This is a genomic window from Bacillus sp. NPDC094106, from assembly GCF_044764345.1.
In the GTDB taxonomy this organism is placed as follows: Bacteria; Bacillota; Bacilli; order Bacillales; family Bacillaceae_G; genus Bacillus_A.
This window is the reverse complement of record NZ_JBIWHY010000010.1, coordinates 93,809-196,270: the sequence shown is the minus strand read 5'-3', so window position 1 is coordinate 196,270 and position 102,462 is coordinate 93,809. Positions and strand designations below refer to the sequence as shown.

The 102,462-nt window shown below is 37.0% G+C and carries 114 protein-coding genes, 1 rRNA gene, 1 pseudogene and 1 riboswitch; of the genes and pseudogenes, 43 read left to right on the top strand and 73 right to left on the bottom strand.

Annotation, left to right across the window (positions count from 1 at the left end; genetic code table 11):
* Positions 1 to 76: ribosomal RNA gene (locus ACIQ7L_RS16530) — 16S ribosomal RNA — on the bottom strand; the annotation flags it as partial.
* A gap of 450 nt (positions 77 to 526) precedes the next feature.
* Here ACIQ7L_RS16530 and ACIQ7L_RS16525 point away from each other — a divergent pair.
* Both ACIQ7L_RS16525 and ACIQ7L_RS16520 read left to right on the top strand, forming a co-directional pair.
* Entirely contained in the window at positions 527 to 1,207 is a 681-nt protein-coding gene (locus ACIQ7L_RS16525; RefSeq protein WP_400570590.1) for an MgtC/SapB family protein, read from the top strand.
* A gap of 106 nt (positions 1,208 to 1,313) precedes the next feature.
* Positions 1,314 to 2,309: an ion channel gene (locus ACIQ7L_RS16520; protein ID WP_400570589.1), complete on the top strand. Its 996-nt coding sequence runs from the start codon at positions 1,314 to 1,316 to the stop codon at positions 2,307 to 2,309.
* Here ACIQ7L_RS16520 and ACIQ7L_RS16515 read toward each other — a convergent pair.
* Both ACIQ7L_RS16515 and ACIQ7L_RS16510 read right to left on the bottom strand, forming a co-directional pair.
* Positions 2,299 to 2,709: a YugN-like family protein gene (locus ACIQ7L_RS16515; protein ID WP_400570588.1), complete on the bottom strand. Its 411-nt coding sequence runs from the start codon at positions 2,707 to 2,709 to the stop codon at positions 2,299 to 2,301. The genes ACIQ7L_RS16520 and ACIQ7L_RS16515 overlap by 11 nt on opposite strands.
* A 348-nt stretch (positions 2,710 to 3,057) precedes the next feature.
* Positions 3,058 to 4,410, bottom strand: a complete 1,353-nt coding sequence (locus tag ACIQ7L_RS16510) for a glucose-6-phosphate isomerase (protein WP_400570587.1) — start codon at positions 4,408 to 4,410, stop codon at positions 3,058 to 3,060.
* A 300-nt stretch (positions 4,411 to 4,710) separates the two neighbouring features.
* On the opposite strand from ACIQ7L_RS16510, the gene ACIQ7L_RS16505 reads away from it, so the two are divergent.
* Entirely contained in the window at positions 4,711 to 4,944 is a 234-nt protein-coding gene (locus ACIQ7L_RS16505) for a DUF378 domain-containing protein (RefSeq protein ID WP_400570586.1), read from the top strand.
* Between the two features lie 112 nt (positions 4,945 to 5,056).
* Here the strand turns inward: ACIQ7L_RS16505 and yugI are convergent, their stop codons facing one another.
* The 3 genes from yugI to ACIQ7L_RS16490 form a co-directional block, all read right to left on the bottom strand.
* Positions 5,057 to 5,401, bottom strand: a complete 345-nt coding sequence (gene yugI / locus ACIQ7L_RS16500; RefSeq protein ID WP_097899133.1) for a S1 domain-containing post-transcriptional regulator GSP13 — start codon at positions 5,399 to 5,401, stop codon at positions 5,057 to 5,059.
* 301 nt (positions 5,402 to 5,702) lie between these two features.
* Positions 5,703 to 6,893, bottom strand: a complete 1,191-nt coding sequence (locus tag ACIQ7L_RS16495) for an aminotransferase (RefSeq protein ID WP_400570585.1) — start codon at positions 6,891 to 6,893, stop codon at positions 5,703 to 5,705.
* A complete protein-coding gene (locus ACIQ7L_RS16490) occupies positions 6,890 to 7,387 on the bottom strand; it encodes an Lrp/AsnC family transcriptional regulator (RefSeq protein WP_400570584.1) in 498 nt (165 codons plus the stop codon). Before ACIQ7L_RS16490 ends, ACIQ7L_RS16495 begins: the two co-directional genes overlap by 4 nt.
* A 112-nt stretch (positions 7,388 to 7,499) precedes the next feature.
* On the opposite strand from ACIQ7L_RS16490, the gene ACIQ7L_RS16485 reads away from it, so the two are divergent.
* Both ACIQ7L_RS16485 and ACIQ7L_RS16480 read left to right on the top strand, forming a co-directional pair.
* A complete protein-coding gene (locus ACIQ7L_RS16485) occupies positions 7,500 to 8,462 on the top strand; it encodes a 2-hydroxyacid dehydrogenase (protein WP_400570583.1) in 963 nt (320 codons plus the stop codon).
* A gap of 112 nt (positions 8,463 to 8,574) precedes the next feature.
* Positions 8,575 to 9,414: an alpha/beta fold hydrolase gene (locus tag ACIQ7L_RS16480; RefSeq protein ID WP_400570582.1), complete on the top strand. Its 840-nt coding sequence runs from the start codon at positions 8,575 to 8,577 to the stop codon at positions 9,412 to 9,414.
* Between the two features lie 68 nt (positions 9,415 to 9,482).
* On the opposite strand, the gene ACIQ7L_RS16475 is transcribed toward ACIQ7L_RS16480, so the two are convergent.
* Positions 9,483 to 9,734, bottom strand: coding sequence for a DUF1871 family protein (locus ACIQ7L_RS16475; RefSeq protein ID WP_335360308.1), 252 nt, complete (start codon positions 9,732 to 9,734; stop codon positions 9,483 to 9,485).
* Positions 9,735 to 9,848: 114 nt separating this feature from the next.
* Here ACIQ7L_RS16475 and ACIQ7L_RS16470 point away from each other — a divergent pair, with 114 nt between their 5' ends.
* Positions 9,849 to 11,000: a MalY/PatB family protein gene (locus ACIQ7L_RS16470; RefSeq protein ID WP_400570581.1), complete on the top strand. Its 1,152-nt coding sequence runs from the start codon at positions 9,849 to 9,851 to the stop codon at positions 10,998 to 11,000.
* A 35-nt stretch (positions 11,001 to 11,035) separates the two neighbouring features.
* Here ACIQ7L_RS16470 and ACIQ7L_RS16465 read toward each other — a convergent pair whose 3' ends face one another.
* The 3 genes from ACIQ7L_RS16465 to ACIQ7L_RS16455 form a co-directional block, all read right to left on the bottom strand.
* Positions 11,036 to 11,578, bottom strand: coding sequence for a superoxide dismutase family protein (locus ACIQ7L_RS16465; protein ID WP_400570579.1), 543 nt, complete (start codon positions 11,576 to 11,578; stop codon positions 11,036 to 11,038).
* Positions 11,579 to 11,647: 69 nt separating this feature from the next.
* Entirely contained in the window at positions 11,648 to 11,824 is a 177-nt protein-coding gene (locus ACIQ7L_RS16460; RefSeq protein WP_170958225.1) for a hypothetical protein, read from the bottom strand.
* A 22-nt stretch (positions 11,825 to 11,846) separates the two neighbouring features.
* Positions 11,847 to 12,425 (bottom strand): DJ-1/PfpI family protein, encoded by a 579-nt coding sequence (locus tag ACIQ7L_RS16455; RefSeq protein ID WP_400570578.1) that lies wholly within the window; start codon positions 12,423 to 12,425, stop codon positions 11,847 to 11,849.
* 159 nt (positions 12,426 to 12,584) lie between these two features.
* On the opposite strand from ACIQ7L_RS16455, the gene kapB reads away from it, so the two are divergent.
* Positions 12,585 to 12,968 (top strand): kinase-associated lipoprotein KapB, encoded by a 384-nt coding sequence (gene kapB, locus ACIQ7L_RS16450; protein ID WP_400570577.1) that lies wholly within the window; start codon positions 12,585 to 12,587, stop codon positions 12,966 to 12,968.
* Between the two features lie 40 nt (positions 12,969 to 13,008).
* On the opposite strand, the gene kapD is transcribed toward kapB, so the two are convergent.
* Positions 13,009 to 13,632, bottom strand: a complete 624-nt coding sequence (kapD, locus tag ACIQ7L_RS16445; RefSeq protein WP_400570576.1) for a 3'-5' exonuclease KapD — start codon at positions 13,630 to 13,632, stop codon at positions 13,009 to 13,011.
* Between the two features lie 279 nt (positions 13,633 to 13,911).
* Here kapD and ACIQ7L_RS16440 point away from each other — a divergent pair, with 279 nt between their 5' ends.
* Complete coding sequence (locus ACIQ7L_RS16440; protein WP_400570574.1) at positions 13,912 to 15,237, top strand: ArsB/NhaD family transporter; 1,326 nt, start codon at positions 13,912 to 13,914, stop codon at positions 15,235 to 15,237.
* A gap of 118 nt (positions 15,238 to 15,355) precedes the next feature.
* Here ACIQ7L_RS16440 and ACIQ7L_RS16435 read toward each other — a convergent pair whose 3' ends face one another.
* Positions 15,356 to 15,817, bottom strand: a complete 462-nt coding sequence (locus ACIQ7L_RS16435; protein WP_400570573.1) for a hypothetical protein — start codon at positions 15,815 to 15,817, stop codon at positions 15,356 to 15,358.
* A 113-nt stretch (positions 15,818 to 15,930) separates the two neighbouring features.
* Here ACIQ7L_RS16435 and ACIQ7L_RS16430 point away from each other — a divergent pair.
* From ACIQ7L_RS16430 to ACIQ7L_RS16420, 3 genes and pseudogenes are all read left to right on the top strand, one after another.
* Positions 15,931 to 16,655 (top strand): annotated as a pseudogene (locus ACIQ7L_RS16430) (DNA alkylation repair protein).
* Between the two features lie 258 nt (positions 16,656 to 16,913).
* On the top strand, positions 16,914 to 17,045 hold the full coding sequence (locus tag ACIQ7L_RS16425; RefSeq protein ID WP_400570572.1) for a hypothetical protein: 132 nt from the start codon (positions 16,914 to 16,916) through the stop codon (positions 17,043 to 17,045).
* A gap of 89 nt (positions 17,046 to 17,134) precedes the next feature.
* Positions 17,135 to 18,511, top strand: coding sequence for a glycine--tRNA ligase (locus tag ACIQ7L_RS16420; RefSeq protein WP_400570571.1), 1,377 nt, complete (start codon positions 17,135 to 17,137; stop codon positions 18,509 to 18,511).
* Between the two features lie 40 nt (positions 18,512 to 18,551).
* Here ACIQ7L_RS16420 and ACIQ7L_RS16415 read toward each other — a convergent pair whose 3' ends face one another.
* Complete coding sequence (locus ACIQ7L_RS16415) at positions 18,552 to 18,935, bottom strand: hotdog fold thioesterase (RefSeq protein WP_097899111.1); 384 nt, start codon at positions 18,933 to 18,935, stop codon at positions 18,552 to 18,554.
* Between the two features lie 92 nt (positions 18,936 to 19,027).
* On the opposite strand from ACIQ7L_RS16415, the gene ACIQ7L_RS16410 reads away from it, so the two are divergent.
* The gene (locus tag ACIQ7L_RS16410; RefSeq protein ID WP_400570570.1) at positions 19,028 to 19,771 is read left to right on the top strand and encodes a DUF3298 and DUF4163 domain-containing protein; all 744 of its coding nucleotides are present in this window, start codon (positions 19,028 to 19,030) and stop codon (positions 19,769 to 19,771) included.
* Between the two features lie 50 nt (positions 19,772 to 19,821).
* Positions 19,822 to 20,415: a biotin transporter BioY gene (locus ACIQ7L_RS16405; protein WP_400570569.1), complete on the top strand. Its 594-nt coding sequence runs from the start codon at positions 19,822 to 19,824 to the stop codon at positions 20,413 to 20,415.
* A 36-nt stretch (positions 20,416 to 20,451) separates the two neighbouring features.
* Here ACIQ7L_RS16405 and galU read toward each other — a convergent pair whose 3' ends face one another.
* The 7 genes from galU to ACIQ7L_RS16370 form a co-directional block, all read right to left on the bottom strand.
* Positions 20,452 to 21,339 (bottom strand): UTP--glucose-1-phosphate uridylyltransferase GalU, encoded by an 888-nt coding sequence (galU, locus tag ACIQ7L_RS16400; protein WP_400570568.1) that lies wholly within the window; start codon positions 21,337 to 21,339, stop codon positions 20,452 to 20,454.
* Between the two features lie 212 nt (positions 21,340 to 21,551).
* Complete coding sequence (locus tag ACIQ7L_RS16395; protein WP_400570567.1) at positions 21,552 to 23,276, bottom strand: phospho-sugar mutase; 1,725 nt, start codon at positions 23,274 to 23,276, stop codon at positions 21,552 to 21,554.
* Between the two features lie 398 nt (positions 23,277 to 23,674).
* Positions 23,675 to 25,159 carry a leucyl aminopeptidase gene (locus ACIQ7L_RS16390; RefSeq protein WP_400570566.1) on the bottom strand — a complete coding sequence of 495 codons (1,485 nt, stop codon included), beginning with the start codon at positions 25,157 to 25,159 and terminating at the stop codon, positions 23,675 to 23,677.
* Positions 25,160 to 25,235: 76 nt separating this feature from the next.
* Complete coding sequence (locus ACIQ7L_RS16385; protein WP_400570565.1) at positions 25,236 to 25,610, bottom strand: DUF309 domain-containing protein; 375 nt, start codon at positions 25,608 to 25,610, stop codon at positions 25,236 to 25,238.
* Positions 25,611 to 25,679: 69 nt separating this feature from the next.
* On the bottom strand, positions 25,680 to 26,306 hold the full coding sequence (locus ACIQ7L_RS16380) for a 3D domain-containing protein (RefSeq protein ID WP_400570564.1): 627 nt from the start codon (positions 26,304 to 26,306) through the stop codon (positions 25,680 to 25,682).
* A gap of 85 nt (positions 26,307 to 26,391) precedes the next feature.
* On the bottom strand, positions 26,392 to 26,709 hold the full coding sequence (locus ACIQ7L_RS16375) for a YuiB family protein (protein WP_400570563.1): 318 nt from the start codon (positions 26,707 to 26,709) through the stop codon (positions 26,392 to 26,394).
* A 17-nt stretch (positions 26,710 to 26,726) separates the two neighbouring features.
* Complete coding sequence (locus ACIQ7L_RS16370) at positions 26,727 to 27,221, bottom strand: NUDIX domain-containing protein (RefSeq protein WP_400570562.1); 495 nt, start codon at positions 27,219 to 27,221, stop codon at positions 26,727 to 26,729.
* A 258-nt stretch (positions 27,222 to 27,479) separates the two neighbouring features.
* Here ACIQ7L_RS16370 and ACIQ7L_RS16365 point away from each other — a divergent pair, with 258 nt between their 5' ends.
* Entirely contained in the window at positions 27,480 to 27,914 is a 435-nt protein-coding gene (locus ACIQ7L_RS16365) for a DUF5391 family protein (protein WP_400570561.1), read from the top strand.
* 511 nt (positions 27,915 to 28,425) lie between these two features.
* Here ACIQ7L_RS16365 and ACIQ7L_RS16360 read toward each other — a convergent pair.
* Positions 28,426 to 29,634 carry an NAD(P)/FAD-dependent oxidoreductase gene (locus ACIQ7L_RS16360; protein WP_400570560.1) on the bottom strand — a complete coding sequence of 403 codons (1,209 nt, stop codon included), beginning with the start codon at positions 29,632 to 29,634 and terminating at the stop codon, positions 28,426 to 28,428.
* 465 nt (positions 29,635 to 30,099) lie between these two features.
* On the opposite strand from ACIQ7L_RS16360, the gene ACIQ7L_RS16355 reads away from it, so the two are divergent.
* Positions 30,100 to 31,089, top strand: coding sequence for an NAD(P)/FAD-dependent oxidoreductase (locus ACIQ7L_RS16355; RefSeq protein ID WP_400570559.1), 990 nt, complete (start codon positions 30,100 to 30,102; stop codon positions 31,087 to 31,089).
* Between the two features lie 62 nt (positions 31,090 to 31,151).
* Here ACIQ7L_RS16355 and ACIQ7L_RS16350 read toward each other — a convergent pair whose 3' ends face one another.
* The 3 genes from ACIQ7L_RS16350 to ACIQ7L_RS16340 all read right to left on the bottom strand — a co-directional run bounded on the left by ACIQ7L_RS16350 (position 31,152) and on the right by ACIQ7L_RS16340 (position 35,329).
* Positions 31,152 to 33,440 carry a binary toxin-like calcium binding domain-containing protein gene (locus ACIQ7L_RS16350; protein ID WP_400570558.1) on the bottom strand — a complete coding sequence of 763 codons (2,289 nt, stop codon included), beginning with the start codon at positions 33,438 to 33,440 and terminating at the stop codon, positions 31,152 to 31,154.
* Between the two features lie 120 nt (positions 33,441 to 33,560).
* On the bottom strand, positions 33,561 to 34,619 hold the full coding sequence (locus ACIQ7L_RS16345) for a sensor histidine kinase (protein ID WP_400570557.1): 1,059 nt from the start codon (positions 34,617 to 34,619) through the stop codon (positions 33,561 to 33,563).
* Positions 34,616 to 35,329, bottom strand: a complete 714-nt coding sequence (locus ACIQ7L_RS16340) for a response regulator transcription factor (protein WP_400570556.1) — start codon at positions 35,327 to 35,329, stop codon at positions 34,616 to 34,618. Before ACIQ7L_RS16340 ends, ACIQ7L_RS16345 begins: the two co-directional genes overlap by 4 nt.
* A 734-nt stretch (positions 35,330 to 36,063) precedes the next feature.
* Here ACIQ7L_RS16340 and ACIQ7L_RS16335 point away from each other — a divergent pair.
* The gene (locus ACIQ7L_RS16335) at positions 36,064 to 37,311 is read left to right on the top strand and encodes an MFS transporter (RefSeq protein ID WP_400570555.1); all 1,248 of its coding nucleotides are present in this window, start codon (positions 36,064 to 36,066) and stop codon (positions 37,309 to 37,311) included.
* Between the two features lie 17 nt (positions 37,312 to 37,328).
* On the opposite strand, the gene ACIQ7L_RS16330 is transcribed toward ACIQ7L_RS16335, so the two are convergent.
* On the bottom strand, positions 37,329 to 38,207 hold the full coding sequence (locus ACIQ7L_RS16330) for a helix-turn-helix domain-containing protein (RefSeq protein WP_400570554.1): 879 nt from the start codon (positions 38,205 to 38,207) through the stop codon (positions 37,329 to 37,331).
* An 84-nt stretch (positions 38,208 to 38,291) separates the two neighbouring features.
* On the opposite strand from ACIQ7L_RS16330, the gene ACIQ7L_RS16325 reads away from it, so the two are divergent.
* Entirely contained in the window at positions 38,292 to 38,744 is a 453-nt protein-coding gene (locus tag ACIQ7L_RS16325) for a 2-thiouracil desulfurase family protein (protein WP_400570553.1), read from the top strand.
* Positions 38,745 to 38,776: 32 nt separating this feature from the next.
* Here the strand turns inward: ACIQ7L_RS16325 and ACIQ7L_RS16320 are convergent, their stop codons facing one another.
* From ACIQ7L_RS16320 to ACIQ7L_RS16295, 6 genes are all read right to left on the bottom strand, one after another.
* Positions 38,777 to 39,130 carry a YxeA family protein gene (locus tag ACIQ7L_RS16320; RefSeq protein WP_400570552.1) on the bottom strand — a complete coding sequence of 118 codons (354 nt, stop codon included), beginning with the start codon at positions 39,128 to 39,130 and terminating at the stop codon, positions 38,777 to 38,779.
* A gap of 191 nt (positions 39,131 to 39,321) precedes the next feature.
* A complete protein-coding gene (locus ACIQ7L_RS16315; RefSeq protein ID WP_483861808.1) occupies positions 39,322 to 39,471 on the bottom strand; it encodes an FbpB family small basic protein in 150 nt (49 codons plus the stop codon).
* Positions 39,472 to 40,004: 533 nt separating this feature from the next.
* Entirely contained in the window at positions 40,005 to 40,358 is a 354-nt protein-coding gene (locus ACIQ7L_RS16310; protein ID WP_400570550.1) for a HesB/IscA family protein, read from the bottom strand.
* Between the two features lie 41 nt (positions 40,359 to 40,399).
* Positions 40,400 to 41,266 carry a diaminopimelate epimerase gene (gene dapF / locus ACIQ7L_RS16305; protein ID WP_400570549.1) on the bottom strand — a complete coding sequence of 289 codons (867 nt, stop codon included), beginning with the start codon at positions 41,264 to 41,266 and terminating at the stop codon, positions 40,400 to 40,402.
* A gap of 173 nt (positions 41,267 to 41,439) precedes the next feature.
* Positions 41,440 to 41,658, bottom strand: coding sequence for a hypothetical protein (locus ACIQ7L_RS16300; protein WP_400570548.1), 219 nt, complete (start codon positions 41,656 to 41,658; stop codon positions 41,440 to 41,442).
* A 107-nt stretch (positions 41,659 to 41,765) separates the two neighbouring features.
* Complete coding sequence (locus ACIQ7L_RS16295; RefSeq protein ID WP_017150175.1) at positions 41,766 to 42,005, bottom strand: YuzB family protein; 240 nt, start codon at positions 42,003 to 42,005, stop codon at positions 41,766 to 41,768.
* 508 nt (positions 42,006 to 42,513) lie between these two features.
* On the opposite strand from ACIQ7L_RS16295, the gene ACIQ7L_RS16290 reads away from it, so the two are divergent.
* Positions 42,514 to 43,584, top strand: coding sequence for an NAD(P)/FAD-dependent oxidoreductase (locus ACIQ7L_RS16290; RefSeq protein WP_097895946.1), 1,071 nt, complete (start codon positions 42,514 to 42,516; stop codon positions 43,582 to 43,584).
* A 127-nt stretch (positions 43,585 to 43,711) separates the two neighbouring features.
* Here the strand turns inward: ACIQ7L_RS16290 and ACIQ7L_RS16285 are convergent, their stop codons facing one another.
* Positions 43,712 to 44,044 (bottom strand): zinc ribbon domain-containing protein YjdM, encoded by a 333-nt coding sequence (locus tag ACIQ7L_RS16285; RefSeq protein WP_141523119.1) that lies wholly within the window; start codon positions 44,042 to 44,044, stop codon positions 43,712 to 43,714.
* A gap of 363 nt (positions 44,045 to 44,407) precedes the next feature.
* On the opposite strand from ACIQ7L_RS16285, the gene ACIQ7L_RS16280 reads away from it, so the two are divergent.
* The gene (locus tag ACIQ7L_RS16280; protein ID WP_097895943.1) at positions 44,408 to 44,569 is read left to right on the top strand and encodes a YqbF domain-containing protein; all 162 of its coding nucleotides are present in this window, start codon (positions 44,408 to 44,410) and stop codon (positions 44,567 to 44,569) included.
* A 280-nt stretch (positions 44,570 to 44,849) separates the two neighbouring features.
* Here ACIQ7L_RS16280 and ACIQ7L_RS16275 read toward each other — a convergent pair whose 3' ends face one another.
* Positions 44,850 to 45,650 (bottom strand): aminoglycoside adenylyltransferase domain-containing protein, encoded by an 801-nt coding sequence (locus ACIQ7L_RS16275; RefSeq protein ID WP_400570547.1) that lies wholly within the window; start codon positions 45,648 to 45,650, stop codon positions 44,850 to 44,852.
* Between the two features lie 91 nt (positions 45,651 to 45,741).
* Positions 45,742 to 46,050: a YuzD family protein gene (locus ACIQ7L_RS16270; protein WP_400570546.1), complete on the bottom strand. Its 309-nt coding sequence runs from the start codon at positions 46,048 to 46,050 to the stop codon at positions 45,742 to 45,744.
* A 208-nt stretch (positions 46,051 to 46,258) separates the two neighbouring features.
* On the opposite strand from ACIQ7L_RS16270, the gene ACIQ7L_RS16265 reads away from it, so the two are divergent.
* On the top strand, positions 46,259 to 46,495 hold the full coding sequence (locus ACIQ7L_RS16265; RefSeq protein WP_012096008.1) for a NifU family protein: 237 nt from the start codon (positions 46,259 to 46,261) through the stop codon (positions 46,493 to 46,495).
* A 212-nt stretch (positions 46,496 to 46,707) separates the two neighbouring features.
* On the opposite strand, the gene yutH is transcribed toward ACIQ7L_RS16265, so the two are convergent.
* On the bottom strand, positions 46,708 to 47,709 hold the full coding sequence (gene yutH, locus ACIQ7L_RS16260; protein ID WP_335359867.1) for a spore coat putative kinase YutH: 1,002 nt from the start codon (positions 47,707 to 47,709) through the stop codon (positions 46,708 to 46,710).
* A 120-nt stretch (positions 47,710 to 47,829) separates the two neighbouring features.
* On the opposite strand from yutH, the gene ACIQ7L_RS16255 reads away from it, so the two are divergent.
* Together ACIQ7L_RS16255 and ACIQ7L_RS16250 are read left to right on the top strand one after the other, a co-directional pair.
* Positions 47,830 to 48,321: a phosphatidylglycerophosphatase A family protein gene (locus tag ACIQ7L_RS16255; RefSeq protein WP_097898484.1), complete on the top strand. Its 492-nt coding sequence runs from the start codon at positions 47,830 to 47,832 to the stop codon at positions 48,319 to 48,321.
* 636 nt (positions 48,322 to 48,957) lie between these two features.
* On the top strand, positions 48,958 to 49,233 hold the full coding sequence (locus tag ACIQ7L_RS16250) for a stage V sporulation protein S (protein WP_097898483.1): 276 nt from the start codon (positions 48,958 to 48,960) through the stop codon (positions 49,231 to 49,233).
* A 212-nt stretch (positions 49,234 to 49,445) separates the two neighbouring features.
* Here ACIQ7L_RS16250 and ACIQ7L_RS16245 read toward each other — a convergent pair whose 3' ends face one another.
* Positions 49,446 to 49,931 carry a GNAT family N-acetyltransferase gene (locus ACIQ7L_RS16245; RefSeq protein ID WP_400570545.1) on the bottom strand — a complete coding sequence of 162 codons (486 nt, stop codon included), beginning with the start codon at positions 49,929 to 49,931 and terminating at the stop codon, positions 49,446 to 49,448.
* Positions 49,932 to 50,195: 264 nt separating this feature from the next.
* Between ACIQ7L_RS16245 and ACIQ7L_RS16240 the strand changes: the two genes are divergently transcribed.
* The 5 genes from ACIQ7L_RS16240 to ACIQ7L_RS16220 are packed head-to-tail and all read left to right on the top strand — an operon-like array spanning position 50,196 to position 55,338.
* Complete coding sequence (locus ACIQ7L_RS16240) at positions 50,196 to 51,404, top strand: HpcH/HpaI aldolase/citrate lyase family protein (RefSeq protein ID WP_400570544.1); 1,209 nt, start codon at positions 50,196 to 50,198, stop codon at positions 51,402 to 51,404.
* Positions 51,337 to 52,719, top strand: coding sequence for a phosphoribosyltransferase family protein (locus ACIQ7L_RS16235; protein ID WP_400570543.1), 1,383 nt, complete (start codon positions 51,337 to 51,339; stop codon positions 52,717 to 52,719). The genes ACIQ7L_RS16240 and ACIQ7L_RS16235 overlap by 68 nt, the downstream gene beginning before the upstream one ends.
* On the top strand, positions 52,716 to 53,834 hold the full coding sequence (locus tag ACIQ7L_RS16230; protein ID WP_400570542.1) for a cysteine protease StiP family protein: 1,119 nt from the start codon (positions 52,716 to 52,718) through the stop codon (positions 53,832 to 53,834). Before ACIQ7L_RS16235 ends, ACIQ7L_RS16230 begins: the two co-directional genes overlap by 4 nt.
* The gene (locus tag ACIQ7L_RS16225) at positions 53,831 to 54,646 is read left to right on the top strand and encodes an HAD family hydrolase (protein WP_400570541.1); all 816 of its coding nucleotides are present in this window, start codon (positions 53,831 to 53,833) and stop codon (positions 54,644 to 54,646) included. Before ACIQ7L_RS16230 ends, ACIQ7L_RS16225 begins: the two co-directional genes overlap by 4 nt.
* A gap of 23 nt (positions 54,647 to 54,669) precedes the next feature.
* Complete coding sequence (locus ACIQ7L_RS16220; protein ID WP_400570540.1) at positions 54,670 to 55,338, top strand: vWA domain-containing protein; 669 nt, start codon at positions 54,670 to 54,672, stop codon at positions 55,336 to 55,338.
* 40 nt (positions 55,339 to 55,378) lie between these two features.
* Here the strand turns inward: ACIQ7L_RS16220 and ACIQ7L_RS16215 are convergent, their stop codons facing one another.
* The 7 genes from ACIQ7L_RS16215 to ACIQ7L_RS16185 form a co-directional block, all read right to left on the bottom strand.
* Positions 55,379 to 57,955 (bottom strand): FtsX-like permease family protein, encoded by a 2,577-nt coding sequence (locus ACIQ7L_RS16215; protein ID WP_400570539.1) that lies wholly within the window; start codon positions 57,953 to 57,955, stop codon positions 55,379 to 55,381.
* The gene (locus tag ACIQ7L_RS16210; protein ID WP_400570538.1) at positions 57,939 to 58,727 is read right to left on the bottom strand and encodes an ABC transporter ATP-binding protein; all 789 of its coding nucleotides are present in this window, start codon (positions 58,725 to 58,727) and stop codon (positions 57,939 to 57,941) included. Before ACIQ7L_RS16210 ends, ACIQ7L_RS16215 begins: the two co-directional genes overlap by 17 nt.
* A gap of 345 nt (positions 58,728 to 59,072) precedes the next feature.
* The gene (locus ACIQ7L_RS16205) at positions 59,073 to 59,627 is read right to left on the bottom strand and encodes a hypothetical protein (RefSeq protein WP_400570537.1); all 555 of its coding nucleotides are present in this window, start codon (positions 59,625 to 59,627) and stop codon (positions 59,073 to 59,075) included.
* A 135-nt stretch (positions 59,628 to 59,762) separates the two neighbouring features.
* Entirely contained in the window at positions 59,763 to 60,293 is a 531-nt protein-coding gene (locus ACIQ7L_RS16200) for an iron ABC transporter substrate-binding protein (RefSeq protein WP_400570536.1), read from the bottom strand.
* Positions 60,294 to 60,423: 130 nt separating this feature from the next.
* Positions 60,424 to 61,188 carry a TIGR01457 family HAD-type hydrolase gene (locus tag ACIQ7L_RS16195; RefSeq protein ID WP_400570534.1) on the bottom strand — a complete coding sequence of 255 codons (765 nt, stop codon included), beginning with the start codon at positions 61,186 to 61,188 and terminating at the stop codon, positions 60,424 to 60,426.
* A gap of 100 nt (positions 61,189 to 61,288) precedes the next feature.
* Positions 61,289 to 61,921 (bottom strand): helix-turn-helix transcriptional regulator, encoded by a 633-nt coding sequence (locus tag ACIQ7L_RS16190; protein ID WP_400570533.1) that lies wholly within the window; start codon positions 61,919 to 61,921, stop codon positions 61,289 to 61,291.
* Between the two features lie 78 nt (positions 61,922 to 61,999).
* Entirely contained in the window at positions 62,000 to 62,440 is a 441-nt protein-coding gene (locus ACIQ7L_RS16185; protein WP_400570532.1) for a DUF86 domain-containing protein, read from the bottom strand.
* 148 nt (positions 62,441 to 62,588) lie between these two features.
* Here ACIQ7L_RS16185 and glpX point away from each other — a divergent pair, with 148 nt between their 5' ends.
* The 3 genes from glpX (at position 62,589) to ACIQ7L_RS16170 (ending at position 64,866) form a co-directional block, all read left to right on the top strand.
* Positions 62,589 to 63,560 carry a class II fructose-bisphosphatase gene (gene glpX, locus ACIQ7L_RS16180; RefSeq protein ID WP_400570531.1) on the top strand — a complete coding sequence of 324 codons (972 nt, stop codon included), beginning with the start codon at positions 62,589 to 62,591 and terminating at the stop codon, positions 63,558 to 63,560.
* A gap of 16 nt (positions 63,561 to 63,576) precedes the next feature.
* Complete coding sequence (locus ACIQ7L_RS16175; RefSeq protein ID WP_400570530.1) at positions 63,577 to 63,843, top strand: DUF3055 domain-containing protein; 267 nt, start codon at positions 63,577 to 63,579, stop codon at positions 63,841 to 63,843.
* Between the two features lie 522 nt (positions 63,844 to 64,365).
* On the top strand, positions 64,366 to 64,866 hold the full coding sequence (locus ACIQ7L_RS16170) for a cytoplasmic protein (protein ID WP_400570529.1): 501 nt from the start codon (positions 64,366 to 64,368) through the stop codon (positions 64,864 to 64,866).
* A 76-nt stretch (positions 64,867 to 64,942) separates the two neighbouring features.
* On the opposite strand, the gene ACIQ7L_RS16165 is transcribed toward ACIQ7L_RS16170, so the two are convergent.
* The gene (locus ACIQ7L_RS16165) at positions 64,943 to 65,245 is read right to left on the bottom strand and encodes a YutD family protein (protein WP_141523122.1); all 303 of its coding nucleotides are present in this window, start codon (positions 65,243 to 65,245) and stop codon (positions 64,943 to 64,945) included.
* A 118-nt stretch (positions 65,246 to 65,363) separates the two neighbouring features.
* On the opposite strand from ACIQ7L_RS16165, the gene ACIQ7L_RS16160 reads away from it, so the two are divergent.
* Positions 65,364 to 65,942 (top strand): YhcN/YlaJ family sporulation lipoprotein, encoded by a 579-nt coding sequence (locus tag ACIQ7L_RS16160; protein ID WP_400570528.1) that lies wholly within the window; start codon positions 65,364 to 65,366, stop codon positions 65,940 to 65,942.
* A gap of 41 nt (positions 65,943 to 65,983) precedes the next feature.
* Here ACIQ7L_RS16160 and ACIQ7L_RS16155 read toward each other — a convergent pair whose 3' ends face one another.
* Positions 65,984 to 66,718 carry a MerR family transcriptional regulator gene (locus tag ACIQ7L_RS16155; RefSeq protein WP_400570527.1) on the bottom strand — a complete coding sequence of 245 codons (735 nt, stop codon included), beginning with the start codon at positions 66,716 to 66,718 and terminating at the stop codon, positions 65,984 to 65,986.
* 240 nt (positions 66,719 to 66,958) lie between these two features.
* On the opposite strand from ACIQ7L_RS16155, the gene ACIQ7L_RS16150 reads away from it, so the two are divergent.
* The 4 genes from ACIQ7L_RS16150 to ACIQ7L_RS16135 all read left to right on the top strand — a co-directional run bounded on the left by ACIQ7L_RS16150 (position 66,959) and on the right by ACIQ7L_RS16135 (position 69,258).
* Entirely contained in the window at positions 66,959 to 67,780 is an 822-nt protein-coding gene (locus ACIQ7L_RS16150) for a YhfC family intramembrane metalloprotease (protein ID WP_400570526.1), read from the top strand.
* Positions 67,781 to 67,870: 90 nt separating this feature from the next.
* The gene (locus ACIQ7L_RS16145) at positions 67,871 to 68,428 is read left to right on the top strand and encodes a histidine phosphatase family protein (RefSeq protein ID WP_400570596.1); all 558 of its coding nucleotides are present in this window, start codon (positions 67,871 to 67,873) and stop codon (positions 68,426 to 68,428) included.
* Between the two features lie 7 nt (positions 68,429 to 68,435).
* On the top strand, positions 68,436 to 68,762 hold the full coding sequence (locus ACIQ7L_RS16140) for a YoaP domain-containing protein (RefSeq protein ID WP_400570525.1): 327 nt from the start codon (positions 68,436 to 68,438) through the stop codon (positions 68,760 to 68,762).
* Between the two features lie 19 nt (positions 68,763 to 68,781).
* Positions 68,782 to 69,258: a YbaK/EbsC family protein gene (locus tag ACIQ7L_RS16135; protein WP_097898463.1), complete on the top strand. Its 477-nt coding sequence runs from the start codon at positions 68,782 to 68,784 to the stop codon at positions 69,256 to 69,258.
* Positions 69,259 to 69,279: 21 nt separating this feature from the next.
* Here the strand turns inward: ACIQ7L_RS16135 and lipA are convergent, their stop codons facing one another.
* A complete protein-coding gene (gene lipA / locus ACIQ7L_RS16130) occupies positions 69,280 to 70,176 on the bottom strand; it encodes a lipoyl synthase (protein ID WP_097898462.1) in 897 nt (298 codons plus the stop codon).
* Between the two features lie 188 nt (positions 70,177 to 70,364).
* Between lipA and ACIQ7L_RS16125 the strand changes: the two genes are divergently transcribed.
* Positions 70,365 to 71,354, top strand: a complete 990-nt coding sequence (locus ACIQ7L_RS16125; protein WP_400570524.1) for a M23 family metallopeptidase — start codon at positions 70,365 to 70,367, stop codon at positions 71,352 to 71,354.
* Between the two features lie 27 nt (positions 71,355 to 71,381).
* On the opposite strand, the gene ACIQ7L_RS16120 is transcribed toward ACIQ7L_RS16125, so the two are convergent.
* The 4 genes from ACIQ7L_RS16120 to ACIQ7L_RS16105 form a co-directional block, all read right to left on the bottom strand.
* Positions 71,382 to 71,663, bottom strand: coding sequence for a hypothetical protein (locus ACIQ7L_RS16120; protein WP_400570523.1), 282 nt, complete (start codon positions 71,661 to 71,663; stop codon positions 71,382 to 71,384).
* A gap of 39 nt (positions 71,664 to 71,702) precedes the next feature.
* A complete protein-coding gene (yunB, locus tag ACIQ7L_RS16115; RefSeq protein ID WP_400570522.1) occupies positions 71,703 to 72,440 on the bottom strand; it encodes a sporulation protein YunB in 738 nt (245 codons plus the stop codon).
* A gap of 55 nt (positions 72,441 to 72,495) precedes the next feature.
* Positions 72,496 to 72,798, bottom strand: coding sequence for a YunC family protein (locus ACIQ7L_RS16110; protein WP_097898458.1), 303 nt, complete (start codon positions 72,796 to 72,798; stop codon positions 72,496 to 72,498).
* A 67-nt stretch (positions 72,799 to 72,865) separates the two neighbouring features.
* Complete coding sequence (locus tag ACIQ7L_RS16105) at positions 72,866 to 74,257, bottom strand: bifunctional metallophosphatase/5'-nucleotidase (protein ID WP_400570595.1); 1,392 nt, start codon at positions 74,255 to 74,257, stop codon at positions 72,866 to 72,868.
* Between the two features lie 339 nt (positions 74,258 to 74,596).
* Here ACIQ7L_RS16105 and ACIQ7L_RS16100 point away from each other — a divergent pair, with 339 nt between their 5' ends.
* Genes ACIQ7L_RS16100 through ACIQ7L_RS16090 form a run of 3 tightly spaced genes read left to right on the top strand, consistent with a single transcriptional unit; the run spans position 74,597 to position 76,438 of the window.
* On the top strand, positions 74,597 to 74,968 hold the full coding sequence (locus tag ACIQ7L_RS16100) for a GntR family transcriptional regulator (protein ID WP_097898455.1): 372 nt from the start codon (positions 74,597 to 74,599) through the stop codon (positions 74,966 to 74,968).
* Positions 74,969 to 74,973: 5 nt separating this feature from the next.
* Complete coding sequence (locus tag ACIQ7L_RS16095; protein ID WP_400570521.1) at positions 74,974 to 75,840, top strand: ABC transporter ATP-binding protein; 867 nt, start codon at positions 74,974 to 74,976, stop codon at positions 75,838 to 75,840.
* Positions 75,833 to 76,438 carry an ABC-2 transporter permease gene (locus tag ACIQ7L_RS16090; RefSeq protein WP_400570520.1) on the top strand — a complete coding sequence of 202 codons (606 nt, stop codon included), beginning with the start codon at positions 75,833 to 75,835 and terminating at the stop codon, positions 76,436 to 76,438. Before ACIQ7L_RS16095 ends, ACIQ7L_RS16090 begins: the two co-directional genes overlap by 8 nt.
* A 202-nt stretch (positions 76,439 to 76,640) precedes the next feature.
* On the opposite strand, the gene ACIQ7L_RS16085 is transcribed toward ACIQ7L_RS16090, so the two are convergent.
* From ACIQ7L_RS16085 to ACIQ7L_RS16020, 14 genes are all read right to left on the bottom strand, one after another.
* A complete protein-coding gene (locus ACIQ7L_RS16085) occupies positions 76,641 to 78,182 on the bottom strand; it encodes a thiol-activated cytolysin family protein (RefSeq protein WP_400570519.1) in 1,542 nt (513 codons plus the stop codon).
* Positions 78,183 to 78,527: 345 nt separating this feature from the next.
* Entirely contained in the window at positions 78,528 to 79,925 is a 1,398-nt protein-coding gene (gene sufB / locus ACIQ7L_RS16080) for a Fe-S cluster assembly protein SufB (protein WP_097894866.1), read from the bottom strand.
* 48 nt (positions 79,926 to 79,973) lie between these two features.
* Complete coding sequence (gene sufU, locus ACIQ7L_RS16075) at positions 79,974 to 80,405, bottom strand: Fe-S cluster assembly sulfur transfer protein SufU (protein WP_097894865.1); 432 nt, start codon at positions 80,403 to 80,405, stop codon at positions 79,974 to 79,976.
* On the bottom strand, positions 80,395 to 81,615 hold the full coding sequence (sufS, locus tag ACIQ7L_RS16070) for a cysteine desulfurase SufS (protein WP_400570518.1): 1,221 nt from the start codon (positions 81,613 to 81,615) through the stop codon (positions 80,395 to 80,397). The genes sufU and sufS overlap by 11 nt, the downstream gene beginning before the upstream one ends.
* Entirely contained in the window at positions 81,615 to 82,907 is a 1,293-nt protein-coding gene (gene sufD, locus ACIQ7L_RS16065; RefSeq protein WP_400570517.1) for a Fe-S cluster assembly protein SufD, read from the bottom strand. The genes sufS and sufD overlap by 1 nt, the downstream gene beginning before the upstream one ends.
* A 15-nt stretch (positions 82,908 to 82,922) precedes the next feature.
* The gene (gene sufC / locus ACIQ7L_RS16060) at positions 82,923 to 83,708 is read right to left on the bottom strand and encodes a Fe-S cluster assembly ATPase SufC (RefSeq protein WP_000929159.1); all 786 of its coding nucleotides are present in this window, start codon (positions 83,706 to 83,708) and stop codon (positions 82,923 to 82,925) included.
* 234 nt (positions 83,709 to 83,942) lie between these two features.
* Positions 83,943 to 84,758 (bottom strand): methionine ABC transporter substrate-binding lipoprotein MetQ, encoded by an 816-nt coding sequence (gene metQ / locus ACIQ7L_RS16055; RefSeq protein WP_400570516.1) that lies wholly within the window; start codon positions 84,756 to 84,758, stop codon positions 83,943 to 83,945.
* A gap of 25 nt (positions 84,759 to 84,783) precedes the next feature.
* The gene (locus tag ACIQ7L_RS16050; protein WP_400570515.1) at positions 84,784 to 85,449 is read right to left on the bottom strand and encodes a methionine ABC transporter permease; all 666 of its coding nucleotides are present in this window, start codon (positions 85,447 to 85,449) and stop codon (positions 84,784 to 84,786) included.
* Positions 85,442 to 86,467, bottom strand: a complete 1,026-nt coding sequence (locus tag ACIQ7L_RS16045) for a methionine ABC transporter ATP-binding protein (protein WP_400570513.1) — start codon at positions 86,465 to 86,467, stop codon at positions 85,442 to 85,444. The genes ACIQ7L_RS16050 and ACIQ7L_RS16045 overlap by 8 nt, the downstream gene beginning before the upstream one ends.
* Before the next feature lie 330 nt (positions 86,468 to 86,797).
* A riboswitch (SAM riboswitch) is annotated at positions 86,798 to 86,907 on the bottom strand.
* A gap of 125 nt (positions 86,908 to 87,032) precedes the next feature.
* On the bottom strand, positions 87,033 to 87,377 hold the full coding sequence (locus tag ACIQ7L_RS16040; protein WP_335359101.1) for a hypothetical protein: 345 nt from the start codon (positions 87,375 to 87,377) through the stop codon (positions 87,033 to 87,035).
* A 151-nt stretch (positions 87,378 to 87,528) separates the two neighbouring features.
* Entirely contained in the window at positions 87,529 to 87,837 is a 309-nt protein-coding gene (locus ACIQ7L_RS16035) for a thioredoxin family protein (RefSeq protein WP_097894858.1), read from the bottom strand.
* 3 nt (positions 87,838 to 87,840) lie between these two features.
* Positions 87,841 to 88,185, bottom strand: a complete 345-nt coding sequence (locus tag ACIQ7L_RS16030) for a toprim domain-containing protein (RefSeq protein WP_400570512.1) — start codon at positions 88,183 to 88,185, stop codon at positions 87,841 to 87,843.
* A gap of 321 nt (positions 88,186 to 88,506) precedes the next feature.
* Positions 88,507 to 88,890, bottom strand: a complete 384-nt coding sequence (gene gcvH, locus ACIQ7L_RS16025; RefSeq protein WP_097894857.1) for a glycine cleavage system protein GcvH — start codon at positions 88,888 to 88,890, stop codon at positions 88,507 to 88,509.
* A 41-nt stretch (positions 88,891 to 88,931) separates the two neighbouring features.
* Entirely contained in the window at positions 88,932 to 89,297 is a 366-nt protein-coding gene (locus tag ACIQ7L_RS16020; protein WP_097894856.1) for an arsenate reductase family protein, read from the bottom strand.
* 420 nt (positions 89,298 to 89,717) lie between these two features.
* On the opposite strand from ACIQ7L_RS16020, the gene ACIQ7L_RS16015 reads away from it, so the two are divergent.
* On the top strand, positions 89,718 to 90,371 hold the full coding sequence (locus ACIQ7L_RS16015; RefSeq protein ID WP_400570510.1) for a phosphatase PAP2 family protein: 654 nt from the start codon (positions 89,718 to 89,720) through the stop codon (positions 90,369 to 90,371).
* 69 nt (positions 90,372 to 90,440) lie between these two features.
* On the opposite strand, the gene ACIQ7L_RS16010 is transcribed toward ACIQ7L_RS16015, so the two are convergent.
* From ACIQ7L_RS16010 to ACIQ7L_RS15995, 4 genes are all read right to left on the bottom strand, one after another.
* On the bottom strand, positions 90,441 to 91,454 hold the full coding sequence (locus ACIQ7L_RS16010; protein ID WP_400570508.1) for a PTS sugar transporter subunit IIC: 1,014 nt from the start codon (positions 91,452 to 91,454) through the stop codon (positions 90,441 to 90,443).
* A gap of 20 nt (positions 91,455 to 91,474) precedes the next feature.
* Complete coding sequence (locus ACIQ7L_RS16005) at positions 91,475 to 92,425, bottom strand: L-lactate dehydrogenase (protein WP_483861807.1); 951 nt, start codon at positions 92,423 to 92,425, stop codon at positions 91,475 to 91,477.
* Positions 92,426 to 92,681: 256 nt separating this feature from the next.
* A complete protein-coding gene (locus tag ACIQ7L_RS16000) occupies positions 92,682 to 92,930 on the bottom strand; it encodes a spore coat protein (protein WP_400570507.1) in 249 nt (82 codons plus the stop codon).
* A 13-nt stretch (positions 92,931 to 92,943) separates the two neighbouring features.
* Positions 92,944 to 93,129, bottom strand: a complete 186-nt coding sequence (locus ACIQ7L_RS15995) for a hypothetical protein (RefSeq protein ID WP_097894851.1) — start codon at positions 93,127 to 93,129, stop codon at positions 92,944 to 92,946.
* A 417-nt stretch (positions 93,130 to 93,546) separates the two neighbouring features.
* Between ACIQ7L_RS15995 and ACIQ7L_RS15990 the strand changes: the two genes are divergently transcribed.
* Positions 93,547 to 93,675 carry a hypothetical protein gene (locus tag ACIQ7L_RS15990; RefSeq protein ID WP_400570506.1) on the top strand — a complete coding sequence of 43 codons (129 nt, stop codon included), beginning with the start codon at positions 93,547 to 93,549 and terminating at the stop codon, positions 93,673 to 93,675.
* A gap of 121 nt (positions 93,676 to 93,796) precedes the next feature.
* Here ACIQ7L_RS15990 and ACIQ7L_RS15985 read toward each other — a convergent pair whose 3' ends face one another.
* The 4 genes from ACIQ7L_RS15985 to ACIQ7L_RS15970 all read right to left on the bottom strand — a co-directional run bounded on the left by ACIQ7L_RS15985 (position 93,797) and on the right by ACIQ7L_RS15970 (position 99,501).
* Entirely contained in the window at positions 93,797 to 95,581 is a 1,785-nt protein-coding gene (locus tag ACIQ7L_RS15985) for an acyl-CoA dehydrogenase family protein (protein WP_400570505.1), read from the bottom strand.
* Positions 95,582 to 95,662: 81 nt separating this feature from the next.
* Entirely contained in the window at positions 95,663 to 95,797 is a 135-nt protein-coding gene (locus ACIQ7L_RS15980; RefSeq protein WP_400570504.1) for a hypothetical protein, read from the bottom strand.
* 125 nt (positions 95,798 to 95,922) lie between these two features.
* Positions 95,923 to 97,098, bottom strand: a complete 1,176-nt coding sequence (locus tag ACIQ7L_RS15975) for an acetyl-CoA C-acetyltransferase (protein ID WP_400570503.1) — start codon at positions 97,096 to 97,098, stop codon at positions 95,923 to 95,925.
* A gap of 21 nt (positions 97,099 to 97,119) precedes the next feature.
* Entirely contained in the window at positions 97,120 to 99,501 is a 2,382-nt protein-coding gene (locus ACIQ7L_RS15970; RefSeq protein WP_400570502.1) for a 3-hydroxyacyl-CoA dehydrogenase/enoyl-CoA hydratase family protein, read from the bottom strand.
* A gap of 237 nt (positions 99,502 to 99,738) precedes the next feature.
* On the opposite strand from ACIQ7L_RS15970, the gene ACIQ7L_RS15965 reads away from it, so the two are divergent.
* Together ACIQ7L_RS15965 and ACIQ7L_RS15960 are read left to right on the top strand one after the other, a co-directional pair.
* Positions 99,739 to 99,885 carry a YuzL family protein gene (locus tag ACIQ7L_RS15965; RefSeq protein ID WP_400570501.1) on the top strand — a complete coding sequence of 49 codons (147 nt, stop codon included), beginning with the start codon at positions 99,739 to 99,741 and terminating at the stop codon, positions 99,883 to 99,885.
* Between the two features lie 260 nt (positions 99,886 to 100,145).
* A complete protein-coding gene (locus ACIQ7L_RS15960; protein ID WP_400570500.1) occupies positions 100,146 to 100,985 on the top strand; it encodes a D-alanyl-D-alanine carboxypeptidase family protein in 840 nt (279 codons plus the stop codon).
* Positions 100,986 to 101,008: 23 nt separating this feature from the next.
* Here ACIQ7L_RS15960 and ACIQ7L_RS15955 read toward each other — a convergent pair whose 3' ends face one another.
* The gene (locus ACIQ7L_RS15955) at positions 101,009 to 101,926 is read right to left on the bottom strand and encodes a proline dehydrogenase family protein (RefSeq protein ID WP_400570499.1); all 918 of its coding nucleotides are present in this window, start codon (positions 101,924 to 101,926) and stop codon (positions 101,009 to 101,011) included.
* Between the last annotated feature and the right edge of the window lie 536 nt (positions 101,927 to 102,462).

Here is a 102,462-nt window from a genome sequence, read left to right as displayed (position 1 = left end):
AATCCATTCGCTCGACTTGCATGTATTAGGCACGCCGCCAGCGTTCATCCTGAGCCAGGATCAAACTCTCCAATAAAGTTAGTTTGTCTAGCATCATAAAATAAAAATTGACGTTTCACGTTGTTTGTTTCGTTCAGTTTTCAAAGAACTTGTTTGCCGCTCATTTGCGACTTCCTTATGTTAACATCTTCGTTTTTTGATGTCAACAAAGTTTTTAATTTCTTTTTTCGCTTTCTGCTGTTTCGCATCAGCGACGGTTATTAATATATCATGTAGAATTCCGAAATGCAACACCCTTTTAAAACTTTTTTATAAAAATAACCAAGTTTCTGTTTTAGCCTCATACACTTAAACAAAATGCCCTTTTTCACTATAGTCATTTTCATCTCTAACAAATTACTACATATATTCTTTACAAAGACAGGAAGTCATATCAAACTTGATAGAAGCTTTAAGTTACGAATAACTATTTTACTCATATATTATTGCTACATTACAGTAAATAAACAGATGAGGAGGAATACGTATGGACTATACCGATTTATTAATTAAGCTAGGTCTCTCTGCTGTTTTAGGATTCGCTATCGGTTTAGAACGTGAATTAAAGAAAAAGCCACTCGGTTTAAAAACTTGCTTAGTCATCTCTATTATTAGTTGCCTCCTTACCATTGTTTCTATTAAAGCTGCTTATAATTTACCTCATACAGATCACATGAACATGGATCCACTTCGCCTTGCAGCTCAAATTGTTTCAGGGATCGGTTTTTTAGGTGCTGGCGTTATTTTAAGAAGAGGAAATGACAGCATTGCAGGATTAACTACTGCCGCTATGATTTGGGGCGCTTCCGGTATTGGAATTGCTGTTGGAGCTGGTTTTTATCTTGAAGCGGTTTTCGGTATGTGTTTCCTTATGATTAGTGTCGAACTTATACCGTTAACAATGAAATTTTTAGGCCCTAGATCACTAAGGCAGCGAGATATCGCTGTTAAACTGGTTGTACGGGATATGAATAACATCCCTATTGTGATTGAAGAAATCAAGGAAATGGGCATAAAAGTTAAAAATATGAAACTTAAAACATTAGAGAACGGCTCTCACTTTTTACATCTTAAATTGTCTGTTGATCAAAAAAAACATACAGCTGACGTTTATTATGCCTTGCAGCATCTCGAAAGTGTTCAACAAACGGAAGTTGAAAGTATGTAATATTTCTCAGCGCAAAACAACTCTCTTACAAAATAGAGAGTTTTTCTTTTTTCCATAATGGTAACAATGAATGTAGCCTTACATGATAAGAAGGAGGTATACCATTTTGAAATCACGCGCTAACCTAGTGGATGTATTTCGCGACTCCATTATTTTTCGCTTAATTAGCTTTATTCTCATTCTTACTACTGTTTTTGGCTTTCTCATATATAAATTAGAACCAAAGTATTTTTCTACATGGCTTGATGGGATATGGTGGTCGCTTGTTACAATTTTTACTGTCGGGTACGGTGATTACGTCCCACATACATCGTTAGGAAAACTGCTCGGTATACTTCTTATTTTATTAGGAACAGGATTTTGCTCTTATTACATGGTATTATTCGCTACCGAAATGATCAGCAAGCAATATATGAAAATTAAAGGTGAAGATGCCGCAACTTGTCACGGGCATATGATTATTGTCGGTTGGAATGAAAGAGCCAAACAAGTGGTAAGTCAAATGCATGTTTTAGAGCCAAATCTTAATATCGTTTTAATAGACGAAACACTTTCTTTACTTCCGAAGCCATTTCATCACTTAGAGTTTATTAAAGGATGCCCGCATCACGATCAAACTTTATTAAAAGCCAACATTAAGACAGCTCATACGATTTTAATAACCGCAGACAAAGAAAAAAACGAAAGCTTAGCTGATACACAATCCATTCTAAATATTTTAACTGCCAAAGGGCTAAACCCAAACATTCATTGCATCGCTGAACTCCTTACTTCTGAACAAATTCAAAACGCAACTAGAGCGGGAGCTAACGAAATTATAGAAGGAAATAAATTAACAAGCTATGTTTTTACTGCATCTCTTTTATTCCCTTCTATTTCAGGTGTATTATTTACCCTTTATAATGAAATCTCAGAAAGTAGATTACAGCTAATGAATACTCCTTCATCCTATATTGGAAAAACTTTCGAAGTTTGCAGTAGCTCGCTTTTAAAACAGGACATCTTACTGCTAGGTGTGCAGCGAAATGAACAATATCATATTAATCCCGTTCATTCCTTCGTTATTATTGAAAGCGACGTATTTATCTTAATTAAACATTAATAATATGCTTTTCCAGCTCTTTTACTAAGGCCTTTCCGATATCAATATATTTTCTTTTTATATCCCCGTCTGCATCTTGCGGCTCCGCAAACTGATCTAATCCACCTGTTCCAGCTGCTAATGTATTTACTTGATCATCCAATTCGTCTTGATATACATGTGAAAGGAGATATGGTTTTTCAATCCGGACGACTACACCAGGCCTATCAAGCTCTCCTTCCACCGCCGTAAATGGGACTCTTAAAAATTGATATCCATCATCCTCATCTACCTTATAATCAAAGCAACCCTTGTCATACTCCCAATTGCCACCAATGCTATAGCCAAGTGGCTTTAACGTTTCCTCTAGTTGAAACAAAGCATACGTACGACCTTCTAAATCTGATTGAATCAGAATCAAGCCATTCACCCTTCCTCGATTTTCTCTTAGCATGCCCGGTTCACATTTGTTCTAGCATTAACATATCGGCATTTCGACACAGCACACCGCCTCTTCTGCACGATTTGCCCCTTCCTTACCGTAAAAAAAGCTGTTGGGATGATCCCAACAGCTTCTTTGTTCAACTATGCCTCCTAGGCCTTTCCGTCTAAGAACCTTCCGCACGAGAAAGTAAAGCACTTTCTGTACGCAAGAACCTTAGCCGACAGGCCTAAACAGTCGGCTCCGCTTTTCTACTATCCAGCTTCAATGGCTAGAATGGTCGGTAGCTTCGCTTCTTCCATTCTGAACGAGCCATTTCCGCTTTCCCTATTTCAAGCGTTCTTCTAATTCTGCTTTTAGTTCTTCGAATCCTGGTTTGCCAAGTAAAGCGAACATGTTTTTCTTGTATGCTTCTACACCTGGTTGGTCAAATGGATTTACACCTAGTAGGTAGCCACTCATCGCACATGCTTTTTCGAAGAAGTATACAAGGTAACCGAATGTATACTCGTTTAATTCTGGAATGTTTACGATTAAGTTTGGTACTCCGCCATCACTGTGTGCAAGTAATGTACCTTCGTACGCTTTTGTGTTTACGAAGTCTACTGTTTCACCAACAAGATAGTTTAAGCCATCTAAATCGTTCTCATCTTTTTCGATTTTTAGTTCGTGTGTAGATTTACCCACTTTAAGAACTGTTTCAAATAGGTCACGACGTCCTTCTTGAATGTATTGACCTAATGAATGTAAGTCAGTAGAGAAGTTTGCTGAAGATGGGAAAATACCTTTTTGATCTTTTCCTTCACTTTCACCAAATAATTGTTTCCACCACTCAGCAAAGTATTGAAGTGCTGGCTCATAGTTAACAAGCATTTCAATCGTTTTACCTTTGTTATATAGAGCATTACGAACAACTGCGTATTGATAAGCTGGGTTTTCTTCAAGCTCTGATTTCGCAAAGTCGTCATGTCCAGCAGCTGCACCTTTCATCATCTCTTCGATATTTAGGCCACTAACTGCAATTGGTAATAAACCAACTGGTGTTAATACAGAGAAACGACCGCCAACATCATCAGGAATTACGAATGTTTCGTATCCTTCTTCATCAGCTAATGTTTTTAAAGCACCGCGCGCTTTATCAGTTGTTGCATAAATACGTTTACGTGCTTCTTCTTTTCCATATTTCTCTTCTAATAATTTACGGAATAGGCGGAATGCAATCGCAGGTTCAGTTGTTGTACCTGATTTGGAAATAACATTAATAGAGAAGTCTTTCCCTTCTAATACGTCCATTAAATCTTTCATGTAAGTGGAGCTAATGTTCTGTCCAACAAATAGCACTTGTGGAGTTTTACGTTGTTCTTTAGAAAGCATATTGTAGAAAGAATGGTTTAACATTTCAATTGCTGCGCGTGCTCCTAAGTAAGAACCACCAATACCTACAACAAGTAAAATATCAGAGTCATTTTTAATTTTCTCAGCACATTTTTGAATGCGAGTAAATTCTTCTTTGTCATATTGAAGCGGAAGCTCTACCCACCCAAGGAAATCGTTCCCAGCTCCAGTTTTCTCATGGATTGCATGATGTGATACTTTTACTGCATCACGTAAATAAGTTAGTTCGTGTTCACTGATGAACGATAACGCTTTAGAATAATCGAACGTTACATGTGTGCTCATCTTTTTCCCTCCAATTTATGTATATGTATTTCTGTATTCACTTTAGCGAAACTGAAGTTGTAAATCAAGCGATTGAAGAATTGTAAACGCAACCAATATTTATTTTTTAAAAAAAGTTCATTTTTCGTATAAAAATCCTCATTTTTGGTATAGATGTATATATCTTATGATGGATATTTTTTGATGTATAAAAACGGCAAAAGATAACCATTCTATAAGAGAGTTAAACCTCTTAAAGTGCAATTATACTTTATAACAAAAGGTTTGCTTATGCTTCATATTTAAGGAGGGCTATTTGAAATGAGTACTTTACAACGTATTGCATTAGTATTCACTGTAATTGGCGCCGTCAACTGGGGACTTATTGGATTCTTTCAATTTGACTTAGTAGCAGCTATTTTCGGTGGACAAAACGCTGCTCTCGCACGAATTATTTACGGTATCGTTGGTATTTCTGGGCTCATTAATCTTGGTTTACTATTCAAGCCATCCGAAAATCTTGGCACTCACCCAGAAACGAATGAAGTTCGATAACAAGTATGTCACCCTTCCCATCCGACATACGAATATGATTGCTTGCAATCATATTTGCTAATATATATCATAATATAAAGTAAAAGAGGGTCGCTCATATAGCGATCCTCTTTTACTTTGATAACTGTGATTCTTCAATCCACTCTGTTAGCTTCTCACGCAGCGTATTAAATCCTTTATCAGACGGATTCGGTACAAGAACTTTTCCTTGTTTTCCCTTCGCTGCTTTTAACGATAAACTCATTTTTCTGTGTTCTTCATCAATTGAAAGGACCTTTACTTCTACTGTATCTCCGACCTTTAAAAAGTCATGAATATCTTTTACATATCCATTTGTAATTTCAGATATATGCACAAGTCCTTGTGTTGCTTCATCCAATGCTACAAATGCACCGTAATCTTGAATTCCAGTCACTTTCCCTTTTACAACCACTCCTGCTGTGTATTGTTCTGACATATGAAACACTCCCATACGTTTACCATTTTCCCCACTACTTGCAATTGGCAAGACATCTGCCAAACATACAAAAAGAGTCGCAGATGCAACCGCTCGCAAATAACAAGATAAATATCCGATTGGCGAAAGCTCATTCTCAGGCGAAAATAACTCCTGCTAAGAAAAGCCCCCTTATATTAGTAAATTATACCACTAGCTCCTATATCATTCAAAATTCATGAAAAAATTTCCTCTAATGCGTATATTTTTTAAATATTGGGATAGAATACTAACACATGGCTTTCTAGTATTCCCCCCCTTTTTATGGACAAAACGTATTCTGTTTTGTCCTTTTTTTATTCTCTACGAATCGCTCCATTCGCTTCATCGCTTCCATAAGCTGTTCAAGCGAAGTTGCATACGAACAACGAATAAACCCTTCACCGCTTTCACCAAAGACACTTCCGGGAACAACTGCTACTTTTTCTTCTAACAATAATTGTTCTGCAAATTCCGCTGAAGACAATCCAGTTGAAGAAATGGAAGGGAATACATAAAACGCTCCTCCCGGCATATGACATGTTAAGCCCATCTCATTAAATGATGTCGTCATAAAGTTACGGCGTTTTTTATAACTTTCTCTCATTCGAATCACTTCATCGTTTCCAGAGCGAAGCGCTTCTAATGCTGCAAACTGTGACATTGTCGGTGCACACATCATGGAGTATTGATGAATTTTAAGCATTAATTCCGAAAAATGTACCGGAGCCGCAATCATTCCAAGACGCCATCCAGTCATCGCAAATCCCTTTGAAAATCCTGAAATTAAGATTGTATGGTCACGCATATTTTGAATACTCGCAAAACTCGTATAAGCCTCATCATATACAAGCTCTGCGTAAATTTCATCCGACAATACAATGAGATTATACTTTTCAACGATTACTGCTAACTTTTCTAATTCGGATTTGTTTAAAAGTGCTCCCGTTGGATTATTTGGGGAACAAAGTAAAATGGCCTTCGTTTTCGTTGTAATAGCCGCTTCAATTTGCTCCGGCTGTACTTTAAACGCAGACTCTAAAGAAGTTGCTACTGGAACTGGTACCCCGCCAGCTAATGTAACAAGCGGTGCATAAGACACAAAACTCGGTTCAATAATGATTACTTCATCATCTGGATTTACAATAGCACGCATCGCCACATCTAACGCTTGGCTTGCCCCAACTGTAACAATAATTTCTTCATTTGGATCATAGGAAACATGAAATTGCTTTTGAAGATACTTTGCTATTTCTTGACGCAGCTCTAATAATCCTGCATTTGCAGTATATGCTGTGTATCCTTCTTCCAATGAACGAATACATGCTTGTCTGACATTCCATGGTGTAACAAAATCTGGCTCTCCGACTCCAAGTGAAATAACACCTTTCATCCCTACCGCTAAGTCAAAGAACTTACGAATGCCGGATGGCTGTAAAGATTCTGCTGATCTTGATAGTTCAAACCGCTTCATGGTGTCACCACAATTCGTTTATCATCATCAGTTTTTTCATAAATAATGCCCTCATGTTTATATTTCTTCAAAATAAAATGCGTTGTTGTTGAAACAACCGATTCAATCGTTGCTAATTTTTCTGAAACAAATGTTGCCACTTCAGCCATACTCTTTCCTTCTAACGTAATAGAAAGATCATATGTCCCTGACATTAAATAAACCGATTTCACCTCCGAATAACGGTAAATTTGCTCAGCAACTGCATCGAATCCAACACCATGCTTTGGTGTAACTTTCACGTCAATCATTGCTGTTAAACCAGTATGTTCTTTCACCTTTGTCCAATCGATATGTGTAACATAATCCACAATGATTTTTTCACTTTCTAATTTTGCGACCATTTCTTTTGTTTCTTCTACTTCTATATTTAACATTTTCGCTAACGTTTCTACGGATAAACGACTGTTTTTTTCAAGGCATGCTAACAATTCTAATTCTTTTTCAGTCATCATATAATGCATCCTCCTTTTCACTTTTTCTAAATTATACAAATACTCTTTTGTGTTTGAAAAGAAGATTTTTTTAGAGAATTATGTAAAAATAAAAAGGAAAGGGGCTGAAACCGTGAAATCAAAAGTATATATTGCTGAACGCGTTCCAAAATTTGTAGAAACATACCTCTCTGAGCATTGTGAATATGAAAAGTGGGATCGTAATGAAAAAATACCTCGTGAAGTTTTATTAGAGAAAATACAAGATAAACATGGCTTGCTTAACTTCGGTACCAAAATCGATGAAGAATTGTTACAAGCAGCTCCTCATCTACAAGTTGTGAGCAACATTTCTGTTGGCTATGATAATTTTGATTTAGAGACAATGCAAAAGAGAAATGTGATTGGAACAAATACCCCATATGTATTAGATGATACAGTGGCTGATCTTGTTTTCGCTCTGATGCTATCAGCTGGGCGCCGCATATGCGAGCTTGATTCTTATGTGAAAAATGGTGATTGGGATGCTGAAATTACAAAGGAACACTTTGGACTAGATGTACATCATAGTACAATTGGAATTATTGGTATGGGCCGGATTGGAGAAGCTGTTGCGAAACGAGCGAAATTCGGATTCGATATGAATGTCCTTTATTATAATCGTCGCCGTAAAGAAGAAGCTGAACAAAAGTTTGATGCTGCATACTGTGATTTACACACACTACTACAGCAATCTGATTTCATTGTTCTCCTAACTCCATTAACAGAAGAAACCTATCATCTCATTGGAGAAAAGGAATTTTCATTAATGAAAGAAACAGCAGTTTTCATTAATGCTTCCCGCGGAAAAACAGTAGATGAGTCTGCATTAATCGCTGCATTAGAGCAAAAGAAAATTTTTGCAGCAGGCATCGATACATTTACACAAGAGCCAGTTGAAAAAGATAATCCGCTCTTATCTTTACAAAACGTTGTTACTTTACCGCACATCGGATCTGCGACATTAAAGACACGACGTCAAATGGCGATGACCGCTGCAGAAAATTTAGTTGCAGGGTTACAAGGAAAAACACCGCCTAATATTGTCCGCGGATGAATCTTATCATAATAAAAAAGGCAAGATGGACCTCCATCTTGCCTTTTTTTGTTAACATAAATCCTTTTCTACTGGGAGATGATATGAACAAAAATCAATGGAGTGACAAAAAATGAAACATCAATCTGAATGTCCTTACTTCACTTTTTCCACTCGCGGTACTACCGTTCATTACGAATTGTATGAACATAATAATAAAAAAGAACGACCTACTTTCGTACTCGTTCATGGATTTCTTTCTTCTTCATTTAGTTATCGGCGATTAATCCCTTTACTTGCACAAGAAGGAACAGTGATTGCCCTTGACTTACCACCGTTTGGAAAAAGTGATAAATCGAATCAATTTAAATATTCCTATCATAATTTAGCAACTATCATTATCGATTTAGTGGAGCATTTAAAGCTCTCCAATATTGTACTAGTTGGCCATTCTATGGGCGGACAAATCTCACTCTATGTCAATCACATCCGACCTGATTTAATTACAAAGACCATTTTACTCTGTAGCTCTAGCTATTTACATCGCGCAAATTTACCTCTCATTTATTCTTCTTACTTACCATTTTTCCATTTATACGTGAAAAATTGGATTATTCGAAGAGGTATTGTTCATAACTTAATGAATGTTGTTCATGACCATTCATTAATTGACGATGAAATGATGAAAGGCTACGCCGCTCCCTTTTATGATAATCGAATATTCCCTGCTTTAACACGAATGATAAGAGATCGGGAAGGAGATTTATCACCAGCAGAATTACGAGAAATCAAAACTCCGACCCTGCTCATTTGGGGTGAGAAGGATCAGGTTGTTCCTGTTCATATTGGTCACAGGCTGCACAAAGACTTGCCTAATTCTAAATTTATTTCATACGAAAATGTGGGGCACTTACTACCAGAAGAAAAACCAGAACATGTCTATGAGGAAATCATGGCCTTTTCAGCACAATAGTATCCATCCATCGGTTTTTAACATATATCATACTCCTACTAAGAAAGGCTGTCGGAACTTCCGACAGCCTACAATGAACAACTTCCGCCTTCTTTTAATAGAAGTAACTCCTCTGCTAACTTCTCACATTTTTCTATTGCTGGCACCTCTTCAAACGACATGAAGTAAATATGCTGGATTTTTTTCGCAATATATTTCGGATCATCAAACGCACTTACTACGTACACAACATCGCTCGCTTCTGTTTCATAAAATTCAGGCCCCATTTGAAAAGGATCCCAATTTTTCACCAACTCTACCATCTTTTCATATGCACCCATCTGCTTCCCGCCTTTTTCACTTTAATTCTTTTCTTTATCGTATCATATCAGCTATTCTAGAAGAAGAGAGGGAATTTTCACAAAATAACATTTTTAAAGAAGGGGAGCAAACTTATGCAACAATTTCAAAAAACGGTAAATCGCCGTGGAACCCATAGTACAAAATGGGATACATATAAAAATGAAGAACTTCTTCATGCTTGGATTGCTGATATGGACTTTGAAGTACCAATGCCCATTCAAACCGCACTACAAAAACGCCTTGAGCACCCTATTTTCGGCTATACAATACCGTCAGAAGAAATCATAGATACAATTTGTCATTGGACGAAAAGCCAATACAATTGGGAAATAAAAAAGGAGTGGATTGTATTTAGTGCCGGTATTGTTCCTGCTCTTAGTGCAAGCGTACAAGCTTTAACAAACGAAGGTGAATCTGTACTTGTACAACCACCTATTTACCCGCCATTCTTTGACATGGTTACAACAAACAAGCGTCATTTATGTGAAAGCCCATTGCTTTTACAAGGCGGCACATACACAATGGACTTTGAACATTTGGAAGCACAATTTCAACAAGGAGTAAAACTGATGCTTCTTTGCAGTCCGCATAATCCCGTTGGCCGTGTTTGGACAAAAGAGGAGCTTTCAAAACTTGGAGCACTATGTGAAACATACAATGTAACTGTTGTTACAGATGAAATTCATGCAGATATTATTTTCGCAGACCATACACATACCCCGTTTGCTTCATTGTCTCAGCAATTAGCAGCGCGCACCATCACTTGTATGGCACCAAGTAAGACATTTAATATCGCTGGATTACAAGCATCCATCATTATTATTCCAGATAAAAAAATCCGCCACGCCTTTACATCTGTGCAGCAAAGACAAGGACTTCACGGATTAAATACACTTGCTTACACAGCAATGCAAAGCGCCTACACGGAATGTAATGAATGGCTAACAGAAATTCGTTTATATATAGCAGAAAATGCTCGGTTTGCTTGTGAATTTATCGCAAAACATATCCCTGCCCTTTCCGTCATCCAGCCAGAAGGTACCTTTTTACTCTGGGTAGACTGTACACATTTGAATCTTTCTCAAAAAGAACGAACAAAATTACTCGAAGAAAAGGGGAAAATTATCGTCGAGCCAGGTGAAAAATATGGAGCAGGCGGAGAACAACATATTCGAATTAATATCGGTTGCCCAAGATCTGTCCTAGAAGAAATTCTAAACCGACTTCGGTATACATTTTCATAAGCCAATGAAAAAAGCTACCCGTCTCAAGGTAGCTTCTACTTTTTCTTAGTAGCTGATGCCTTTTCTACAATAACGCCACAAGCAATTCGATTCCCTGACTTTCCAACAGGTTGTGTCATACCATCATCAGGGTTTTCAGTAATAATAATTGATGCCCCGTCTTTTCGATGAAGCGTCGTTTTACCCTCTTCAAGAGATATATGCGGTGCTTCAATTTCCGCTTTAATCTTTCCGGAACCATCAGCAATCACATTCGGCAAATCACCGTTCTCTGCTCCCTTTGGATTCATAAGCCCATGTTTCTTTTTCTTCTCTGGATTAAAATGATTACCAGCTGATGCGAAATTAGGCGCTTTGCACTCCCCAATTTCATGAATGTGTAACCCATGTGTGCCCGGTGTAAACCCCTCTGCATTAATCGATATTTTCACTCCACTTGTTTGCTGAGTCACTTTTGCCGTTCCAACTTTATCACCGGAAGCATTGTATAATTTCACATCGATTTCTTTTGGATGTCCTTTGTCACAACTTGCCATAAGAAACAGCATACAACATACAAATAAAAGCTGCTTTTTCATTACAGTTCCCTCCAAAATACATTCTGCCCTTAGATTGTCCGAGCTTAGAGGGAAACATACAAAAACGAATCAGCGTTTCTTTTCAGCTAGCAGCCTTTCTTCTACCTTCTGCAAACGATCTGCTTCTCGTTTTGATACACGAATGAACATACGCCAAGTTGCAATTGCACCAATTATAAATAAGAAACAAACAATCCCTGGAATAATATATTCCGTTTTATCTTCTGGAAAATATAAAGGCATCATAAAAATCACTCCTTTGTTTTTTCTACAGTTTTTGTATGACTGCTTCTCCTACTGGTTGTACACTTTCTAATACTTGATTCACTACTTCTTCTCCCACAAGTGATTCAATAACCCAAGATACTAAATCTTGTGCGGCCAAACATCCCGCAGCAGTTGAGATGTTACCAATATTCACAAACCTTTCTTCCACAACTTGAACATCATAGTTCGATAATTGCTTCATCACTGTAGGATAAGTAGTCGCTCTTTTTCCCGTTAACAATCCGAGTGCCCCAAGTATTAAAGCACCGGAACACATAGAGCCAATCAGCTGTTTATCAAGGTTTAATTTCAGTTCATTTAAATAGTCCGAATCACAAATAAGCCGTTGTACTCCTGGGCCGCTAGCAAATATAACTGCATTCGAATCCTGAATATCATCAATTGTTCCAGACATAGGAATCGTAAGACCTGCCACCGATGTATGTACTGATTTTGTTCCTACAAGTTTAACCTCCCAATCTTTTATGTTCCCGACTAATCTTACTCTGTTTAGTAAATCCCACGGCAAAAATACATCTATATCTGTGAAGCCATCGAAGCAAACAATACATATTTTCATCTCCTCAACACACTTCAGAATTTTCTGTCATATCATCATAAATTATAGTGTAACTCCCATATATTCTCAATAACATCCCACAGCGGAATGTTATTCTTTACAGATGATTTCTTTGACTCCCGCTCACTCTTTCCTTACTATAAAATTGAGGTGAAAAATATGAAAGAAACATTTGAAATTGGAGAAATCGTTACTGGTATTTATAAAACAGGAAAGTATATCGGTGAGATTACAAACAGCCGCCCTGAAACTTACCTTGTGAAAGTACTAGCTGTTTTAAAACATCCTACGCAAGGGGACCTACATAACGTAAAACAAGCGGATGTACCATTTTTCCATGAGCGACGCGCTTTAGCTTTTCGCGAACAAACAAATATTCCGCAAACAATGGTAAAAAAATATGAAGGGGATATCCCGGATTATAAAGAATCTCTGAAGGCGGCATTAGAAGCACAAATGAATTCATTTTCAGAAGATGATTCACCGTTTGCACAGCGTAGTTTACAAACGCTTCAGCAATTAAAACAAGATTATAAATTGTAAAAAACAAAACGATCAAATTACATCTTTTGTAATTTGATCGTTACTGTGTACTTACTTTCTTTAACACCTTTGAAAAATCAATAAGCTCACCTAATGTCGGCGGAGCTGGCTTGACTAAATACTCTTTATCTTTTTCGACAAGCTTAAAAATATTATATGTTGTCATCGCATCATCAAGCGCACAATGATGCTTTCCTGTCCCTACTTTTCCATACGCCTCAATCGCTTTCCATAATCCCGTTTGGTTTCGCTCCCCAAAGAATCGTTTATACTCCATCGATAAATCTCTACATTGTCCTGAAAATGGAAATTTAACGCCTGCCGCTTCACAATTATGTTTCAATACCTTCATATCCATATTTCCCCACGTTACAGTTGTTGGCTGACAACGATTTTCATACTGAACAAGTTTCTCAACAAGTTCCAAGAAAGAAATTCCACCGTCCACTGCTTCCTGATGAATTCCCAAAAACTTTTTACACCGATCTGTTAAACTTGGAAAAGTTTCTGGCCTTACATAAGATGAATACGTATCTTCCACTACACAATTCACAACCGATACGAGTCCCACCTCAATAATTTCCGGGAAAAACCCTTTTGGCTTCTTCCGATTTTGAGGCATCGTGAACTCAAAATCTAAAAATAAAAATTGTTGTTCATCCATACGATCCCTTCCTTATCATTCTGTCTCCTTTACACTCCTACACGAACAGGCTCGAATGCTAATTCCATTTTAAACATTCAGATTGGATGTATCTTATGTATATGTCAAATAACCACAAATATTTTCAGAAAAAAAGAAAAATTCATTTGTATAGAAAATATGACAAAATAACCCCTTTCATTTACATACAACATTTTTCTACTTTATAATGGCGATAAGTGTGTTTCTTCTAGAACTTTTTGACACACTAAGAAAGGTAACCGAAAGGAGATGAAGTTTTTGCACGAAACAACGCAAGAAATCGCAAACTGGCAATATTTCTTTGCTATCGCAGTTTTTTTAATTACATATGCCATTATCATTTCAGAAAAAATTAATCGTGCTGTTATTGCACTTCTTGGTGCAGCACTTATGGTAATCTTTGGCGTCGTTGACTTGCACACTGCTTTTACAAAACATATTGAATGGGGAACAATCACACTGCTCATCGGTATGATGATTTTAGTAAACATCACAAGTAAGTCAGGCGTATTCCAATATGTTGCTATTAAAGCAGCTAAACAAGCACACGGAAATCCAATTAAAATTTTAATTTCTCTTTCTTTGCTTACCGCGCTTGGTTCTGCATTTTTAGATAACGTAACAACAGTACTTCTTGTTGTTCCAGTTACTCTATCTATTACGCGCATTTTACAGGTAAATCCTGTTCCATATTTGCTTTCCGAAATTATTTTTTCAAATATCGGAGGAACTGCAACATTAATTGGTGACCCACCAAATATTATGATTGGTTCTGCAAATAAGCACTTAGATTTCAATGCTTTCTTATTAAATCTAGCACCTATCGTAATAATCATCATTGCAGTTGTAGCATTCATGCTGTACTTTATGTACCGTAAGCAACTAATTGCTGATCCTGTACAAGTAAAAAAATTAATGAGCTTAGATGAAAAACAATACATTAAAGATCCTGTATTAATGAAAAAATCTTTAACAGTACTTGGACTTACAATCCTCGGCTTCATGACTCATTCTATTTTCCACATTGACGCTGCTGTAATCGCTTTAACCGGTGCTACTGTACTTATGTTAATCGGTGTGAAAGAACATGAAATTGAAGATATATTCGCTAATGTAGAGTGGGTTACAATCTTCTTCTTCGCGGGGTTATTCGTACTCGTTGGTGGGCTTATTGATATCGGACTTATCAAAATGTTAGCTCAAAAAGTAATTGGTTTAACAGGTGGAGATATTTCTTACGCATCTATCCTTATTTTATGGGTATCCGGTATTGCATCAGCAACAATTGATAACATTCCATTCGTTGCAACAATGATTCCACTTATTAACGATATGGCAGTTGGTCTTGGTCTATCACCTTCTGATGTACAAGTCGATGTACTATGGTGGTCATTAGCATTAGGAGCTTGCCTAGGTGGAAACGGAACATTAATCGGTGCTTCTGCTAACGTAATCGTAGCAGGAATCGCGAGCCGCGAAGGGCATAAAATTAGCTACATAGACTTCTTAAAAGTCGGTTTCCCAATTATGATTGTGTCATTAATCATTTCTCACGTTTATATTTATCTACGTTACTTAATGTAATCATAAAAAGCGAAAGTGGCTCGCTTAGAATCACGATCCAAAAGGGCTATCGCCACATGCGATAGCCCTTTTCATATATTAAACGTTCAACAATAAACATGATTATCTTTAGTAGATTCTAATATTTCGTTGGCTCGTTTCGAATGAGAAATAAATGAATCGGTAAAAAAATAGAAAATGTTATGACATGAATAATGGTAAAAAGGACTGCGTTCGTACTATATCTTTCCAAAACGGCATATATCAGATAAATGGATAAAACAAGTACGACTGCTCCAGCTAAAAGGCACAGTATTGGGATGAATTTCAAAATAAAACAAACAACATATATACCAAACACTTTCCATCCCGCTTCTTCTTTCAAAAAGTCAGGTAACTTCTCCTTCGCTAAATCCCCCCATATCTTAGCACTTAAAAATGGAATAAAAGCTAGAACCCCATCATCAGCACCGTCATTTTTTGCCATCGTATAAAGCGCAAATGCAGTTAGTACATATGCAAGAACTGCCCAAATTAAAGCAATAAAAATAGAAGCAAAACTAAGTGCAAAGAAACTTGCTAATATACTTTGATCCTCCATCGTTTTCTCCCCTTTCTATCCCCATCATATTTCACATCTCTATTTCTCATATTTTCAAATTTTTCTTACTCCCCTGTATAATATGAACAAGAATAGGAAAGGAGAACACATTCATGCACCCATTTGTAAACGCTTTGCAGCAACATTTTCTAGCACATCAAAATCCTGAAAAAGCAGAACCAATGGCTCGTTATATGAAAAACCACTTCCCATTTCTCGGTATTCAATCACCAGAAAGAAGAAAGCTATTACGTGAAGTCATACAAGTACATAACCTTCCAGAAAAAGAGGATTTACAAATTGTCATCCGTGAACTTTGGGCTTTACCAGAAAGGGAATTTCAAGCAGTCTCTCTCGACATATTACAGAAATATAAAAAATATCTCGATGAGACTCATATTCCGTTTTTAGAAGAACTTATTGTAACGAAGTCATGGTGGGATTCCGTTGATGGCATTGTTCCTACCTTTTTAGGAGGCATCTTCTTGAAACATCCAGAGATGATTTCCACCTATATTCCAAAATGGATTGCTTCAGAAAATATATGGTTACAGCGTGCTGCAATCTTATTCCAGCTCAAGTACAAACAACAAACCGATGAAAAACTTCTCTTCTCGATTATTGGACAACTTAAGTCTTCAAAAGAATTTTTCATTCAAAAAGCGATCGGCTGGGTACTTCGCGAATATGCAAAAACAAGCCCACATGTCGTATGGGAATATGTGCAAAACCACGAACTTTCTCCCTTAAGCAAACGAGAAGCAATCAAACATATTCGCACCGCAATGAGCGCTCCATTAGAATAAAGAATAGTAAAATCGGCGAAACTCTATCATAGATACGCTCGTTCCTCTATTGTGATTTAAAAAGGAACGTGATAGAATATGGTCATTATTATTAAATATAGTAGCGATGACGGACTTATAAGTACTTGCACCAAAAGCGATTCAGGGATAGTGAAAGCCTGAAAAAGCGAGGAAGCGGCAGTCTCGAGCAATACGTGATAAAGTGGTTGTGTGTTTACACACATCAACTAGGGTGGAACCGCGGGCAAACGCTCGTCCCTAGGCAAATATGCCTTGGGACGAGCGTTTTTTTGTATTTAAAAGAGAAAGCGGCTTGCTTAGAACAGGAGGACGTTGGAGCTCCTGACGAAGAGGCGTTCTTTGCCTCACAGGAAGGAGCGAAACGACCGACTGTTCTAGCCGCTGGAGCTGGAGCTATTTAAAAGCAAAAGCGGCTTTCTCAAAAAATTGTCGTTCAACAAGTACACTCTGTCATCGCCAATACGTTAACTTTTAAAAGGAGGATTTTATTATGTATTCAATGGAACAAGTTGTAAACTTAGCGAAGCATCGCGGTTTTGTTTTCCCTGGTTCTGAAATTTATGGTGGCCTTGCAAACACTTGGGATTACGGTCCACTTGGTATCGAATTAAAAAATAACGTTAAAAAAGCTTGGTGGAAGAAATTCATTCAAGAATCTCCATACAACGTTGGTTTAGACGCAGCGATTTTAATGAACCCAAAAACTTGGATAGCTTCTGGTCACGTTGGTAACTTTAACGATCCAATGATCGACTGTAAAAAATGTAAAGCGCGCCATCGTGCTGACAAATTAATTGAAGATGCTTTAGATGCAAAAGGTATCGAAATGATCGTTGATGGTCTTACTTTCGATCAAATGGCTGGATTAATGAAAGAACACGAAGTAAAATGCCCAGATTGCGGTAGCGAAGACTTCACAGAAATTCGTCAGTTCAACTTAATGTTTAAAACATTCCAAGGTGTTACTGAATCTAGCACAAACGAAATCTTCCTTCGTCCTGAAACAGCACAAGGTATTTTCGTAAACTTCAAAAACGTACAACGCTCTATGCGTAAAAAACTTCCATTTGGTATTGGCCAAATCGGTAAAAGTTTCCGTAACGAAATTACGCCTGGTAACTTCACATTCCGTACACGTGAATTCGAACAAATGGAGCTTGAATTCTTCTGTAAGCCTGGTGAAGACCTAGAGTGGTTCACATTCTGGCGTAACACTTGTAAAAACTGGTTACTATCACTTGGTATGAACGAAGAAAGCATGCGCCTTCGTGACCACGGTGAAGAAGAGTTATCTCACTACAGTAACGCAACAACTGATATTGAATTCAAATTCCCATTCGGCTGGGGCGAACTTTGGGGCGTTGCATCTCGTACAGACTTCGATTTAAAACGTCACATGGAACATTCTAACGAAGACTTTAACTATATCGACCCACAAACGAACGAACGTTACGTACCATACTGCATCGAGCCATCTCTAGGCGCAGACCGCGTAACATTAGCATTCTTATGTGATGCATACGAAGAGGAACAATTAGAAAACGACTCTCGTACAGTTCTTCGTTTCCACCCTGCTTTAGCACCATATAAAGCAGCAATCTTACCACTATCTAAAAAGTTATCTGAGGGCGCTGGGGAAGTGTTCGCAGAACTTGCAAAAGACTTCGTGGTAGACTTTGACGAAACTGGTTCTATCGGTAAACGTTACCGTCGCCAAGACGAAATCGGTACACCATTCTGTATCACATATGACTTCGACTCAGTTGAAGACAAAGCAGTTACAGTACGTGACCGCGACACAATGGAACAAGTTCGCATGCCAATTAGCGAACTAAAAGGCTTCTTAGAGAAGAAAATTCAGTTCTAATTTATAGAAAAAGGCTGCCCTTCACGGAGCAGCCTTTTCTTTATTTCTCACGCTTTTCTTTAATTGCAACTGTACATCTTGAAATGCACAGTAAATCATCATTTTCATCAATGATGCGCACGTCCCAAACCATCGTTGTTTGTCCTTTATGAATTGGCGTACCGATTGCTGTTACGATTCCATCTCGTTTCGAACGAATATGGTTCGCATTAATTTCAAGTCCAAAACAAATGCATTTTTCTTGGTCAATTAAATTATATGCTCCAACGCTTGCTACAGTTTCTGCTAATGCAACTGATGCACCTCCATGTAAAAAACCAAACGGCTGATGAGTGCGTCCATCTACTGGCATTGTAGCCACTACCTTATCCTCTGTCATTTCTAACAGCTCAATTCCAAGTGTGTCCATTAATGTTTTTGGCATGTCGCTTCCCCCTTCTCTCCATTAAAAAAATGTATAATTTTCCCTGTTTATTTTCAAACTATCCATAACACTTACAAGGAGGTTTTATTTACATGAAAAAGAAATTAACTATACTAACTATTTTGTTCTCCTTGCTTACTATTGTACCAAATTGTACGGATGCAGCCAAAGCCTCTAACCTGACAATCGACATTAATACTGTTACACAAAAAGGTAAGAAGCCTTATCTAGAATATCAAATTAACAGACCTTCCTTTCATCATTTTTCTGATTCAACATTTCAAAATCAGTTAAATACATACTACGAACAATCTATAGATCACTTTAAAAAAGCATTAGCGAAAGAAGCGAAGAAATACTATAAAGAAGCTGAAGAATCTGGTGCTCCTTTTCATCCATATGTCGCAAATGTTGACTATAAAGTAACATTACAAAAGCCCTCTTTAGTTAGCTTATATGTAAATTATTATCAATACACGGGCGGAGCACATGGACTATATACTTGGAAAGCAAGTACATTTGATTTGAATGAAAAGAAGCTCTTACATTTAGATGATCTATTTCAAAAAGATAGTACTTATAAAGATATCATCCGTACAGAAATCGTTAGACAAATTAAGCAAAATGAACGTATCTATTTTCCAGATGCAGCCGAAAAAGTGATGAGCGCAAAAAAATTCAAATACTTTTTAGAACCAGATCATCTTGTTATCTATTTTCCTTTATATGAAATCGCGCCTTATTCCAGCGGGATTCCGCAATTTCGTATTCCATACACATTACTCCGGGATTCACTAAAGCCTAATTATCAAAACATTTTGATTGACAACAAATAAATGGATTCGCTACGATAATGTTAACCAAATAACAATTGGAGGTTAACATTATGAAGCAATTACGCGCTTTAGATTTAGCACTAGCTGCCATGTTCGTTGCGCTCATGGCGATTGGTGCGAATATCGTATCATGGGCACCATTTTTACAAGTAGCTGGTGTTCCATTATCTATGCAGCCATTTTTCGCGATTTTAGCTGGTCTTCTTCTCGGAAGTAGACTTGGGGCCTTATCTATGACGGTTTATATGCTTGTTGGAGTTGCAGGAGCACCGATTTTTGCAAATTTCAAGGCTGGATTTGGAGCACTTTTAGATCCTACTGGTGGTTTTATTATCGCATTCATTATTGTTGCTTACGTATCAGGGAAACTAGTAGAACAAAGAGAAAAACCACAATTCGGTACATTTGCAATTGCATCTTTTACGGGAATTATTTTAACTTATATCATTGGTACGACTTATATGTATATGGCTGTAAACGTGTGGATGGGCGGAAATATGAGTTACAAAGCGGCTTGGACAATTATGATGTGGTTCGCGGTTAAGGATATAATCTTTACAATTATCGGTGTTATTATTGCACCTCGCATATACTATGCAATTCGTCGTTCTGCTTATCAGCATTCTCATTCTACACTATCATAACGAAAAAGGAGCTGCTTTATGCAGCTCCTTTTTGTATTATGATTCTTTTTTCGTTTGTTCGTCTAAAACTTTCTTCATCATTACAAGCATGTCTTCACGTAATTCTTCATGCTGAAGCGCCATTTCAATTGTCGTTTGAACAAATCCTAATTTTTCTCCAACATCGTAACGCTTTCCTTCGAAGTCATAAGCAAATACGCGTTGAATTTCATTTAAACTTTGGATCGCATCTGTTAATTGAATTTCGCCACCAGCCCCGATTTGTTGTTCTTCTAAGAACATAAAAATTTCTGGTGTTAAAACGTAACGTCCCATAATAGCTAAGTTTGAAGGTGCTGTGCCTTGTGGTGGCTTTTCAACAAAGTTACGAACTTGATAACGACGACCATCTTGCTCTAACGGGTCAATGATTCCATAACGATGTGTTTCCGCTTCTGGAACCGTTTGAACACCAATAACAGATGATAATGTTTTATCATATTCATCTATTAACTGACGTAAGCATGGTTTTTCGGCTTGGACAATGTCATCACCTAGTAAAACAGCAAATGGCTCGTCACCAATAAACTTACGTGCACACCAAACAGCATGTCCCAATCCTTTTGGTTCTTTTTGACGGATATAATGAATATCTACCATTTTTGAAGAAGCTTGTACTTTTTCAAGTAATTCATATTTTTTCTTCTCTAATAAGTTTTGTTCTAATTCAAATGCATTATCGAAATGGTCTTCGATAGAGCGCTTTCCTTTACCAGTAACAATAATAATATCTTCAATTCCAGATGCCACTGCTTCTTCTACAATATATTGAATCGTTGGCTTATCTACAATTGGAAGCATTTCTTTTGGCATTGCTTTTGTTGCTGGTAAAAAGCGTGTTCCTAATCCAGCAGCTGGAATAATCGCTTTTCTCACTTTTTTCATAACAAATACCCTCTCTTCTTTTCTAATCCTTAAACTATATTTCCTTACTCGTATACGAAAGTTGATACTCCGCCCTCAGTAATTGAAATGTTACAGACAGTATACCACATCAATTCTTTTTTCCTGCGGATTTCTTCTTGGTATAAGAAAAGAGGAGGTCGTTCTCCGTTCTCCTCTTTCTCTTCCACTAATGGAAATAACTATCTATTTTATTATAAACGATTCATAACGTCTTCTTTAATAGTGAGTAACTTTTGTTCACTATTTTGTAAGGAATCATCTTTCACACCAAAATAAAACTTGATTTTCGGTTCTGTTCCAGATGGACGTAAGCAGAACCAAGAACCATCTGCCAATTGATATTTTAACACATTTGATTTTGGTAAGTGAATCTCTTCCTTACTTCCATCTTTTAGTAATGTGATAATACTTGCTTTATAATCTTCTACTGAAGTCACTGTTAAACCAGCTACTTCTTTCGGTGGATTTTCACGGAATGATGCCATCATCTCTTCAATTTTCTCAGCACCATCTTTTCCTCTTAACGTTAAAGATACAAGATCTTCACGGAAGAAGCCGTATTTCGCAAACACCTCTAATAAACCATCGTATAATGTTTTGCCTTGTGATTTATAATACGCTGCTACTTCACATGCAAATAATACAGATTGAACTGCATCTTTATCACGGCAGAATGGACGAATTAAGTAGCCATAGCTTTCTTCATAGCCAAATTGGAATTCATATTGTCCACTTTCTTCATATTGCTTAATTTTCTCACCGATAAATTTAAATCCTGTTAATGTATCCACTGTATCTAAACCGTAAGCCCTTGCGATTGTACGACCAATTTCAGAAGTTACGATTGTTTTTAACACAACACCGTTTGCTGGAAGTGTACCATTTTGTTTCTTTTGTGATAATAAATAATCAAGCATTAACGCACCCGTTTGGTTGCCCGTTAACACTTGGAACTCACCAGCATGATTACGAACAGCAACACCAAGACGATCTGCATCTGGATCTGTTGCGATTAACACGTCTGCTCCCACTTTTTCACCATCACGAATCGCAAGTTCAAACGCTGCATGCTCTTCTGGATTTGGCGATTTTACTGTAGAAAAGTTCGGATCTGGTAACCCTTGTTCTTTTACAACTGTTACATCTGTAAATCCAACTGCTTCTAAACCTCGGCGTGCTGGAATATTTGATGTTCCGTGTAATGGCGTAAAGACGATTTTCAAGTCCTTACCAACCTTTTGTACCATTTCTTTATTAATGATGATTGTTTTTAACTCTGCGAAGTATGCGTCATCTACTTCTTGTCCAATGATATGTAATAAACCATTTGCTTTTAATTGCTCCACATCAGCAACTTCGACTGTTAATTCATCTTCGACTGCGTTTACGTAACTAATTAACTCGTCTGCTTCTTTTGGAGGCAATTGTCCACCATCTTCTCCATATACTTTATATCCGTTGTACTCAGGTGGATTATGACTCGCCGTAAGAACGATTCCACTTACTGTATGTAAATGACGAACTGCGAAAGAAAGTACTGGCGTTGGGCGTAAGCTTTCGAATACATACGTTGTAATACCGTGTGCTCCAAGTGTAGCTGCTACTTCCATTGCAAATTCAGGTGATTTATGACGGGAATCATACGCTACGACAACGCCGCGCTTCTTCGCTTCCTCACCTAATTTTTCAATAAAGTGCGCTAAACCTTTTGTCGCTTTTCGAACTGTATACACATTTAAACGATTCGTACCAGCACCAAGTTCACCGCGCATACCACCTGTACCGAACTCTAAGTTTTTATAGAAGCTATCTTCGATTTTCTTTTCATCTTGTTTCATATTTTCTAGCTGTTCTTTTAATTCTGCATCTAAGTTTGCATATGAAAGCCAGCGACTATATTCTTTTTTCCAATCCATTCTCTTATCTCCTCTCGCGTGTCATACCTTCATTATATGAAAAAAACAGCAAGTATCTCAATACATTTTGAAATCTAGCAGGATTTTACTGTTGTGATTTGTATATACTAATCCTATATATGTATCAATTAAAAAGCCAACATACCCCCCCTCTTTTTAGGCGGGAGAGAGCATCTGTCCATGTATAGAAGCGGTCAGGGCCTTTTTCTGCCACATGCGAAGTAAAAACAGAAAGAGCAAACGAGCGTGAGTTACTTTTCATTCTGCATAGCAGGGATTTAGATGTCGAAACATTAAAATGGATTTATATATACTTCAGACAAAGATGAAAAGAATGGAGATTATCGGAAGAACTATATAAAAAAGGGCAGCTATTTTAGCTGCCCTTTCCAATCCTCTTATTCTTCCCCAAAACGTTCAACAAGTGTTGCAAGTGTACGAACCATTGCACCTGTTGCTCCAGCTGGACCTAAATCATGTGCACCCTTTGTCTCAGATGTTCCAGCGATATCTAAGTGTACCCATGGTGTTTCTTCTGCAAATTCACCAAGGAATGTTCCTGCCATTACTGCATGACCTTCACGGCCCGGTGAGTTATTTAAATCTGCAAATTTACTGTTACGAACGCGCTCTTTATCACGCTCAAAAATCGGTAATTGCCAAATTGGCTCATCCGTTTCCATTGATGCTTCTAATACTTGTTCAAACAATGTTTCATTGTTTGTCATCGCACCCGTTGTATGGTTTCCAAGTGCAACGATGACACCGCCTGTTAATGTTGCAACATCAACAAGATAGTTTGCACCAAGTTTCTTCGCATACGTAATACCATCCGCTAATGCTAGACGACCTTCTGCATCTGTATTTAATACTTCAATTGTTTTACCGCTCATAGATGTAATCACATCATCTGGTTTAAATGCTGTACCACTTACCATATTGTCTGTTGATGGAATAACAGCAACCACGTTTTGCTCTGGACGAAGTTCCCCGATAATTTCCATTGCACCAAGAACTGCTGCAGCGCCGCCCATATCACCTTTCATACCAACCATGCCTTCACGTGGTTTTAAAGAATAACCGCCTGTATCATATGTGATTCCTTTTCCAACAAAGCCAATAACATCTGTCCACTCTTCTTTTCCTTTATAAATAAGAGCAATCATTTTTGGCGGCTCTGTAGAACCTTGGTTTACGGCAAGTAATGCACCCATACCGAGTTCTTCCATTTCTTCTTTCTCAAGCACTTTATAATCCATATCGTATTTTTCCGCTAACTCAACTGCATACTCTGCAAGCGTTGTTGCAGTTAACATGTTCGGCGGCATATTTACAAGTGTACGAGCTGAGTTTGTAGCACGTCCGTGTACATATCCAACCATTAATGCAGCTTCGATTTCTTTTGCATCTTCCGCTGTAATAACGGCAAGTTTTTCTAGCTCTACGCTCTCTTTTTTACCCGTTTTATATGTTTGTAATTCGTATGTACCAAGGCAATGTACTTCAGCTGCAACATGTGCAACATCAATTGCGTCTAATTTATCTGTTACGAACGAATCAAGTAAGATGGCAGCATCTTGTACTTTGGCAGATTGTAACGTTTTAAATGCCTTACTAAGTGCAGCACGTAATGTTTCTGTTGTATATGCTTCTTTTTTTCCAAGACCAACAAAGTAATAACGCTTTACATTTGTTTTTCCTAAGCTATGCACTTTTGAAATGGCTTTTTTCTTTGCACTAAGTTCTTTCTCTTCTAATAGAACTTGTAATTGTCCTTCAAACGCTTTGTCTAATTCCTGTACAAAGCTGCTCGCTTTCTCTTCTTCGAATAAGGCAACAATAACTGCTTCATGGCTTGCTAATTCTTTTTGTACTTGAAACATATTCAAACCCCCTAGATTTCTCTATCTTTCATTATAACTGTATTTTTTCGGAAATGCGATAATTCTAACTTCTCTTTCATTTCATATAGATAAGAAACTCAGGTAACGATGGTAGTTCATGTATTCTTTCATATGGAACGTTCTCTATTTTTTCAGGTATTATTTTTCGGCACTCTTTCACAAATATTACGACTTCTTCTACATCTAAGTTCCAATGCACAGGGCAGTATGGCGTCAAATATTGCTCTGCCACTTCCATCATAAGGCGCGCTCCCTTTACATTTCCATAACTGTAATGATACTGAGCAACTACCATTTGCAATAAGCCTTTTAAGAATAAATTACTCCGCTCTTCCAGCCACATTTCTTCAAGCAAATCATGGCACGTATAATAATCTCCTTCATTATATTTCACAAAAAACTCATAATACGCAAAAGGATAATCTTCCACTGTCGCACCCCGTTTTTCTTATATTGTGAAACAGGACAAATTAAAAAGTCCAGTGTTAATCACACTAGACTATCTCTGTTTCAAATATTGACCACGGAATACTTGCATTGTTTCATCTTGGTTCAGCATCGTTAACTGATCTTCTGATAATTTACCATTTCCCATTTTTACTACATATACATTTACCTTTTTCTTGCCCCACTGGCTATATACATCTTGAACAGTATCATAATATAAATCAAGTCGATTTCCTTTTATAGCGCCGCCTTTATCCGCGACAACACCGTACCCATAACCTGGTACAAAAAGAATGGTCCCAATTGGGAATACTCGTAAATCTGCTGCGATTGTAGAATATAAATCTCTTTTCGCTTTTACACCTGAATACGTGATACCATACTCTGGATGCCCAGGGCTTTTTCCTGTTGATTCGGCACCCGACGTATAACCAGTTGCAGTCATTTCCATAACACGATATTTCGACCAGTCATTTGCCTGTTCTAAAGCATTTATCACTTCTTTATTCGGAACAACTTGTTTTTTCATTTCAGCTGCATGTACTTCTTTTACATCTCTTTCTTTATATGTTTTTATAATATCTACTAAAGAAACTCCTGTGAATGCTTGCCACGTCACACATAATGCTGCTACAAGTAAACAAGTCATCATAATGCGAATACCATATCGTTTTAACATTTTTATATTCCACACTCCTTCATCGTTAGTCATTCCCTATACGAGAAAGAAATATGCAAAAAAAAATCTCCAAACGGCTTGGAGACTAAAACATTTGATATCCACTTTTTCGAAGTTTCTTTATCACAACTCCTGCTAAAATCGCTCCTATAAATCCAGTCGATAAAATAAAAAGATCAGCTTGTCCAAGATGCGATACACTTGTTCCAAATGAAGAGAATGTTTCTTTCGGTTTTGAAAAATAATCCCACACACTTGCTTTGTTAATGATAAGCATACAAACAATCGGATAGATGACAACCATCACCCACGTCGCACGTAAAATCATGTTGAGCAAAAAACCAATTCCAAAGAAAAGTATAAAAAACAACATCATTGAAATAAGTAATACCGGGATACTCAATCCTTTCCCCTCTCCTTCTATTTCTTATCTCCTGCCGTAAACACATGATACGATGTATATCCAAATTGCTCTCCTGGATTTAAAGTTGTTTCCATCTCAAGAAGCGGTTCTGTATTCCCTTCAAGTAAGTGCCGAACTAATATAGAAGCATCTTGACCATACGCGATATCTTTCGGATGTAAAAAAGCTACTTCAGACAGTTCCTTCTCTTGAACCGTAACCTCTTCTCCCTCTGGCTCCAGCAGAAAAATAATCATATTATCACTGATCTCATCACGAATGACACCAGAGCGAATACCAATCACTCCTTTTACATGTGCAACGATGCCTGTTTCTTCTAAAATTTCACGTTTAACAGCTTGATCAATTGTTTCTCCTTCATTTACAAAACCAGCTGGTAACGACCACTTTCCTTTTAACCCGCCGTATTTTTTCTTTACAAAGAGCCATCGACCATCTTTTGTAACTACAAGTCCACTTACAGCTAACCAAACATTCCCGCGTTTCCCCATGATGTAAAACCCCTTTCGCCTGAACGGACAGAATATTCATTCTTTTTTATATATTATACTATATTTTTCAGTGAGAATAATATAATCTTCCTTGTTTCTCAATTACTACGTTTCTTTCTACCCTTCTATAATTTCCGTATATTTTATATAATGGGAATATAAGGTATTATTTTCCTGTAGAAAGGTCTCGAATTCCTTCAAAATTCTTCCTTGAATATTACATCACACCTATTCATTGCGAAAGGAGTAAAAAGTAAAATGAGAAATCAATCAAAAAAGTCCAGTATTGTATTTGTAACATTCGTTTCCGCATTACTCTTCTGCTCTGTCTTAGTTGCCATTTCACTTTCACCACTTGCTGATTTAGGACCTAATGCAAATACATTTAACTCTTTAGGCATGTGGAAATCAATCGGCATGATTTTACTATTTTATATCGTACCTCTACTTCTTTATATAGGAGGAGTGAAGGCAATACAATTCATTATGGCTTTTCTTTGCGTTATGGGGCTATTCGTAAATCTTGTGATACTTGCAGTCGTATTTATTACAATACGTGCAAATGACTATAACGCCTCCTCTTTCTTAGGAGTCATCATTCTTTGCGCAGCGGTATCAATCACAAATGTAATTTGGTTTTTTGTTGCTTTTCGCTCAAAAAGAACTTCTACTTATACACTGGATGCACAATAAAATAGAAATTTAAAAAAGCAGAAACGACTCCTAGCCGTTTCTGCTTTTTTCTACTATATACCTCTTTTGATTTTCCAACATATAAAGTGAAACTTTAATCCGTGAGGGTTTTCTTCATCCCCCACGGATTATTAGCCCTCACCAATCGGGCTTTTACGGGCAGTTTATCTCCTACCTTACTTCTTTAGAAAAGCGGAAGCGGCTTGCTCAGAATCGCAGGACGTTGGAGCCCCCGACAGAGAGGAGCTTTTTGCCTCGTCCGAGGGGGCGAAACGACCGGAGATTCTAGCCGCTAGAGCTGGACAATGCTTTCGCCGAATTTTGAGGTGGGAGTATTACTGCCCGTTAATGCGGGATAAAACACGGCTGTGAAAACAAAAGTGGATCTCCACTCGTTTACTCCCTTTGTTTTAACATGGCATGGGGTAGGAAAAGGCCCTGACCGCTTCTACACATGGCTGGATGCTCTCTTCCATCAAAAAAGAAAGGTTTTTTCATTTATATTTATATATTAAAAGAACTTCAATTTACCTTTTTTAAGAACTAATAAAGGTCCACCAAGTAAGAATAAGTAACGATTATCAATTACTTTCTTCATGAATGAAGCTTTCCAGCCCGTTAGCTTTTTACCCATAACAACGCCCATTGCATCGTCATGTCCTAATGAACATACAGAACCTTTGTTATCAAATACGAATTTCTTCATTTCGCCTTTACCGCGAATTAACACAGATAAATTATGCGCAATGTTGTAACCTTGTTGAATTGCAATTTGTGCTGTTGGTGGGTATGGACGGTTATTTTCTTCATTAATAATTAACGCTGCGTCACCAACCATGAATACCTCTTCATGACCTGGAGCGTGCATATACTCATCAACTTTAATACGTCCGCGCATCGCTTCAAAGCCAGACTCTTCCACAATGCCGTTACCGCGAACACCAGCAGCCCAAACAACAGTTTCAGATTTAAGTAACTCAACATCGTCACCATTTGCAACTAAAATGCCTTCTTCATTCGCTTCTTTAATTGCTGTACCGATGCGGAATTCCACGCCTTTTTTCTCTAACTGTTTTACAGCGTACTCAACTAATTCTGGATCAAAACCAGGAAGTGCTGTTGGAGCAGCCTCTACACAGATGATACGTGCTTTTTCACGTGGAACATCATACTCTTTGCAAAGTTCAGGAATACGGTTTGCAAGTTCCCCTACATACTCGATACCTGTAAATCCTGCACCGCCAACAACGATTGTTACTAACTCATCACGCTTTTCAGTCGCATATTGAGAGAACTTATATTCCATATGATCACGAATTTGACGAGTTGCATTAATGTTAGTGATAGAGAATGCATGCTCTTTTAGTCCTTTAATACCAAATGTTTCAGACTCGAAACCAAGACCGATTACTAAGTAATCATACTCTAACTCACCATTTTTTAAGATAACGCGTTTTTCAGCTGCTTTAATTTCTACAACTGTATCTTGTACAAAGTTTACTTTATTTGTATCAATAACGTCTTTAATGTCGAGACGGATTTTATCATGATGTAATGTGCCAGCTGCACTTTCATGTAACCAAGTTGCTTGGTAGTGATAGCTGTTGTTGTTTACTAACGTAATTTCAGCTTCATTTACAGATAATGTTTTTTGTAGACGAACAGTCGTAATCATCCCGCCATAACCTGCACCTAAAACTACGATTTTTGGAGTTTTCACTGAATCACAACCCTTTTCTTTATTAATAGTAATGAAAAAATAAGACCAAAGTGCTAAACACTCAATTTGTCAAGAATGTGGAATTCATCACATTCTCAATTACAACAAAACGTATTCAAAAAAAATTACGAAATTTGTCCTAAAAAATTAACATAATACTTTCCTATATTAGTCGGTTTCATTTCATAATTCAAGCACCTAGAGAATTATCATTATTTTAAAATAACATAGCGTTTTCAAGGGTTTTTTAGCCTATATTTCATGTATTTTCCTACCGAGATATTTTATACCTCTTTCTAACTAATCTATGCAAAAGCTTACACACAATTCCGTCGTTTTCTTACATATTATGAACTAAAATATGCTATCATTTAAATGAAGTACAATCATTTGCAGGATTTTCGTATACATATGAAAAATATATGGAATCAATATCCAAATTCCATATATAAGGGGGCATAAATAGTGACAGAAAATCAAGAAATTTACGACATAACGATTATTGGTGGAGGTCCAACAGGACTATTTACAGCGTTTTATGGCGGAATGAGACAGGCAAGTGTAAAAATTATTGAGAGCTTACCACAGCTTGGAGGACAATTGTCCGCACTATACCCTGAGAAATATATTTATGACGTTGCGGGATTTCCGAAAGTACGCGCTCAAGAATTGGTGAACAACCTAAAAGAGCAAATGAAAAAGTTTGATCCAACCGTTTGCTTAGAAGAAGCAGTGGATACACTTGAAAAACAAGCTGATGGCGTATTTAAGCTTGTAACAAATAAACAAACACACTATTCTAAATCTGTCATTATTACAGCTGGTAACGGCGCTTTCCAATCACGCCGTTTAGAATTAGACGGTGTAGAAAAATTTGAGAAGAAAAACTTACACTATTTTGTTGATGATATGAACAAATTCGCTGGAAAACGCGTCGTTGTATTTGGTGGCGGTGATTCTGCGGTAGACTGGACAATGATGTTAGAGCCAATCGCTGACCAAGTTACAATCGTTCATCGCCGTGATAAATTCCGCGCTCATGAACATAGCGTAGAAAACTTAATGAATTCTCGCGCACAGGTAAAAACGCCATACGTTCCAGTTGAACTCATTGGTGAAGACAAAATTGAACAAGTTGTTCTGCAGCATGTCAAAACAGAAGAGAAAGTTGTCATTGACGTTGATGATGTCATCGTAAACTACGGCTTTGTTTCTTCCCTTGGTCCAATTAAAAACTGGGGCTTAGACATTCAAAAGAACAGCATCGTTGTAAACTCTAAAATGGAAACAAATATTTCTGGCATTTATGCAGCTGGTGACGTTTGTACATATGAAGGAAAAGTAAAACTCATTGCATGTGGCTTTGGTGAAGCACCAACAGCAGTAAACAATGCAAAAGCTTACTTCGATCCAAATGCAAAACTGCAGCCAATGCATAGTTCTAGTATGTTTTAATGTATAGATATGATAAAGAAGGCACAATTTCTACAATAGAAATTGTGCCTTCTTTTCTTACTTTACTTAATACTTTCTAACTCCCATTTATGTCTCTCACCCGGTGAAGTTGTATTATCAGGGTTTAAAATGAATTCACCAGCGAATACAAGTGGGGCAATCCCATTATCCGCGACACTTCCAGACCATGGATTGTCTCTAAATGCAATATAAGTAGAATCAGATTTTAAATAGAAGCTCTTTTCATTTGTAACTTTATCTAATTTAATCGTAGATCTATTACGCTCTTGATCTAACCAACTATAATCATACCCATTTCCGATGTTAAGGTACTGATAGCCATCATGAGTACTATTCGTGAACTTAAGGAATACTTCTTCATCTTTGCCAATTGGTTGTCCTGGTCTAGATTGACCTTTTCTCTCGATCACGGCTTGTGTAGCTTGAATATCTTTTCCGTGTATTTCCTTATTTTTAGGCCCAAGTCTTAATCCATCCCAATTGTTCCCTTTTAGACTAACGTGTACATATTTTCCGCCTATAGTTTGATATAATGCACTTGCATGCCATTCTTCTTTTACACCGTCAAAAATGTTTGCAGTTGTTTTCAAATAATACGGTTTTCCTTCGACAATAAATTCACCCTTATTATCTACTAATAAGTTATCGAACTCTTTATTATACTTAACAGCTATAGAGATCTTTTGTGTCGGAAGTTTCTTTTGTGCATCATTGATTTCAAATGTCACTTCTTTTGATGGATCGAATTGATCTAAGCTTACAGTTTCTTTAGATTCATATGAATTCCCATTTTTCACCAATGTTACTTGCTGCGTTGCTTTAGAATTTTTCTTTTCAAAAGAAGCGGAGATTTCATTACTTGCTCCGAATAAGCCCGGTACGACCGCGGCATAAAGCTTTTTCTTAATTGGATCATAAGCACTATACGATAATGTTGGTGGTTGAAGTTGTTCAAAAGCACCAACTCTCATACCTTTTGATACAGGAGTTTCTTTTACATTTTCTAAATTCCCATTCTCAAAAATGTTTCGCTCTCCACCTCTACTCTCTACAATCGCATTCACTTTTTTAGAATCTACGTTAATATGCTTTAAAACCTCATTAAACGTTAAATTGCCCTCACCAACACTGTTTGGCGCATACACTCTAAACTTCGGTTGATTCCCGATATCTGTTTCTAGTAATGCAGTAGACGCATTTACACGAGATTCATATTTCCCTGCATCTCCTAAATTTTTAAATTCTCCGTCTTGTTCAATAGAAACGTCCATTGTGCTCGTCGGTAATACTTCAACAGAAAGAAGCGCACCTTGCTCAACAGCTTTTAATTCATCTAACGTTAAATAAATATTTACATCTGCTTGACCTTCTAAGCTGTCAATTAATACTTCTGTTTTATTTCTTCCGCCTTTTTCTGTGCTTAAATGCTGTGCTTTATAACGATCTTGCGTTGCCTTTACAGTATTAATAATTTTATCTCCTAAGCGAATATTAAAGTGAGGAGATACGTTTTCTGCCGATGCTGTACCTGTGTTTTTATACTCTAACTGTAAACTTACTTTTGCTGCTTTTGCTGTATCAACTGTTGTTGCAGTAGACCAATCAAAATTATTAGAATAGCTTTCTGTTTCAGTGTCAGTTTTTGAATATCCATAGCCGACATTTAATGAAGCATCAGCCTTTGGTGTTGGGCCCGCTGCTGAACCTTCAACACCGCCTCCCACAGTTAAACCAACATTAAAAGAATGCTGCGTCGATACACTTTTCTCCCAGCCTTTATTAATAGATCCGCCTTTTGAATCTGTAATAGACGCAATCGGAGTTACTCCAATACGTTTGATGCCAATTTGTAAGTTCGGCATATTGGCAACCATTGGATTGAAATCAGTATCAGAATCACTGCCAAAATGTGCAACTTCATAATCATCTGTAAAAGGATCTCCATCTGAATTCGCACTCATAGGATTCGTGATGAATTTTAATTTCCCTTTATCTTTCTCTGGATCCCATGCCCGTGCTTCATTTTTCCCGGTTTGGTAATTGAACTCAATTTTATATCCATTTGTCTCTAAATCGTTAGGAATACCATCATTATCCCAATCATTATTTTGTATTTCAATTTTTTCAGTAGAAATTTGTCCTTTTTTTCCGTCAGTTCCAAGAACAGCTTTTTCTTCTTTTACATTTGCATCCTCTTTGAACATCTCAACTTTACTGTCTGGACTTGGTTGCTTTACGTCTGCTAACGCAGGAGATGCTAAAGTTAGTGCCATTGTTACACTGCTTAATACAGCAAATGCTGGCTTCAATTTCAATTTCTTTTTCTTCATCGTCATTTTTCTCCTTGTTTTCTAGATGAGTTAGAACATCTACTAGTAAGATTAACTTCATCATAGCTAACAAATCTTTCATTTCTCTCTCATAAATGTTACAAAAGTCTTTCAGGCGTATTATTTCTTTTCTGACATAACAGGAAGAGTAAACCAAAATTCACATCCCTGTTTCCCATCCGAACGATCTTGAACACCAATCTCTCCTTTGTGTATTTCAACTAGTGATCTTGCAATGGCGAGTCCAAGTCCAGACCCTCCAGATTGTGAACTTCTTGATGGGTCTGTTCTGAAAAAACGATCAAATATACGTAATTGATCATCGTAAGAAATCCCTTCTCCTTCATCACGCAAAGTGAATGTAACTTGCTGCTTTTGTTTATTTTCCTCTACAATTAACTCGATTGTTCCAAATGTAGGGGAATGCCGAATCGCATTATGTAATAAATTACTGATAACCCGCATGATTTTACACGGCATAATCCAAAGTCGTGGCAATGTATCCGAAACGTGCAATTGTAAATGAATATCTTTGTCCTTCAATAAGATCGCATGGGAATCTAGTACTTCTAATAGAATGCTGTCTACATGTGTTAAACTGGGGTGAAAGGCCTCTTGTCCAAGTTCTAGCTTAGAAAGCTCAAACAAATTATTAATTAATCCATTCAATCTTTGGATTTCGTTTAGGATTGTCGTTAGATACTGCATTTTCATATTAGGATCTTCAATTAAATCATCTTGTAACGCTTCTATCATCAATTGTATGCTAGCCATAGGGGTTCGTAAGTCATGGGAAATATTCGCAATTAGTTCTGTACGTGCTTTTTCTCCTTGTTCTAACTTCGTAAAGCTTTCTTCTAATTTTTTTGCCATTTGTTGAAAAGCTGTTGCTAATTCTTTAAACTCTTCTGGTTCTTTTCCGATTATGTACATCGTTTCAAAGTGTCTATCACTAAATTGTTTCGTTAATGCAATTAAATTTTGAATCGATCTCATAATAGGACGTGTCATTAACCAGTAAATAATCGTTGAAAGAACCATTGCTACTAACACAATTCCTATTAATAACCTTGTTTGTTCCGGTCTAAGTAACATTCTTCTATCGCTATACCAGATTGAAATGACTATGATGCCCGTGCTTAATACATTCATCAATAACAATTGATACCTTAACTTCATGTTTCATTTCCTCCATCTGGCTCAAAGCGATATCCTATGCCCCAAACTGTATGAATCCAACGATTCTTTGTTGTATGCTTCTCCAGTTTTTCACGTAGACGACTCATTAACACCGTTACTGCATTTGTGCACCCTTCATATTCAAAATTCCATATCTGTTCCAGAAGTTGAGATCGTGAAAATACTTGTTTTGGATGCTTTGCCATTAGATAAAGTACCTCAAATTCTTTCACCGTTAACTCAATTTCATGTCCACAAACAAATACACGTCTTTTCGTTGGATCAATCTTTAAATCTAGGAACTCTATCATTTCTGATACAGGTTCTTTCGCTTGTATTGTTGCTTGATTTCCTCTTCTTAATATAATTTGCACCCTTAATACTAATTCACGAGGTGAAAACGGCTTTGTCACATAATCATCTGCACCCATTGTTAATCCTAAAATTCGATCTCTTTCTTCTCCCCTAGCGGTTAACATAATAATAGGGATATTAGAGTATTGACGAATTTCCTCACATAATTCCCAGCCATCTTTTTTCGGCATCATCAAATCTAAAATAATTAAATCTGGTTGATATTGCTGAAATACATTCCAACCTTCTGTTCCGTTTTCAGCGGTGTATACTTCATATCCTTCTCTTTCCAAGTACCGTTTACATATGTCTCGGATATTATCTTCATCTTCTATGATTACAATTCTTTTTTTCATACATGAAATCTCCTCCGTTCCTTTATCAATAACGACAGAAATACTTCGTTTATGCACTCTTATATAATAAATACAGATAATGATTTATATATATATGTAACGAATATGATTGTCAATTTAAAAAAGAACACTTTGAATCTACGTGTTCCATACCATTCACGAATCATAATTATATAAACCAGATGATTATTTTAACACCAGACTGCTGTATGATTATTAGTTCATCAACCCCTGGAAGATTAAATATATAGGATTTTTAAAATAGATACAACAAGCGATAGACAGGTTTTATTTAATTAAAAATTATGAATCATATAATCTAAAAAAATGTTTTCCCTATATATACATCAATTAAAAAGCCTACATAAAACCCCGCTTTTTGAGTGGGAGCGAGCATCTGGCCATGCATAGAAGCGGTCAGGACCTTTTTCTGCCACATGCGAAGTAAAAACAGAAATAGCAAACGAGTGGAGGTTACTTTTTATTCTGCATAGCAGGGATTTAGATATCGAAAAATTAAAATGGATTTATTTAATTCCATACCGATTACACACCTTTTTAGAGTAATAGTATAAGTATGCTCGAGATTTAGAGATTACTTGCGCCAGAACCGGCAAATCTGCTATCATTGTCTACAATTAAAAAGTGCAGTATAGAAATATTAGAAACTGTATAAAACGAGTGTTAACAGGATTTTATATCCGTTCAAAATTGTTACATAGAAAGGAAGCAGTATGGAGAAATTACAACAAAACAAATCTACTTTAGAAGGAAGCGGAAAACCGTTATTACAGAACACCAACTTCCTTTTCCTCTGGGCAGCTACTCTATTTTCAAGCTTTGCTTTAGCCTTTTTTACTTTTTCCCAAACATGGTACATAGCGAAAACATTAAATCTTGAAGCTTCACTTGGCGTTGTCTTTGTTGCTCTTAGTGTCCCAAGGCTTATCTTTATGATTGTCGGCGGAGCTGTAGCAGATAAGTTTCCGAAAAAAAATATTATGTTTTACTCCAATATCATTCGTGCCATTCTTGTTGCAACGATTTTAACTTGGTTTATCGTTGGTGATGTAACCTTATATACATTCGCTTTGTTTGCTTTATTCTTCGGATTAGCAGATGCTTTCTTCTGGTCAGCAGATGGATCTATTCTGCCTGAACTAGTAGAAAAACATCGCTTAACACAAGCAAATTCACTCACGCAGATGACAAACCAAGCATCAGTCATTTTAGGCCCTGTACTTGGGGGGATCCTTATCAAATTTACTAACTATGAGACAATCTTTACAATTACGATCATTTTACTCATCGTTGCTGCTATACTCGTTCAGAAAATACAATCTACAATGCAAGAGGAACCTGATAAAGACAAAGGAATGTTTACATCCATTAAAGAAGGGATTTTATATGTAAAGGAATCACCTTTTCTTTCAACATTCCTCATCTGCAGTGCCTTTTTAAACTTATTTCTAATCGGTCCGATGCAAGTTGGTTTTCCATTGTTCGTTAAAAATGTCTTGCACGGTGACTCACTTCAATTTAGTTACTTAGAAGCAGCTGTCGGAGGCGGTATGGCAATTGGTGCTGTCATCGTTGGCCTTAAGAATATCAATCGTAGACGCGGCTTGTTTTGTATCGTCATGATGCTGCTGTCCGGCGTGTTCTTTTTATCAATTAATTTTAGTACAGCACTTTGGCAAGCTCTATTAGCTGGTGCCTTTTACGGTATTACCATTGCCATGGCCATCGTTCCATTAATGGCAATGATTCAGTCTACTGTAAAAGAAGAAATGATGGGACGTGTTATGAGTCTAATGATGCTTTCATCTATGGGCTTTATCCCGCTTTCCTATGCAATTACATCGCTCGCACTCGCTGCTGGCATTCCGATTGTAACCATTATGAAAAGCGGCGCCATCGCAGTTATTATCTTCGTATTATTTGTGGCAATTCGCGTTCCGGTAGTAAGAAAGTTTGATTAACCTGTAAGGGTCATGTGCTACACGCATGACTCTTTTTTGAATGGATCAAATAGAGTTAATCCCTTACTCCTTCTTACAGCTGCTCCCCATTCTAATCCAACATCCAAAAATAGCGCTCGCATCGTACTATACAAAAGAGCTCCCATATCTTTCCGAATCTCCCCACACTTATACGCTCTTACAACACTTTTCGTACGCCGAATAATCTGTGCATAAACATCTTCATCAGCAATCAACTTTTCCAAAAATACACCTTGTTCTAGTAATCCACTCTTTTTATATGCAAGTTCCACTTTACTCCAAAGCAAATTGATCGTTTGCGGATTTCTGGACATTGGTATAACCGCATGTATGAAATTGACTGGAATATCATGACGACAATATGTTTCATCAAGTTCATACGTTATTCTATTCTTTTGTAATTTAGAAAAGTTTTTATAATAAACCGTTTCCCTTTCTTCTCGCGCCTCTTCCTTCTTACTGCCTTCTACACTTTCCCCCTTTTCACATGCGGTCATTTCCATACGGTCATTCATGCGGTCAATCGCTGCTTTACGAAATACATATAAGTTCGCACTATATCCCCCGCGCTTATGTCTCTCTTTCGTAGGAATCCGCTCAATAATTCCGAGCTCCTCCAGCTTTGCAACAGAGCGGCGCACCGTACGAATACTTTTTCCTATCTTCTCAGCAATCGTCCCCATTAATGGACAAGCAACACCAACTGTTTTTTGTTTTTCATTAACTGCATATCTTCCTAACAAACGAATCACTAAAAAATCCGTCTCGTTTATATCCGATTGATACCTCTTTACAATTTGCTGCTGATACGCATTAAATTCTTCTTTACTTTGAAATTCGCTATATGTTTTCATTAAATTATAGAAAGTTCCCATTTTTATCACCCCATATATAAATAGGAACTCAAAAGCAAAATGGGCGATGATTTTATAATTTTTGATGAACTGAGGTAGAAAAACATGATTGTAGTAAGTGCTTGTTTAGGTGGCATTGCCTGCCGCTATGATGGAAATGACAATCTCGTTTCAAAAATCGAAGAGCTATTACAAAAAGAAGAAACTGTTCTCGTTTGTCCGGAAGTATTAGGCGGATTACCTACTCCGCGTCCATCAGCAGAAATCATTGGTGGTAATGGCGATGATGTACTAGATGGCAAAGCAAAGGTAATGGATCAAGACGGCAACGATGTAACCGAAGCTTTTGTACAAGGAGCTTATAAAGCTTTAGAAGAAATAAAAGATTTAAATCCGGAATACATCATTTTAAAAGAACGAAGTCCTTCTTGCGGAAGTTCTACCATTTATACAGGGGAATTCAATGGGAACAAACAAGATGGATATGGTGTAACAACAGCCTTATTCCGAAGACACGGATTTACGGTAATTTCAGAAGAGGATTTTGCAAACAAATAAAGGAGTTGACCCACAGGTCAACTCCTTCTTCATTATTTCACACCTAATTTTTCTTTCACTTTCGCAGGAAGCTCGTCTTTTTTCACTTCTTCCCACGCTGTTACACCTTTTTTATCAGAATAATATACGCGTAAAAATGCTTCTTTGCGAAGGTTCTTATTAGCTGTAAATTCCATTTCTTTTTCTTTACCTTCTTTATCGAATGCAGGTAATTTATACTCAAATGATTTGTATGTGCGACCATCATCAGCTTTACCTGTCTTTTCCGTTCCATCAACTGTAATTTGTACGTAGTACTCATCTTTTCCCATACGATTCAAGTCGCAACCAACTAACATCGTAGCAAAAACAATTAAAATACTAAAAAGTGCAATATATCTTTTCACGTTATTCACCTCATATGTTTTTTATGATGTTGTTATCATAATCCCTTTTCATTTGAGGAGAAATTCAAAAACGTGACATGAATATTACACTTTTGTAAGATTAAACACTGAAAAAACAAAAAAGATAACCAACTACTGCATCTAGTCGATTATCTTCTTGTTTGTATATCAACAAAGTTTTCGTATCTAAATTAGGAAGCCGATTTATTAATTATATAACGTTGTTCAATACGTTGTTCAATTTTTTCCATCTCTTGTTTATCATTCAATATCTTTTGTTTATTTTCTTTTACCAATTCTTTAAACGATTTATGAAGTAATTTACAACGTTTGTTCGCCATAATCATTTCTCCTTATTGTCTGTGCAATCACAGATATAAAATAAAATTTTTCAATCACAATAATTTTTTGTCTTTATTTGTCGAAAAATTATTCTTAATTCAAGAATACTATAACTTCCGAGTTTTTAGAACTATTTGTTTGAACATTATGTGAATTTAACGAAAACAATTATATACAAATTGAAAAACAAACATAATAATCCTTTTTTTTGGATATCGTTATTCTAATAAGCATTTCTGCTATCTTAAAATTATTGGCTGGAGATACCGTACAAGTTATTTCCTAAGCTACTACAGATAGTCATACTGTTCCCATCCCCCTTGAAAATACAGTAACACTTCATGCACTTTGAAGCAGCCAGATCCCTATCTCTAACACCATAAAATAGGTTTATTCTCCTAACAACCAATAAGATTATATGAATAAAAAAAGAGCGTCCGTCTTCGGACACTCTTTTCCTTTATAGCGAATTAAATAATCGTTTGATTAAATCTGCAAAACTCAATCATATCTCGATACGAAAAGCATTACATTAGCACTCTTCCGGAGTACCAGTATTCGTCGCTGTGCGGAAAGATGATCCGCATCCGCATGATGCAATTGCGTTCGGATTATCGATTGTAAACCCGCCGCCAAGCATCGATTGCTTGTAATCAATTTTTACTCCTTTGACAATCGGAGCACTTTCTTTATCAATAACAAATTCAACACCGTAAAACTCAAGAACTGTGTCGTCTTCACTTGGTTCTCTTTCAAATCCTAAGCCGTAAGAAAGACCGCTACATCCACCGCCATGTACAGCAAGGCGAACGTATTTCTCTCCTTCTTCAGCATCTTTTAACATATCTTTAATTTGAAATGCTGCTTGTTCTGTTACAGTAATCATGAAATCCACCTTCCTTTCTGTTCTCGTTCTATTATACATCTTTACGCTTCTATCTTGTACTCATACACTCCGCGGCAAATGACTTCTGCTGGACCTTTCATCATAACTGTTCCTTCTTCTGTCCATGCAATCATTAAATCGCCACCAGCTAAATGAACTGTAATTTCTTTACCGCGTTCCATTTTTTTATTTAAAATCGCCGCCACAACAGATGCACATGCTCCTGTTCCGCATGCTTGTGTTACACCTGATCCACGCTCCCACACGCGGAAGTTCATTTCTGTGTCATTCACAATTTCAATGAACTCAACATTCACTCGTTCTGGGAACATTTCATGTGTCTCAAGTACTGGACCTAGCGTTGTAAGAGGAGCTTCTTCCACATCATCAACGAAGATAACAGCATGCGGATTCCCCATAGAAACAGCGGTAAACGCATAACGATGATTATTATATAAGAAGTCTTCTCGAATAAATGGTGTGTCCCCCTCACCAAGCATCGGTAACTCTGCACGCGTTAAACGTGGTGCTCCCATATCAATTTTCACCAACGTGACAACATTATCTTCTACCGTTACTTCAGCCGTTACAATTCCAGCTAATGTTTCAATGGTAAACACCGTTTCTTCTACTAGTTTATGCTCATACGCATATTTCGCTACGCAGCGCAGTCCGTTCCCGCAGCTCTTTCCTTCTGAACCATCATTATTAAACATACGCATTTTTACTGGTGCGACGTCAGAAGGACAAATTAAAATCATTCCATCCGCCCCAATTCCAGTATTGATATTCGAAACTTTCTCCGCTACAAGAGCTAGCTCTTCCTCTAAAATTTGTTCTTCAAACATATTCACATATATATAACTATTTCCAAGGCCATGCATTTTTGTAAAAGAAAATTGGTTCATCCTCATTCACTCCAAAAATAATTTGTTGTTTTAAGTATAAAATGCATGCTTTTGGAACACAATATGAATGTCCCCTGTTTCTTATATTTGACAACGTTTTGACGGCTTCACTATAGGAGCCGTTCTTACACAAATTGTGTAAGAAAAAAGCCCTTCTCGAAAAGGGCCTTTTTTTATTTTATACAAACATCCCGGCAATTGCAGCGCTTAACAAGTGCTTTGGTGATAATTGACTTTAAACCAAATTTAGCAATATCACTAAGGCGAGTTGGCACCATTCCTCTAAGTCCACCAAATACAATACGCAGCGCGGTCACTCTTTTCTTATTTGAAAGTAAATATCCAATAAGAAGAATACCGATAATTCCAACGAGTCTCCAAATCATGTTCATTCTGTCACCTCACAGGTTCAAATTCTTTGTTAGCATTTCCTCCAAAGAAATTTTTACTCTAATGGAACAAATGACAATTAAAAAAGGTGCTGCTTATTTGCAGCACCTTAAAACATTGGATTTTCATCTAAATAATCATATACGTTTTTCACAAGCTCTTCTACCGTTGCCCCCTGTACCACTTCACCATTTACAAGTGCAAATGGTCCTTCAAAACAAATACCACAATATCCTAGACAACCATATTCCATAACATCTAAATTTGGATCTTTTTCTAATTTTTCTAGCGCTGCTTGTGAGCCGCTCGCAAGGTTACCTACACAAAATTCGATTAATGGCTTAATCAAAACAATCCCCCCTGTATCTCCAAAAAATGAATCTATAAATAAGAAACCAAGCTGTTTCTTGTTATTTTCATTACACTTACTAACATATTTAGTTGCTGCACTACTTCATTTCAAATCAAATGATCTTCTCTATATCAATCCACTTGGATTTCCCAACATATATATCACAGCTATAAAAGCAGAAAAAGATCTCCACTCATTTCCTCCTTCTGGTTTCACACGGCATGGAGCCAAAAAAGGCACTGACCGCTTCTATCCATCAACGGACGCTCTCTCCAACCTAAAAAAAAAGGTTTCTATCGTTTTTTCTAATCTACCTGTTGTTTTTCCAACATACAAATTAAAACAGTTTGTTCCACTTTTCTTCTTATTGTACAACAGTGTACTCATTCATGCATTGTTATTTGTTCACAAATTCGATATAATTTGAATGAGTAAAGTCAAAATATTTTTTCAATATATAATTATATGATTAGGGGATATTTCAACAGAAAAGGGGTAATCCATCATGAAACACCTCGTACTACTAGGTGGCGGCTACGGTGGAATGAGAATTCTGCAACGGCTTCTTCCAAACAATCAACTTCCAGATGATGTCCAAGTGACATTAATCGACAAAGTACCATACCACTGTTTTAAAACAGAATATTATGCATTAGTAGCGGGTACAATTTCAGAAACGCATATTCGCATTCCGTTTCCAGAGCATCCGCGTCTCAATATTCAATATGGCACTGTATCGAATATTGATCTCGAAAATAAAGCCGTGCATCTCGATAGCGGTGAAGAAATCCAATATGATGATTTAATTATCGGACTTGGCTGTGAAGACAAATATCATAACGTTCCAGGTGCCAAGGAATATACGCATAGTCTGCAGTCCATTGAACAAACGCGTAAAACATACGAACAATTAAACAGTTTAGAGCCAAACGCAACGGTTGCTGTCGTTGGTGCTGGCTTAAGCGGTGTTGAAGTAGCAAGTGAACTTCGTGAAAGCCGTTCTGATTTAAAAATTTACTTATTTGATCGAAAGGATCGCATTCTATTCCCGTTCCCAGAGAAATTAAGTAGATACGTAGAAGAGTGGTTCACAAAGCATAAAGTTACAATTATACGAAACTCTAACATTACGAAAGTAGAACCAAACATTGTGTACAACCATGATGAACCACTTGAATGCGATGCAATCGTATGGACAGCTGGCATTCAAGCAAACGAAGTTGTTCGAAACCTTCCAGTCGAACACGATAGTAGTGGCCGGGTTGTATTAACTAAATATCACAATATTCCGAACAACGAACACGTTTATGTTGTAGGCGATTGTGCTTCTCTTCCACATGCACCATCTGCACAGCTTGCTGAAGGCCAAGGTGAACAAATTGTCCAAATATTATTGAAACGTTGGAACAATGAAACACTTCCTGATGAATTGCCTGTTATTAAATTAAAAGGTGTTCTCGGTTCTCTCGGTAAAAAACATGGCTTCGGTTTATTAGCAAATCAGCCTTTAATGGGCCGTGTTCCTAGGCTATTAAAGTCCGGTATTCTTTGGATGTATAAACATCATAACGGTTAACAACAAAAAAGGTTGCTGACAACATCAGCAACCTTTTTTATTACGCTATAAATAAAATCAGGAAGGAGAAAAATTCCCCTTCCTGAACGTTTTTGTTGTTACTACCTAATTGTATGAAAATCTAAATTTATGCCTTCTTAACAAATTCAGATTTTAATTTCATAGCTCCAAAACCATCAATTTTACAATCGATATCGTGGTCTCCTTCAACTAAACGGATACTTTTTACTTTTGTACCGATTTTTATAACTGATGAAGTTCCTTTTACTTTCAAGTCTTTGATTACTGTTACAGAATCACCATCGTTTAAAATATTCCCATTTGCATCTTTAACAACTTTTGTATCTTCAGTTTCTGCTTCTAACGCCCACTCATGCGCACATTCTGGACAAACGAAAAGAGCTCCATCTTCGTAAGTGTACTCTGAATTACATTTTGGGCAATTTGGTAAATTAGACATAATTTGATTTCCTCCATTTATTATCATGAATTCTAATATATAAAAATTATTTTCAATTCCTTTTTTACAACTTCGTGAGAATAGCTATTAAGAACTTGAAATTCAAAAAAATATAGGGAATTCCTATATTTTTATATACTGCCATAGTCTCCATCTAATGACAAGCCTTCCTCAGATTCTCATTTTTTTATTGCATTTTAAAATATCCGAAAGATTTTTGATTTACCAACAACAAGTTCAAAATCAACATACTCTTCCCCTCTCTATCTCAAATATAACTTACAAAAAACTCATGTATTTTCATCCAAATAATGGATAACATAATGATGAATATTTGAATCGTATACAGTGGAGGTCTATGTTATGTATTACGTGAAATTAATTAAGGGACAATCCTTCTACGCTTTTGATCATCGTTTCTTATTAGATCAAGAAGAAAAAGTTACACAAAGAATTTTTAAATACCTGTGTAAAAATGAGTTTTTCGAAGTACGTAAAGATGAGAAAAGTTCCACATCATCCTAACAAGTATTTAAGTAATAGCCCCTCATTTCTACATGGAAATTAGATTTTTTTCATTTCTCTCGCTTTATAGCCAATACAATATTCACTATAAAGTGAAACTTTAATCCGTGGGGGTTTTCTTCATCCCCCACGGATTATCAGCCCTCACCAATCGGGCTTTTACGGGCAGTTTATCTCCCACCTTACTTCTTTGCTTTCGCCGAATTTTAAGGTGGGAGTATTACTACCCGCAAATAGCGGGATAAAAAAGGAGCCACACTATTTGAGTATGACTCTTTTTTTACTCTTTCCACTTCTTTTTACATTCCTCTATTCCACTAAACAAATACTTCTTCGTCATATTTGCACGTCTCCAAATGGATATCGTTCGCTTTGCCTCTTTATTATTTCGTATCCGCTCAACTTCTCGTAACAAAGGCTCCCATTCTCCAGAAGTGGATCTTATCATATATTGTAATCCTGCATCCTTTGAAACAATGGTTTCATGGTCTAATGTATATAAAATACGTCCCATCGTCACAACAGCAGATTCTACCCATTCTTCGATTAGAAACAAGTATGGGCGCGATGCTTTTTCACTCCAGTACTGTTCCACATTATATTTCATTGTTTTTATCACATCACTCCATGGCGCTTGAAAGGGAAGTTCACTTGCTTCCTTTCCCATAACAGTAATTCCCTGATTCTTTAACGTCCACCACGTTACAGCATTTACATCCCAATGCCCTACGCTAGCTTTCCCTTCCGCACAATATACATACTGTGTCATTTCCTCGTTGTACTTCCCTAAATCAGCAAACGGGATATACATGCCGTCCATTCGCTTTCCTAACGTACTTGTACTCAGTTTTTTATGTAACTCAACAACTTGAATTTTTTCAGCCTCACTAACCACTTCTCTTGTTACCGTAACAAAATCAACGTCACTCGTTTCCAAATGAAATGCCCCTAATGCAATCGAACCATATACATATACCCCAACTAATTGTTCATGCAAAAAAATATCTTGTAATCCCTTTACATATTGCTCCATCAATCCCTTTACCTCTTCTGGCAAACTATATTTCACTGCACATTCCATACATATCCTCCTTAACAAAATTACCTTTAATGGATATTTTTCCCTTGCGATCATATAAGAAAAGCCTTTGTAATTACAAAGGCCTTCTGTATTATAAATATTTCTCGATTTCTTCGTATACATCTTTCAAACGAGGATTTCCTTCTCCCACAATTTCCCCGTTCACAAGAACGACTGGATAAAACAAATCCTCTTCAATTACGCGTTCTACAAATGCTTGTTTATCCGCATCTTCTTGCTTTTCTTGAATATCAATGTATTCAAACTTGAATTTATCTTCTTGTCCTTCATATTTACGACCAATTGCCGCTTGCAGCCATTCAAATGTTTCCGTTGAAGATGGCATTCCAACGCAGCTCGCACAAATTACTTTCGCCCCATATACTTGAACATTTATCATTACTTTTCCCCCATTTCCCTGTCCTAACAGGATATTTAAATGGATGGGCATATAAGCACCACCCTTTACAAGTCCATTTCGTATCCCCTATACTGAAAAAACACGTTGTAAACATGATACAATATTTCGACAATAAAACAAGAACAGAAAAAATAGATTTTCCCCTGTATCTTGATTATAATAAAATGGATGAAAGGAGTCGATAAAAATGGAAAACCCAAATATGCAAGAACAAGTACTAGAAGTATTAGATAAATTACGTCCGTTCTTACTTCGTGATGGCGGTGACGTTGAATTAGTAGATATTGAAGATGGTATTGTAAAACTACGTCTAATGGGTGCATGTGGTAGCTGCCCAAGTTCTACAATCACACTAAAAGCTGGTATCGAACGCGCTCTACTTGAAGAAGTACCAGGCGTTATTGAAGTAGAACAAGTATTTTAATTTAAAAGCGGAAGCGGCTTGCTTAGAATGTAAGGGGGATGGAGCTTCTGACATAGAGGCGCTTTTTGCCTCGGCGGAAGACGCGAAGCCACCGAACATTCTAGCCGCTGGAGCTGGATATCATAAAAAGCAGAAGCGGCTCGTTCAGAATCGCTAAAGCTAGATATTCACAAAAAAGAGACCACAACTGGTCTCTTTTTTGTAAGCTCCTATTAGGATAACCAATCCAATTTCCGAATCCCTAACTTATCAACGGGTAAACGAAAGGATTCATAAAAATGCTTCATAAATTGCTCTGAACGGTTCACATCGTGTAAAATGGCTTCTAAGCGATCTCTATATTCACTTTTTTGCTCTTCATTTCCTGTTTGATAATAACGTTCTATCGTTTCAAAATACTGCAACGGGAAGAGTAAGCGTGCAAATAGTAGACGCCACCCAAAAGAGGACAACGAATAATTTTGTTCATAATCGGTAATAAATTGAAAAATCGTTTGTTCCCAATCTTTCTTTTTTTCTATCGTTACGTAGCGAATCCATTCGGCTAAATCTCTACTCGGATGATCGTATACCCAATCGATAGGGATTTTTAAACGATTGGTTTGCTGCCATAATAAAGGTGTAAAGCGTTCTTGGCAAATCGTTGCGGCATCAGCAGGCTCAGGCGTATCATCCATTTCTGTATCAACAACGTATTGAATTGCATTTTCAGCAACCCCTAAATAATAAGGGAAAGATTCAATAAATAGCTGATCGAATACATCTGAGGGGTGATTCATCACTTGTGATTGCCAAAATCGCTCTAACTGATCGAGCCTTTTTTCCCATAGTGACTTCCATTCACCAATGCGACTTAATTGATCTATTTCTTCGGGGAAAAAAGCACCGCGTTTATGAAATAATGAAAGCTCGCTTCCTAACGAAGTGGCGTGCCGCTCGAGCAGACGCATACCTTTTAATAAGCAGTAATTTGTTTCTTCTATCTCACTTACATAGTAACCGTGTATAGTCGGAACGAAAGTCGCAACAGTAATATCCCCCTGTTGGTTCATATAATCGCTTAACTTTTTCATTTCAACAAGCACTTCTTCTTCCATAGTTCCAATCGGAAGAAGTACATAAATTTTATTGCGAATCCAAAAGCTTTTATAGGGGCCAAGGGGGATTAATTCTTTGACATGCATTTGATAATGCTCATAAATATGCTGAATCATCAAAGTCGCCACCTATGGTTTTTCTTTATATATATGAGCTTGTGCTCGCCTTTCATTCCTATGCACATGATAAAGCAAAGAAACGTATACAAATACTAAAAAGAAAAAAAGGTGATAAACATGAAAGAATCAAATCAACTACAGGAAAGAGCATTACAACTATTGCAAGAACGTGGGGTAACAATCGATGATATTGCTGAGCTTGTTCACTTTCTCCAAAAAAAATACCATCCAAATTTAGAGATGACAGAATGTCGCTACAACGTAGAGCGTGTACTATCAAAGCGTGAAGTTCAAAACGCCCTAATTACAGGGATAGAATTAGACGTCCTTGCTGAAAAAGGCATGTTAAGTGAACCGTTACAAGATATCGTTAAACGTGACGAAGGCTTATATGGAGTGGATGAAATAATCGCTCTTTCAATTGTAAACGTGTACGGTTCTATCGGTTTCACAAACTTTGGATATATCGATAAATTAAAACCAGGTATTTTAGAATACTTAAATGATAAATCAACTGGGAAGGTTCATACATTCCTTGATGATATTGTGGGGGCAATTGCTGCCGCTGCGTCTAGTCGTTTGGCACATCGAGCGGATCATGCAGAATAAGGTGAACCTCTAATCAAGGAAATTTCATGCAATACTTTCATTTGAAACATAAAAAAACATAACGCCTCATGATTTTTTTCACATGGGGCGTTATGTTTTTTCTGTCTTTTCACGATTGCCTCATAAACCAATCATTTTTTTATTTACACGATCAAACAGGAATAACATAAGAAATAGCGAATGAATAGTAATACATTTAATTGTTCTGTTTGATTTAGATCTGAATATTAGGCCAACTACCCACCACTTAAACGCTAACATGTTTTGAAGTGGGGGCTTGTAAAAAGCCCTGGTTGTCTAGCCTCAGTCTTTCGTGAACTCCGTTCGTAGGTTGCATACCCAAGAATGATTCCCTAGTTCTTGGCTCTATGGTGGCTCTGTATCAGTTCTGATTGGGAAAGAACTGTCAACCACATGCCTTCTTGCATGAGAAGTTGCCTACACCTACAAACATTGGCGAAGGGAAACTACATCCTAATATGGATGGGCAAAACATGCGTGTATTTGCCAAGAGTTATTTTAGGCTATGCCTAACCGAAATTCATCCCCACCTTACCGCTGGGCTCTTGCCCGTCACGAGCTTGAAGATAGGGACTTCTTTCGGAAATACATTAAATAACAGGGGGCGCAACTTATATGGATAATATATTAAAAGTTTCATCAAAATCAAATCCTAATTCAGTGGCAGGTGCAATTGCCGGCGTATTAAGAGAAAAAGGCAATACAGAAATTCAAGTAATAGGGGCAGGTGCTTTAAATCAAGCGATTAAGGCCATTGCTATTGCAAGGGGATTTGTAGCTCCTAGCGGTATCGACCTCGTTCTCATTCCAGCATTTACAGATATTACAATCAATAATGAGAAAAGTACTGCAATCAAATTAATTGTCGGTCCTAGAAAAATTAGATCGTAGAAAAAATAATAGGTTCTCATTGAAACTATCCATATAAGAATTATTCACAAACATTGTCCCAAGATTATATTCTTTTTCTGAACTAACAGATGCCGATCGTTGAATAAGATATATGAAAAGACCGATAAAAAATTGGTCTTTTTCTTTTTGCAACAATCCATACAAATCTTAACTTTCAATCACGCAATTATTCCTATTTTTCATATGATTCTTCACTTTCCCTTTTCTCTACAGAAATATGTCATTAGAATAAATTCTCTCCCTCGGCTGAAAAAGGTAATTTCTACTGTAAAGCCTACCTGTTGATATAACGTAATGGCACGTTTATTAAAACCTGCTACACTTAAACGAATCTTCTTCGGTTGCATTTGCTCTTTTGCCAAGTTCATTCCAGCTTGAACGAAACTTTTCCCCATCCCTTTCCCTGTTAGCTCTGGTTTCATTCCAAGTCCAATATCTAAGGTGTCTTCCTCGGTGTATAAATTTGCCTCTCTTCCCCCTGGTACTTGTGCATTTTCTCCGAAGCAAAAGTATCCAACTAGTTCTCCACTTTCATTGCAGCAACCATAATATGTACCATCCAACAATTCATCTATTGTTTCTTCACTTCCTGAAAAACTGTATATCGAATATGGTTCTTCATACGTCCATGTATTGATCTCTTGTGCTTCTATTTCAGTTAATTTGTGTATATCCATCTTCTTTCTTCCTCTCCTCTAAACACTCCACTAACCAAGTTCTACATTTCACCTACAATTCATCTTTATTTTTAAAAATTTTGTAATTTTTTCGAAATTATATATGGAAAACTTTTCTTGTCATGTTACGATTGAATTAACAACTATCCTGAATGAGGTGAATCTAAGATGACTTTACAGTTATGCAAAGGACACCGAGACATGGATCGGCATTATAAATGGAACATGAACTGGGTCGCAGGCTCAAAATAAGGTGGTGACAACGTGAGGTATTTTTCCTATTTATCCCTTGAAGAAAAGAAAAATCTTTTCTATCAAGAACCAATCGCCTTTTCCAAGGACATGGCAAAAGACCAATTAGCTTATGCATTAGGTGCTACTCTATATACACCTGGTACAAAAGAAACAATTGCAGATGACATCGTTAAAAAGAAACATGAGGGCGCTACATCGATTGTACTTTGTTTAGAGGACTCCGTTAGTGATGGAGATATGAAATTTGCAGAGCAAAATGTTATCATCCAAATCCAATTACTCGCACATCTGATAGATGCAGATAAGCTTCATCCATCAGACATACCACTGCTTTTTATTAGGGTTCGTGAGCCGAAGCAAATGCGTTCCATCGTAATTGAACTAGGAAGTGCCGTTCATTGCATATGCGGCTTTGTCTTTCCAAAATTCACATCAGCTAACGGAACGTCCTATATTAATGAACTACGATACATAAACGAAACATATTCCCTTGCACTTTACGGGATGCCTATTTTAGAGTCACCTGAAATTATGTATAAAGAAACGCGTACAAAAGCATTGCTAGCAATTAAGACAATACTGGATTCTTATCGCGATTCCATTTTGAATGTTCGCATTGGCGCTACCGATTTTTCAGGTATATTTGGTATTCGCCGTAATAAAGATACAACCATCTATGACATTTCTGTTATTCGTGATTGTATTTCTGATATTATTAATATTTTTTCTAGACAGGCAGACGAATATATTATCTCTGGTCCTGTGTGGGAGTACTTCGGAAACAGACAGCGTGTTCTCAAACCACAGCTCCGGCAAACGCCATTTCGTGAATCACTCGGAAACGCTGGGCTTACAATGCGTGAGGAAATGCTTCATCGCTATGAAGATGGATTAATTCATGAAGTATTGCTAGATCAAGCAAACGGATTAATTGGAAAAACAGTCATCCATCCTTCTCACATTAAGCTCGTACAAGCTATGCACGTTGTAACGCTAGAAGATTATTTAGATGCAAAAGCAATTTGTGAAAATGCTCATACATATAACGGGGTTATGAAAAGTAGCTTCGCTAACAAAATGAATGAAGTAAAGCCCCATTTAAACTGGGCTCGAAAAACACTGCTAAAATCTAATATTTACGGGGTGCTAAATGAACAGCAAACTTTCATCGATCTCCTTACCTCAGAATCAAAACAACACATATCATATTTTAAATAATATAACTGTCCATATAGACGTACGAAATAATCCATATGCATTATCATTAGATCAGCTCTTTCAAATGGCAGCCAGAATAAATAAGAAACGTGGTTTTCTATTTGTAAGTACCATTTTAGGCAAACACCTTCCTGTTCTACCAACAGTCTCTTTAGCCGGTGGGTGTGGACTTGCGGCAAGATATATGGAAGTGCTGCATGACACGATTCATCCTTTTCAAGAGGAAATTCTCAATCTCATTTCTTCTAAAGACGATAGCTGCAATGAACTTGAAATCATTTTACAACATCAATTTCCTTTAGAAGAGGAAGTTCTATTTATCGGATTTGCTGAAACAGCTACTGCATTAGGTCACGCTATGTTTCAATGCTTTCAAAATGCGAAATACATGCATACAACAAGAGAAACCATCTCCCAAATGGAGCCAATTATTACATTTGAAGAAGAACATTCTCATGCAACTTCGCATCGTTGTTATGTGGATAAAAGCTATTTTCAAAACGAACACCAAATCGTCCTTGTGGATGATGAAATGACAACAGGAAAAACCGCCCTTAATATCATTAAATCTATCCAAGAAAAGTTTCCAAGAAAAGAATACACTGTCGCTTCTTTACTAGATTGGCGTTCTGATGCGAACAGAGAACAATTTACAGCACTTGAAAAAGAACTTGATATAACAATTCATATTATTTCTCTATTAAGCGGTTCACTTAAAATAATTGGCAGTCCCATTACCACTACTCCTTCTCACGATGAAACTATTTATGAATCAATAGAATCTAAATTAGAAAAACATACAATTTCGTGTCCTACTTTGCCTTATACATCTATAGAACATGATGCCTACTACATAAAATGCACAGGGCGCTTCGGGATTTCAGCTAATGAACAAGAGCATATCCACTCTTTTGCGAGAAAGATTGGTAATGAGTTACGGAAAAAAAGAAAAGGTAAACGTACACTATGCTTAGGAACTGGTGAATTTATGTATATTCCAATGCGGATTGCGGCTGAAATGGGGGGAAACATTTCCTATCAATCAACAACACGAAGCCCTATTCACCCTTATAGCAATGACGAACAGTATGCCATTCATAATCGTTTTTCCTATAAGAGTCCTGAAGACGATAGCATTATAAATTATTTTTATAATATCGAACATGGTGACTATGATGAAGTCTTTCTTTTTATAGAACGTGATTTACAGAAGGATACTTTACATCCCCTTCTTACACAATTGCAAACAGTCATTCCGCTCATTCATATCGTTTCATTTAAGAGCTTAGTAGAAAGCGAAGGTGAAGAAATATGACAGAAACAAAAATATTACAATGCATCGGGAGTTATAGCGCAGAAGATGCTATTTTTCTACTGAAAGATATTAGTGATGTTATGAAAGAAAGCCCAACAGAAGAAAGGGAACGCGCCATTCAATCTGGTACACATTACTCTGAAATGCTTCCGATAGAATATAAACCATCCAAGCCATATATGGATTTATTCTTTACTTCACTCGAACAATACAAACGGAAATTGGCGATTGCAGCCGGTGTAGTGGCTGAACAAATTATAAGGACGAGAGGAAAAAATCTTGTTCTCGTCTCACTAGCACGAGCTGGCACACCCATCGGCATTTTAATAAAACGATACATTCGTTATCAATATAATCTTGATTTGCCGCATTATTGTATTTCAATTATTCGCGGGCGCGGCATTGATGAAAATGCTCTTCATTACATCCTGCAACAGCACCCCAATCAAACCATTCAATTCATCGATGGTTGGACTGGAAAAGGGGCTATCAAAAAGGAATTGAATCAAGCTGTACATTCATTTAATGAAAAAAATCATGAATATATTTCAGACTGCTTGGCTGTACTTGCCGATCCAGGTTACTGTACTTCTATTTATGGAACAAGGGAAGACTTTCTCATCCCAAGCGCATGTTTAAACGCGACCGTATCAGGATTAATTAGTCGCACGGTTTTAAACGACGCTTTCATTGGACCAAAAGACTTCCACGGCGGCAAATATTATAAAGAACTAGAAAAGGAAGACTTGTCTAATTTCTTTATTGAAGAGGTTACAGCATTATTTCCTTCCACCAGCTCTGACGTCACAAAACAACTAGAGCATATTATCTCAACATATACAGAACCATCTTGGCAAGGGCTGCAAGATATCACCTCGATTCAAAAACACTTTGAAATTGAGGATATAAACTTAATTAAACCAGGAGTTGGAGAAACAACACGCGTCCTGCTAAGACGAGTACCGTGGAAAATTTTAATTCAGGAAGAAACCAATCCAGATTTAAAGCACATTTTACTTCTTGCAAAAGAAAAAAATGTACCAGTAGAAATTTATAAAGATATGACGTACTCGTGCTGTGGATTAATCAAACCTCTTAGGGGGAAACCTTCATGATTTTCGCAAGTGATCTTGATCAAACACTCATTTATTCTCGCAAATCGTTTCGCGCGAATATAGAAGATGAACATATTCAGCTTATCGAAACATTGGATGGTAAAGAAATCTCTTTTATAACACATAAAGCCATTTCACTATTACAAAAGTTACAATTACAAGCGGAGTTTATTCCTGTCACAACAAGAACAATAGAGCAGTTTCAGCGCATTACACTATTTCAAACTGAAGTCGTTCCAGAATATGCGATTACAAGTAATGGCGGCAATATTCTTCATAACGGCAAACAAGATTTCGTTTGGAAAGAAACGATACAAAAGAAGCTTTCAACAGAATGCTTGGAAAAAGAAGATGTATTAAAGGAATTCAGGCAGATTTCTCATGAAGACTGGGTCATTTCTCAAAAAACAGCAGATCACTTATTTCACTATTGCATCATCAAGCGTGAGCATATTCCCAATGAAGAACTAGCTTCTTTCACTGCTTGGCTAGACGAACAAGGATGGACCTACTCACTACAAGGCAGAAAATTATATTTTGTACCAAAACCAGTGAACAAATGGGATGCTGTTCAGTACATAAAAGAAAGACTCCAGGCAAGCACAGTCATTACAGCTGGAGACTCTTTGCTTGATTTATGTATGCTAGAAGGAGCAAATCACGCATTTGCACCTCTTCACGGTGAACTTGAAACAAAACAAGGCAACTTACTATCTCACATCTCAAAAACAGAGGAAATTGGTATATATGCAGCAGAGGAAATTGTAAGTAAAGCGCTTCAGCTTATCCACAATTCTCTTCCCACTACTTAAATTGATAACAGGAGTGATTTAGAATGGGAACAATTACATTAAGAAAAGAAGCAGTACGAGTTGTATTAGAGAAAAAGAAATTAACAGGTGTCGTTGCAAAAGTCGCACTCGTATTAGATATTTCTGGTTCAATGCGAACATTATATAAGAACGGCACTGTCCAAGATGTTGTCGAACGTATTCTTGCAGTTGCAAGTCAATTTGATGACGACGGCTCGTTAGATATTTGGGTATATGATAATGAGTTTTCTAGATTGCCAGCTGTTACTGAAAAAGACTTTGCTAATTATGTAGAAAACCATATTTTAAACAACTCTTCTATTCATAAATTTGGCCGAAATGATGAGCCACAAGTAATGGAAGATATCATTAAAAAATATACAATTGAAGAAAAAAGTGAAGAGCCTGCCTTTGTTATTTTCATTAACGATGGCGGATGTAAAAAAGGAATTCAAAAGCCAGTTGTCTTCTCTTCTAACCAACCGATTTTCTGGCAATTTGTCGGTATCGGTGATGGCAAATTTGATGTATTAAGAAAACTTGATGAAATGGATGGGCGTTTCATCGATAATGCTAACTTTTTCTACATTCGGGATATTGAAAAAACGACAGATGAAACATTATATAACAATTTATTAAGTGAGTTTCCAATGTGGATAAAAGAAGCGAAGGAAAAACGAGTTCTACTGTAAACATATTAGTAAAAAAAGACCGCTATAAAAGCGGTCTTTCTTATGCTGATAATTCTTTAAGCGTATCACTTAGTTTAAATTTCCTTAACTGGAATGAAGCAATCATTGCTGCACTTGTCCCAAGTATAACACTTGCTGCTGCTAGTAATAGAACTTGATTATATGGAATTGTAATAACGGTTAATTCTAAATTTGATAAAACGATATAGCTGAAAATTATGCCGCCTCCAATTCCTATACATCCGGCTATTGCGCCGAGTAACGTACCTTCTAACCATACAATTCTTCGCATTTGCTTAGGATTAGCTCCTACGGCACGAATCATACTAATTTCAGCGCGTCTTTCATGTAAACTTGCCACAATGGCATTCATTAATCCAATACCTGAAATCACAAAGATAATTACTACTAATAAACGAATTAACATCACCATTTGGGATAGTAACTGTTCTTGCTCTTTTAACAAATCATAACTATTGATAACCTCTACATTGTCTTTACCATTTGTTATCTGTTTCACTTGTTTCTTAATTGCTTCAAAAGGTATGTTAGAGTCCGCCATAATTTGAATCGATTCATATCCTTTTACATGAAACATATTTCGCGCCCATTGTTCATTTACAAAGATATAAGAGCTAAAGCGATGTCGTAAATCTTTCTCTATAATAGAAACTACTTGAATCTTTTGTTTTTCTCTTCCTTTCCCTTGCACTTCAATCGTATCATGTAACTTAACACCTAAATTTTTTGCCGTTGTTTTTGTAATGACTCCTTCCCCATCTTTTAATGGCGTACTCAAGCTTTGTCCAGAAACAACTTTCATCTTAGTCACTTTTTGAAACGCAGTTATATCGGTACCGACAACTTCCATTACTTCATAATCAAATTTATTTTGCTTCACAAACTCGTACCATTCTTCATCTGCCTTCTTAAAATTATAATTGACGAGTTTGGATGTAAAATCAGAAGCGATTCCGGCAATTTCTTTTATCCCTTCAACTTTTTGGATCTTTTCTAACCAATTAAATGGTAGACTTTCAATCCCTGTTGATTCCATCGGAACACGAATGACTAAATCTGCTGGTAAGTTCTTTTGTAAACCTTGTTTCATCCCTTCATACATCGCATTTACATACATTGTTCCAACTAGCGATAACATAAATCCAAACGCTAAGATTGCGACTGACACAGCCGCCTTTTTACGATAACGAATAACATTTCGGCCACTAATCGTTGTCTCAATACGAAATATCATTTGAAATGGTTTAGCGATAACCGGTGTAATAACACGAATACATAATGGAATTGTAAATAGCAAACCAATTGCAAACAAAAGCGCTCCAGCTGCACCTGGGTTAAACCCAATGTACTTCTCAGCGACTGCACCGCTTAAGCCAATTATTGCACCCACTATTAAAATAATAAGACTAAAGATACTCCATTTCCGTTCTTTCTTTTGATTGCTCGGAAGCCCTGGTCTTAACGCTTCAACAGGAGGGATTTTTCTCACCATAAACGCTGGTATGATTGCGCCTATTACAGACATCATAATGCCTAGTAAAAATGTAATTAGTAAAATCTCGCCTGAAATAGAAAACGATTCTTGCCCTGTACTCTCTACATTCACCCATTTGTTAATAAAAGAAGCGGCGAGTTGATGTGTACTAGCACCAAGAACAACTCCTACGAGCGAGCCGATCGTTCCAATACATATCGCTTCGAATAAAACGACGAGAATAACTTGGTTTGGATTACTACCAAGCGCACGTAATAAAGCCCACTGTTTAAAGCGACTTCTTACAGATAAAAAGAAACTGCCCATAATCAAAAGCGCTACAACAAATAGAGCGATGCCACCTAAGCTAAAAATTAATGGTTTCATCACATTCAATCTTTCAAATGCTTTATCTACATATGTACGCTGATCTATTTTTATATTTTCAAACTTCTTATTTACCTCACTCGCAATCATTCTCTTCATATTGACATCAGATGTTTTCACCTGAACAAGATTAAATTGATCTTGTAGACTTAACTCCTTTTGCATCCAACTAATCGGAAAATATGCACTATGTCCCATTGCTGCCATCAATGGCGGATTCAAAATCCCTACAACTTTAACAGCCTTTTCACCGTGTGGGGGAAATGGCAGGCTAATCGCATCTCCTACTTTTATATTTTCTCGATCCGCATACCCCTTTGTAAGCGCTACTTCCGCTCCTTCTTTCGGATATCGCCCCTCTTTAACTTTATAAGAATGCATATCGGGAGAATCTTGTTCAACACCCCAATACGATGGTTTACCAGCAAGCGCTTTATCATTTGGTAACGGATAAGGTATAAGTACTTTTGATATTTTCACAGCATTTTCAAGACTATTCAGTTCTTTTAATTGCTCATTATGTAAATACATATCATTTTTTATATAACCAAATTGCAAATCATAATCACCGTAACGACTCACAACTTGCTCTTTCACGCTTTGTTCCACAGATTGATTCCCAAGTAATAGCATCGTTGCTAGCATAACACCTAAGGCAGCCCCAAAAGCAATTAACATGTTTCTTAGCCAATTTTGTTTAATAGATTTTAACGCATATTTAATTGTCCAAGACATCGCTCTTATCACCTACCTTAAAGTGCCTATTCATAATCTCTTGAATTTTAGTCACTTGCTGCGGAATATGACGGAATTTCCAGCCTTTGTTTTCAACATGTTCATGAATTACTTCACCATCTAATAAAAAAATAACTTTATCCGCATGAGCTGCTACAAACGGATCGTGTGTTACAACAACTGCCGTTTGTCCTAATTCATCACAAGCATTTCGAAGTACTGCAATAATATTTTTGCTATTTTCAGAATCTAATGCCCCGGTCGGTTCATCTGCTAGTATAATAGCTGGTTCATTCGCAAATGCCCTTGCAATTGCAATCCGCTGTTGCTGTCCGCCAGATAACTGCGATGGTAAATGTTGCTCTTTTCCCTTTAAACCAACAAGCTCTAATAACCGCTTCGCTGTTATCGTTGCTTTTTTTTGCGGGACATTATCTAACAGTAACGGTAATCCTACATTTTCTTCCGCGTTAAATACCGGTATTAAATTAAACTGCTGAAAAATAAAACCGATTTGATGCCTTCGAAACAATGCAAGTTCTTTTTCTTTTAATGATGAAATTTCTGTCCCATCTACTCGAATGCTTCCCGCTGTTGGAATATCCAATCCTCCAAGCAACTGTAAAAGAGTGGTTTTCCCTGATCCACTTGCCCCCATAATACAAACGAAATCACCTTTTTGAATTTGAAGATGAATTCCTTTTAATATCTTCGTTTTACTATCACCAAGATCAAATGATTTTTCTAACCCTTCAATTTCAATAATATTCATTTCATATCCCCTTCTTTTTCTATTTATCCATCTATATATTCTATAATAATTTGTATTTATTTGTCATATTTACTATTTTTCCATCTTTTTTGTAATTTCAGGGGATTAATAATTTAACTGCAAGCACCAAAGTAACCACACAGTTATACAAATACTTTATTTAAAAATGAGAACAAACTATCCACATATCCACAAACAGGAGAATCAAACATGAAACATATAATCGTTTATGCACAGCCTCATCCACAAATCTTTCATCACGCAATATCTTGACGAAGTGCAAGGAGTTGTGAATTGTGTATTTAAATAAAAGACTCCGCCTTCTGCGAAGGCGGAGTCTCTTATTTAAATCATATACCTAGACATGTTAAGATTTACACTCGGAACAAATTGTTTAATATCTTCCTCAAATACAGCTATATCTTTCGTTTGAATAGAGGAGCTAATTTCTATCTCTTTTTCTGGCTTTTCCTGAAGAAAGATTCTATCTGCGTCATACTGAGAATGAAGAATACTATACCCTTTTAAATCAGCATAAGAATAACATCTTGAATCTATAATAATCCCTTTTTCATAGACTTCTGTTTTTCTAAAAGATTGTACCGTAATGATAGCGCTTAAAATAATGATACCTATATAATTTGCTGCCTTTATTATAAACAGTACATGATCTACTTCATGATAGTGAGAAGACAATCGAATACATGCACCTCCAAAAAAGTAAGTAACAAATATGAAGGAACCTGTTCTCAAAAATAATGGTCCTAACTTAGGATAATATGAGGAAACTTTTGCTCCCAGTTCACTTTTTCTTTTATTGAATTGGATCACAATTCGAAGCATCATAAATACACCAAGAAGTACTATACATAAAATAATTGCAAGAATGAATTTTTCCATCGCTTCATCTCCTTATATCCATTTTAATTTTTGCCAAGATTTACAAAATATGCAATTATACAATAAAAGGAGTAATTTAAAATTGAAATCATATCGCGTATTTTAATGAAAAACCCACCTTCATAAGGTGAGTTTTCATTTCAGTATAAGTTTAGGAATATATCTTTGTAGAATACTTTCTAGCTCACTCATATCTTCTTGTCTAATGAGTAAGTTTACATTGTCATTCATTTTTTCTTGTCCACGATATAGGAAAATATTTTCCTTTGGATTTTCCCATGTGGATGTTTTATATCCTTTTAACTCTGCATATGAATAAAAGTTTAATCCATCAACAACTCCCTTTTCATATACTTCTACTTTTTTAATAATGTGGATGACTAACAGAATCATAAAACAACTTGTTACAGTATAAACTCCTGCTTTAATTAAAAATTTCTCAAAGCTATTGATATCTCCATTTATGTATTGAATATATGTAAAAATAAGTTGTCCTATGAAATATGCTGGTCCAATTAACGCAAGCCAGCGCCGCTTCACACGAGGATACGCTGCAATAAGTTGTCCTATTTTCTTTTTCATACTATTTATCTTGTATATTTTCCATAGTACGAAAGCCAAGATGCATAATGTTAGAGTAAAGGCAATACATGACATCATATACATCCCTCAGCCCCCCGTCTCTTTTTTTACTTTTATTATATATGATAATAATTAAATTTTATATTTTATATCATAATAAATATGCAATTATGCATAAAAAAAACAGGCAACCTAAGCGATTGCCTGCTCCTCATTACATATTCTCAATCCACTCCGTCAATTTATGCACAACCTTTGTCGGTTGTACTTCATATTCCGTTAACTTCTCCACAGTTGTGACTCCAGTGTGGACAAGTAGTGTGTGCATACCTGCATTGATCCCCGCTAAAATGTCAGTATCATAGTTATCCCCAACCATTAGCGCTTCTTCTTTCGTTATACCAAGCACCTTTAGCGCTTGTTCCATAATAATGGATTCTGGTTTACCAATGAAGATTGGTTCTACACCTGTGGATACCGTTACAACAGATGTTAGTGAACCGTTCCCAGGTAATAAACCACGCTCAGTTGGAATCGCAATGTCTCCATTTGTTGAAATAAAAGTCGCACCATTACGTACTGCAAGGCATGCTTTCACTAGCTTTTCATATGTAATGTCACGATCTAATCCAACAACGACAAAGTCAGGATTTTCATCCACAAGTTCAAACCCTTTTTCCACAAGCGCTTCATGCAATCCTTCTTCACCAATCATATACACAGTTGCATCTTGTTTACGCTCATAAATAAAGTTCGCCGTTGCCATGCTCGTTGTAAATACTTGCTCTGGCTTAGCTGGAATATCGAAACGAACAAGTTTTTCAGCGACTTGCTCTGGTTTACGCGTTGAGTTATTTGTTACAAATAAATACGGGATACCGCGTTCTTGCAGTACTTTCACAAAGTCGCTTGCCTCTTCAATTTGTTCTTCGCCGCGATACATTGTACCGTCTAAGTCGATTAAATAGCCTTTATACATCTATCTTGTCTCTCCTTTTTATACTGGCGTTCATACACTTCTTATATTAACCCTTTTTCCAAAAGAAAAAAACGCTTTATCCTAAAGCGTCCCATAACGTTCATTTTTTCTCTTTTATTCGATATGAACAATGGCAATTCCCATCGCACATATTTGTTACCATTTTTACATCTGCTTCTGAAAACAATCGTTTATACATATTTTTCTCATCTTCACAAATCTGTGGAAATCTCTCTGCAACAGCCATTAATGGACAATTTTGCTTTTTTAAGATAAAAGAATGTTCGTCTTCTTTTATTACTTGTACCATATAGCCATTTTTTTCTTGAATAGCAGCTACTTCTTGCATTTTATATGCCAAGTTATCTTGACCACTCACCCGTTTTTGTAACTGTTCTTCCATTCTTTTCGTTCTTGCTTGTAACACATGATGAAACACTTCTTCATCGCCAATATGAGCTAAATCTTCCAGCATATTTATTGCAAACTGTTTATACTCTTTCGGGAATGTATCTTCCCCTTTTGGACTTAGTCCGTATAAATATGTAGGTCTTCCAACATACTGTCTTACCATTTTAGAATAAATAATCTGTTCTTTCTCAAGCTTACTTAAATGCCGACGTACCGCCATCTCTGTAATTCCCAGTGATTCGGCTAGTGCCGCAACGGTGTGCTCTCCGTCTACTTTTAAAAGGTGTACAATTTCGTCTTTCGTTGTACGTGCTTCCCCCATTTCTCATCCTTCTCCTTTTAACCGCTATCAAGGACAATATAAAATCCCCAAAAGGCTTTGGGGATTTTATCCATATACTTATTCTGCTACAAATGCAGATACGGGTCCTAATTCCTTTTCTAAATAACGGCGAATATTCGCAGGGTATTTTTCTACCACAGCAATTTGTTTTTGAATCGTTTCATATAATTCTTCATGATTCATTTGAATATAATCTTGCATAAGCATTTTTCGAAGAAGAATCACTTCTTTTATTCCTTTTCCTTCTTCCTCACTTATGACTTTTTCATCCATTAAAATATCAATAATATCTTCATAACTTCCTGGGTCACGCATAATAAATCCATCAATCATTGCATTACCAACATCTAATATGCAATCAATGATCAGATGCGACATGCGCTCTAATGCGTAATATTCAAAATCAGTTTCATATTGCTTTTTCTCTTGAAATGTATCTACTACTTGTTCTAAACATGTTAACATTTGTTCTATTTTTTTTCTGTCTACAAAGTACATGAATGTCACCTACCTGGAAATTAAAAGCACTTACATGTTAATTGTAACCGTTTCTTTTGAAAAAATCGACAATTTTTCGAATTCACCTTTTCTTCGTAATTTGTTATAGTTATATTCGTATGATTTTTGAAATTGGAGGAATGCCACCTTGGAACGTGAACTCGCATTAGAAATTGTCCGTGTAACAGAAGCAGCAGCCTTAGCATCCGCACAATGGATGGGCCGCGGAAAGAAAAACGAAGCAGATGATGCAGCAACTACCGCTATGCGTGATATGTTTGATTCAGTAAACATGGCAGGTACTGTTGTAATTGGTGAAGGAGAACTTGATGAAGCACCAATGTTGTATATTGGTGAAAAACTAGGAACAGGTAACGGTCCAGAAGTGGATATCGCCGTTGACCCATTAGAAGGTACAAACATTGTTGCTAAAGGTCTTGCAAATGCAATGGCAGTTATCGCAGTCGCAGATAAAGGAAACCTTCTTCATGCTCCGGATATGTACATGGAAAAAATCGCGGTTGGTCCAAAAGCAGCTGGTAAAATTAGCTTAGATGATCCAATTGAAAAAACAATTGAAATTGTAGCAGAAGCAAATAACAAAAAAATTCGTGACTTAACGGTTATCATCCAAGAACGTGAACGTCATCAAGATATTATCGACCGTATACGTGCAAAAGGTGCACGTGTAAAACTATTTGGTGATGGCGATGTTGGTGCGTCAATCGCAACAGCTCTTCCAGGAACAGGGATCGACTTATTCGTTGGTGTTGGCGGTGCTCCAGAAGGCGTTATCTCTGCAGCGGCATTAAAATGTCTTGAAGGCGAAATGCAAGCACGCTTAGTTCCAATGAATGAAGAAGAAGAAGAACGTTGCCGTAAAATGGGATTAGAAGATCCTCGTCAACTTCTTATGTTAAATGACTTAGTATCTGGTGACGATGCAATCTTCTCAGCAACAGGTGTATCTGCTGGAGAACTACTAGATGGTGTGAAATTCCTTGGCGGAGATTTAGCAGAAACGTATTCTATCGTTATGCGCTACAAAACAAGAACTGTACGCTTTATTAAAACGCATCACCATTTAGACCATAAGCCTCACTTAAACTTAGATATTTAAAAAAGGAGCTATGTGTATGGAAGAACGTTTCTTTCTGTACGACGATACAGTCGCTACAAAAACGCGTTTCGTTAGTTTTATGGGAGAAAATGAACGCCACGATTTAGCGCTTTTATACTCCGATCGTCATTATGGTAAAACGATTGTCCTTGATATGCAGCGTAATAAATTTGCAATCATCGGCACTGACGATTTAAACGAACCCGGCTACTTAGAGCATGCTTTTTCTGTCTCTGAAGAAATCGCAGAAGAACTGCGCTCATTCTTATTTAAACTTATTTAATCTTATGCACCAGCTATTGCGATAGCTGGTGTTTTTTCACATAAAGTGAAACTTTAATCCGTGGGGGTTTTCTTCATCCCCCACGGATTATTAGTTGAGCCAATCGGGCTTTTACGGGCAGTTGATCCCTCACCTAATTTCTTTGTTTTCGCTGAATTTTGAGGTGGGTTCTTACTACCCGCTAATGCGGGTGAACGATTTTGAATTTTCAAACTTTTATGTTATACTTATGAACAAATCTATTTGGAAGAAAGGACATCTACTACGTATGCCAACATTTACTTTGTAATGGATCAGCAATTGGATAGCATTACTCTCAAAAAAGCTACGAGCTTTATCAAGGGAGTAGTCTGCCCATTTCCCATTACAAAGGAACGTAACACATCTGTAGTATGATGTTTTACGGAGGTTCCTATCAGGGGAACCTCTTTTTATTTTTGTCTATTTTGTCCCCAATCATACTGCAAGACATCCAAATAGCTGTATTACGTTCCTTTACCACTATATAAGAGGTGAAGGAAAATGCAGAAAGTACAACTTTCGTGGAATTTATATGAAAATGAATTTGAAATGAAAGCCGACAAACATTGTAAAAATTGCGGTCGTACTACCCTTTTTACTGATACGAACATTCGCAGACACAACGCAAATGGAAAGAACATTTACCGCTTTGCCATTTACAAATGTCCTAAAGGCCATACGTGGAATAAGAAACTTCACATTTATAAATCGTTTTCGGATCATGTAGAAACGCTTGATTTGTTTCAAAAAGAACCAGTTGAAACAACAACTACAATCTCGATTATGCAATATCAAGAAGCTGGCACTACAGAAATAACCATTGTATTAGAAACAGTCTTTGGCTCTCATCGCATCGACAAAGCTTTATCAACATATATTTCAGATTGGAGCCGAACCGCGATTGTAGACAAAATGAAAAATGGACACATTCGGTTAAACGGACAAAAGATGAAACCAAATACAACACTTTCTGAGGGTGATCTTATTTCAATCTGCTTGTAAAGGAGACATATATTGTTACGAAAAAATATTTGACTAAAAAGAAATCCTCTTACACTTATCGTAAGAGGATTTCTTTTTACTTCTTCACTTTTCGTAATACAAAGTGTGCACAACCAAAATTGCAGTACTCGTATAAGTACTCCGATAATGTGCTAATTTTCGTATCATATGTCGCACGTTGGTTACTATCATCAAAAAAGCCGCGTAATCTGAGTTGATCGTACCCCCAGTCACCAACGATATAATCATATTTATTTAAAATTTCTGCATAGCGCTCTTTAAATGCTTCTTCACGAAAACCGTCACGATAGTCTTTAATTACTTCGTACTGAACATTATTAATGCTCACCGTAGCATGAATCTCCTGCTTTTGCTCCATCATTAACTTCCTTTCTAAGCATTCTTCTTTTTATCGTATCACAAAGCCTAACAACCAACAATTTCAAATACAAAAAATTGAAAAGTAGTACATGCTATGGAGAAGGAGGTGATACATCTTGAAAAAACAAATGATACTCTCTCTTCTCACGCTTTCTTTATTTGCAGGTTGTTATTCGACAAATAAAGCTGAAATGGAACGCGAAGAAGGCAGCCGCGTCCTTGTCTCCAATAAAAATGACATGTATCATACAGAAAATACAAACACAAGGCTTACAAGAGTCGGATATTCTTCTAAACAAAAGAATGAAGTATCTAACAACCAAGTAGGCGCAATTAACCGTGAGAAGGTAGCTGAAATGATTACAAGCATGATTGTAAAACTCCCTGACGTCACAAATGCTGCTACACTTGTGACCGATGATGAAGTATTTGTTGTATACCGAGCAAAAACCAATGATCCTAAGCTTGTAGCAGATCAAGTATATAAAACGGCTTTGTCCATCGTTCCTCGCTATTATAAAGCATATATATCAACAGACCAAAAATTGATTTCACAAATTCAAGGACTTCAGTCGGGTGCATTAAATGATAAAGAATATGCACAAAGCATCGATATGTTAAAACGTGAAATGAGTAAAAATCCACATTTAAATAATAGTCAAAACGCAACAATAAATGACATGATTAAAAAATAAAAAAGATGGAGGCTACCCACTTTAGACAGCCTCCATCTTTCTTATTTTTTATTACGATCTGCATACACTGCCATTGCATCACACATAAACCTAGCCAATCCTTCTCCAAATTGGTCAATATTTTTTGTGAAACGTTCATCAGCAACATACATTTGGCCTAATCCTTTAAATGCCTCTAATGAATATTGACCGGAGTTTTGCAAGTAGTCGTACCATTCTTGAATCGCTTCTTGTGCTTCTTTAGAATCAGGCGCACCATTTCGAAGCGTAGCAAGCTTTCGATAAATGCTATTAAACTCCTCTTGCTTCTCTTTCGGCATGCCAGCTGCTGCTTTATTCGCTTTATCAACAGCTTCATCTCCCCATCGCGCGCGGGCTTCTTGCTCATATGGGTTATGACTAAAATCAAAACCTTCGAATTTTTCTTTATTAGTCATTTCAATCTCTCCTTTTGTATGCTTGATTGTCTTATCAATCGTCGCAATCACCTTATCCAGCCTAACTCGTTTCTCAATTAACATTTTCCGATGCAATTGAAGCGCTTCTTCTCGGTCAAATGAAGGACTCATGATAATTTCTTTAATCTTCTTTAAAGGGAAGCCAAGCTCTTTAAAAAATAAAATTTGCTGCAACATCTCCAGATTTTCATTGGAATACAGACGATAACCAGAATCTGTCGTCTTGTCTGGGGTTAATAGCCCAATTTCATCGTAATGATGCAGTGTGCGCACACTAATACCAACTAAATCTGCTACTTCTTTTATCCTCATTGTCATGCTTTTCTCCTCCCTCAGTACATACAATAAAGTATCACGCAACGTAAGAGTCAATAAAAAATAATGATTAAATGATATGTTTTTCCCCCGCATTAACGGACAATCGAAATCCAGTTAGGTTTGACATAAACTGCCCGTAAATGCCGATTGATGAGAGCTAATGATCAGTAGTGGATCACCACTGATTCAGGTTTCACTTTATATCAAAAAGCTTCTTCTCTCCACATTTCTCGAAAATTCATGCATAATGTAAAGGTACATATATTAGAAAGCGGTGAAAGTATGGTTTCAAATACTGTAATTACCAGTATGATTATTCAACTTGTTCTCTCGGTTCTGGTTCCAATTGCTGCATGTATTTATTTTCGAAAAAAATATCATATAAACTGGAAAGTCGTTGGAATTGGTGTTCTTATCTGGATTGGATTTGTACAAATTCTCGAAACACCTTTTCATGTATTTATGCTAGGAAATCCAACAACCTCTCAGCTATTAGAAAATCCATTTCTCTATGCCATTTACGTTGGACTTACCGCTGGTATCTTTGAAGAATTAGGACGCTTTATCGCCTTCTTTTTCCTACTAAAAAAGTATCAAGAATATAAAGACGGACTGGCATATGGAATTGGACATGGCGGAATTGCATCTATCTTAGTTGGAGGCTTAGCTGGGTTTCAAACTCTTGTATTTGCCACTTCAATCAACAACGGTAGTTTCGCAAAACTAATTGAACAAAATCCTCTGCTGAGTCAAGTGCAAGATGCGCTCATTCATTCTCATTCGTATCTATACTTACTTGGTAGCTTAGAAAGAATCATGGCACTTGTCCTGCAAATTGCCTTCACAATGCTTGTATTATACGGCGTAAAACATAAGAAATATATTTTTATTGCATATGCTGTACTTTTCCATGCCTTTGTGGACTTCTTTGCAGCTCTTTTTCAAAAACACGTTATCAATATATTTGTCGCAGAAGGAATCACATTTATTTTGACAATTTGCGCGTTCATTCTCATTCGTAAAATGAAAGAAAAACTAACAATGGAACCAGTAAAAAGCTAAGCCCGCGTGGCTTAGCTTTTTTGAATAGAGGACTTTTTCTTCCTTTTGTCGAAGTATATATCGTCAACTTGAAAAAATGAGGGATGAATGTTGAAGAAACTTATTGTAATGCGGCACTGCTCAGCAACCGGACAAGAGCGAGACGCAGCACTAACGATTGCAGGGGAAAAGCAAGCATCTGTCCTTGCTGAATTTCTCATAGACAATAACCTACAAATAGATTCCATTATTTCAAGCCCTTTTGTCCGAGCTATTCAATCCATTGCACCATTTTCATTACAGGCCAATTTACCAATCAGAGAAGATGAAAGATTAACAGAACGTATACTAAGCAATGTTCCAATGGAAGATTGGCTACAAAAACTAGAATATACTTTTACAAATATAGATATTGCCTTTTCAGGCGGGGAGTCAACTAAACAAGCGATGAACCGTGTTACATCGCTTATTCAAAATGTATTAGAGCAAGAACATCAAGTAACACTGCTTGTCACACATGGAAATTTATTAACGCTTATTTTAAAGTACTTTGATAATCGGATTAGCTTTCAAGAATGGAAAAGTTTAAGCAATCCCGATGTGTATGAAATTACAATTGCAGAGCAAGTAACAATCCACAGATTGTGGGGGAATACCGCCCTATTTTGAATTACTTGTGTATAAGTTCGATTCAAATGCACCAACACCACAATTTACAACCAGTGCAAAAGATATGAAAGTTCCATATCAAAATGGCCTAGTTGTCTATTTTACGAGCCAATGTCCCTATACCGATTATGATATCCATGAAGAATTAACTACTATTACCAAACAATATAACATCCCTTTCAAGTCCATTCAGTTGACATCACGAGAAGATGCCTGGCGAGCTCCTTGTGCTTTTACAACATATGGAGCTTTTTATAACGGAGAATTTTTAACACACGAAATTTTAAGTGCGAAAAAATTTGAAAAAATGATGATGAAACTGCAACAAATATAGAAAGGGGTATCACTACAATATGTACGAAGAAGTAATCTCTTTATTACATAAAACAAATGCTTCTTACGAGAAATTTGAACATGAACCAGTTCTCGATTACGAAACAGATCGTGTTGTTCGTGAACGACTTGGCTTGCAAGGTGCTCCAAGTAAAAGTTTATTTTTAAAATCAAAATCTGGATCCTATTACGTGTTCTTTACACTAGAGGGAACTCGTCTCGATAGAAACGAGATGAAAGAAATGACTGGACAGCGTTTATCCCTTTGCTCACCAGATGAACTAAGAGAACAAACTGGATGCATTCCTGGATGCGTTGCTCCTTTTGGCTATTCACAGGATGTAACTATTATTGTGGATAGTTCTGTTTATTCCTATGACAAAATTTTAATTTCACCCGGTGTTCCAGAGTTTACAATTGAATTATCCACAGAAGAATTGAAAAAGATTTTATCCACATGTCAAAATACAGTTTTAGAATATAGAAAAGAGAGCTGATGATTCAGCTCTCTTTTCTTATTATTTTGCTTCTGCTGTGTTTTCTTTCGCAGAACGTACTTGCTCATCTGCATGGTAAGAAGAACGAACAAGCGGACCAGCTTCGCAGTGGCTAAATCCTTTGCTAAGTGCAATTTCTTTAAGCTCTGCAAATTCAGCTGGCGTGTAGTATTTAATAACTGGTAAATGTTTCTTAGATGGTTGTAAGTATTGTCCAAGTGTTAAAATATCCACATTGTTCGCACGTAAGTCGTCCATTGCTTCAATTAAATCTTCTCTTGTTTCACCTAGTCCCACCATAATGCTAGATTTAGTTGGGATATCAGGCTGCATTTCTTTTGCACGACGTAAAAACTCTAATGAACGATCATATTTTGCTCTCGCGCGAACTCGGTCAGATAATCGACGTACTGTTTCAATGTTATGGTTTAAAATATCCGGTTTTGCATCCATTAACATTTTTAAGTTTTCTTCTACTCCACCCATATCAGATGGCAGTACTTCAATAGACGTGAATGGATTTTCACGACGAACAGCGCGTACTGTTTCCGCAAAAACAGCTGCTCCGCCATCTTTTAAATCATCACGTGCAACCGCTGTTATAACAACGTGTTTTAAGCCCATTTGTACTACAGAATCTGCTACGCGTTCTGGCTCTTGTAAATCAAGCTCTGTTGGTAAGCCTGTTTTAACCGCACAAAAACGACAAGCACGTGTACAAACCGCACCTAAAATCATAAATGTTGCTGTTTTTCTTACTGCCCAACATTCATGAATGTTCGGACATTTTGCCTCTTCACAAACGGTATGAAGCTGCTTAGAACGCATCATTTTCTTTAAGCCTGTATAGTTTTCATTTGTATTTAACTTAATTTTCAACCATTCGGGCTTGCGCTTATATTCTGTTTGTTTTGTCATGTTATCAACTCCGCACAATATGAAATAGTTTACCATGTTCGCTTCTTTCAATGTAACATATCTATTCTAACGTATGAAAGCGATTTGCTCAAATGAAGATTCTAAGTTTTTTTCCAATCGTTCCCTATAATGAAATACCTCGTATATCCCACACTAAAGAGAGTGATGTTGTGAAAGGAGTTTATTTCATGCTTCGAAAAATTTCTCTATTGCTTGCGATTTTCTTTCTTCTTCAGCAAGGCATTGCATATGGTGAAGACAATCAGCAAAACATATACGAAAAACGCATGACACTATATAAAGAAACAGAGCAATCTTCAGGCATTCCATGGTATTACCTAGCTGCAATTGATCAATATGAACGAAATATACGGAGCGTAAGAAGAGATATTCCGAAAAAACCTGACGCTATTATTTCTATTTATTTCAAACCAGAAGTATGGTCGGGTCCTGTTAATAGCTCTACTAACGATACTCTTCCCCATACCATTTCTCTCTTCGGAGGAATTGGTTTAGATGGCGATAATGATGGGCTTGCAGACGCAAATAACGACCGAGATCTTTTGCACACGGTAGCAACTATTGTAAGGAAACAAGGAACTTCAGAAGACCGTATTAAAATTATGCTTTGGGAATATTATAGACGTGCAAAAACAGTTGAATTAATTACTGAATATGCTCAAATCTATAAGCATTACGGCCGTATTAATTTAGAAGGAAATGCCTTTCCTCTTCCTATTCGTAGCGATCATAGTTACCGTAGTACATTTGGTGCTGGAAGGAGCTTTGGCGGCAGACGAATCCATGAAGGAACTGACATTTTCGCAAGACACGGCGTACCAGTAAGATCTACTTGCTACGGCATAATTGAAACAAAGGGCTGGAATCGCCTCGGAGGATGGCGCATTGGGATTCGTGACCTTCATAATAACTATCATTATTACGCGCATTTAGGTGGATTTTCAAAAGAAATACAGCTTGGACAAATTGTAGAGCCAGGAAAACTTCTTGGTTTTGTTGGTAACACAGGCTACGGCCCTCCTGGCACAGCTGGTAAATTCCCTCCCCACTTGCACTTTGGATTATATAAAGATAACGGCTATACAGAATGGGCTTTTGATCCATATATGCACTTAAGCTTGTGGGAACGAAAGGAACGTGCGAGTTTAAAACGATAACCGTAGCAGATTGCTACGGTTATTTCCTTATACGCCGCCCATAATCAATATAACGAAAAGAAGTTGAACAAGAAGACTACATACAAAACTAATCCACGCCCACTTATTTAATGAATGTTTCATTCCAAAAGCCGCAAATACAATTGCTAAGAAAGGAAAAACATATCCACTATACGGTGCAAAACGATTAGGGCTTTCAAGAATCGGCACATCAAATTTAGACATGATTATAAAGAGAACTACCGCGAAAATACTACAAAAGATGGATGCTATATTCATCTTTCGGCGAAATGGTTGACTTACAGCCATAAACTCATCTCCCCTTTTCTTTTTTGTAACACGAATACCTTACTCATCCTTTTTCTTCCCATTACTATCTGGTACAACAACCCCGCCACTTCCATAATAAGCTGGCACTTCGCCTTGCACAATTCTTGTCGCAATTGGAATGTTTTGCTTGACCGTAATTTCCTTTGTCCGAAATGGAATAATAATTTGCAAGGTTACGTCGACTTCCATAATAATTTTAATGGCTGTATTATTAATTCCTTGCGGTTCAATCTTCTGTTTAATATCCGTACCGACATGGCCAATTGTCGTAAAATGAATCGGAATATCCGGCCCTAAATTACCAAGGAGCGCATTATCTGTTATACGTCCAAGAGGCACCGACATTGAAACGCCACTCTCTTCGGAAAGACCGAGTGCTTTCATATCTCCCTTCTCCACCTGATGCAAATATTTCTCTATGTATGTGGTAGTCGACGTTAAAATCTCATTTACTTGCTTCGTATTTAAATCAATTGTAGATACTTTTCCATTCTTATCATTTTGTACTTTCATTAATGAATCTACATCAAATCCTTCATTAATTCGATCCTTTACCGCCTTCGTCATCACAACCGTCGCCATTTTCTGCGTCTGCATTTCCCCATACTTAATCAATGTTGGCTGAATACTTTTATTCACAATCCATAGCCCTTGTATTGTCATCAGTAAAAAGATAATAAACGAAATGAGTAATACATGCCTAAAGGGCAGCGGCCCCCTTCGAAACCGCGAAGCTTTTGGACGAAATGTACGCATAAGAAAACCCTCCTTCTTATATCATTTCTATGCAAGAAAGAGGGACGATATATGCTTATATCATTTTTAATAATGCATCTTTTCCAATTGTTCCTACTGGAATGCCTAAAGCCTCTGCTCCAGTAGTTACCGATTCAAGCGGCGCTTCAAGAAGCTGCTCAATCGTTCTCACGCCAACTGCGCGGCCAGCAATAATTCCTCGATCTCCTAACTTCTCATTTAATAGACCGACATCTAAAGCCCCGCACATAATATATCCTTTATCGCTCATAACAGCCAGCAAATTTGTTTTTGGAAGCTTTACGCTAACAGCTATAAACGTATTATTTTCAATGATAATAGGTTCAACGTTAACCATAGTTCACACACTCCCCTCTTTCTTATTTTTATGAAAAGAGAAAAATGAGTGTTACAGGTTAACTAGCCTATAGTTTGATTGAAGATGTATAAGTTATCAACATCTCTGTTAACACATCTCGCAATAATTCTGGCATATAATATTGCTTTTCAGAAAGTGTGGATAGTTCTGGGTATAAGTACCCGAATGTAAACATATCAATTGTTCCCACGGTATATATGCGATTTAACTCCAGTGGTTCCCCATTAATGATTACCTCTTCAAGTAACATTTTATTCCCAGGAATCGTATCTGGGATCACTTCTACGCCATCATAGATCATCTTACCCATTACTTTTCCGCGGAAACCAAATCCTTTTACTTCAAGTTGCTCCATATGTGGACGGCTCGCTTTTAAAATAACTTCTCGTAACGTTTTCCCTGGCACTTTTAATGCGCATGGATTAATTGGATGTGGACAAATTCGGTGGATATCCCCTCTTGTTACAATTCCTTCTTCCAATCCTTCTAACAATACACCCGCATTCACCATTCCAATTTCCGCATTGCACCATTTTTTTAGGGCACCTGCTAACATGTGGGAAAATTGGGTCTCTTGAAACCAATGAATTGGTAAAGATTCCTTTAAATCAATAACTGGCTCTGCCATAATCAAGTTGCTTTCTTCTTGTAACATTTCAATTGTGGATAATGGCTCGCCATAAGCACTTAAACGCTCTGTTTTAATCGCTCTGCCATCCTTTTTTAACAACTGCTTCGTTTTCTTATCCACAGTAAGCTGAATATGACCAACATAATGTCCCCACTTTTCGCAACAGCAAAGCAGCGTTCCATTCACAAGAACACCGCGCTCAAACAAGTGATGGGTATGCGCTCCTAAAATTACATCTATATCATAATTCTCTGCCATATATTCATCCACACTTTTTCCAAGATGAGAAAGTACAACTGTAATATGCGCTTTATCTTTTACTTCTTCTAAAATGGCTTCTAAATGCACCATCGGATCTTCAATATGCCAATCTAACATTTTATAAAACGCTGGATAAGCTACTGTTAAGCCGATAAAAGCTATCGTAATCCCGTCAGTAGTTGTATGAAGCTTATAAGGCTTCGCCCAAGTAGGACGTACGCCTTCTTTTTCAAATAAATTAGCTACGAGTATCTCAAATCCGGCATTATCATATAAATGGTTTAAATGCTCCTTCGCTAATGTAATTCCTTCATTATTCCCAATCGTTACATAATCATATAACGCTTCATTTAATAACTTTGTATTCCCTAGTCCGTTTGTCGCTTCCGTAATACGATGAAAACGATCCACATGATCGCCAATATCTAACGTTAAAACAGATTCTCCTGCTTCCTGTCTTCGCTTTTTCTCCTCTAGTACAAACCGAGAAATTTGTGGCCAATTTTCAAAATGACTATGTATATCGTTTGTATGATAAAGGTGAATAGTTGTTTCTTTATTTATATTCAGAGAAAAAACCTCCTCTCAGTTCCTTACTGCCATTTACGCTACATGCGTGCAATAATCCTGTAAATACTTTTCGTCTTTTCTTGCTATTTTACATTGTACTCTCATTGAATGAAAAAGCAAAAGATTCTCCTTTTTATATGGATTTTTTTACATTGCCCTTTTCGCAAATTGCTTCATATGTTCCATCTCTCGTTATTCCTATTTATCTAATTACCCTTCATACAAAATTTTCTAAAAAAACATTGCACTTTTGATACAAAATATATATATTGTATATAGAGTATATATACAATATAAAGACTAAGAGGGATTTGCATGCAAATAATTATTTCAAACAGTTCTAAGGAGCCGATTTACGAACAAATTACGAATCAAATAAAATCACTAATTTTGAGTGGTAATTTAAAAGAGGGATCGCCACTCCCATCAATGCGCCAGCTCGCCAAGGATTTACAAGTCAGTATTATCACAACAAAGCGCGCGTATGAGGAGTTAGAAAAAGCAGGCTTTATTTATTCGATTGTAGGTAAGGGCTCTTTTGTTGCTGAACAAAATTTAGATGTCGTACGTGAGAAAAAATTAAAAGTTATTGAAGAACAGTTATTGTCTGTCGTTGCTAATAGTAAGGAAATTGGGCTACCCTTAACGGAACTGCGAGAATTATTAACTATTTTATATGAGGAGTAAAATGCATGGAGAATATAGTAGAGCTACACAATGTTAGCAAAACATTTCAAGGTTTTTCGATAGAGCAATTAAATTTACAAATCAAAAAAGGATTTGTAACAGGATTCATTGGCGCAAATGGTGCTGGGAAGTCGACAACCATTAAAATGATAATGAACTTATTAAAGCCAGATGCAGGTGAGATTAAAATTTTCGGCTTAGACTACGCATCGCACGAAAAGGAAATTAAAGAGCGCATCGGTTTTGTCTTTGATAGTAACGTATTTTATGAGGGCTTAACTCTAAAGGATATTAAGCGAATGATCGCACCCGCTTACAAAAATTGGGACGAGGTGATATTTAAGCGATATGTAGAGCAATTTGAACTGCCGATGAGTAAAGCGATTAAAACTTTTTCAAAAGGTATGCAGATGAAGGCTTCATTAGCACTTGCTCTATCACATCATGCTGAGTTGATTATTATGGATGAGCCAACAGCAGGCTTAGACCCAATATTTAGACGTGAGTTACTCAATTTACTGCATGAATTAATGCTTGATGGCAATCGTACAATATTCTTCTCTACACATATTACGACGGATTTAGATCGCATCGCTGATTTTATTGCCTTTTTAAGAAAGGGACAATTAATGTTTAATCAGTCAATTCATGAGGTGGAAGAAAACTATGCATTAGTAAAAGGCAGTACGGATTTATTAGACCGCGATACAGAAAAGGCCTTTATGCATGTTCATCGTGCACCGACTGGCTTTGAGGCATTAACGAATAATGTAGCTGAAGTTGAACAAATTTTTGGTAATGAGGTTATAATTGAACGCGCCTCATTAGAAGATATTATGTATTACTCGAGAGGAGTAGGGCATCATGCTTAATTTAATCAAACGCGATTTAATTTTACAGAAGAAACAATTGCTAGTTTATTTAGGCTGTATTGTCTTTTTTATTGTGATGAACATGCACCCTATTTTAATATTTACGATTACAAGTATTTTTATTCCTTTTAATACGCATAGCTATGACGAAAAAACCGAAACAAATATTCTATTAAATTCTTTACCATATACACGTAAGGAAATTGTTGCTTCACGGTATATCGGAGCATTTATTTACATGTTGTTGGCGATTGCAGTAACAAGTGCAATGCTTATCATCTTCCAAAAGTCATTTACTGTAGAACACATTCTAATTGGCAATGCATTATTTTTACTATTTGCAGCCGTTACGTTTCCACTATTTTATCAATTTAAACAAAAACATATGTCGTCCATTGTCATGGTTTCATTTTTAGCCTCAGTTTATCTCGGTCCACCTGCTGTACAATTTCTTGCAAAAGAGTTTAGTACCGTTACCGATGCTATTTTCAACTTATCTATACCTACTTTGTATGCCGCAGCTACAATTATTATCGTATGTGCTTATATGATTTCATGGGGAGTATCATCAATCATTTATCAACGTAAAGCATTTTAATTCGAAATCTTCTGTATTATAAAACAAAAATTTAACATGCGATTCCTTTTAAAGGAGCAAAATCCGGTGAGTTTTCAACATATCTTTTCAATATTTCGAGATTCACGATCATTTAACAAGCTAAAAAAAAGAATTTCTCATCCAAGGAAAATCAGAAAAAAAGCGCCCTGTAAACAGGGCGCTTTGAACGTATACATCACCTTTAATTATAACTAATATTATAAGTTGGGTATAATGTCGTTCCGCTAATCCAGATTTTTATTTCATTTGTTAACGGAACATTTTGTTCATTAATAACGGTTCTCCACCATTCCCATGCAAGGCCTGTACATTCTCTCGCTAAGACTTTTACATTTTTTGAATTCGGTGGAAGTGGTATGACTGTAGAGAAATGAGCTGTTTTGTCTCTGTTGTTTCCTTCCCAAGTTTTATGGGTTAATACTTCATTTCCATTTTCATCATATGAGAATTCATCCCAAGATACATCAAATTGGGCAACATATGCACCATAATGATCAAGCGTCATTTTCGCACTAGAATATTCTGTAGATGTAGTCTCAATATAATCTGTATTGTTATGAACAGCAGCAACTGCATTATCTTTTAAGAAAGTGCTAGTATATGAAACTGGATATGCTGGATTTTTAGGACTTAATTCTGCATTATCTTTAATGATATTTCGTATTTCATCAAAATCTTTTGTAACAACCTTGTTATGCTCTTTTGCATCTCCGCCTAATACTACAGCAGTAAAGGTACTGTCTTCAAAAATATCTTTGTACTGTCCACTCGTTTCAACGCTGTTATTCTTAAGTAGGGCTTTAAAGGCAGCTTGTACATCTTTGCTCTTAGAAGTTGTTTCTAATTTTACATAAATGGTTCTGCCGTAAGCTACATTTGACACCATAACAGGCGGAGCCGTATTACTTACCCCTTTACGAGTTAACTCTTCAAACGTAACGCTATTATCAAACAGGTCTGATGGATTGTTAGGTTGTTCTGCACTTACGGTATAAAATATTTGTTTATATGCCGCAACCATCACTTTTTTCTCTCCATTTGCAATTGCATTAAAGTCAATGTTCAGTCCATTATCAAGATATTTAGCATTAACATTAAGAGCACTTGCGATTTGAGATTTACTATAAACCATAGATTCTGTATACTGCATTCTTGCAGGTAACGTATGTGTTGATGAATACTTTTCGTTCCAAGTAGATACTAAATCATCTACTGCTCCAGATACATTACTATATGTTGGATTTTGGACAGTTACTGTATTTTCTTTTCTCATGCCAGGTAAGTCTATACTAATATTCAAAGGTTTTCTCTTAGCCACTAATAAACTCGGTTGATTATCCGCAAAAGCTTTATTTGCAAGTTGTACTGCTCCTGGATAAGTACGATTAGTCATAGAATCAATAATCGAAATATCTACTGGCGAAGTTGTAAGTGATTTTTTCTCACGTTCAACCACTACAAATTTACCATTTGAATTTTTACCTTCTTTCGGCACAAAACTCTCTACTTTATCACCATTTACTGCTAAAATATCTCTACTATCATACTTTAAATTTGCTATGCCATTATCGATGCCACTAGCATTTTTTGCTTGATCAGCTGAATCACCTGTTTGTGTTTCAGCGAAGGAAATAAATGAATAATTAATAGTGCATAAACCAACTAATAAACATACTAGAAATTTTATTACTTTGATATTATTTATAATTTTCAAAAAACTCAACTCCTTTCTTTAAAAGAATTATATCATAAAATCACGATTTTCGTATATTGATAAATTTTTTTTTACTTACTCAAACTAGATAGTTTTTTATCGGTTTTCATGCATCCGATCCTTTTTACTTGTTCGAGCGTTCTGACAAAGTAAATATCGTATGAAAAAGCACCGTTATATTTGCTCCCAATGAAAAAAACGCCCTGTAAACAGGGCGCTTCCACTTTCAATACTGTCCAGCTTCGCCTTCTAGACCCTCATGTCTAAGAACCTTCCACACCAGAAGATAAAAAGCATCTTCTGTGCGAAAGAACCTTAGCCAACGGGTCTGAACAGTCGGCTCCGCATTTCTATTTAACCGATAGAACCTTCCATCTCAAATTTGATTAGACGGTTCATTTCAACTGCGTATTCCATTGGAAGTTCGCGAGTGAATGGCTCGATGAAGCCCATTACGATCATTTCTGTAGCTTCTTGCTCAGAAATACCGCGGCTCATTAGATAGAATAATTGTTCTTCTGATACTTTTGATACTTTTGCTTCATGCTCAAGTGAAACGTGATCGTTTTTGATCTCGTTGTAAGGAATTGTATCAGATGTAGATTGGTTATCCATGATTAATGTATCACATTCGATGTTAGAGCGAGAGTTTGTCGCTTTTGGTCCGAAGTGTACGATACCACGGTACGTTACTTTACCACCATGTTTTGCAATCGATTTAGAAACGATTGTTGAAGATGTGTTTGGTGCTAAGTGAATCATTTTCGCACCAGCATCTTGGTGTTGGCCTTTACCAGCAATCGCGATAGATAATGTTAAACCACGAGCGCCTTCGCCTTTTAAGATAACTGCTGGGTATTTCATCGTTAATTTAGATCCGATGTTACCGTCAATCCATTCCATCGTTGCGTTTGCTTCGCAAACAGCACGTTTTGTAACTAGGTTATATACGTTGTTCGCCCAGTTTTGGATTGTTGTATAACGGCAATATGCATCTTTCTTAATGATGATTTCTACTACCGCACTGTGCAGTGAATTTGTTGTGTAAACAGGTGCTGTACAACCTTCTACGTAGTGTACGTGTGCGCCTTCGTCTACGATAATAAGCGTACGCTCGAATTGTCCCATATTTTCTGAGTTAATACGGAAATACGCTTGAAGTGGTGTATCAACTTTCACACCTTTTGGAACGTAGATGAATGATCCACCAGACCAAACTGCAGAGTTTAATGCTGAGAATTTGTTGTCAGTTGGTGGGATTACTTTTCCGAAATGCTCACGGAAAATATCTTCGTTCTCTTTTAATGCGCTATCTGTATCTTTGAAGACGATTCCTAGAGCTTCTAGGTCCTCTTTCATGTTGTGGTATACAACTTCAGATTCGTACTGTGCGGATACACCAGCTAAATATTTTTGCTCAGCTTCTGGAATACCTAATTTATCAAAGGTAGCTTTAATTTCATCAGGTACTTCATCCCAAGACTTCTCAGATTTCTCAGATGGTTTTACGTAGTACGTAATTTCATCGAAATCTAAGTCGTTTAAGTCGCCGCCCCATTGTGGCATTGGCATTTCGTAGAACTTATCCAGTGATTTTAAACGGAAGTCTAACATCCACTGTGGTTCTTCTTTCATACGTGAAATCTCTTCAACGATTTCTTTTGTTAAGCCGCGTCCTGCACGGAAAATCGAAACGTCTTTATCCTTGAAACCATATTTGTAATCGCCGATATCTGGCATTTGCTTCGCCATGTTGGTATGTCCCTCCTTAGATAACCACGTGTTTAGGAACCTTTTACATTACTTATCTTCGTGTAAGCCTTTTTCTAATGCTTTCCAAGCTAATGTTGCACATTTAATACGTGCTGGAAACTTGCATACGCCTTGTAATGCCTCAATATCTCCTAAATCTACGCTGTCATCATACTCTTTTCCTAACATCATGTCAGAGAAAATTTTAGAAAGCTTAAGTGCCTCTTCAATTTTCTTTCCTTTTACTGCTTGCGTCATCATCGAAGCTGAAGACATAGAGATGGAACAACCCTCTCCTTCAAACTTCGCTTCTTGTACAATTCCATCTTCTACTTTCATCGTAAGTTGAATACGATCGCCGCAAGTTGGATTGTTTAAGTTAACTGTAACACTATCTTCTAACACGCCATGGTTACGAGGATTCTTATAATGATCCATAATAACTTGACGATATAACGTATCTAAATTATTAAAAGACATTTGTGAAATACTCCTTTGTTTTCGTTAGCGCTTCAACAAATGTATCAATTTCTTCTTTTGTATTATATAAATAGAAGCTTGCACGTGCTGTCGAAGAAGCTTTTAACCACTTCATAAGCGGCTGTGCACAGTGATGTCCTGCGCGAACCGCAATGCCTTCTACATCTAATACTGTCGCCACATCATGCGGATGTACTTCATCGATATTAAATGTAACAAGACCAGCGCGATGCTTTGGTCCATAAATTGTAACGCCATCTACTTCTGATAGTCTTTCTAAAGCGTACTGCGCTAATTCATGTTCATGCTTTTCAATATTATCAAGACCGATTTCTTCTAGGAAATCAATTGCCGCTCCAAGTCCGATTGCATTACCGATAATCGGTGTACCTGCTTCAAACTTCCACGGAAGTTCTTTCCACGTAGAATCTTGTAAGTCTACGAAATCAATCATTTCACCACCAAATTCAATTGGCTCCATATTCTCTAGCAATTCCTTCTTACCATATAATACGCCGATACCTGTAGGCCCGCACATTTTATGAGCGGATAATGCATAGAAATCACAATTTAAATCTTGTACATCCACTTTCATATGAGGCGTACTTTGTGCACCATCAACGATCATGATTGCTCCATTTTGATGTGCGATTTCTGCAATTTCTTTTACAGGATTAATCGTTCCAAGTACGTTAGACACATACATAATAGAAACGATTTTTGTATTCGGTGTAATTGTTTGACGAGCATCCTCTAATGAGATTGTCCCGTCCGGCTGAAGCGGAAGATATTTTAATGTTGCCCCCGTTTTCTTCGCAACTTGTTGCCACGGGATAATGTTACTATGGTGCTCCATGTAAGAAATGACGATTTCATCGCCTTCTTTTACATTTTCACGTCCATAGCTTGCTGCTACTGTATTTAATGCAGTCGTTGTTCCACGCGTGAAAATAATTTCTTCCATTGATTTCGCGTTAATAAACTTGCGAACTTTCTCACGTGCACCTTCATACGCATCGGTAGCTTTTGTACCGAGCGTATGAACACCGCGATGCACGTTAGAATTATATTCTTTATAGTAACGCTCTAACGTTTCAATGACTTGAATTGGTTTTTGAGAAGTTGCTGCACTATCGAAATAAACAAGTTGTTTGCCGTTTACTTTTTGATCAAGAATTGGAAACTGTTTGCGTATTTCATGAATATCCATTAGCGAACTTTCCTTTCAATTACCTCAACAAGCTGTGCTTTTACTCCTTCAATTGGAAGCTCATTTACTACAGGTGCTAAGAATCCATGGATGACTAAACGTTCTGCTTCTTTCTTCGGAATACCACGGCTCATTAGGTAGTATAGTTGTACCGGATCTACGCGGCCTACAGAAGCTGCGTGACCTGCCATTACGTCGTCTTCATCGATTAGAAGAATTGGGTTCGCATCACCGCGTGCTTTTTCATTTAACATAAGAACGCGAGAAGATTGTTGTGCATTTGATTTAGATGCACCATGTTCAATCTTACCAATTCCGTTAAAGATAGATGTTGCACTATCTGTTTGTACACCGTGTTTTAAAATGAATCCTTCAGAGTGTTTACCGAAGTGAACAACTTTAGTTGTAAAGTTTTGTGTTTGGTTACCACGGCCAATTGTTACTGTTTTTGTATCAGCAAATGATCCGTCGCCCATTAAGTTCGTTACGTTCTCTGAAATTGTATTTCCGTCATTCATAAGACCTAACGCCCACTCAATACGACCATCACGACCAACAACACCGCGGCGGTTTACGTAAGTTGTTACATCTTTCGCTAATAGATCAACTGCACCAAATTTCACTTGTGCACCTTGTTCTACGATTACTTCTGCCACGATATTTGCAATACCTGTAACAGTTTCATTTGCTACATAGTTTTCTACATATGTTGCAGAACTGTTTGCATCTGCTACAAATAATACGTGGTTATATACGTTTGCTTCTTCGCCGTCTACTAAAAATACAGCTTGAAGTGGTGTTTCAAGAACAACGTTTTTCGGAACATATACAAATGCACCGCCGTTGATTAATGCAGCGTGAAGTGCTGTTAAACGATGCTCATCCACTTTCACGCCGTCTTTCATTAAGTACTTTTGTACTAATTCAGCATGCTCAGTTGCAGCTGTTACGATATCTGTGAAAATAACACCTTTTTCTTTTGCTTCGTTCGCTAAAGAAACGAATGCAGTTGTACCAGCACGTTGTACTAATACGCTGTTATTTTCGTCGATTAATTTTTTCACTGCCTCTGGAAGCTCTGCTAAAGAACTTACAGGCTCTTGCTTAGCAGCGTCGCCTTTTCCGATAAAGTCCCATTTATCAATTTTCGTTTTATCAGGCGTTGGCATTGGAAGTTCAGTTGCTTGTGCAAGAGCTTGTAAGCGGAACTCAGTCAACCAAGCAGCTTCGTTTACTTCGCTTGCGCGCTGACGGATTGTTTCTTGATCGAAAGGTAATGTACCGATTGTCATGTTTATGCTCCTCTCTTACGCTTCTTGCTCTGCTGTTTCGTCTTCAATACCTAATTCTTTTTTGATCCAGTCGTAACCTTCAGCTTCTAGACGTTGTGCAAGCTCAGGGCCGCCAGATTTAACAATACGACCGTTCATCATAACGTGAACGAAGTCTGGAGTGATGTAGTTTAATAAACGTTGGTAATGCGTAATCATTAGGCAACCGAACTCTTCACCGCGCATTTCGTTAATACCTTTAGATACAACTTTTAATGCATCGATATCAAGACCAGAGTCGATTTCGTCTAAGATTGCAATTTTTGGCTCAATCATCATTAATTGAAGAATTTCGTTACGTTTTTTCTCACCGCCAGAGAAACCTTCGTTTAAGTAACGTTGTGCCATTTCTGGATCCATTTCTAGGAATTCCATGTTTTTATCTAATGTACGGATAAATTTCATAAGAGAAATTTCATCGCCCTCTTCACGACGTGCATTAATTGCAGAACGTAAGAAGTCAGCGTTTGTTACTCCGCTAATTTCACTTGGATATTGCATTGCTAGGAATAGACCTGCTTGTGCGCGCTCATCTACTTCCATTTCTAATACATCTTCACCGTCGATGATGATGCTGCCTTCTGTTACTTCATATTTTGGGTGACCCATAATTGCAGAAGATAAAGTTGATTTACCTGTTCCGTTAGGTCCCATAATTGCGTGGATTTCTCCACCTTTCACTTCAAGGTTTACACCTTTTAAAATCTCTTTGCCATCGATTGATACATGTAAGTCTTTAACCGTTAATGTAGAACCAGCCATCTCAATACCTCCATTAATCCTCTATATACATTTTAAAAGTTCCTAAAACATTCACATTCTCATTTTATTCTCATTCTAATTTTATATCAAATAAAATGATATCGCAAACAATGAAAAAAAGTAACAATTTTTCCACAAATGTATATAATCATTCCCTCACATTCTATTATGATACACCTTTCTTCTTATATATAAAGAAAAAAGGGCTGGAAATTTACCAGCCCTTTCCTGCTTCTATTCACTTACTGGAAGTACAGCTCCCTTATATTCTTTATTAATAAAATCTTGAATTTCTTTGGAATGTAATACTTCTACAAGTGCTTTAATTTCTTTCTTATTTTTATCCCCTTTACGAACAACAACTACGTTTGCATATGGAGAATCCTTACCTTCAATTGCAATTGCGTCTTTCTCTGGATTTAATTTCGCATCAATCGCATAGTTTGAGTTAATTAAAACTGCATCGCCTTCTTTATTGTTATACACTTGTGGCAATAAACCAGGCTCAATGTCTGTTTTGAACTTCAAATGTTTCGGATTTTCCGCAATATCTTTTATAGTTGCTTTAACAGGTTCTACACCGTCTTTAATTTTTAAAATGCCCTCTTTTTGTAAAATTGCTAACCCACGTCCATGGTCAGCAACAGAGTTACTCATGATGATTGTCGCTCCGTCTGGCAGGTCTTTTAAGCTTTTATATTTTTGAGAATATACACCGATTGGCTCTAAATGAATTTTCCCTGCTACTTCAAAATCATATTTTTTATCTTTCATTTCTTTCTCTAAATACGGAATATGCTGGAAGTAGTTTGCATCTAAGTCTTTATCCGCTAACGATTTATTCGGCAGTACATAATCTTGGAATTTTTTAATTTCTAGTTTTATACCTTTTTTCTCCAGTAACGGTTTTGCCTGTTCTAAAATAACAGCGTGCGGTACGTTAGAGGCACCAACAACAAGCTCATCCTTACTTTTTTCACTTTTCCCTCCGCAAGCAGCTAATCCGAAAATTGACGTTGTAATAAGTGCTGTAAGTAATAATTTTTTCATATTGTAAACACCCTTCCCTTTTTATCTATCGTTTATCAATTCGAGTTGTAACAAAATCCCCAATCCATTGAATAAAGAAAACAACAAGTAATACACAAATTGTGGCAACGATTGTCACATCGTTATTTCCACGCTGGAATCCTTCTAAATATGCGAGTGTACCGAGTCCACCAGCCCCAACAACGCCAGCCATTGCTGTATACCCTACAAGGGCAATTGTCGTTACTGTAATACCAGATACTAGTGCTGGCAGTGACTCTGGAATCAATACCTTCCAAATGATTGTGCTTGTTTTTGCTCCCATTGCTTTTGAAGCTTCAATAACCCCTTTATCAATTTCACGAAGTGCAATTTCAACCATCCTTGCATAGAATGGCGCCGCTCCAATAATTAAAGCTGGCAGTGCTGCACTTGCCCCAAGAATTGTCCCAAGGAGAATCTTAGTAAATGGGATTAATAAAATAATTAAAATGATAAATGGAATGGAACGAAAAATATTTACGAACGCTCCAATCACAGTATGGACCATCTTGTTTTCCCACAAATTATCCTTCGCTGTCATAAAAAGTAATAATCCTAAAATAAGACCGAAAATAAATGTGGCAATTGCTGCGATTGCCGTCATGTATAATGTTTCACCTGTTGCTTCTAGCATTTGATTCCAATCAACATTTGATAGCAATTTATCCATGTGCAATCACCTCCAGCTCTACTTGCTCCTGATTGATTCCTTCTATTGCTTGCTGGATTGCCGCTTCCTCACCATTTAAGTGAACAACTAGATTTCCATAAGACCCATTGTTCGTTTGAGCGATATTTCCTTGAAGTACACTCACTTCTATATCATCTCGTCTCATTAATCTCTGGAGCACTGGACGTTCTACAGAATCGCCAATAAACTGCAAACGAATCACTTTACCATCTGGATATTTCTCTAGTAAACTCTCAATCGTTTCATTTGTATCATCAGAATCTGTTAACTGCTGTACAAATCGTTTTGTAATCTCCTGCTGTGGATTACGGAATACATCTAGCACAGGACCACTTTCTACGATTTTTCCTTTTTCCATTACCGCGACGCGATTACAAATTTTTTGAATGACATGCATTTCATGTGTAATTAATACAATTGTTAAATCAAGACGCTTATTAATATCTAATAGTAAATCTAAAATTTGATCTGTCGTTTCTGGATCCAGTGCCGATGTCGCTTCATCACACAAAAGTACTTTTGGATTATTCGCTAACGCTCTCGCAATTCCAACACGCTGCTTTTGTCCGCCGCTTAATTGAGATGGATATGCATCGCCTCTTCCTTCTAATCCAACGAGATGAATTAACTCATCTACACGCTTTCTTCGCTGCACTTTATCCACTCCTGCAATTTCAAGCGGAAAAGCAATATTTTCACGCACAGTTCGTGACCAAAGTAAGTTAAAGTGCTGAAAAATCATTCCGATTTCTTGTCTTGCCTTTCGAAGCTCATTTCCAGTAATTGCTGAAATAACACGATCAGCTATCGTAATCTGTCCGGAAGTCGGTTTCTCTAATTGATTGAATAATCTGATTAAAGAGCTTTTTCCAGCGCCACTATATCCGATAACACCAAAGATTTCACCTTTCTCTATTTTTAAGTTGGCGTTATCCACAGCAGTGACATCACCGCTTTTTGACTTATATATTTTCTTTACATTCTCTAATCGAATCATGGTGTATCACCCCTTTTTTGTTTAAAAAGCGTAAGCGGCTTGCTCAGAACAAGAGGACGCCTGCCCCCCCTGACGTAGAGGCGCTTTTTGCCTCACAGGAAGGGGTGAAACGACCGACTGTTCTAGCCGCTGAATCTGGCTTGCTTAGCTCTTCTCCTACAAATTCTGTTGATCTTTTTATGCAGGATACAAAAGTCTTGCCACTATAGCTAAATGATGTAACAGCTCCTTTTGTTGCTTACATGTCCTCCTCATTCAAACAACAAAAAAACCTTTCTGCTTGTAAAATGAGCAGAAAGGTTTATATGCGTATATCAACATGGACCCTTTCTCTCATCTCTCAAAGCATTCGCTTTGCAGGAATTGGCACCATTTCAACATAAAAGTTGACGGTTGCCGGGTTTCACAGGGCACAGTCCCTCCACCTCTCTTGATAAGAGAAATCAGATTTAATTTTCATCTGATTTGAAATTTATGAAATTGTCTATATTTTATGACTTGAATTGTATCAATATACATTCGCTATGTCAACAGATTTTTTTGTAAAAAACAAAACTTCAGAATATTAAGCACCTACTGACATCGGCTTACATATATGAAATACAGATTCAAATAATAGCATTGTGCGATACGTTCCAGAATAGTGTACACGCCCATTATTAATTAAGGTTTGTAATCGAATATTCCCGGTAACTAGTCGTTGCAAGTCTTCCTCCAAAAAGCAAACAATTTGTTCTGTTCCCCTTGTTTCCTTCAAAACTTGTATATACTCTCTTGAAATTTGAAGTGAATAACACTCATCTCCCAAACGGATATTAATTGTTTTTTCTCCTTGTCTTAGAAGCGGCTCTAAATGATATTGATTATTGGCATAAGTTACAAATGATTGAAGCAACGAATATAACCCCATTCTAATCACATCCTTCATATCACTTTCTACTAATACCATTCCACCTTGCTAAAGAGCAATCCTGTTGCTTTCTCTCGACAAATAACGTATCACTGCTGCCTTTAGAGCATATTTCCCAAGAAATATGTCGAGGCGGCAAAAACTTTGCCGCCTATTGTAATTCATTATATAAATATTCAACCGAATGAAATGCATATATTTTCTTCGTCAGTGTCCCATTTTCAAATACAAGTAAACACGGTACACTTTCTATTTCATATTCCCTAGCTAAATGCGGAGCATAGTTTAAATCTAACATCCCAATTTTCAAGTCAGATATTGCTGCTTCTACAACTGTTAACATCTTCTTTGCTAATTGGCATGTTCCACACATTGGTGTATATACATATAACACTGTTTTTTCTTGGTTTGCTATTAGATCTGTAGCTTCAGCACCTGTCCAGTCAATCACTTCTATCATTCCTTACCGTAAATATTCTGTATAAACGTCAATGTCAGCTCCCCATAGTACGTTCGCTAAATGAGAAGTTGGCGCAGTCGCCACTTCACGATACGAACGATCAATATAAATATGCTCAGCCTGCGGAAATTCTTTACGAAATTGTTTTCTTAACTTTTCCCCTGCATCATCAGCATCCACTAGCACATATACTTCTTTATCAAAAAACTGATCAATGAGCTCATCCATTTTCGACAAACCAATTGTACCATTTGTGCAAACAATTTCCACCGGTTCTCGAATAATAGATTCAATCTTTCTTCTATCTGATTTACCTTCTACAATAATGACTTTTTCTACATAAATCATATGTCATCACCCGATCACCATATACTATAAAAATAACCTTACTTTAGTATATAGTATATTCGATATTTTCATGTTGTTTCCTGTTTATTTTTGCAAAGAAAAGTGGAAGCGGTTTGTTCAGAATGTGAGGAGGATGGAGCTTCTGACGTAGAGGCGCTTTTTGCCTCGCAGGAAGAAGCGAAGCAACCGAACATTCTAACCAAAGAAACGTGGAAGCGGTTCGTTCAGAATGTGAGAGGGATGGAGCTTCTGACACATAAGCATTCGTAATACAAAATAAAAAGGACAGCACATAGGCTGTCCTTTTTGATTTAACTAAAATTAGTCTTGGTTTGTCATTTCTGCGTATTGTTCTGCAGTTAATAACTTTTCAACTTCACTTGCATCAGAAAGTTCAATTTTAACCATCCATGCACCTTCGTATGGAGATTCGTTAACAAGTTCTGGTTGGTCACTTAATTCTTCGTTTACTGCTACAACTTTACCACTTACAGGAGCGTATAATTCAGAAACTGTTTTAACAGATTCTACGCTTCCGAATGGCTCGTCAGCTTTAAGTGTTGCACCTACTTCAGGAAGTTCAACGAATACGATGTCGCCTAACTCACTTTGTGCAAAATGAGTAATACCGATAACAACCTCGTTGCCTTCAGTTTTTACCCATTCGTGTTCTTCAGAGTAACGTAAATGATTTGGAATGCTCATGACTGTACCTCCAGTGAATGTATTAATTATGTAAAAATACCTTATTGGTACTTTTTCCACACACTTTCAAACTGCTCTTCGTTAAAACCAAGTGTTACATTCGTTCCATCTGTTACGATTGGACGTTTAATCAACATGCCATCAGATGCTAAAAGTTCAAACATTTCGTCTTCACTTGCATCCTTTAACTTATCTTTTAAGCCAAGCTCGCGGTAACGCATTCCACTTGTATTAAAGAATTTTTTTAATGGCAATTCACTTTTTACATGTAAATTACGTAAATCTTCTTTTGACGGTGGATTTTCAACAATATGAATCATCTCATATGCTACATCGTTTGCCTCGAACCATTTTTTTGCTTTTTGGCATGTGCCACACTTTGGGTATGAATAAAATGTTACTGTCATAAATTCACCTACTTTTTTACTAACCTTTACCTTTATCATATAGAAAACGTTTTATTATTTCAAACGATTATTCTCCAAACTTTAACTTATTTCGTCACAATTTTCTTTTATCCTGCAAATTTTCCTTATTTTCCGCCATTTCTGTATAAATAGTGCGTAAAAAAATATATAAATTTTTTCTCTCTCGATTCAAACTCTATAGAACATATGTCTTAAACAAACGTTTATTTAAATGCATAAAAAAATAAAAACACAAAAACGAAACGAACGTCCCATATCTAATCTCCCCCATTTCCAAAGTCAAGTGACAAAAATGTAAGGTTGATTCAAAAAAATGTAAGTAAAATCGATAGTCCATTTTGATTTTCTATATTATAATCAATTGAATTTGCTTACATTACTAAAACATAGGAGATCATTATGAAAAAATCTAAGCTTTCATCTTTTCTTCCATTAAGTTATATACTTCTACTCGTACTTGTAAGCCCCCTTTACGATGTACTGAATAAATCTGGCGTTCATGCCGTTGATGTTACAACAATAGTTGATAATTGGATTCCGTTTGTGAAGGCATTTATTATTCCGTATTTACTTTGGTTTCCATACCTATACGGCGCACTCATTTATTACTGTTTTACAGATCGCAAGCAATATTACGTAGCACTAAGCAGCGTAATTCTTGGGAAGCTTGCTTGTTTTTCTATTTACTACTTTTGGCAAACTACTGTACCGCGTCCAACAGTTGTAGGAACAGATGTATTCTCTGAATTAGTTCGCTATATTTATAGTATTGATCAACCTGTAAACTGTTTTCCTAGCATCCATGTTCTTACAACATTCGTAATTATGTTAGTTGCTTATAAGCGAAGAGAACAACACATATGGGAATATTTGATTCTTACTTTCTTTGGTACACTCATTATTCTATCTACGTTATTTACAAAACAACACGCCTTCTTAGATGCGGTTTCTGGTATGGCAGTTGCAAGTACTCTGTACTTCGGTGTACAACTACTGCTAGTGAACCAAAAAGACACTGTTACAATTCCTGCAAGACAAACTTATAAACTATAACAAAAAAAGCAGACTGTGGCTTCTTCAGTCTGCTTTTATCTATATAAAGGAGATTTTCAATGTATTACATTAAGATTGTGGTACAGTCATATCACCGGCATGGATACGACCTGCTTTTCTTAGTACCATGTAAAGTATATAAGAAACAGCTACTGGGATTACGATATAAGTGATGACCAACGCTGGGACAACACTTAATCCTTGGCTGGAAATTAAATTAATTGGTGCAATAAGAGAACTTAACCCAAGACCTGCGATTTCTTTACCTGCTTCCAAGTGGAAGAGAAGTGCAGATACAGGGCCCACAATGGCACTAGCGACGACAGTTGGGACGAGAATCATTGGATTTTTAGTAATGTTCGGCAACTGTACTTTTGGAGTACAAAGCGCCTGTGCTAAAATACCACCTAAGTTATTTTCTTTCGCAGAGATAACAGCGAATCCGATAAATTGAGCTACACATCCTGCAAGTGCAGCACCGCCTGCAACACCGTCTAGACTAAGCGCAATTGCTAGAGCAGCTGATGATGCTGGAGAAATAAGTAATAGTCCCCAAACAACTGAAAGTACGATAGAAGCAATAAATGGGCTACCAGCTGAGCTATCTTTAATAAACGCTCCAACTGTATTTAAAACAGGGCTAATATTTTGAGCTAACCAAATACCAACTATGCCTGATCCTAGTATTGCCGCAAATGGAACGAGCATCATGTCTAAAGCAGTTTTTCCGCTTAATCGTTTACCAATATAAACCGCTAAAGTCGCTGTTATTAACGCACCGATTGGCTCACCAGTTTTAATGATTAAACCGGCTTCAGTGATTGAAATGGATCCCGCTCCAATCGCTCCTGCAACCATTGCTGAGAAAATAACAAGTCCGTTTGCCCCAAGCATAAAGGCAATCCCTGCTCCAATTGCTGGTGCCATAAGTGATTTTGCTACAACTCCAATTGTAATTAACATTGGAATATCAACAATTCTTCCTATATTTTCGATAAGTAAACCAATTCCAAGGGATACGAAAATACCTTGTGCAATTCCGGCAGAACCTTTGAATACACGAGACATAATATATTCCTTCATCTGTTTCACCTTCTCCTATTTTAATAACCGATTGTTTTCATGTAATCACGTAAAATATCATTAGATTTTGCAAATCGGCTTTCTTCGGATTCTGTTAAGTTTAGTTCTACAACTTCTTTCACACCATCTCTTGTAATAATGCATGGTACACCTGTGCAAATATCATATTCGCCATATTCACCATCTAAAATTGCTGAAACAGCAATTACGCGATGATCATCATTAAAGATTGATTGTGCAATATAAGCTAATGAGTTCCCAATACCGTAATAAGTAGTTCCTTTACGTTTATAAATTTCCCAACCAGCTTTCGCAGTTTTCTCAACAATTTCATCTAAATCAATTTCACCAAAACGTTCTTTTTGCTCTTCTAAAATTTGCAAGATTGGTTTTCCACCGACTGTAACATGAGACCAAGCAACCATTTGAGAATCACCATGCTCTCCTAATGAATAACCATGAATGCTACGAGGATCAACTTCAAGCATTTCAGATAAAATTGTTCTTAGGCGTGAAGAATCTAATGATGTACCTGTACCAAGCACACGATTTCTTGGTAAACCAGACAATTCCCAAACTTGATACGTAATAATATCGACTGGATTGGATGCGATTAAGAAGATGCCATCAAATCCGCTTCCTATTACACCCCCTACCACACTTTCCATAATCTTTGCACTTGCTCCTAAAGTATCCAAGCGACTTTGTCCCGGTTTTGGTGCTGGACCTGCTGTAATAATCACAATGTCCATATCTTTGCAGTCTTCATAAGTTCCTGCATATACTTTTGTTCTTGTATTTGTAAAGTTAATGCAGTGCGATAGGTCCATCGCTTCGCCAACTGCACGTTCATGATTTATATCAACTAATACCAATTCTTCACAGATGCCTTGATTCACAATTGAATACGCACAACTTGATCCAACTAACCCTGTACCAATAATAGCGATTTTTCTTGTGTTTCTATTCATAACAATCTCCCCTAATTGATTATGTAATCTGTTTATTTTGTTATTTACACTTTTCATTATAGAGATTTACACTGTAGAAACCATGGATAGTTTGTGAAATATCGAACAAAGTTTATGTCTATTTTGTGACATCCTCTACTATGTTTCGTCATATTTGTTACAACTAAAAAAACATCTTACAATCATTTATTGACATATATAAATACACAAAAAAGCGAGTGAATATCAGATGAAGATTCACTCGCTTTTTTGTGTATTATTGTGCACTTAATTGACTTTTCAATTGCTGAACAACCGCTGGATTTGCAGGAGCAGCTGGCTTATAATGTCCTTTTTGTAACGCATATTGATATACATTACGCTGTCTTAGTTCATCTTGATTGCGAATGTGAATCAACGTTTGATGTAACTGTTCATTATTCGACTCCGCTATGTAATTCGCATAACTAGTCAAACTAGCATTTAATTCCGCTAAATAATCGTTCACCATATCTTTTTCGTTCATAATCGATACCCTCCTAGCCTAAAAAGGACATTAATTGTTGTTTTGTATTTCTTGCAGCTTGCGCATCTTGCTGTAGCATTTGTTTTAATTGAGGATCTGTACACTGCTGCGCATACTGATCTAATTTATTTGCAACTGTCGTATGCCCCCCAATAAGATGGCGTAAATTTTCAAGTTCCAGTTCTGTTAAGTTTGGCATAATAAAAACCTTCCTTTCTTTGTTCATTCACCATTTAGTATCTATTTGTTTTTGGATTGTATGCACGAGAAATGACGGTATAAGATATTTAATTTCTTTGTTATACGTATCTAATACTGCTTCACTCATGACGCTAACCCCCATTCGCTTTACATCCTATTAACTTTTCTTTTCTGAAATACTATCTATTTTCCCTTACATTAATTTACATATTATGAAAAATCCATTGTTTTTGAAATTTAATTAATATATCATAATTATATAATAAGAAAATTCCGAATACCTCATCTCATCAGAATATTACACATCATCTATTAATCATAATTAATAAAGGGCTCGTCTTCAATTTTCTATTACAGCAAATGAACTAAATGATATTTCTCATTGCAACTCACTATTAAAAAAGGAGATAGTAAAATGAAAACACATGAATTCCTTACAGAAATTCAAAAAAGTTATGATCCGGGTCCTAGTCAAGATGCTCAAGTCTTTATTTTGTTTAGCTTCTTATTAGCGATATATACGTTTCTAAAGCCTGCAAAATAATAGCTTTTCTCAACTTTTCAATTGAGGACTTAACATTAACGAAAAGGGCCCTAAATTATTAGCGCCCTTTTTCTCATCAAAAACCAGTAGCCAAATATGACTACTGGTTTCTCCTTATCTATTAAACTGTATAACGCTCTTCTTCTAAAATCTTCGCAGCAATTTCACGTTTCTTCGGAATTACATTAAGCGGCGTGTGACGAGTGAATTTGCGAAGCGCTGATAACATCATGCGCAGCATATCACCGTTTTCAACTGCGATAATTGTTTCTTTTGCATCTGCTTCAATTTGGTTGAATGCTTCTTGGCAGAATACTTCAGTGTATAACACTTTTTGTTTATTCTTTTCAAGGCCAGTTGCTTTGATTGCTTTTTCTGTACGAAGAACAGCTGATTCCATTGCGTATAAGTTGCTTACGATATCCGCAATGTTAACAAGAACTTCTTGTTCTTTGTCTAATGCTTTACCGTATTTTTGAGCAGCTAATCCAGCTACCATTAAGCCAATTTTCTTCGCGTTACCTACTAAATATTTTTGAAGCGCTAATGGCTCATCGCCCACTTCTTCTGGCATCATCATCATTAACTCTTCTTGTAATTTTTGTGCTTTTTGCAGAAGTGGTAATTCACCTTTCATTGCTTTACGTAAGAACGTACCTGGTACGATTAAACGGTTAATTTCGTTTGTTCCTTCGAAAATACGGTTAATACGAGAATCGCGGTACATTCTTTCAATCTCATACTCTGCCATAAATCCGTAACCACCATGGATTTGAACGCCTTCATCTACTACGTAATCTAATACTTCAGAACCGAATACTTTATTTAAAGAGCACTCAATTGCATATTCAGCAATAGAAGCGGCTACAGCTTTTCCGTCTTTTACTTCTTCTTCGGATAATGTGCTCATGCGGCTTTCAAATAAACCTACTGTACGATATACAGAGCTTTCAGCTGCATAGATTTTCGCTGCCATATTTGCAAGTTTTTCTTGAATTAATGGGAAACGAGCGATTGGTTGCTTAAATTGTTGACGTTGATTTGCATATTGTGCTGAAATTTCTAATGCACGTTTAGAAGAACCAACTGTACCAACGCCTAATTTATAACGGCCGATATTTAAAATATTAAAGGCAATAACATGACCCTTACCAATTTCACCAAGTACATTTTCTTTCGGTACTAATGCATCTTCTAAAATTAACGTACGAGTAGAAGAACATTTAATACCCATTTTCTTTTCTTCTGGGCTTGTTGATACGCCTGGGTATTCTTTCTCTACGATAAATGCCGAGAAGTGCTCGCCATCTATTTTTGCATATACAACAAATACGTCAGCGAAAGCAGAGTTTGTAATCCATTGTTTTTCACCATTTAATACGTAGTGTGTACCTTCCGCATTTAAGCGAGCCGTTGTTTTTGCACCTAATGCATCAGATCCAGAACCTGGCTCAGTTAATGCGTATGCAGCTAATTTTTCACCTGTTGCTAACGCTGGTAAATATTTTTGCTTTTGCTCTTCGTTACCAAATAATACGATTGGTAACGATCCGATTCCAACGTGAGCACCATGTGTAATCGCGAAGCCGCCAGCGCGAGAGAATTTCTCTGCAATTAACGCTGAGCTAACTTTATCAAGACCAATTCCGCCGTACTCTTCTGGTACATCAGCACCTAATAATCCAAGCTCTCCAGCTTCTTTTAATAAGCGAACAGAACGATCAAACTCATGCTGCTCTAAATATTCAAGCTCTGGGAGAACTTCATTTACGATAAAGTCCTCTGTTGTTTTCGCAATCATTTTATGCTCATCGCTGTAATCCTCTGGTGTAAATACTTGATCCATTGTGATCTCATCGATTAAAAAACTACCGCCTTTAATTGCATTTCCCACTATTTTTTCCATGAAAATTTCCTCCTTCATATTTTCATAGGCCGCTTCTCTCATTTTGAAAGAAGCTGGCTCTCCCTTTATTTTTTATAGCCTTTAGTTGATTCTACTTTTTTGTAATCTAGTTCCAGCGGCTAGAACAGTCGGCCGTTTCGCCCCTTCCTGCAAGGCAAAGAACGCCTCTTCATCAGGGCCTCCAACGTCCTCTTGTTCTGGACGAGCCGCTTCCACCTTTTATTTAATCTAGTTCCAGCGGCTAGAATGTTCGGTGGCTTCGCTTCTTCCTGCGAGGCAAAGGTCGCCTCTACGTCAGAAGCTCCATCCCCCTCACACTCTAAGCGAGCAGCTTCCACCTTTTATAGTAACTCGAATACTCCAGCAGCTCCCATTCCGCCGCCGATACACATTGTTACAATACCGAACTGTTCATTGCGTCGTTTCATCTCATGGATAAGAGATAATGTTAATTTTGCTCCTGTACAGCCAAGTGGATGTCCAAGTGCGATTGCACCACCGTTTACATTTACGTTTTCTTCATCTAAGCCAAGCTCACGAATAACTTGGATCGATTGAGATGCAAATGCTTCATTTAGTTCAAATAAGCCGATATCAGATAGTTCTAATCCCGCTAATTTTAACGCTTTTGGAATCGCTGCAATTGGGCCGATTCCCATTACTTCTGGCGGTACACCAGCTACTGCAAATGAGCGGAATTTCGCAAGCGGCTTCATGCCATCGCTCACTGCTTTTTCACGATCCATTAGCAGTACGGATGCTGCACCATCACTCATTTGCGAAGAGTTACCAGCAGTTACAGAACCGCGAACATTAAATGCAGGGCGTAATTTTCCAAGGGCATCTAATGTCGTATCAGCTCTTACTCCTTCATCTTGTGAGAAGACAATTGTTTCTTCTTGTAATTTGTTATTTGCAGAAACAGTACGAAGCGTTACATCAACAGGTACTGTTTCGTCTTCAAATTTCCCTTCTGCTAATGCTGTTGCTGCACGCTGATGACTTCTTACCGCAAATGCATCTTGCTCCTCACGGGAAATTCCATATTTCATAGCAACTTGCTCCGCTGTGTGTCCCATGCCCATATAATATTCTGGAGCCGCTTCTACAAGGCGGCTATTTGGACGAACAACATGCCCCATCATTGGAACTAAACTCATAGATTCCGCTCCGCCAGATAATACCGCCTCAGAGTGACCAAGCATAATGCGTTCTGCTCCATAAGCGATACTTTGTAATCCTGAAGAACAGTAACGGTTAATTGTAATAGCCGGAACATCATAAGAAAGTCCTGCTAATCCGCCGATATTACGTGCCATATTTAAACCTTGTTCCGCTTCTGGCATCGCACAACCGAAAATTAAATCATCAATTGGTCCTTCATAGTTATTTGCACGCTTTAACGTTTCTTTTACTACTAATGCCCCTAAATCATCTGGACGAACTGTTTTTAATGAACCTCTCTTCGCTTTCCCAACCGGTGTTCTTGCTCCCGCAACAATGACAGCTTCTCTCATGAACGATATCTCCCCTCGTTATTAGTTACGTAATGGCTTTCCTTTTACAAGCATGTGCTGCATTCTTGCTTGTGACTTCATCTCACTTACTAAGCTAATAAATGCTTCACGTTCTACATCTAATAAATACTGCTCATCAACTTCTGTTCCGTACGGTACTTTTCCGCCAGCGATGACATATGCAAGTTTTTTCGCAATGTGTAAGTCATATTCAGAAATATAACCAGATAAATGCATTGCTTCTGCTCCAAGGGCGAGCGTTGCATATCCTGTTTCACCGACAACTGGAATCTTTCTACGGATTGGCGCTTTATAGCCTGCTTCATATAAAACAAGTGCTTTTTGTTTTGCATCATATAGTAAGTGATCGCCATTCACACTAATACCATCTTTATCGCCTAAGAAGTTATGAGAAACTGCTTCTTGTGCAGATGTTGAAACTTTTGCCATCGCTACTGTCTCAAACACTTTATTCGCAATCTTTTGCAGATCAAACTCCACACCGTTTGCCATTTTGTTTAGGTGCTTAATATATAGTTCTTTGTTACCACCACCGCCAGGGATTAAACCAACACCAACTTCTACTAATCCCATATACGTTTCGCTAGAGGCTTGAATGCTAGCTGCTGGTAAGCAAACCTCTGTACCACCGCCAAGCGTCATGCCATATGGTGCTGCAACGACCGGCTTCGAACAATACTTAATTTTCATCATTGCATCTTGGAAATTTTTCACGACCCACTCAATTTCAAAGTAGTTATCGTCTTGCGCTTCCATTAAGATCATCGCAAGGTTGGCCCCAACGCAGAAGTTTTTCGATTGGTTACCAATAACAAGACCTTTATAATTCTTTTCTACTTCATCAACCGCGTAATTAATCATTTGCGTAATATCCATGCCAATTGCATTACTCTTTGAATGGAATTCTAAGCAAAGGATACCATCGCCTAAATCGATTAAGCTTGCGCCACTATTTTTCTTTAACACACCATTCTTCTCTTTTAACTGCTTAAGAGAAATCGCTTTTTTATTACGTCGGGTAAGTTTATATTCACCGTTATCGTAGTAATAGCTTTCACCATTATCATGTTTATAGAAGGAACTAAATCCTTTCTCTAACATGTCTTTTACCCATGCTGGAACAACTTGCCCGCCCTCTTCCATCTTTTGAACGGATTTTTCTACGCCAATTGCATCCCAGATTTCAAATGGTCCTTGCTCCCAGCCGAATCCCCATTTCATCGCTTGGTCAATCGCCACAATATCATCTGCGATTTCTTTATGAAGCTTCGCTGCGTATAGAAGAGTTGGTGTAATAATGTTCCACAATAGCTCTCCTGCACGATCTTTCGCGTATACAAGCGCTTTCAACTTATTCGCTAATCCTTTTTCTTGTTTGCTTAGCTCTACGGAAGCTGCTTTTAATTTTTTCCGTGCTTCGTATTCCATCGTTTCAGGATTTAATTCTAAAATTTCTTTTCCTTGTTTTAAGAAGAAACCTTGACCCGTTTTACTTCCAAGCCATTTTTTATCTAACATCTCATGCATGAAAGCAGGTACCTTAAATACATCTCGTTCTTCTTCCTGTACATTTTCATATACATTGTTCGCAACGTGAACAAATGTATCTAAGCCAACGACATCTAATGTGCGGAACGTTGCGCTCTTTGGGCGGCCAATTAATGGACCTGTTACAGAATCAACTTCTCCAATGCTATAGCCGCGTTTCATCATTTCTTGCAATGTTACAAGTAAGCCGTACGTACCGATTCGGTTTCCAATAAAGTTTGGTGTATCTTTTGCGATAACAACGCCTTTTCCAAGCACGTCTTCGCCAAATAATTTCATGAAGTTTAACACTTGTGGATCTGTTTCTTTTGTCGGTATAATCTCTAGAAGTTTTAAATATCGTGGTGGGTTAAAAAAGTGCGTTCCTAAGAAGTGTTTTTGGAAGTCATCTGAACGACCTTCTGCCATTTTCTCAACGGAAATACCTGATGTATTTGAGCTCACAATAGAGCCGGGTTTACGAACAGCATCTACTTTTTCAAATAGTTTCTTTTTAATATCTAAGTTTTCAACAACAACTTCAATAATCCAATCTACATCTGCAAGGCGCTCAAGATCGTCCTCTAAGTTCCCCGCTTCAATTAATGCAAGGTTGCCCTTCACCGTAAGAGGAGCTGGCTTTTGCTTTACTAATTTTTGCAGTGCCCCGCTACTAAAACGATTTCTCACACTTTTATGTTCTAATGTAAGTCCCTTCGCTTCCTCTTCTTTTGTAAGCGATGGTGGTACAATATCAAGCAATAATGTTGGTATACCGATATTGGCTAAATGTGCCGCAATCCCTGACCCCATTACACCAGAACCGAGAACAGCAGCCTTTTTAATTTGGAACATCCATTTCTCCCCCTATTCTTGAATGAATGCTCATTCAATTTTTCGACATACGTCGCAATCAATGAGTGAGCCTCTACTAATAAATATATGATACTATTTAAATTTTCGCAATATATTTATTGATAAAATTTTCTGAAATAAATTATTTTCTTTTATTTGGGTACTCTATAATTGTGTATTTTCTTGATAAAATACGCTTTTTCCTTTTTAGAATTTGACAAAAACGGAGGAATATATATGGCTAGACTTAAGAAAGACCCTTCAAACGCAGGTGTTAGTGCAGCAAGTGTAACAGGAAATGCAGGTCCAGTAGATCGCGGGATTGAAAAAGGACGCCAAGGTAATAACCAGCAATACAAAAAGCACAACATGGGCGAAAAATAACGCTATATGTGCTTGTTCAAAAAGGAGGATAAAGAGAGCCGAGCAGTTCGAGGCGCGGAAGCCGGGAGGATACGGAGTGTAGGTGGAACTACATGAGTACCGGACTGGCGACGTAACGAAGAAATGCGGGCGGCGATCTTTACCGGACTTTTTGAACTTCCTCTATATTTTTGGGCAGAGAACGTGGCATAATGAGTATTGGGCTGCTTTTTCTGCCCAATTTATTTGTACATAAGGACAAACAAAAGAGGGACTGCATAATGAAACGAACAATCATCATAATTGTTATGATTGCTACACTATTTACAAGTATGATTTTCTTTTCTTACACAAAAAGACAAAAAGACGTAAGAAGTAATCAGCCTGATATCACAGGAAAATATGGTGTTACAATCGATGCAAATACGGGGGAAGTTTTGTATGGAAAACGGGAAGAAGAACGTTCTTATCCAGCAAGTGTAGCCAAAATGATGACAACCATTCTGTTACTAGAGAATGTAAAAGAAGATGAAGAAATTACTGTCACAGAAAATGCGATAAAAACGGAAAGTCAGAGTGCGAAAATTAAACTTCGTGCTGGTGAAAAACTAAAAAGAGACGAGGCATTAAAACTGATGCTTATCATCAGTGCCGATCCAATTGCTGAGTCGATCGCAGAACATATTGCAGGATCAAAAGAGAAGTTTGTAAAAATGATGAATGCAAGGGCGAAAGAACTCGGGACAAAACATGCAACTTTCAAAAATGCGAGCGGGGCTGACGCACTTGGCAATAAGGTTTCCCCTTATGACATCGCAATTATTGCAAAAGAAGCATTAAAATATCCGATTGCACTACAATATATGAACACAATACATACAACACTACATACTTCGCAGCGCGCTCCAAAAATTGCAAACTATGGCCGCGAAGAGCTTTATGCTGACCCCTATGCAATTGGAAGTAAAAGCGGTTTATCTGCTTTAGGACAATATACAGTTGTAACTGTTGATGAAAAGGATGGTAAACGCGTTATTAACGTTGTGTTTTCTTCTAGTCGTAATCAGCTATATCCTGATGCGAAAAAGATGGCAAATTACGCGTTTCAGCAATTAAAATAACCAAGGAGTATTTTTCTCCTTGGTTATTTTTTTACCATTCCTTTTAAAACGAACGCAACGTTTGCTGGACGCTCTGCTAGGCGACGCATGAAATAGCCATACCAGTCATTTCCATACGGCACATAAACCCGCATTTTGTATCCTTCTTTCACAAGCTCAAGTTGACGTTCTGTTCGAATACCATATAACATTTGGAATTCAAACTGATCACGTGAAATATTATGTTCTTCAGCAAGCTTCTTCGTATATTCAATAATCGCTTCATCGTGTGAAGCAATTGCAGTATAATTTCCATTTAATAAGTGCATTTTAATAATTTTTTTATAATTTTCATCTACATCTTTCTTATCTGGGAACGCTACTTCTTCAGGTTCTTTATAAGCCCCTTTTACAAGACGTAAATTAGGATTATATGCATTTAAATCTTCGATGTCCTTTTCTGTACGATATAGGTAAGCTTGGATTACAGTACCGATATTATCGTATTCAGATTTTAATTGCTTAAAGATCTCAATTGTTTTTCCGCAGCGTGTATAGTCTTCCATATCAATAGTAACAAATACATTGTTTTCTTTTGCAGCCTCTAAAATACGACGCATATTATTCATTACGATATCATCTGAGATATCTAACCCCATAGAAGTCATTTTTAGAGAAAGCTGTGAATCAAGGTTTTCGCGTCCAATTGCACGAATTGCTTCAATCGATTGGCTTGCCATTTCATTTGCTTCTGCTTCATTATCAACGAACTCACCTAAATAATCGATTGTTACACAAAGACCTTGCTTGTTTAATTGCTTAATAGCAGCTGCTGCTAAATCGATTGTCTCCCCTGCGACAAAGCGGCCTGCACCAAAGCGTAAGCCATACTTCTTAGCCAGTTTTGTTAGCGCTTTATTTTTTGATAAAAAAAGAAACGAATTGCGCATTAATTGTTCCATGTAATCCACCCCTATGACTGTACTTTGTCTGTTTTTTACCCCTCTTCTAAATTATATCACTGTTTGAAATTATTTGATACAAATAATTATTTAGATAATTCTTAAGATACAATAAAAATACTCAAAAACCTATATTCTCGCTTTCAAATATTCATAAAAAGTTTTCGACATTTAGAAAGAAGGAAACTACTAGATGAAAAAAACAATTTGGATACAAAATTCGACATACTTTTGAGCACACTTATCTCCCACCTAACTTCTTTGCTTTCGCCCAATTTTGAGGTAGGAGTATTACTGCCCATTAATGCGGGATAAATTATATAAAGATATTAATGTAACCTACACTCATTTGCTCTTTCTATTTTTACTTCGCATGTGGCAGAAAAAGGCCCTGACCGCTTCTATGCATGGCCAGATGCTCTCTCCCGCCTAAGAAAAGGGGGGTTTTGTCGGTTTTTTAATTGATGTATATATAAGTAAAACGATACCGACAACGCCAATGATTCTGGTTCTTCTCATTTATCGCTCTTTACCTT

Coding starts and splice junctions, on each gene's coding strand:
- ACIQ7L_RS16310 (WP_400570550.1), bottom strand. CDS start 40,358: ATGATTACTGTAACAGAACAAGCAGCATTTCAAATTAAAGATATGTTA.
- ACIQ7L_RS16340 (WP_400570556.1), bottom strand. CDS start 35,329: ATGAAAAAAAGAATTGTAATCATAGAAGATGAAGATAATATCCGAGAC.
- kapD (WP_400570576.1), bottom strand. CDS start 13,632: ATGGATGAACAACAATTTTTATTTTTAGATTTTGAGTTCACGATGCCT.
- gcvH (WP_097894857.1), bottom strand. CDS start 88,890: ATGAGCATTCCAAATCATTTACGTTACTCTGAAGAACACGAATGGGTA.
- ACIQ7L_RS16410 (WP_400570570.1), top strand. CDS start 19,028: ATGAAAAAGAAATTAACTATACTAACTATTTTGTTCTCCTTGCTTACT.
- ACIQ7L_RS16455 (WP_400570578.1), bottom strand. CDS start 12,425: ATGAAAATATGTATTGTTTGCTTCGATGGCTTCACAGATATAGATGTA.
- yugI (WP_097899133.1), bottom strand. CDS start 5,401: ATGTCAGAACAATACACAGCAGGAGTGGTTGTAAAAGGGAAAGTGACT.
- ACIQ7L_RS16190 (WP_400570533.1), bottom strand. CDS start 61,921: ATGGGGGAAGCACGTACAACGAAAGACGAAATTGTACACCTTTTAAAA.
- yunB (WP_400570522.1), bottom strand. CDS start 72,440: ATGCGTACATTTCGTCCAAAAGCTTCGCGGTTTCGAAGGGGGCCGCTG.
- ACIQ7L_RS16415 (WP_097899111.1), bottom strand. CDS start 18,935: ATGCCAAAAACATTAATGGACACACTTGGAATTGAGCTGTTAGAAATG.
- ACIQ7L_RS16480 (WP_400570582.1), top strand. CDS start 8,575: ATGAAACATCAATCTGAATGTCCTTACTTCACTTTTTCCACTCGCGGT.
- sufC (WP_000929159.1), bottom strand. CDS start 83,708: ATGGCTGGTTCTACATTAACGGTTAAAGACTTACATGTATCAATCGAT.
- ACIQ7L_RS16265 (WP_012096008.1), top strand. CDS start 46,259: ATGGAAAACCCAAATATGCAAGAACAAGTACTAGAAGTATTAGATAAA.
- ACIQ7L_RS16470 (WP_400570581.1), top strand. CDS start 9,849: ATGCAACAATTTCAAAAAACGGTAAATCGCCGTGGAACCCATAGTACA.
- ACIQ7L_RS16230 (WP_400570542.1), top strand. CDS start 52,716: ATGACAGAAACAAAAATATTACAATGCATCGGGAGTTATAGCGCAGAA.
- ACIQ7L_RS16095 (WP_400570521.1), top strand. CDS start 74,974: ATGGAGAATATAGTAGAGCTACACAATGTTAGCAAAACATTTCAAGGT.
- ACIQ7L_RS16405 (WP_400570569.1), top strand. CDS start 19,822: ATGAAGCAATTACGCGCTTTAGATTTAGCACTAGCTGCCATGTTCGTT.
- kapB (WP_400570577.1), top strand. CDS start 12,585: ATGAAAGAAACATTTGAAATTGGAGAAATCGTTACTGGTATTTATAAA.
- ACIQ7L_RS16280 (WP_097895943.1), top strand. CDS start 44,408: ATGTATTACGTGAAATTAATTAAGGGACAATCCTTCTACGCTTTTGAT.
- ACIQ7L_RS16135 (WP_097898463.1), top strand. CDS start 68,782: ATGTACGAAGAAGTAATCTCTTTATTACATAAAACAAATGCTTCTTAC.
- yutH (WP_335359867.1), bottom strand. CDS start 47,709: ATGATTCAGCATATTTATGAGCATTATCAAATGCATGTCAAAGAATTA.
- ACIQ7L_RS16205 (WP_400570537.1), bottom strand. CDS start 59,627: ATGGAAAAATTCATTCTTGCAATTATTTTATGTATAGTACTTCTTGGT.
- ACIQ7L_RS16345 (WP_400570557.1), bottom strand. CDS start 34,619: ATGAAGTTAAGGTATCAATTGTTATTGATGAATGTATTAAGCACGGGC.
- ACIQ7L_RS16150 (WP_400570526.1), top strand. CDS start 66,959: ATGCATAATGTAAAGGTACATATATTAGAAAGCGGTGAAAGTATGGTT.
- ACIQ7L_RS16420 (WP_400570571.1), top strand. CDS start 17,135: ATGTATTCAATGGAACAAGTTGTAAACTTAGCGAAGCATCGCGGTTTT.
- ACIQ7L_RS16100 (WP_097898455.1), top strand. CDS start 74,597: ATGCAAATAATTATTTCAAACAGTTCTAAGGAGCCGATTTACGAACAA.
- ACIQ7L_RS16000 (WP_400570507.1), bottom strand. CDS start 92,930: ATGAACGAAAAAGATATGGTGAACGATTATTTAGCGGAATTAAATGCT.
- ACIQ7L_RS16200 (WP_400570536.1), bottom strand. CDS start 60,293: ATGTATATGATGTCATGTATTGCCTTTACTCTAACATTATGCATCTTG.
- ACIQ7L_RS16510 (WP_400570587.1), bottom strand. CDS start 4,410: ATGAGCACACATGTAACGTTCGATTATTCTAAAGCGTTATCGTTCATC.
- ACIQ7L_RS15985 (WP_400570505.1), bottom strand. CDS start 95,581: ATGGAAAAAATAGTGGGAAATGCAATTAAAGGCGGTAGTTTTTTAATC.
- ACIQ7L_RS16390 (WP_400570566.1), bottom strand. CDS start 25,159: ATGTTTCAAGTACAAAAAGAATTAGCAAGCCATGAAGCAGTTATTGTT.
- ACIQ7L_RS16255 (WP_097898484.1), top strand. CDS start 47,830: ATGAAAGAATCAAATCAACTACAGGAAAGAGCATTACAACTATTGCAA.
- ACIQ7L_RS16035 (WP_097894858.1), bottom strand. CDS start 87,837: ATGATAGAAGTGATTGACTGGACAGGTGCTGAAGCTACAGATCTAATA.
- sufB (WP_097894866.1), bottom strand. CDS start 79,925: ATGGCGAAGCAAATGCCAGATATCGGCGATTACAAATATGGTTTCAAG.
- sufU (WP_097894865.1), bottom strand. CDS start 80,405: ATGTCTTTTAATAATTTAGATACGTTATATCGTCAAGTTATTATGGAT.
- ACIQ7L_RS16020 (WP_097894856.1), bottom strand. CDS start 89,297: ATGACAGTAACATTTTATTCATACCCAAAGTGTGGCACATGCCAAAAA.
- ACIQ7L_RS15975 (WP_400570503.1), bottom strand. CDS start 97,098: ATGAGAGAAGCTGTCATTGTTGCGGGAGCAAGAACACCGGTTGGGAAA.
- ACIQ7L_RS16525 (WP_400570590.1), top strand. CDS start 527: ATGGACTATACCGATTTATTAATTAAGCTAGGTCTCTCTGCTGTTTTA.
- ACIQ7L_RS16175 (WP_400570530.1), top strand. CDS start 63,577: ATGGAAGAACGTTTCTTTCTGTACGACGATACAGTCGCTACAAAAACG.
- ACIQ7L_RS16245 (WP_400570545.1), bottom strand. CDS start 49,931: ATGGATATACACAAATTAACTGAAATAGAAGCACAAGAGATCAATACA.
- ACIQ7L_RS16005 (WP_483861807.1), bottom strand. CDS start 92,425: ATGAATAGAAACACAAGAAAAATCGCTATTATTGGTACAGGGTTAGTT.
- ACIQ7L_RS16210 (WP_400570538.1), bottom strand. CDS start 58,727: ATGAATATTATTGAAATTGAAGGGTTAGAAAAATCATTTGATCTTGGT.
- ACIQ7L_RS16350 (WP_400570558.1), bottom strand. CDS start 33,440: ATGAAGAAAAAGAAATTGAAATTGAAGCCAGCATTTGCTGTATTAAGC.
- dapF (WP_400570549.1), bottom strand. CDS start 41,266: ATGAACCAATTTTCTTTTACAAAAATGCATGGCCTTGGAAATAGTTAT.
- ACIQ7L_RS15990 (WP_400570506.1), top strand. CDS start 93,547: ATGAAAACACATGAATTCCTTACAGAAATTCAAAAAAGTTATGATCCG.
- ACIQ7L_RS16395 (WP_400570567.1), bottom strand. CDS start 23,276: ATGGATTGGAAAAAAGAATATAGTCGCTGGCTTTCATATGCAAACTTA.
- ACIQ7L_RS16195 (WP_400570534.1), bottom strand. CDS start 61,188: ATGTATAAAGGCTATTTAATCGACTTAGACGGTACAATGTATCGCGGC.
- ACIQ7L_RS16370 (WP_400570562.1), bottom strand. CDS start 27,221: ATGGGGAAACGCGGGAATGTTTGGTTAGCTGTAAGTGGACTTGTAGTT.
- sufS (WP_400570518.1), bottom strand. CDS start 81,615: ATGGATATTCATGAAATACGCAAACAGTTTCCAATTCTTGATCAAAAA.
- ACIQ7L_RS16090 (WP_400570520.1), top strand. CDS start 75,833: ATGCTTAATTTAATCAAACGCGATTTAATTTTACAGAAGAAACAATTG.
- ACIQ7L_RS16380 (WP_400570564.1), bottom strand. CDS start 26,306: ATGTTAAAACGATATGGTATTCGCATTATGATGACTTGTTTACTTGTA.
- ACIQ7L_RS16170 (WP_400570529.1), top strand. CDS start 64,366: ATGCAGAAAGTACAACTTTCGTGGAATTTATATGAAAATGAATTTGAA.
- ACIQ7L_RS16330 (WP_400570554.1), bottom strand. CDS start 38,207: ATGGGAACTTTCTATAATTTAATGAAAACATATAGCGAATTTCAAAGT.
- ACIQ7L_RS16490 (WP_400570584.1), bottom strand. CDS start 7,387: ATGATGACTGAAAAAGAATTAGAATTGTTAGCATGCCTTGAAAAAAAC.
- ACIQ7L_RS16045 (WP_400570513.1), bottom strand. CDS start 86,467: ATGATTCGATTAGAGAATGTAAAGAAAATATATAAGTCAAAAAGCGGT.
- ACIQ7L_RS16030 (WP_400570512.1), bottom strand. CDS start 88,185: ATGATTTATGTAGAAAAAGTCATTATTGTAGAAGGTAAATCAGATAGA.
- ACIQ7L_RS16125 (WP_400570524.1), top strand. CDS start 70,365: ATGCTTCGAAAAATTTCTCTATTGCTTGCGATTTTCTTTCTTCTTCAG.
- ACIQ7L_RS16465 (WP_400570579.1), bottom strand. CDS start 11,578: ATGAAAAAGCAGCTTTTATTTGTATGTTGTATGCTGTTTCTTATGGCA.
- ACIQ7L_RS15960 (WP_400570500.1), top strand. CDS start 100,146: ATGAAACGAACAATCATCATAATTGTTATGATTGCTACACTATTTACA.
- metQ (WP_400570516.1), bottom strand. CDS start 84,758: ATGAAAAAATTATTACTTACAGCACTTATTACAACGTCAATTTTCGGA.
- ACIQ7L_RS16335 (WP_400570555.1), top strand. CDS start 36,064: ATGGAGAAATTACAACAAAACAAATCTACTTTAGAAGGAAGCGGAAAA.
- ACIQ7L_RS16220 (WP_400570540.1), top strand. CDS start 54,670: ATGGGAACAATTACATTAAGAAAAGAAGCAGTACGAGTTGTATTAGAG.
- ACIQ7L_RS16010 (WP_400570508.1), bottom strand. CDS start 91,454: ATGAAGGAATATATTATGTCTCGTGTATTCAAAGGTTCTGCCGGAATT.
- ACIQ7L_RS16015 (WP_400570510.1), top strand. CDS start 89,718: ATGAAAAAATCTAAGCTTTCATCTTTTCTTCCATTAAGTTATATACTT.
- ACIQ7L_RS16185 (WP_400570532.1), bottom strand. CDS start 62,440: ATGTACTTTGTAGACAGAAAAAAAATAGAACAAATGTTAACATGTTTA.
- ACIQ7L_RS16365 (WP_400570561.1), top strand. CDS start 27,480: ATGAGAAATCAATCAAAAAAGTCCAGTATTGTATTTGTAACATTCGTT.
- ACIQ7L_RS15995 (WP_097894851.1), bottom strand. CDS start 93,129: ATGCCAAACTTAACAGAACTGGAACTTGAAAATTTACGCCATCTTATT.
- ACIQ7L_RS16315 (WP_483861808.1), bottom strand. CDS start 39,471: ATGGCGAACAAACGTTGTAAATTACTTCATAAATCGTTTAAAGAATTG.
- ACIQ7L_RS16165 (WP_141523122.1), bottom strand. CDS start 65,245: ATGGAGCAAAAGCAGGAGATTCATGCTACGGTGAGCATTAATAATGTT.
- ACIQ7L_RS16215 (WP_400570539.1), bottom strand. CDS start 57,955: ATGTCTTGGACAATTAAATATGCGTTAAAATCTATTAAACAAAATTGG.
- ACIQ7L_RS16275 (WP_400570547.1), bottom strand. CDS start 45,650: ATGGAATGTGCAGTGAAATATAGTTTGCCAGAAGAGGTAAAGGGATTG.
- ACIQ7L_RS16250 (WP_097898483.1), top strand. CDS start 48,958: ATGGATAATATATTAAAAGTTTCATCAAAATCAAATCCTAATTCAGTG.
- ACIQ7L_RS16040 (WP_335359101.1), bottom strand. CDS start 87,377: ATGGGGTTATATTCGTTGCTTCAATCATTTGTAACTTATGCCAATAAT.
- ACIQ7L_RS16110 (WP_097898458.1), bottom strand. CDS start 72,798: ATGGTTAACGTTGAACCTATTATCATTGAAAATAATACGTTTATAGCT.
- ACIQ7L_RS16460 (WP_170958225.1), bottom strand. CDS start 11,824: ATGATGCCTTTATATTTTCCAGAAGATAAAACGGAATATATTATTCCA.
- ACIQ7L_RS16325 (WP_400570553.1), top strand. CDS start 38,292: ATGATTGTAGTAAGTGCTTGTTTAGGTGGCATTGCCTGCCGCTATGAT.
- ACIQ7L_RS16235 (WP_400570543.1), top strand. CDS start 51,337: ATGAACAGCAAACTTTCATCGATCTCCTTACCTCAGAATCAAAACAAC.
- ACIQ7L_RS16475 (WP_335360308.1), bottom strand. CDS start 9,734: ATGGGTGCATATGAAAAGATGGTAGAGTTGGTGAAAAATTGGGATCCT.
- ACIQ7L_RS16495 (WP_400570585.1), bottom strand. CDS start 6,893: ATGAAGCGGTTTGAACTATCAAGATCAGCAGAATCTTTACAGCCATCC.
- lipA (WP_097898462.1), bottom strand. CDS start 70,176: ATGACAAAACAAACAGAATATAAGCGCAAGCCCGAATGGTTGAAAATT.
- ACIQ7L_RS16300 (WP_400570548.1), bottom strand. CDS start 41,658: ATGAACATGATTTGGAGACTCGTTGGAATTATCGGTATTCTTCTTATT.
- ACIQ7L_RS15965 (WP_400570501.1), top strand. CDS start 99,739: ATGGCTAGACTTAAGAAAGACCCTTCAAACGCAGGTGTTAGTGCAGCA.
- ACIQ7L_RS16285 (WP_141523119.1), bottom strand. CDS start 44,044: ATGTCTAATTTACCAAATTGCCCAAAATGTAATTCAGAGTACACTTAC.
- ACIQ7L_RS16435 (WP_400570573.1), bottom strand. CDS start 15,817: ATGGAGGATCAAAGTATATTAGCAAGTTTCTTTGCACTTAGTTTTGCT.
- galU (WP_400570568.1), bottom strand. CDS start 21,339: ATGAAAAAAGTGAGAAAAGCGATTATTCCAGCTGCTGGATTAGGAACA.
- ACIQ7L_RS15970 (WP_400570502.1), bottom strand. CDS start 99,501: ATGTTCCAAATTAAAAAGGCTGCTGTTCTCGGTTCTGGTGTAATGGGG.
- ACIQ7L_RS16505 (WP_400570586.1), top strand. CDS start 4,711: ATGAGTACTTTACAACGTATTGCATTAGTATTCACTGTAATTGGCGCC.
- ACIQ7L_RS16155 (WP_400570527.1), bottom strand. CDS start 66,718: ATGACAATGAGGATAAAAGAAGTAGCAGATTTAGTTGGTATTAGTGTG.
- ACIQ7L_RS16290 (WP_097895946.1), top strand. CDS start 42,514: ATGAAACACCTCGTACTACTAGGTGGCGGCTACGGTGGAATGAGAATT.
- ACIQ7L_RS16225 (WP_400570541.1), top strand. CDS start 53,831: ATGATTTTCGCAAGTGATCTTGATCAAACACTCATTTATTCTCGCAAA.
- ACIQ7L_RS15955 (WP_400570499.1), bottom strand. CDS start 101,926: ATGGAACAATTAATGCGCAATTCGTTTCTTTTTTTATCAAAAAATAAA.
- sufD (WP_400570517.1), bottom strand. CDS start 82,907: ATGACAATCGGTACATTACCTTTCGATCAAGAAACAATCCGTCAGCGC.
- ACIQ7L_RS16050 (WP_400570515.1), bottom strand. CDS start 85,449: ATGGATAAATTGCTATCAAATGTTGATTGGAATCAAATGCTAGAAGCA.
- ACIQ7L_RS16270 (WP_400570546.1), bottom strand. CDS start 46,050: ATGATAAATGTTCAAGTATATGGGGCGAAAGTAATTTGTGCGAGCTGC.
- ACIQ7L_RS16120 (WP_400570523.1), bottom strand. CDS start 71,663: ATGGCTGTAAGTCAACCATTTCGCCGAAAGATGAATATAGCATCCATC.